The organism is Desulfosarcina sp. (assembly GCF_055467485.1).
This window is the reverse complement of sequence record NZ_JBUOIV010000005.1, coordinates 56,266-156,883: the sequence shown is the minus strand read 5'-3', so window position 1 is coordinate 156,883 and position 100,618 is coordinate 56,266. Positions and strand designations below refer to the sequence as shown.

The window sequence follows — 100,618 nt, the reverse complement described above, 5'->3', positions numbered from 1 at the left end:
TGAATTCGACTGAAGAATGCTTGCCAAAAAGCTCTGTAATCATGGCCAACCATGCTGAGAAGAATAAGGAGGATTTTCTTGATTCAAAAAAATACTATGAACACCACACATTGTGGTTCTTATAAGATTTGAATTTGTAAAGATAGATTGAGAGTACCTGAAAACAAACGTTGCCGTCAAAACCTGTGATTTCCAGACCATACCTGCCGATATGTAACTGACGATTGCTCGGACCACCCTCTGATTGAGATAGACGGCACAAAGATGGATATGGGCCAAAGTTGGGATAGGTTGGAGTTGTCTTTATCGACCGAATGTTCATCGGGCCTGATTTAGCCAGCACAAACATGCAATTTGAACGCGACAATTTTAGGGGTGGCGGCAATCCGCAAGATATCGTGGCATCACTTAAGATTGGGGAGTTAAAAACCTCCTGAGCTTTAACAAACGGCATCAGCGAGACACTGAGAGCTTTTCGCATGGTTTCTCTGACCAATTACGTTATTTTTGACGTCATGACGGAACTATGCTCGCTTCCAAATTAGGTATGCGACAACTTTTTCATTGCCTACATATAGTCCTTGAGCACTTAACAACAGTCTGTCATCTTGAAAATGCCAGTTGCGGCGTTGTTCTGAATTGACCCAATTCGGAAATGATGACACAGACACATGATGGATCACCACGTTCCTATCTATCTCATAGGTGCCGCAATACGAAATGTGCGAAGTAGCACTGTCCTTGATTTCAGAAGTTCTTCCACCAAATAAATCATTTACTGAATGATTGATGCGGTTGTTTGACATAATATGAACAAACATAAATCCATCGGGGGAGTAACTGATAACGCCTTTGGCATCATGGCCTAATGGATATGTGATCGCTCCTGATTCATGCCTGTTCTCCCAAGACAATAGATCATAAGTTCCAACAAGGCTATTTTTCATAATTACCCTTCACTGACATCTGACATCGCTAATCAAGCGCTCGGCTTCCTATTGGCGTAACAAATTTTACTGAATCGAATAGCTAAGTACCTGCCTACGAGAATGGTAAGGAGCGCCTTATCGGTCAGCGCTCCTCAACCATTTAATTAACAGTAATTAAGGAGTATCCTTGGGCTTGATACCCTGCGATGGATATGAACCCATTGGGCACATGGTCCACCTCTGGAAAAACTGTGGAAGGATCGACTCCCATGACTTTGATCGCGTAATCGCAGACCTCAAACTTGACCCCTTCCGCTTTCATCTCGCGGATTGTGTTTGCAAACTTGTCCAACGCCTCTTTGTCGGACTCTTTAAAACCATTGCGATCGGTTGAAATCATTTTGACCGCCGGTCCGTGAAAGACAACCGCGACCTGGGGAGGTTCCGAAAGAGACCGTACACTTTGATCGTCATTCACGTTTTTGACTGCCCAAAATACAATGTTAGCCGTCTGAGGTGATCCCTGGGTGACGTCAAAGACAGTTTTGACACCATTCACACCATTTAATGCGGGGTAATCTCCCGACATTGCGGGCAGTACAGCCAGGGTAACGATAAACATAGCTCCCAGTATAGTAGACAAACGACGGACTATCGATTGAAAATATTCGTTCATGGCAAAACTCCTTTTCCAAGGCCTTATAGCCAGTGTTTTTTTTTGAGTCAGGGTATCGGACGATAGAAGCAACCCTGCTATCGATCTATCAAAAAACGCCATCTCATGGCATTCTAAGGTCTAAAAGGTCACCGCTGCCGCAATCTGCAAAGACGGATAGATTGATGATCAGAAGTACAAATCAGCAAGTGTGAAAGTCGCTGGAGGAATGAAGAAAGAAATCTTTAATAAACTGCATTAGTTTAAAAATTCCTTTTCGAGTGAGGGTCAATCGTAAATTGGTTTTGGAGTCCGGCTAAAAGGGAGCATTCGCTGTCAACTACAGTATGTGCTTGACTAATATACCACAATGTAGCACTCTTAAAACAATAATATAAGCATTTTTGTTGGGAGGTAAAGAAATGAACCGTATTCAAAGGAAAAAAATTAATTATGGCTTCGCCTTGATATCCTTCGTGATTGTGGCCTTGATCGGATCTATGCCAGCCTTAGCGTTCAATCAGGTCAATACCACCGCGTTCGGGGTAGCCATAAAAGGCTACGACACCGTCGCCTATCACACTGAAAACCGGGCCGTAAAAGGAAACAGGCATTTTTCCTACGAGTGGAACGATGCCAAATGGTATTTTGCCAGCGCTGAGAACAGAGACTTGTTTGCTGCCGATCCAGGGCGTTATGCCCCTCAATACGGTGGCTACTGAGCCCGAAGCTTATCGATGACCGGCAAGGTTGCCGGTGTGGACCCACGCGCATTCAAAATCATTAATGGCAAACTCTATTTGAATTGGAACACAGAGTCTGCCGAAAAATTTGAAACCCAGGCGCAAGACAATATTAGAAAGGCAGACTCGAATTGGAAAGCGGTAACCCAAAGTCCCTGATCGACCCAAGTAATGCCTCAAAACTTTGGGTATTATTTCAGACCGGCGAGGCGAAGTCCATCAACGAGGGCTTTTCGGTGTGACGGATTGCGAAATGCGGTACCATAGTCTGTGACTTTGAAGAATGGATCGCGTCGAAGCAGGTTCTCAACTGCACCTTCGGCATCCTGTTGGCGGTTTAAACGAGCATATACCGCCGCCAAAACGATGTAGTAGCCTGAAAAATCTGGGTTTTTTACAACACCGTTTTCCAACACCTTGAGCGCTTCCACATATTGCCCCTTGAGATAGTAGGCCATTCCTAAGTGCAGCCAGGCATTTCCAGGATACGCACTGTCCAGACGTATCGATTTTTCAAGTGCAACGATAGCTTCATCTAAACGACCAGACCATACCAAAACCCATCCCATCTGGCTGTAGGATGTGGCATCGTTAGGATTGAGTTGGATCGCCTGTTCCGCTTCGCGAATGGCCAGATCATATTGGTTCCGGAATGTATAAACATTGCTAAGCAGAGAATGGGCGGACGAATTGGAGCTATCCAATTCAAGCGCACGTCTTGCATAAATATAGGCATTTTCCAGATTCTGTTGTGGGAATTCCGTCCAGCCGTAGCTCACTTTAGCCCAGTTCACCCATCCCACTCCCACGTATGCTGACGCATAATTTGGATCTATGCTCAGTGCCTCAGTGAAAAGGTCTCCAGCACGGATATTTGAAGCCTGATTACGGCGCTGATAATGAGCCCAGCCTTGCAGGAGATAGTCATAGGCCTGAAGGTCCTGTGGTTCCTTCCGGATCGATATGTTCTGTTCGTGTCTGAATGTTTGAATGGCGAGCTTAGCTACAATGGCCTGGACGATATCTTCCTGGAGGCTGAAAATGTCCTTATATTCGCGATCATAGCGTTCAGCCCATAAATGATGTCCTGAGAGCGCATCGATCAACTGAGCTGTAATTCGTACCGTATTGCCCATTTTCTGGATACTTCCTTCAAGTACATAGCGGACCCTAAGATTCTGTCCGATCTTGCTAATGTTTACATTCTGCCCCTTATAGGTAAACACCGTGTTGCTTGCAATGACCAGTAGATTGCGAAAACGAGATAGGTCAGTGATGATGTCGTTGGTGATGCCATCAGTAAAATATTCCTGTTCGGGATCACCACTGAGATTTTTAAATGGCAAAACGGCGATTGAAGCTCCCTGGGTGATCTCAACGACCGAACTGATTGAGGCGGATCTGCTGATGAGAGATTGCGCATGCCTGTTAGCCCAATAGTAAAATGCAGCCGCTAATAGCATGATACCGCCTATAGCTATAGAAAGCCGAAAAACTGGAGTGTTTGGTTTCTTCGGTATTGTAGGCTTGCCATCTGCTGACGCTTGAAAATCCATCACAACTTTGAAAATCTTTACTGGATCAGATATGTTCTTGACCGTATGCTCCCCCATAAATTCGTAATGATACGGCAGCTTGCCTTTAACTTGACTATAGGCGGTTCCAGACATATTGATGCCGCCTGGGTCAGCCAAGCTTTCCAACCGCGCTGCGATATTGACACCATCTCCGTAGATCCGCTCCTTTTCCTCAATCACGTCTCCGATATTTATGCCGATCCTAAAACGCATTCTTCGGTTATCCGGCAGTGCTTTGTTGCGTTCATCTAATTCCTTCTGGATTTCAACCGCACATTTAACCGCATCAACAACGCTAGCGAATTCCGAAAGGATATTGTCCCCTGGCGAGTCCACCACGCGCCCCCGGTGCTGCTGAATCTTTTGAGTGAATACCGCGCGAAAACGAGTAATTGTTGAAACGGTAGCCGATTCATCATCGCGCATTAGAAGGCTGTAGCCGACAACGTCGGCGCTGAGGATGGCGGTTAATTTGCGTTGGTACTCTTCAATCGCCATGAGATTCTCCGAAACGATAACAAGGCGACGATTAGTTAAGTAAGAATAAGATCAGTATTAATTATATTACCACTATGTGGCACTTCAGACAATTACATAGTACACGGCCACAAAACATTTATGGAAATCAGAATCAGATAAACCATAATGGAGTAGCCATTTATTATACGTATCAATTTGATAAATTAGAAAAAATTATAGCAAGGTGATTCATTGGGGGCGTTGCTCTCCAGATAGCTGTTTTCAGGTTAGCCGCATGGTAAGTTTCGTTTAAGGATTTACTTCAAATGAGATGGCCTACGGATCTGGAATAACCCAAAGAAGGCGGCAGGCTATCCCACGAAAATGAACCCCACCGTTTCGTGTGTTAGCTAACAAGGCATTGAATACATATGAATACGCCTTAATCTACATATTGTGGCCGAATAAAATCTCGATCGCTTGCGATTACATTTTGTAACTTTCCGGTGTAGTGTCAATCAGCCGAGTTGGGATACATTGAGATAATCCCCGAATCGGCATCCCGTCAATTCCCGTGATGGCCACTACAAATCTGCCAATTTCGTCCCGATTGCGAATCAGGAAGTTTAGAGCTTAAGATAAACGGCACAGAGCTGGCAAAGTTCCAGAATTGATAGAATAAATTAGAAGTCCAACAACAAGGTCAATTTACATCAATGAAAATATATCAAATATTTTTTATTTACCAGAAATGGCCTGACCTTACTTCTTTTTTGAAAGCATTCCTTTGAACTCCGTTAAATATATCAATACCTTTTTAGAATTTAAAAAGTTCGCCAGACCTGATTATTGAAGAGGTGGCTTTATAAATTCTGCTGTTTTTAGTTTTTTCGGCCAGACTGTTTCATACTTATTGTTGATTATCTGCAACACCGGAGTGTCGGAAATATTTTGACGTTGAAATGGACCATAGTCCTTAAAGTTTACCACGCCGAAAGGTGTTTCCATTCGAATGGATTCAATCGATGAACGAATTGCGGATGGTTCCAGCGAGCTTGATTTTTTTAGTGCGGTTGCAGCCACCATCATGACTGAATAGGCTTCGACAGCATGGTAGTCAGGTTTTTTCCCGTGTCGCTTGAAGAACCGTTGGTAAAAATTATTTGCTTGGTCATTGGCTGAAGAGGGGGCCCATAAGGTGGCTGTCAGCAAATATTCCGATGCTTTTTCGGTCTGGCGTGGCAAGTCATCGTGGGTAAATCCGCCTGCGCCACCACAAAGTATTGTTTTAATTTTTAATTCGCTTATCTTTCTGACCAGCAAAACCGCGTCTTTCAAATAGGATGACATGAAGAGAACTTCTGGGGGATCATTCTGAATAGGCGTCAAAATCCGTTGAATATATTCCGATTTTGCTCCGTCTTTGAAATATGGCTGTATGGCTTTTATGGCGATATCGTTTTCCCGGCAAAACCACATCATCCGCATGGCACTACCTGTACCGAAAGGGCTGTTCTCATAAACAATTGACATACTTTTCGGCTTCACATATTCAAGCAAAAATTCCTCTAAACCCTTTGTGTATTCGCTTACCGGCGGATTTAGTCGATAGATATTCTTCAGATTGTGCTGAGTGATGCGATCGTCTGCTGCTGTGCATACCAAAAAAGGGATGTTGAGGCGATTGGCTGTATATGCCATCGTCATCGTGTTGCTACTGGAATAACCACCCACTAAGAGGACGGCATTTTTTTCCAAAACCAGTTCACGAACAGCCCGTTCACCGGCCTTTGCATCGCCACGGTCATCAGCGAAAACAAGCTCCACAACTTGATCGTTAATGCCCTTAGCATTATTTATCTCTTCCAAAGCCATATCGAAAGCGGTTCGCATCATTGCTGCGTAAGCGAAATCCTCCCGATGAAGAACGCCTACAACAATTGAATCTGCCGCCATCGTTGACAGACTGAATCCCAATACGACAGTAGAAGCAAACAAACACAACAACTTTTTTTTCCATAGACAACTCATTTCGGTTCCCCCATTTCTTTTGTCTCGAAGGTCAAAAGCAAAGGATCGTGGCTCATCTAAAATGAATCATCGTCCGGTCTGAAGGAGATGGAAAAATCAACGAATTGTTTGGAAAGCGCTCTCAGAAGATTATGATATCAGTACCACTGCAATTGTAGCAATCATATTGCATGTAATTGGAAGGACGATGCAATTAATTATAATTCTAGTATGCTACACAAAAAAGTAAACTCTAAAAACCAAATTGGATTATTTTATCATCATATCCTCTTTTTTGTCGCCATGAAGACAATATCATTTATTATTAGAAAACTACCATATCCAATGCCGGATCAATTAATCCGAATCGGTTGAACGTTCGGCTGCAGTTGTCAAATTCAGGATCTCTCAGCTATCTCATTGGGCTTGAAAAAATAAGGGAAAGTAAACAATCGCAACTAGTTAAGAATAGATGCATAGGTTTCTGAGGTCAAGAGACGATTCGAGTTCGGCCAATTGTATTTAACCATTTTATTATGCGGTAGGAAGCGTGGTCACTGGAGTTGCGATTAGATTTTGTAATTGACGTATAACCAAAATTTCATTCGAATTGGGATACATTGAGATAATCTTGCCCCTGCCGAACTCGTCAAAACCGTTGATCAGTTGGAGATATCAGTGCCGATGGTTTGAATAATTTCTACAAAGTCCGGAGAATTCAGCCTGCTAAATTAAATATACCTGAGAGCAGCTAAATACGGATTTATATCCATGCATAGCACGTCCATTTTCCATCCTGATATATTCATTCCCCGCAACCTAACTCTCAGATTCTCCGCTTATTTCAATTCATCTGACAATCTGAGTGCAAAAAATGAATTTTAGTTGAGCTGTTTGACTTTTTTTTGCACGCTTCACTCTGCCCGCTGCTTCTATTTCTTGATACTTTTTTGATCGTATTAAAAATCAATCAAAAAGATTCATAGAATTCAGTCAATTGAAAAAAGGCCTTTTTAAAAAAACTCTTTTGGCATCATATTCGCTGCTCATTAGTCAAAGTTCAAATCGAACTGCCCAACCATACCAAAGAAAGCAAAGCTACTAACCCAACCCCTCCAGGTATAGGTTATGCAGTTGCAGGGGTGGGTGGTAACGATTTCGGTTATTCCCACAAAGGAGAAACCAATGTCCAAACATCATGAAAAGCGCAATTTCAGTCGTCATAAGGTCGGCGGGCCGATCACCCTGCATGCCACAATCAGGACATCAAGGGACATTAATGCACGTTTGCTCAATTTCAGCGAGCAGGGAATCTGCTTTTCCACAGACAAGCAATTTATTCCTGGTGCGACCATTCTTTTCAAAGCTTCAAAAGACAACTACTTAAGTGCGGACGATGATGACGGTTGCCAGTTGCGATCTATCGGTTTGGTGACAGTAAAGTGGTGTCAAGAAAGCTCACAGAAGGATTATCCAATTCATATAATTGGGGCGAACTATATGATCCCCCCCTATTAATGGGCTAATTTCTTAATTATATTTGCAGACCGCGGTACTGGTAGGTCTTAAATTGTATGCACCATTTTATCTCAAAGCCTCGCTATCATTTTTTACTTATACTGACCCAGTTAGTCAATGAAAAGGAAAAAAATGAAACAAGAATATCCTGTTAATAATTAATATTATAGAGGTCTTCACGAAAGAAAAAAGTACACAGCAGAAATCGTTTTTAATCATGCAAAACGGTTATACACAGGAAGTCTAAAAGACATCAGCATCGGTGGTGCCTATATTGAATCCTACTGCGTTAATCAATTTTCTATAGAAGATATTGTTACTCTTAGTATCCCTTTTGCCTCCCGATAGAATGATGTAAAACGAAGAGGACGCATTAAATGGCTAAACAATTTAGGTTTTTCTGTTGAATTTGTTCAAGCTATAACAATACCGTTTGAGATTAGCTTACATTTCAATTCTTTTTTAAGTTGTATGCTTCGATCAGATTAAGATTAATTGAGAATATCATCCGGACTATCATATATATGGTTAAGAGCTATCTGTGATTATTATTTTTTTTCTTTGCCAATCTTACAACATTTTCTTACTAAAAAAGTATTGTTAACTTGATTATCAATATAATGGCCCAATAATAAATCCAATTTATTGTTTTGTTCTTTTTTTAACCAAAAATATTTTATACCACATTTCCTTCTTTCATAACCCGTGATACTTTTACCTTCACCAGTAGAAGGCATATCATATATTATTTGACAAGTTATATGGTAAAGATTGTATTTATCCTTACCCTTAGGCAAAATGTTTATGGAGTCAGTGGCCATTTTTGCGCCAGGAATAGGGGTATATAGAAATGACAAACCCCCTTTGCTTATATCATCGAGTTTGCCAAATAATATGGGGTCATCACTTAATATTTGAATCTCATTTTTCGTGAATACAAACCGTTTAAATTCTCTCCGTTCACCTATCATATTTCAATCTTTCTGCTATCGGTTGAATTAGAACAAAATGGGAATGTGATTCGAAGAGATATAAAAAACAGCTGGTAGATCGGATTTTATTCCGCAGATGGAGAACCACTTCAGGTCATTTGTAGTTGATAAATCTTATACACATACCGTATGGATTTAGTCAAGGGCAGTTAAGGGTTTCGACGCTGGTGATACATTGAGATAAGCCCCAACTTGGCGTGATTGCAGATACCAAAGTCTTTGGCTGTCAGGTCAGGTAAAACTTGAGATGCAACTGAGCCCTCCATCAGCGAAAGCTTACGTCTAAGCCATTTGGGATCAAACTAACATCGAGGCGATCGAGCATTATTATTTCAAAACAGCAGCTTTTCACCATCCATATTTCACTTTTCAGTGTCAATAGAAGCTTTATCAGGATGACTGGGGCTCACGAAGTTCAAGGATATCTTTCTTGATTACGAACACGGTGACCAGTCGCCAAACCGCCCATTTGCATCTTAAGAGCCCCGACAAACGACGAGGGTCCGGTTGCGATGCTCTGTACTCAGGAATCCTCAAATTTCGTTTCAGAAACGAGGCGGTAAAAAATCGTATCCGTTTACAGATATTTGGCTTTGTCCTGCCTGGATAAACCTTTGAGGCACGTGTGTCGGCAATCTGCCAAGCATGCCGACACACGTGCCCTGCTCGTCCCTGCTTCCGGTAAAAACCGGCAAAACCGATCTGATCGTCTGCGGAGCTGGCCTGCTTGATTTCCAGCCAATGCCGCCGGCCACCCAACGCCTTCAGGCGTTTTCCCGCTCCTCATCCCGCAGCACCCGGCGCAGCACCTTGCCCACGTTGGAAACCGGGATCGTTTCGCGGAATTCGATCGTCTTGGGGCGCTTGTAGCCGGCCATGTTCGCCTTGCAGAATTCGCGGATCTCTTCTTCGGTGCACGTCTCACCGGGCTTGAGTTGGATGAAGGCCTTGACCATCTCGCCGCTCTTGGCATCCGGCACCCCCACGACGGCCGCCAGGGCCACCTTGGGATGAGTGAAGAGGATATCCTCCACCTCACGGGGATAGACGTTGAACCCCCCCACCAGGATCATGTCTTTCTTGCGATCGGTGATGACCACATAGCCGTCTTCGTCCACGTGACCGATGTCGCCGGTGAGAAAAAAACGGCGGCCGTCGATCTCCCGGAAGACCTCGGCGGTTGCTTCGGGTTTGTTCCAGTAACCCTGCATGACCTGGGGGCCGCAGATGGCCACCTCGCCGTCTTCGCCCTGGGGCAGTTCCGTCTGGCTGGTTTCGGCGTCCAGGATCTTGATGTCGGTGCCCGGCATGGGGAATCCGATTGATCCGATTTTACGCTTGTCCCTGAAGGTTGGATTGGCCGATGCCACAGGGGCGGTTTCGCTCAACCCGTACCCCTCGAAGATCACCGCACCGGTCTTTTCCTCGAACTGCCGGCACACTTCCGGGGGCAGCGGCGCCCCGCCGGAAAAGCAGCCCATCATGGAACTCAGGTCAAATTGGTCCAGCAGGGAGTGATTGGCAAAAGCCACGAAAATGGTCGGCACTGCAGGCATCAGGGTCGGCCGGTGCTTCTGTACCAGCTTGAGCACTTCGGTGAACGGCGGGTCTCCGGCACGCGGGTCCGGCACGCAAATCAACCGGCTTCCCGACAGGCAGGCGGACAGCATGGCACAGGTCAGGCCGAAGCTGTGATACCAGGGCAGCACACCCAGGTAGCAATGATAACCGCCCCTGCGGATCCCCTCTATCGGCCCGCCTTCGCCGTAGTCCAGGCGCGCCCATACATCCAGCACCTTGAGATCGTAAACGAAATTGGCGTGCGTCAGGGCCGCCCCTTTGGGCACCCCTGTGGTTCCGCCGGTGTAGATGATCAACGCCAGGTCCTTGGATGGGTTGATGGTTATCGCCGGCGGGGCGGGTTGGGCGCTGCTCACCACGTCGTCGAACATCAGATGCCCGGTGGCGTGACGCTCGGCATGGGGGATCTTACCCAGCAGGCCACCCAAAAAACCCTTCAGCCAGGGCAGGTAGGATTTGACGTTGCAGACCACCACCGTTTTCACATCGGTACCCTGGATGGCCTTTTCGGCGGTGGGGTAGAACTGGGGATGGTCCATGCAGAACAGCACCTTGGCCCCGGCATCCTTGAGCTGGTAATTGAGTTCCGCAGGGGTGTACAGGGGGTTGCAGGTCACACACACCGCACCGGCCTTGAGGATGCCGAAGAAGATGGCCGGATAGTGCGGTAGGTTGGGCAGGAAGATAGCCACGCGGTCGCCCTTTACCATATCCTTTGCATGCAGAAAGGCGGCGATCCGGTCGGCCGTATCCTTGACCTGGGTGAAGGTGCGGGATGCATCGTTGAAAATCGTGTAGGTCTGGTTCGGATATTCCCGTGCCGCGTCGTCCAGCAAATTAAACAGGGGGCGGTCGTATCCGTCGATGTCGTGGGGAACTCCGGCGGGCCAGTTCTTGGTGGGCCAGTGGGCAGTAGTCATTGCGTCATCTCCTGTAGGTGGTGGTGAAAGCCGGGTTATTGTCCTTTGTCCATCGGCCGCTGGCTGCCGAGCCGCCATGCGGGGGGCTTTCCCGTCGCTCGTCGGGACGAAGCAGAGATACCGCGCACCCGAGCGGCGGGTTCGTCGAACCAACTGCAAACCGATTGGATCCTTGCGGTGATGCGCCTCGCCGCCGCTGCCGAGGGAACGTTCCCCGCGGCCTTACAGAGCGAAGCGAAGATCCCGCTCATCGGGGCTGCAGAGAGAATTCATGTGACGGTGAATGCCAACATGCATGAATTCTGCACCGAAGCCCGTGTTGCCGTGTATGGTAAAATTGCGTCTTGCCAATCCGGTGTGAAGGAAAGTCGTACGAAATAAAAAAAAGATTACCGCCTTTAGGCTAAAAAGGTCAATACGTTTCAACAGCCCGCGGGTCGAGAAACGGCATTGGCCTGCCCGCGACAATGGGGACGGACAACGTTTCCACATCTGCCATGATCCTTCAACCCCGAACGTCAACCATTTTTATAATGGCAAATTTTTTTTATTTTTATGCGGGATAAAGAAAATAATTTTTCACCTTACCAAATGACCGACAAGGCTGGAAAATGTCCATTATGGGAGCAATATCAGAAACGTCGGCCGTTTGATGAGCCATGCGAACGCGCTGGCACACAAGTTGCGGAATCAGCGTCATCCGTGACCGATCCATGTTGACCGCAAGCAAGCAACCGGTTCCAAGAGAGGAGACCAATCATGGGAATGACCACCGATGAACTCTACTTCAAACCCCGTCTTCAGGTCGTCAATGACGCTCAGATTGCCCAGATCCATGCGGCCACTCTGGATGTGCTTGAGCGCACGGGCATCAAGATCACCCACCCCAAGGCGCTGGAGGTCCTGGCCGGGGCCGGTGCCCGAGTGAACGGCGACCGGGTCAAGATTCCCGGATGGCTGGTGGAAGATGCCATCCGCAACGCCCCCTCCCGCATTGTCCTGGCCAAGCGCACCGGTGAGCGCAGTGTCGTTCTCGAGCGGGACAAGAGCTTTTTCGGCCCCAGCCTGGACTGCGTCGACTACATGGATCCTTCAACCCACGAACGCTCGCGGTTTGTCAGCGACAATGTCGCGGCCACCGCCGCCCTGTGCGACACCCTGCCCAACTTCCAGTGGTGCATGACCATCGGCATGGCCGATGACGTTCCCGCCGACATCGCCGATCGGGTCATCGCCCGCAAGGTGTTCGAAAACTGTGCAAAGCCCCTGGTTTTCTGCTGCAAGGACACCAACAGCGTCAAGGACACCTATGAGATGGCCCTGCTGCTTTGCGGCGGCAGGGAGAAGTTCGACCAGGCCCCCACCATTGTCCACTACTCGGAGCCCATTTCACCGCTGGTCTATTTCGACCCGGCCATCGACAAGGTCATGTACTGCGCCGAAAACCGCATCCCGCTGATCAATTTCCCGGCGCCCCAGTGCTGCGGCAGTTCACCGTCCACCTTTGCCGGGGCGCTGGTCCAGGCCAGTGCGGAATCCCTCAGCGGCCTGGTGGTCCATCAACTGGTCAACCCCGGGGCACCGTTCATCTACGGCGCATTTACCACCATCATGGACATGCGCTCGACGATCTTTTCCTACGGCGCCGTGGAGATGAGCCTGATGACGGCAGCCATGGCCCAGATGGCCCAGAACTACCAACTGCCCTTCTTCGGCACCGCCGGCGCCACAGACGCCAAGTTCTGCGACGCCCAGGCCGGTGCCGAGGCCGCGCTGCAGATTCTTTCCGCCGCTGCGGCCGGATCGGGTCTGGTGCACGACTGCAGCAGTTGGATGGACCACGGCTCCGTGGCCTCGCCTGAATTCATGGTACTCGTCCACGACATTGTCGATTCTGTCAACCACTACATGCAGGGCATTCCCGTGACCGAAGAGACCCTGGCCCTGGATGTAATCCACCGCGTGGGCCCGGGCGGACATTACCTCCAGGACCCCCACACCCTCAAGCACTTCAAGAAAATCAAGTACTCCGAAATCTTCGAGCGCATGGTCTACGACCAATGGAAGAACGCCGGCGCCAAAACCTTTGAGCAGCGGCTTCAGGAGGTGACATTGAAAAAGATGGCGCATCGGCCGGACCCCCTGCCTGCAGATATCGTCAGGGCCCTGGACGAGATGCAGGCGAGTTGGAAATAGGAAGATCGATAAAAGATAGAATAGCTGAATCAGCGGCTTTTTTAACCGATCGGACCGAAGGTCAAGGACGAAATCCGAGATTCTATCCCTTACCGCGCGCGGTATTCGATTGCTGAAGTCAATGGAGAAGACGGATGAAGATTACCACGGTAACGGTCACACCGGTAAACATTCCCTTGGAGACACCCTTTTTATGGACCGGCGGCTACTACCCCGGCACATCCAAAACCATCGTGGAGGTGACAACCGACGAAGGGTTGACCGGACTGGGCGAAGCACCGTCGGCCCACCTAGCACCGGTCATCCAAAGTCTGGCGCTCCGGATAATTGGCAAAGACCCCTTGGATATTGCCGGGATCGAAAGCATTTGCATCCCGCCCTGGCAGATCGTGCAGAATACCGATGACAGTTCCATTGTCGCGGCCTTCGGCGGCCTGGAAATCGCATTGTGGGACCTGCGGGGAAAAACCTGGAACCAGCCACTCTACCGGCTGCTCGGCGGAGCGGTGAGAAAAGAGATCCCCTTTACCGAGTATTTCGCCTTCCGGGTCAGAAAGGACGGTATCGGCGGAGAGATGGATCCCAGGGCCGTAGCCGACTACTGTGTGCGCATGAAGGAGGAAAACGGCTCCACGTTTTTCGAGGGCAAGCTGATCCAGGGCGACCCGCGCCTGGAAATCGAGACGGTCAAAGCGATCCGGGAGGCCATAGGACCGGATGCCATGATCCGCCTGGATTCGAACATGCAGTGGTCCCTCTCCACGGCACGGCGGGTGCTTAGGGAAATCGAACCCTTTGATGTGAGAAATTACGAAGACCCGGTAGCCACATTCGAAGAGATGGCCTTGCTGCGCCGGCACTCATCCATACCCTTCTCCACCCATGTCCCGGACATCCGCCGGGCGGTGGCCCTTGGTGTTCCCGATTCCATCGTGGTCAACTTTGCCGTATTGGGCGGCATCAACCGTGCCGTCCGCTTCATCGGCGCCTGTGAGGCCATGGGTGTGGGCTTCTGGTGCTACAGCGGCGACGCCGGCATCTGTACGGCCGCCTACCTGCACATGAGTGCAGCCATGCCCTGGATTCACGAGCCCAGCCAAAGCCTGTTCCGCTGGCAGATTGCCGACGTCATCACAGGCGGTCCCTTTCGCCAGGCCAATAATGTCATCGCCGTTCCCGAAGGCCCCGGGTTAGGTGTGGAACTGGATCGGGATGCACTGAACCGCTGGCACAGGCACTACGTCGAACACGGCCCCATGGATCATTTTTACACCCCGGAAAACCCCGGGCACTTCCGGCGGTTGCCCTTGAATTGAGTCCACTTGGTAAGGTATGGTTCCGCCTGCTATGCAGATCCAGTGCTCAACGTGGGGAGAAAATAATGCCAACCGTCGAACCCGGCACGATCCAGGCAACCCTGACCGGCGGTGCCGCCGTCCTGCTGGCCGCCGCCTGCTGGGCCCTTTCGGGCATCTTCGTCAAGCTGATCATGGTTGACGGCCAGGTGTCACCACTGATGCTGGCATTCTGGCGGGATGCGGCTGCCTTCGCTGTTTTTCTCATAGCGGGCGCAGGCATCCATCGCAGGGGCATGGCCATCCGTCGCCCGGATTGGCCGGTGATTGCAGGCATGGGGGTCAGTCTGGGCGTCTTTCACGTGGCCCTCAATCTGGGGTACCGGCTCAACGGTGCGGCCATCACGACCATTCAGCAGGCGGCCATGCCGGCGATGGTGCTGGTTGCGGCCCGAATCGTCTGGAAAGAGCCGCTGACCTGGATGAAAATCTTCTCGCTGGTCATGATTGCCACGGGGACGGTCCTGGTTTCCGGGTTGCTCCAGGCCGGCGCACCCGCGGTCAGCCCGGTCGGCATTGCCGTGGGTTTTCTCGTACCGGCACTCTATGCCGGGTGGAGCCTCTTCGGTAAGGCGTTGCGCAGCGGCTACAGTGCCGTGGTGACACTGGCCTGGGCATTCGGCATCGCCTCCCTGGTTCTGCTGCCCTGCCAGCTTCTCACCGGCAGCCTTCTGCCTCCGCCGGTGCCTCCCATCGCCTACCTGTGGTTCGGCGGCTTGATCGGCATTTCCACCGTCTTCGCATTTTTCGTTTTTACCTTTGCATTGGGCCGGCTGCCGGCAGGCATCGCATCCATCCTGGTGATGTCCGAGATCGCTTTCGCCGTCTTCTACGCCCGTTTGTTCCTGGGCGAAACCCTGACCCCGGTCGAAATTACCGGCGCACTGGTGGTGGTGGCCGGCGTGATCCTTCTGCTGGCCCCCGGTGTGGCACCCAAAGCAATCAGACCCTCCCCGCGGCAATAATGCGCATGTTGTGCTTGTTCTCGTTATCTTTCAGGCCATCCGGGAGACCTTTCTGAATCGACCGCTTGAGGACCTCCAGCAGCCGGGTTTTGACGCCTTCCCCATGGGTGATGAGGCTCACCTCGCGTGCCGGCACGGGGGCTTCAAGCGGATGCAGCAACCCCCGCGAACCGTTGGCCAGGGTCATGGCGGCCAGTTCGGGAAGCAGGGTGACCCCGTACCCCGATTCCACGATACGCATCAATCCCTCCAGGCTGCCGCCCACGAATCGCAATCGTGCCGACCCCTCGTCGCCCATATCCCACGTGCCGGTGCACAACCGGGACACCTGCCCGTACAGGCAGTGGCCGCTGTCCAGCAGAATCATCTCGTCCGGCGCAAAGTCTCCGGTTGACAGCCGCTTTTTGTCAGCCAGCCGGTGTCCGGCCGACACATAGCCATAGAAAGGCTCGTAAAACAGGGGCGTTTCGCGAATCCCATTTTCTTCCAGGGGCGTGGCGGCAATACCGACATCCAGCAAATCCCGGCGCAATCCATCGACAATGTCCCGGCTGAGTCGTTCCTGAATGGTCATCCGAACCTGTGGATAGGATGTGAGCAGATCCGGAATAAACCGCGGCAGAAGATACGGCCCCAGGGTAGGAATGATGCCCACGCGCAGCTCTCCCGAGACGGCTTCCCGCTGCTCACGGACCACCTCGGCGATGCCCCTGAATTCCCGAAGCGTCCGGTAGGCCCGGTCAATGACGGCCTTGCCGATAGGCGTGGCCGCCACCGGTTTGCGGCCTCGATCGAACAAAGTCACCCCCAGTTCCGCCTCCAGTTTTTGGATCTGCATGCTCAGGGTCGGCTGGGTGACGAAACACCGGGCGGCTGCCTCCGAGAAGCTCCCGTGGCGGTCCACGGCCACCAAGTACTCCAGTTGGGTATGGGTGATCATCTAATATAGTTATTTTTGATGTTAATATAATTATTATCGATTTGATTTATGTTAGGCGCATCGCCATTGTTTGTCAACAGCGGTCTATTCCCGCTTTGCGTGTGATAGGCACACCCGGAGGATTCGACCCATAAACCGCTGACAAACGTTAATCAGGAGAACCAACGATGAACCATACATTGCCCAAACTTCCCTACGCATACGACGCCCTTGAACCCTATTTCGACGCCAAAACCATGGAAATTCACCACACGAAGCACCACCAGACCTATGTGGACAAACTGAACGGCGCGCTTAAGGGACAGGAGGCGTTTCAGGACAAAAGCGCCGAAGCGCTCCTGAAGGATCTCAATGCCGTTCCCGAGACCATCCGCACAGCTGTTCGCAATCACGGCGGCGGGCATGCCAACCACTCTTTCTGGTGGCCGATGCTGAAAAAAGACATCCCATTCGGCGGGCCTGTTGCCGACGCTGTCAAACAGCGATTCGGCAGCTTCGAGAAATTCAAGGAGACCTTTTCCAATACCGCCGCCCTGCTTTTCGGCAGCGGCTGGACCTGGCTGGTGCTGGACCGGGGCAACCTGGAGATCGTGACCACGCCCAACCAGGACAATCCCGTCAGCCAGGGCATGACACCGGTTATGGGCATCGACGTCTGGGAGCACGCCTATTACCTGAAATACCAGAACCGCCGGCCGGATTACATCGGTGCGTTTTTCAACGTGGTCAACTGGGATCGGGTCAACGACATCTATACCGCGGCCAGGTAGCCTGGGTAAACGCCATCAAAAGCCCCGAGGTTCCCGGCGGCAGCACGCTGCCCCGGGTATCCCCATACGGCGGCCCGGGTGAAGGCGACAGGCGGCCCAGGACAAGGAGGAAGGGCGATCTCGATGATGAGGCAGGCGGTCATGCAGGGAGCGTCAGGGGACGGGCAGCAGGCGTCCCTTGACCTGATCGCGCCCCGCCTGCTTGGCCTCGTATAGAAGGATGTCGGCCTGCTGGAGCAATGCTTCCGGCTTGACGTTCTCCTTCCACTCTCGTGGAGAAAAACCGGTAACGCCGAAACTGGCGGTAATTGGGATGGTGCACCCTTGAACGTTTGTCTCACATTGCCGGACAGTTTCCCTTAGACGTTCAGCCACGACCATGGCCCCGGCCTGGTCCGTTTCCGGCAGAACGACAAGAAACTCTTCCCCGCCGTAGCGCCCTGCCCAGTCAACCTGCTGTCGGATAACCGACGTCAAGCAGCTGACAAATTCCTTCAACACCGCGTCCCCGGCAAGATGGCCGTGGGTATCATTGACCTTTTTAAAGTGATCGATGTCACACATCAACAGTGAAAAATCGCGGCCGTAGCGCTTGGCGCGGCGGATCTCCTGGGGCAAGCGCTCGTTGATGTAGCCCCGGTTGTAGATGCCGGTCAACGGATCGGTGATGGACAGGAGGTGGATTTCATCGGCGGCAGCCTTGAGCGACTTTTCCAGTTCCAGGATGCGGATGCCGGTTTTGATGCGGGCCACCAGTTCAGCATAGTGGGCCGGTTTGGTCAGGTAATCGTCCGCCCCGGCGCCTAACCCTGAAATGATGTCGTCCTTGGAGCCTTTGGACGTCAGCATGATGATGAAAACATAGCGGTCCGGGTTCTCCTTTCGGATCGCCCGGCACAATTCAGGCCCTTCCATTTCCGGCATCTGCCAGTCCGTGAGTACGATGGGAAAAAACTGCTGGCGCAACAGGTCTATTGCTTTGCGTCCGTTTTCGACCGTTGTGACTGCAAATCCCTCCTTGACCAGGATTTTCTCGAACAAGCGCCGCGATATGGGGTCGTCTTCAGCCAGGAGAATCGGATAAAATTCGCGATTGCTTTCCATCTGTTATCTTATCTGAAAGTTGGGCGTTGAGGTTTCTTGGGTTGCTTGCGGGAAAGGGTCCGCCCCAGGCACGATGAGCGAATCATACTAAACCCGTCGTCGAATAACAACCATTGAAACGAGGATCATCTCACCCCGCTGGGAAGTCATTGTCATCCCCATCTTTCTTGAGACAACGCCGAAGCTGTGCAAAAAAAATTCAGACTTGAAAGTGTTTATTTCCCGCCGCGGGTCGATCCTCTGCCAAGCACCCCCTGCAAATCGCCTGCCCATCCACCGGCGCCAGCTTGGAGACCATCGTGGGTTCCCCGCAGCGGGCGCAGGGTGCTGAGGGTTCGACGCGGGCCGTGTCCGGCATGCCGACGGCCACGGGAGTCATGCTGAACAAGTCGGCGGCACGGGTGTCCAGCACCTCGACGGTTCGCTGCATGCCCAGTGTTTCCAGTTCGGCCTGTTCCACTTCCGTAATGCTGCCGTCACGCGCTTTCCCGAACAGCTCGATCTGCCGTTCGTTGACACGCATGGCACCGGGTTTCATGGCCAGCCGCACGCCCTGGCCGGTGCGGCGGTTGAAAAAGGTAAAGCCCATCTTCCCGTAGTCCCGGTAAATGAGGTTGCCTTTGCCGAAGGTGCAGCCGGTGACCACCTGGATGGCGTCCACGCAGCAGGCATCGGTTTCCACGATGGCGACGAGCTCTTCGTCCAGGGCCCTTTTTTCCCGCAGCCAGTCCAGCCCGGCCCTGGCCGCCACGTAGCCGATGGCCAGCCCGCCGCACACGTGGCCGTGAAAGGCCTCGCAGCGTTTGAATTCATCGCTTTGCATGATCTGTTGGGCGCTCATATTTACTCACCGCGGCCTAAGGTTGATAAAGCGGCAGACGGTCCTGATTCAAATGGTTTCGTGAAATCGCTGAAATCACTTCTTTCCCCTTCACCCATAAAACCGGCTCGCCAGCCGTTGCTTCGTCATGCCAGCCACTGTTTCAATGTGGGAACCGTGTTTTTAGGGCTGATGCTGTAGCCGGTGGCGCTGATATTACCGGCTTCATCGATTAAAAACGCCGAACGTACGATGCCCATGTATGTCTTGCCGTACAGTTTCTTTTCGCCCCACACGCCATAGGCCTCGGCAATGTGGTGGTCGCTGTCGCTGAGCAGGACAAATCCCAGGTCGTGCTTGTCGTCGAATTTTTTCTGCTGAGCGACCGGGTCCGGGCTGATACCGACAACGTCCACGCCGGCAGCCGCCAGTTCGGGCAGTGCGTCCCGCACCGCCTGGGCCTGGGTCGTTCAGCCGGAGGTGTTGGCTTTGGGGTAGAAAAAGACAAACAGCTTGCGGCCCTTGAAATCGGCCAGATGGACGGTTCTGCCGTGTTGATCCAAGGCGCTGAAGGCCGGGGCCGCATCTCCTGGTTGCAATTGGTTCATTTCGAAAGTCTCCATTTTTTATGGTTTGCATACATTTCCGCATTTCTAACGGTCGTCTGCGCAGCCTGGTTCAGCCTGGCATTCAATCGCTCGCGTTGTTGGAACAGATCGTGCTCTACCTTTACGCCCTCGGGTGTGACCGGGCTTTTGTAATAAAAAGAGAGCCAGTCCTGCGGACCGTGCCAACCGGAGCGTGCCGCCAGGTCCATAAACAAGGCCACATCCAATACCAATGGGGCAGCCAGAATGCTGTCGCGACATAGAAAGTTGATCTTTACCTGCATGGGATAACCGAGCCAGCCGAAAATATCTATATTGTCCCAGCCTTCTTTGTTGTCGCCCCGCGGCGGGTAATAGTTGATTTTGACGCTGTGGTGCAGATCCCCGTATAGATCGGGATATAATTCCGGCTGCAGGATATGCTCCAAAGCGCTCAGTTTGCTGATCTCTTTGGCCTTCAGCGCCTGTGGGTCATCAAGCACCTCGCCGTCCCGATTGCCTAAAATATTGGTGGAAAACCAACCGGCAACCCCCAGCAGGCGCGTTTTGAAAGCAGGTGCCAGAACGGTTTTGATCATCGTCTGGCCGGTCTTGAAATCCTTGCCGCTCAGGGGCACCTCGTGTTGCTGCGCCATGGCCTGCAGGGCGGGAATCTCATCGGTCAAATTGGGGGCGCCGTTGACGAAGGGAAGACCTTCCTGAATTGCCGCATAGGCATAGATCATGCTGGGAGCGATGCCCGGATCGTCGGCTTTCAAACCCGCTTCAAAGCTGCTGACGGATTGGTGCACCGGTCCCGGTTGGGAATAGGATTCGGTGCTGCCGCACCAGATCATGACCATACGCGCAAGGCCGTTGGCGTCTTTGAATGCCTGGATGTCCCTGCGCACTTGATCGGCGAGATCCATTTTGGTGCGTCCCGATTTGGTGTGGCGTCCGTCGAGCCGGTTGACATAACGCCGGTCAAACACCGCCGGCATGGGCCGTATGGCCTGAAGGTCCGATCGGATGCCATCCAGGGTCGGTTGTGCCAGCACCCCGGCATCGACGGCAGCGGTGTACATGTCGTCATCGAAGATGTCCCACCCGCCGAAAAAGAGGTCGTCCAATCGGGCCAGCGGTACTACATCCCGGATTAGGCGGTCGCCCTCGGAAAGGGCGTGGTCCATCGGAAGGATACCCATTTGGGACAGGGCGCCGATCGGTTTGCCCAGGCCACGGCGAATGGCCAGCACACCGCCGATAAAGGTGGTGGCCACGGCCCCCATGCCCGGAATCAGCACCCCCAAGCGGCCTTCAGGCGGCGCGACGGGATTGGGCGTATTCGCGGCGTCTTGTAGTCCTTCGGATCGTTTGCACACGCGTGTATCACCTTTTCTGGGTGTTAATGGAGCGGCGGCCGCAACCGCGGCAACCTCATTGATGGGAATCACCAGGCGGGGCTACATCGGCAGGGCCACCCGATGAAACCCTTCGGCCAGTTCAAACTCAGAACCTAGTGCCATCTCCCGACAGCGCTCTTTTAACCAGTCCACCGGGTCTGAAAACCGGAACTCTTTCATCTGGCTGGCGTGGCAGCGCAGGGCCTTGATTTTACGGTCGAATGTGTCGGTGACATCTGAACGGTAGTCGATGTCTTCGGTCCCCCAGAAGAATACCTCCGCCACCTTGTGGGGTTCCAGGCCGTTTTCGAGAAGATCGGGATAGGCCATGTGGTCCCGGGCATAAGGAAACACGGCATCCATGGCCACCTGGCCGATGATGCGATGGTCCCGGTGCCAAAGATATCGTCGATATGGATCCGAAGTGACCAGTATGCGTGGGCGAAACACCCGCAGCAGGCGAACGACGTCCTTGCGCAGGGCGGGCGTATCCTCCAGGCCCTGATCCGGGTATCCCAGGTATACGATTTCGTGGACGCCGATGGATGTGGCTGCGCACGCCTGCTCGTCACGGCGAATAGCAGCCAGTTTTTCTGGGGTCAGGGTGCGGTCGCTGGTGCCTTTGTCACCATTGGTGGCAATGGCATAAACGATGCGCCGACCCTCGTCGACCCATCGGAGGACCGTTCCGGCAGCCCCGAATTCAGCGTCATCTGGGTGTGCAGAGAGCACCAGGACGTCGCAGGACAGGGGTGTGGGCGCCTCAGGGATCGTGTCGTGAACGATCAGTTTCATGGTTGTCCTTTCATCATCCACCCGGATTGGCCAAAGGTGGACACTGCTTAATGGGTGTATGGTCGATCAACGACGGGTGGAAGGGATCGGCGGCATCGTTGGCATTGCCGGGTTTTGAACATTCCCCGCACCTTGCCGCAGGGAATGTTCTGCCTGACACAGCAGTGCTGCGCTGCATCGTGAGGATAATAAAATCGATTTTCAGTTCGCGGTTCAGTGCAAGCCATGGCCCCCTGCGTCAGTCTTGATGACGGCCTGGTAGGCCACCAGTGCCGCTTCAGCCGCTTGGGTCCAGCTGAAATCTTGCACACTCTGGCGGATCGTGTGAGCAGGCCAGTCCGGCACCCGATCCCTGGCTGCGGCGATACCCGCAGCCAACTCAGCCGGGGACCCCTCGGTGGTGATGATACCGGGGCGTCGCATGCGGGCCAATTCGGCCAGCACACCCACCGGGGTGGAGACCACCGGCCGCCCGCATGCCAGCGCCTCCAAGCCCACCAGCCCGAAGCTTTCATAGTGGGATGCCAGCACAACCATATCCGCCGCCGCGTAGTAAGCCGGCAGGTTGCGGTGGGCCACACTTCCGCAAAAGGTCACCCAATCCTGAACGCCGGCCGACTCGGCAAGCTTTTGCAAACGCCGCTGTTCAGGGTCCCCGTCTCCGTTGCCACCCACCACCATCAGGTGCGGCCGGCGGTCGCTTTCGATGTGTGGCAGCGCATCGATGATCCGCTTCTGTCCCTTCTGGGGCGTCAGTCGCCCAATGGAGAGCATCAGGACGGCATGTGGGTCAATTCCCAGCCGCCGCCGGGCCCTGGCTTTGTCCATGGGCCGAAAGCAGTCTAAATCCACACCTCCGGGAACCATGTATATCCGGGTTGCGTCTGCCCCATAATAATGCATCAGATTGGCCTTTTCACCCTCACAGGGTACCAGCAGACCCTGGCAGTCCAGCACCAGTTTCCGTTCAACCGTCAGGCGTCGGTCAGGTTCGGCACCGCCGATGCCGGTAGCGGCTTTCACGGCCCCCAGGGTGTGAAAGGTGATTGCATGGGGCCGCTGCCATCGTTCCCGGGCCATTCGGCCCACATGGCCGGAAATCCAGTATTGGCTGTGAATCAGATCATAGACGCATGCCTGCCGGTGTCGAAACGCCTCGATGGCGGCCATGGTGTCATCGGCGCATGCATGCAATTCGACTTTAGTCAATGGATGGCCTGGGGCGATGTCGAGAGACACCAGCCGCACATTGGGCGCCAGGCAATCTACCTCAGGGTCGTCCTCATGCCGGCGATGGGTGAAGATATCGACCCGGTGCCCCTTGCGGCCCATCTGACAAGCTAATTCACAAACATAAACACTCATGCCACCGGTGTCCCGGGTACCCAGCACCCCGATGGGGCTTGAATGGATGCTGAGCATGGCGACGGTCAATGGCTTCATCGACATCTGAATTCCCCGTTCAGCCGAATTCCAGCGAGCAGCCGAAAACATCTAACGGTTTTCCACCCAGTCGTTTTTTATATGCTTCCGAGCCCTTGAGGAAATCATACGTCTGCCGGCCGTCGCCGATGCTGGCCTTTATGGTTAGCACCTTGCTCAGCAGGCCGACGCTCAGGGACCGGAACGCCGCATCGTAGCCGTTGTTGTACAGATAGACCGTGGATCGGTCGTCGATGCACAGGGTGGCCGCGATGGGCCGGCCGTCCAGATCCAGGAAGTACAGTTTCAAGAGATCGGCGGCGGCCAGATTTTCTGCCAGGCGCAGGAAAAAGGCGGACATCGTGTCGGACATAAAGGTCGCTTTATCGGCGCGGTTGGCCCGGAAGAGGGTAAAAAAGGTCTGCATGGCCGCCGGCAGTTCCGCCCCATGACCGATCCGGCGCAGGTCCACCCGGCCGGCTTGGTCAAGCCGTCGGAGCTTGCGCCGGATCTCATGGCGCTCCTTGCCGCTCAGGCGCTGGAGGTAGGTCTCCCAGCTGTCTGGCAGAGCCATGGCAAACAAGTGGGCCTGGTGATCGCAGCGAACCCGGGCACCCCAGGCTTCAGCCATGGGCATCAGGTGCGTCATCACCGCCGAATCCTGGCGAACCGGCGAAAGGACCAGACGCCGGACGCCGTCCCGTGCCAGGCCGTCGAGCAGGTGCCGACAAAATGCCTTGGCATGCAGCTGGGCTACCACCACATCCAGATGATCGCACACATCCGCGTCTCCGATCAGGCGGACCTCGCGTCCCTTGCGCATGAGCGGGGCGATGCCTGCCAGCTGTCCCTGACAGTGGCCGGATAAGACATATGGCGACCAGCCACCGTCAGCCAAAGGCCACCAGGCGCTCAGCCACGGCGGCAGAACGAAGGGACAGCGCCATGTCAAAGCATGCTCACCGCCCTGCCAATAGGCTGCCACGCTCTCCAGGGTCTCGTTCTGCAGCTCGCTGCACGGCGTTGCTGCATTTCGCATGGGATCGTTTCCACTTTCCAACCCTCGCAGCTGCCGTGGGTTGCCGGTTACACGATTTCGCATCGGCCGCTCCGTGCGGCCCGGGACAGGGCGTCCAGTACCCGCATGTTGGCAACGCTCTCTTCAGGTGGATAGGCCAGTGCCGAGCGACCCAGCGCGGCATCGGCAAAATGCTCCACCATCAGCTGGTACTGGTCAGCGCCAGCGACCGAATGCCGGGTGCCGGTCTCTTCATCACGGCCGCGCAGCACGAACCCAGCGTCCTTTTCCCAGGGGATGAACGCATCGTGGGGCAGGTCGATGGCACCGCGATCTCCCACCACGCTGTAGGTCTGCTGCAGGGCGGTGATAAAACTGGCTTCGACCACGGCCAAACGCTGTGGACCGAAATAGAGGCTGCCGACCAGGTGCCAGTCAACGCCGGAAGGGTGACATGAGGCCTGGGACTGGACGCGCATTGGCTCGGCGTTCATCAGCCAGCGGGCCACGCTGACACCGTAGCAGCCCACGTCCAGCAGCGCGCCGCCGCCCATCTCCGGTTGCAGGCGGGCGTTGACGCCGCTTTGCAGGACATCCGCGCCCATGTGGTAGCAAAAAGCCGCCCGTACGATGCGGGCTGCACCGATCTCGCCCTGCTCGACCATCTGTTTGATGCGCCGGCTGCGGGGATGAAAGCGGTACATGAAGGCCTCCATGAGCAGCCGGTCGGCCTTGCGGGCGGCAGCGGCCATCGATTCAGCTTCCAAGGCGTTGCAGGCAATCGGTTTTTCACACAGCACGTGTTTGCCGACCGCCAGCGCGTTGATTGTCCAGGGGCGATGCAGGTGATTGGGCAGCGGAATATACACGGCGGTTACCGCAGGATCGTCGAGCAGCGCCTGATAGCTCCCGTAAAGGTTGGGGATACCGTGCTGCCCGGCCACGTCACGCGCTTTTTCCGGCGAGCGGCTGGCCAGTGCCCGCACGCAGCCGTTGCGCGATTTCTGGATGGCGCCGATGACGCATTTGCGGGCGATGGTGGCGTTGCCCATAATTCCCCATTGGATCTCAGATGCCATCGAGCGCCTCCAGGGTGCCTCCCTGCTGCATGGAGCGGGAGGCCGCTTCTAAAATGGCCACCACTTGGACGGAATCGGCCAGCGGGGCGGTAATCGGTTCGCCCAGCAGGAGATGGTCGGCCAGGTTGCGGTGGAAGCAATAGGGCTCACGCTCGGCCACGGTCGGGGTGATGCGAATGATCTCACCCTCGGCCCGACGGTGAAAAACAGCCAGCTCCGGTGCCATCTCGGTGGCCGGAATCTCGTGGCGACGATAATGGTGGTCCGCATCGATGGTGTAGGTCTGCACATCCTGCCAGTGGCCGGTGATCGCCCCCCGGGTGCCCAGCAGATACCATTTCGGTTTGCGGGCTGCTGCGATGTCGGAATGCATGAATTCCGCCTCGATGCCGCCTTCAAAGCGAATTTGAATGCGCTCCTGGTCGGCATTGGTCACATCCCGCCAGACCCGTTTGTGGCGCGTGCCGATCACCGCCGTAATCGGTCGCCGGATCAGGCTGACGATCCAGTCCAGATAGTGGGCGCCCCAGTCATAGCTGGTGCCGCCGGAGACGGAAACGTGCGAATGCCAGTACCCGCAGGGGTGGTGATAGCCGCCAACGAAGGTTTCCAGGTAGAACAGTTCGCCGATGAGCCCTCGTTTCAGGCTCTCTTTGATCGTGAGGTAATCCGGGTCCCAGCGGCGGTTCTGGTGACAGCTCAAATGGACCTGGTGCTGCTGGGCCAGGTTCTGCAGGGCATCGGTCTCCCGGCGGTCGAGGGCCAGCGGTTTTTCACAGACCACGTGTTTGCCGGCCGCCATCATCTGCAGGCAGTTGTCGGCGTGGATATTGGGGGGCGTGGCCACAATGACCAGATCGATTCCGTCAGCCGCGGCCAGCGCGCCGGCCGTGGGCAGAATCCGGATACCCGGGAAATCCTTGCGCGCCTGATGGCACCGCACCGGATTCAGGTCGCACACGGCGCGCAGTTCCAGCCCCGCGGTATCGCCAATACCCAGGCCGTGCAGCCGTCCCACGGAGGGCGCATAGCCCAAAATACCAACACCTATTAAATCCGGCGTGATCGGTCGGCCGGCGAGATTGACGAGCAGGCGGTAGCAGATTTGCTGCACCACAGGATGGTCAAGGGCCTGCAGGGTGGTACATGCCACCTGGCCCCGGCCCACCGGCCGCTGGGTGAGCACCGGGGTGTGCGCATAGTGCCAGTCGGCATAGAGCAGGGTTTCGGTATCATCAGCGGTGGGCGTCAGCACCTGGTAACGCCCGGTCAGGTAGAGCGCATCCGGCAGCCGGGCGCCCAAGGGGTGATCGGTCCTTTCAAACAGCACGCGCAATTCAGCCTCTGGTCCGGGCGGCTCGACGGCGACGCCCAGCAGAGTCGGCAGGGGACCGGTCGATGCATCGGCGACGACCAGCCAACCACCGCCCGCATGGACAAAATCTTCCAATTCCCGCCCGGCGGCACCTGCCGCATCCCCCAGCGTGATCACGACGTCGTGATCGTTCAGATTCTCGGGTAAAACCGATTCAACATCCACACGGACGTGGGGGATCGCGTCAAGATAGGCAACCAGCGGCGCCGGCCCGGATGGCGATGCCTGCATGACGAACAGCAGGGATAGCTGGGGGTGTTGCTTCATGGTTATCGATTCCTCGGTGAATGGGTGGCCGCTGTCAGGCGTTGCATCGACTATGGCGATATCAGATGCCAGCGATGGCCGCCCGCGGTGTCTTCCACCTGGATGCCGATGGCGCTCAGGGCGGTACGCAGCATGTCGGCCGCCTCCCATTGCGCTTCCCGGCGCAGCTTCTGGCGCAGACCCAGCAGCGCTTCCACCAGGGGGGCCAGGCGCTCCTCCCGAAGCTTGGGTGAGGCGGCCATCTGGTTTCCCAAAAGAACGATCATATCCCGTAATGTGTCGCGGGCCTGGGCGACGACCGCCTCATCCTCCAGCCCCTGCTGGGCTCGCCAGACGATGCGGTCGAACGCCAAGAGTGCGTTGGTCGCGGCGCGCGCGTCCCCTTGATCGAGGCCGGCCTGAAAACGGGCTTCCAGGTCGTGTGCGCGCTGCCAGAAGGATTGATCGGCATCCGTCAGCAATGGCACGGATTCCGATTCGGGTGGTTCAACGTTCCGATTGGGTGTGATCAACCCTTCCCGTATCACCGACAGGGCAAACCGGTCGCCGCTCTTGACCGTCATCGCGCCGTCGGGGGTTCGCAAGGTGATGCCGCCGATGCCCTTGACCTCGGCCTGATCGGTGGCCAGGTCCAGGATGCAGGCGGTATGTTCGTCCAGACCCAGTATGGTAAGTCCTTGCGGCAGCATGACCGCCATGGCATCGAACCGCGTAGCGCCCATAAAGCAAAACCGCGTGTCGTGGTTGCCGCCTTCGGCGTTGTTCCAATGGGGCACCACCACCAGGTTCAGGCCGAAGCGGCCCAACAGGTCCAGGCCGTCGATCCAGTGCGGATCCTGGCCGACCTTGTAGATTTCGTATACCGGCAGGGTGAAGCGCCCCATGGTCAGGGCGGCGGCGCTGGCGGCCACCAGGCATCCACCCGTGATTACGCAGTCAGCGAGCAGATCGGGTACGGGCGATTGCCGCCATTGCCGCAAGGCATAGGTCGGGCTGCCCGGCCCGATGAGAACAAAGTCGGCCTGGCGCAACACGCGGTTGGCCTGAAGGTGGTCATAGTCCCTGGTGGGCGTGTTAGCCTTGAACGAAGCCACGGTCAAGGGGTGGCGGACACGGGTCTGAAAATAGTCGGCCGCCCGGGCCGATATCTGGTCCACGTTGAGTTGAAAACCGGCTGGGGTATCCAGAAATACGGCCCGGGGTGTTCCCGGCAACTGCTGCAGGAGGCCCTTGTGCACTTCCACCATGGTGGCCGTCAGTTCACCGGAACCCATGAGAACAATTTTTCCATGAGGCTTTGCCATGGGGCCTTTCATGATTGAGCAGGGCAGTGGGAGTGCGTTAGGGTGATCGCCATGGCCGGGTCCGATAGGTCATCGGTTGGCAGGACCATGCCGTTGATTCCGGATAGGCTTTGAAAAGTATAGAGGATTTCGGAATGCAAGTCAAAGGCCGACCCGATCTCGACTGTCCTGGGCAGTTCCGCTCAGGGGGGGTGGCCGGTTTTCTCACAGTGGCGTGGCGCGGCAGTTGCGTCAACCCCATCGTTGCAAAAGCCGGAGGGGTTCAGAGCCAAGGCGCCAAGGGTGAAGCCGTAGTAATTTACTGCGACCCCTTGGCAACGAAGGACTTGGGCGCCTCCGGCTTTCCCGATAGGGTAAAAAATGAAAAAATTATCGTTTCCTCTTGGATTGCCCATTTGGTAATACCCAGAGCTTGAGGAGAAATAATAGATTTATATATCATTTCAAATAGTAACGATATTTTTTACATTTATTTATGCAACAATGGGGTCAACCATCCAAACGGAATGTCTGGCCGGGGCCAAAGACCGCCACCTGGTCTTTCCGGTAAACGGTCACCTGCCCTTTGCCGTAAACCTGCCAGTGGTTTCGGGCGCAGCGGGTAAGGGCACCGGTTTCCTCATCGATTCCCATCAGCAGGCTATTCGGCCGCGCATGTTGAAGAACGGGCACCCAGCGCCGGCCAATAGTCTCGTGATGGGGAATGACACAGGTGCGTGCGAGCAGTCCCAGGCCGGGGAAGACACCATCGCCCGCCGGATCGTAATAATCGCTGCAGAGCACCATGGCACCGGCACTGCTGCCGGCAATCACCGCGCCGGATCCATGCGCCTGCAGCACGGCATGCCAGCTGCGGCTGCCCTGCAGGCTAAGTGCCAGGTGAGCGGGAAACCCGCCCAGCAGGTAGATCAGCCGGGCCTCGAGCAGGCGGTCGGCAATGGCGGGGTCATCGGCCGAAATCCGGTCGACCAGGGGCAAGCTTTCGACCTGCAAGGCGCCTAATTGTCGAAACCAGCGCACCGCGTTCTTCCCGGCCCGTTCGGCATTGTGGTCCGGTGCCGCTGCGGCCGGTATGATGGCGACCAGTGCGCTTGGACCACCTGCTTCAGCCAGGGCTTGGCGGTCGGGGTCCGCCATCCCGCCACCGAACTCCGCACCGCCTTCCAGGAGGAGGGCTCCGGGCATGTTTTTCGCGATCGTCTGATTCGCCATGGGCTTAACCTTCATACGAGGTCTCGATGGTGCCCGGTGGCAGATGAACTGACTGGCTCTCACCCAAAAGGGTATCCAGATCCCTTTCGAGACGGTGGGCATCGCTGAAGACAATCCCGTGAATGCCCAACATTCGCGCGGCCTTCACGTGCCCCGCGGTATCGTCGATAAAAACGGCTTCGGCCGGCCGTGCCCCCAGGCGGTCGAGGGTGACGTGGTATACCGCTGGATCGGGTTTGACCCGGCCTTCGTCACCGGAACAATAGATCACGTCGAAAAGATCTCGAATACCCCAGTCGCTCAGCCATTGATCCAGGCCCGGCGGATGATTGGAAAGCACCGCCAAGTGGTAAGTGCCGTGAAGCCGCTGGATCAGGCGCAGGACCTCCGGGTTGACGGATTCGTCACCGTAATAGCGGCGCTGAAAGGCGTCGATCTGCCGTTGCCTGGTCAGGCCCAGGGACGGGCCGATGGCACGCCAGTAGGCCTGCATGGTCAGTTGACCGATCAGGGCGTCCTGCCAGGCCGGGCCGTCGAACATGATCCGGTTGATGCTGCCCCTGGCGATCCCCAGATCCCGTTCGTATGCGCGAAAGCAGGCCGCCGGACGCGGGGTCGAGATAACCAGCCCGAAATCGAATATCATCGCTTGGATCATCGCGGCATGTCCCCTGTGTTCATGGATGGCCTATCTGAACGCCCGAAAGGCCCAGGTAGTGCCGCACCATCTCACGGGCCGTTGTCGTGGACGCCCGTCGGATCGGCGGGTACAGGCGGCCACAGTCCGCCAGGGTGAGTCGGGCCGTAATGGCACTCACTTCCAGTTCATCACGGGTGTGCGGATAGGGTTCGTCGGCGTCGATCATCTCTTCCTTGGCGATCAGTTTACTGTAGATCAGTGCACGCGCCGCGAGAAGATCTTCCTCCTGAAATCGACGCTGCGGGTGAAAGCGGTAATGCAGGGTCAGCAGGTCTCCGGGGCCATAGAGGTGACTGCGATAACCCATGGATCGCACGGCATCGGTCATGAGAAAATGCACACGAATGGGATAGCCTGTCGGCAGCTGTCGCTTGAGCTCCTGCCACAGGGGAAAGTGGATCAGTCCGGCCTCGATATAGGTGTGGCCGTGGGCGGCGATGACGTCGGCGATGGCCGCTGCCCGCATCCGGTCCCGCAAAGCAAATCGCTGTGCATCGGTGCGGGCGAACCGCTTGACCGCCTCAATGGTGGCTGCCAGCGGTCCGCCGGTCGATACGCTGTAAAAGTCGATCAATGCGGCGGTGGCCTCCCGTTCGGCCAGGTAGACCCGGTGCAGGGTCGTGCCGGTCGGCAGGTCCGATGGGCCGTCCCCGCCGGCGAACCGCTCGTGAATGGCCAGCAGATGGTCGATAAAGGGCTCGATCTGATAGAGCCGGGTGCCGGCCCGGTGGCATTCGCGCAGGACCTCGGACATGCGGCGGCTGAATTCAGGATACTCCAGGTCCTGGGTCTCGAGGTAGGTGTCGATGGGCACCTGCCCGTTTAGCATGGACATGAATTGAGAGTCGGGCGGTTCTTCGAGAATCACCGCATCGTGGCGAGCCATCAGCCGTTGTGCCGCTGGGATCGTTTCCGGGCGGTGGTTGGCAAGCACGAGGGTGGCTCGAGAGGTCATCGCTGCTATCCGATTCGACTGGATCGGCGGCCGACATGCCGATGTCCCAGAGGATATTCGAGGTTACCGGGTATAGCTATGGCCGACAGCTAAGTGCGGGTCGGGTGTGTTTTATCGGCCATGCGTCTGGTGCAACCTCAGGGGCTGTTTTTCCGTTAGATACTGCCAATACCGGCGCGGCAGCTTGCTCAGGTGCAGCCTGGGATTGTTGCGCGCCTGCACGTTGGCGGCCACATAATAGTTCTGCCACAAGGTTTGGCATAACTGTTCATGGTCGTTTCGACAGGAGGCCGTCAGGGCGGCGACATCCATCTGCAGCGCCTGCGTGTGGCGGCCGTCATAGGCGAGCCCGTAGTTTCTTCGCGTGTCGTAAATAATCCAGCGCTGGTCGGCAAAACGCGATTCGAAATGTCGACGAACCAGCGGCAACACATCGTAGCGGGGGGCCACCAGGGCCAGGTAGCCATCTTCGCCGGTCTGTTCGAACCGAATCAAGCCCTTCATGCGATGCGCCTCGAGGCGTACCTGACGACTGAGTTTATCGATGTGGATGAAGGTGGACAGATGGGTCGTTCCGGTTCGGCCGCCGCGGGTGGCGATGGCATCTGCAACCAGCCGGTAAATCATGGTTTCAACCCCGGCGTGGCCCGACAGGAACGCGTCGAGCAACTTGCGGCGGCGCTTGGCGCCCAGATGTTTCTTCAGCCCCTTCCACACCCGATCAGCGATGACCGGGTCTGTGTTGATGGTCACGGGTTGTTCAAACAGCCCCCTCTGGCCGCGGCCGGTAGGTTCAATGGCATCCGGAAGGACCGGTTCTGTGTATGCTTTATAGATCGCGCTGAGCAACCCCTCGAAGCTGCCGTCGGTTTCAAATACCCGGCGACCGGCGCTGGTTGAGGACGCCTCGGTATCACCTGGAGGTGATGCCATGGTTTTGGTTTGGGGGGGAAGGCTTGCCGCGGCGACCGGCCATTGTCGTGCCGGTAAACCATCGCAGCGGATGTACGGCCGGGCCCTGGTAACGATTGCCCCCAGCTGCCGCAGATGCTCGAATCGAAGGCGTCCCTTTTGTCGCAGGTGGACGATTCGATTGGCCGACTTCAATCCGATGCCCGGCACCTTGAGAATCATTTCACGGTCGGCGGTGTTGATGTCGACCGGAAACCGTTCCGGATGCCTCAGGGCGAAGGCCTGTTTGGGATCGATCGTCAGATCGAGCCAGGGGGAGCCGCTGTCAATCACCTCGTCGATGGAAAAGCCATACAGCCGCATCAGCCAATCGGCCTGGTAGAGTCGGTTCTCGCGCCGCAGCGGCGGTTCAACCAGATCCGGCAGTGGACTGCGTGACCCACCCACCGGCACGTAAGCCGAATAATAGACCCGCTTGAGGGTCTGTTGCCGGTAGAGTCCATCGGCCAGGTTCAGTATCTCATAGTCGGACTCCGGACTGGCGCCGACGATCAACTGGGTGCTCTGTCCGGCGGGCGCAAAGGCCGGCACATGCCGCAGGCGCTTGCGGTCCGCCCGTGTCTCGGCGATCGTTTCACGAATCACTCCCATGGGGGTCAGCACGGAAGCGTAAGTTTTATCCTGTGCCAGGCGCATCAAGCTGGCTTCGGAGGGCAATTCGATATTGACGCTCAGCCGGTCGGCATGCTGCCCGGCCTGTTGAATCAATCGCCGGCTGGCGAATGGGACGCACTTTAAGTGAATGTATCCGTTGAACCCCTGACTACGAAGCATCTGAACGGTTCGAACCAGCCGCTCCATGGTGTCGTCGGGGCTGCGTATGACCCCCGAACTCAAAAAGAGGCCCTCGATGTAATTGCGCCGATAGAAGTCGATGGTCAAAGAGACGATCTCGCGAGTCGTGAAAGCCGCCCGGGGGATATCGTTGCTGCAGCGGTTGACGCAATAGGCGCAGTCATAGATGCACACATTGGTCAGGAGTATTTTCAGCAGCGACACGCATCGACCGTCTTCGGTGTAGGTGTGGCAGATGCCCGAGGGGGCGCTGTTGCCCAGCCGCCGGCCACTGTTCTTCCTACGGCTGCCGCTGGATGCGCAGGAAACATCGTATTTGGCCGCATCGGCCAGTATGGTCAGCTTGTCTTCAATGTCCATGCAAAACACCCCTTGGCGTCATCTGAAGCCGATCACGATAATAGCTACCCATGTGAGCCAATTGATGCATGGCGACAGGGTTTGCATCCCTCTGGCGTTTCGGTTCGAAACGATGGTGGATGGTGACCGCCTCTTGAAAATAAGTCAATACTTCGTATACTAATGGTTTCCAGTTATCGATGGCTGCTGTCAACTTAACCGGAAGGGAGGTCGATATGGTCGAATTGAAAACACTCAAACCGGAAGCGGTTCCATCCGCGCTGGAAATGGCCAAACGCTATCGTCTGCTCAATGAACCGGACGGGGCGGAAAGTATCTGCCTGGACATTCTGGCCGTCACCCCCGACCATCAGGAAGCCCTGATCCTGCTTCTGCTGGCATTGACCGACAAGTTTTCCAGAAGTGGGCTCAATCCCTCCTTTGAACAAGCCCGGGACCTGGTAGCGCGGCTGGACTCGGCCTACTGCAAAGCCTATTACACCGGTATCATTTACGAAAGGCGGGCCAAATGTCATTTCAATCAGGGGGGGCCCGGTTCAGGCACCGTGGCTTATGACTGGTTCGTCAAAGCCATGAAGTGTTATGGCGAAGCGCTGGCCGGCTGCGATCCGCACAACCAGGATGCCGTCCTGCGCTGGAACGCCTGTGCCCGGTTCATCAACAGCCACCCCGAGGCCAAGGGGGATGACGCCGATCACCCCGAAATGCTGCTGGACTCTTTCGATACGCCTCACTGAGCACCTTGTCACTTGTCGGCCTTTTTCTCCTTGTGTTTCTCGATCATTCGCTTGGTCTGGTTGATCCGTTTGGTGATCAGGATGGAACGCGGGCATGATTGCGTGCATTTGAAATGGTTCTGGCAGGGCCACACGCCATCGGCTTGATCCAGCACGGCCAGACGATCTTCGAATCCACGGTCACGCGTGTCGGCGTTAAAGCGGTAAGCCTGGGAGACGGCCGCCGGCCCGATAAAATTGGGATTTTCTTCCAGAACCGGACAAGCCGAGTAACACGACGCGCACAGGATGCAGTTGGTGGTGTCGTCGAATTGCATGCGTTCATCCTGGGACTGGATCCGTTCTTTCTCCGGCACGGCTTCGTCATTGATCAAAAAAGGCTTGACCGCCCGGTATTTTTTGAAAAACTCGGCCTGGTCGACGATCAGATCGCGCTGAACCGGCAGGTAGCGGAGCGGTTCCAGCGTGACGGTGTCACCATCCTTTTTGGCCACCTCCTTGACCAGGGTCTTGCAGGCCAGGCCATCCCTGCCGTTGATGCGCATGGCATCCGACCCGCAGACGCCGTGGGCGCAGCTCTTGCGAAATCCCAGGCTGCCGTCCTGAAATCGTTTGACCTGCATCAAGGCGTCCAGCAGCCGCTGATTGGGATCCATCGCCACCTTGAATTCCTGAAAATAAGGGGCGTCGTCGATGTCGGGGTTGTAACGCTGGATGTTGAGGATAATGTTCATGCTCGGCTCCTTGGGTTCAATACGTGCGCGGTTTGGGTTCCCATATGGATGTGTCTACCGCTTTGTAGTCAAGCCTGACCGTATCGTCTTCCAGATAGGCCAGGGAGTGTTTGAGCCAGTTGTTGTCGTCTCTTTCCGAAAAATCCTCCCGGCTGTGGGCTCCGCGGCTCTCCCGGCGAGCCAGGGCCGCCGCTGCGGTCAGCAGCGACAGGTCCAGCAGGTTCCCCAGTTCGATGATTTCGAGCAGGTCGGTGTTGAACGGCTTGGCGGTGTCCTGCACGCGCACGGAGCGGTAGCGCTGCCGCAGGGTCTGAATCTCATCCACGGCCGCCTGCATGTCCTTCTCCTTGCGATAAATCCCCACCTTTTCCATCATGGTGGTCTGCATTTCGTCCGTGATGTGCCCACCGTGAGGCCCGGATGAGCCGTCGGTCAGGCGATCGATGAAGGCACGCGCCTCGTCGGCGGCACTTGCGTCAGGCCGGGGCATGTCGGCCTGTTTGACATAGCCGCCGATGTGTTGCCCGGCCCGCCGGCCGAACACCACCAGGTCGAGCAGGCTGTTGGTCCCCAGCCGGTTGGCCCCGTGAACGGAAACGCATGCACATTCCCCGGCCGCATAGAGTCCGTCGACGATGGTTCCGGCAGCGTCCATGATCACCCGCCCGTGCACATCCGTGGGGATGCCGCCCATGGCATAATGCGCCGTGGGCAGCACCGGGATGGGCGTTTCGGCCGGATCGATGCCCAGGTAAGTGTTGCAGAAGCCGGTGATGTCGGGCAGTTTGCTGGACAAGACCGACTTGCCCAGGTGCGTGGCGTCCAGATGGACGTAGTCATCGATCCGGCGATCCCCGCGGATCCCCTGGCCGTCACGGATCTCGGTCAGTATGGAACGGGCGACGATGTCCCGGGGGGCAAGATCCAGCAGTGTCGGGGAGTAGCGCTGCATGAAGCGCTCCCCGTCCCGATTGCGCAGGATGCCGCCTTCGCCGCGCACCGCTTCGGAAATCAGGATGCCCAACCCCATGATGCCGGTGGGGTGAAACTGGAAGAACTCCATGTCCTCCAAAGGAATCCCACGCCGCGCGCATACCGCCGGGCCGTCACCGGTGTTGGCGAAGGCATTGGAGGTGATCTTGAAAATGCGCCCAAACCCGCCGGTGGCGAACAGGACAGCCTTGGCGGCGAAGACATGCAGCTCTCCGGTGGCCAGTTCCACGGCCACGACACCCTGGGCGGTGGTCCCGTCCAGGAGCAGATCCACGACCTGGAACTCGTCGAAAAAAGCCACCTCGTTTTTGATGCACTGCTGATAGAGGGTCTGCAGGATCATGTGACCCGTGCGATCGGCGGCATAGCAGGCCCGGCGAACAGGGCCTTCGCCAAAATTGCGCGTGTGCCCGCCGAAGCGGCGCTGATCGATGCGTCCCTCGGGTGTGCGGTTAAAAGGCAGGCCACGATTTTCCAGATCATAGACTGCCTGGACAGCCTCTTCGGTAAGTATCTTGGCGGCCTGCTGATCGACGAGGTAGTCACCCCCCTTTACCGTGTCGAAAGCGTGCCATTCGGGGTTGTCCTCCTCCACATTGCCCAAGGCGGCGCTGATGCCGCCCTGGGCCGCACCGGTATGGCTGCGGATCGGGTAAAGCTTGGAGAGAACCGCTGTTTTCGAATGCTGACTGGCCTCCAGTGCGGCGTAGAGTCCGGCGCCGCCGGAACCGACAATCACCGTGTCGAATTGATGGATCACGGACACCTCCTTTTGGTTTGTCTCGGTTTCAATCCGTTTGCCGGGCACCTGAATATCTCAGGGGGTACCCGATCCATTGTATTGATGGCAGCAGCCCAGGAGCATTACGCACCAATGGTGTCACAGGGATAGTTGGTAACTCAGGTATTTAACGGATCATTTGTGAGACATCCACCAACTATCCGATGGATCTCGGACGCTCAAACACCTAAAGGCGCTGCCGACCGCTCGCGTTGGAGAAACAGGGAGAAGATAGTGAAGGAAGCGGTCACATGTGAATCGTCTCATGACCCGGGTAGCCGCCAGCATGCACCGGCAGGTCTCAAACCGACATCGTACATTAAAACAATTTCAGTGCCCTCAGACAAGTCCTTTTTAGCCGAATAGGGACGGACAGCTGCTGTATATTACACGTCCAACAGCCTCGACAGCGTCGTTCGGATGGCGGTGCTTGATCTTGACGATCGAATGATTACGATGGCTTAACAAACTGTCAACATTCTGGATGCCGCTGGATGTCGGGCAGGATGGATCAGCGAAATCACGATCACAATAAAACCAACTTTCAGATCGCAGGGCTTTTTTCTTAGGTTCGGCTGATTCAGCAGTTTCTAATGCTGTTCGTGACCATCATGGGACCAACCTTGGCCTTCAGTAAACTTGTCGAAGTGCCGGCCTACCGCGTATGGCGTTTGATTACGGATACGCGAACCTGGCCCGTGTGGGGGCCTTCCGTTCGGGCGGTCGACTGCAAGGACCGATATATCCAAGCTGCCTCAAGCGGTCGCATACGCACACCGATTGGCGTCTGGGTTCCGTTCGTCGTCGGCACCTTCGAACCAGAATCCTACTGGGACTGGCGCGTGGCAGGTGTACAGGCCACCGGCCACCGAGTTGAATCCGTTGGGCCGAATCGATGCCGGCTGACCTTCACCGTGCCGGCTTGGGCTTTCGGATACGGCCTGATTTGCCGGCTGGCGCTGATGCGCATTGACCGGTTGCTGATGCAGGCCGGAAAGCAGCAGGGTTCATAAACAGGGTTCTGGTCGCCTGCGCCATTGACCCACCAACGCGATTGATACCCTTCGATCACGTTCTCCACACCGCCAACGCCAAACACACCCACCCCACCAGAAATGCGGCGCCTCCAATCGGCGTAATCAAACCCAGCCATCTCAACCCACTCAAGCTTAAAAGGTAAAGGCTGCCAGAAAAAAGCACAATGCCGGCAACGAAAAACCATCCACCGCTGGTGGCAAGCGCAGAAGGCCATTTTGCCTGCACCCAGGCTGCTGCGATCAGCGCAAAGGCATGATACATCTGGTAGCGTACCCCCACTTCGAACACCAACAGCATATCGGTGTTTATGCGGCTCTTCAGGCTGTGCGCACCGAACGCACCCGCGGCAACACCCGCAAATGCAAACAACGCGCCGATCGTAAGGAACAGACGTTCCATTTGCCACTCCCCTATTTTCAATTCATTTTTGAAAGCCTTGGCAACATGTCCTGCCAGCGCTGTTTGAAACTGAGCATTGACAGGTAGACACAGGTCTCGGGGTAAAATTTATGCAGCGTCTTGAGATTGTCGACAGGATCGAATGGCTCCTCGTGTTCATTATTTTCTTTGAATGAATGGTCACGGCAGCAATTTCACACTTTAGATGGACTATGTTGCCGGCCCAATGTAACGAACAGCGATGCCATAAATCTCCTCCGTCGTCCCCTTAAGCATCTCACAACGCTTGACTTCACCAAATGCTTGCGTCTTTCGTTCCTGGCACGCTTTTGAGGTCTCACGATCCCCGAAACAGAATGCAGGTGAGAGATCAGGGTCGACAGGATCTTTGCATCCGTAATTGCGTATAACGATAATCGTTCCCGGTGATAGTGAACGGTGTGTTTCGAAATACATGCCGAAACGACTGTAATTCCTTGCGATCGCCTCATTCTGCGATGAATGGTTCAAGAAATGATAGTTGACTGCCGTGTCTTTCACACAGCGGGGGTGTTGTCTTCATTTCTGTTCAATCATCCTATTCTTACCTTCCAGCGTGTGACGATAAGCCACAATCAGGATCATGCACGAAAAGGTGAGGCAAGATGTGAATGCTGCAGGTGATTCGAAGCGTCACATTGAAGATGAGACGCGCCAACCAACGGCAGACGCGATTATGAAAGAGACGGTGTAGATTACGAAAAATTCAATCATCTTAATTCTCCTCGAGATTTCGAAAAGCGGCTCAAAATTATCGATTAATTCCCATCGTCGTCAAAATAGAATTAAAGTCATGATGATTACTTATGGAGAAAAGCATTCACATAGCCCTGCAGAAAATAACGGTCTAAGATGAATTCGCAATGATGACTGATTTCGGTTAAAATGATGGCGAGATACTACCAGCTCGAAAAGAACACATATGGCGGGCCATCGAGATTTAGCCCCAAATCCAGCGCGCAGGCTTTTCTTAACGACCAGAAGGGAGGTACTGGTCGTTTACCGGCGGTTGTACTATGGTGGTTCTCGTCACCACGCATACCTGTCAAGAACACACCCAGCATCCACCTGGTCCCGCGGCCAGCGATTGAACCGCACATGGCCGCCAGACATTTGGGGAGGGACACCGATGAAGAGAGACGTAACCCTTCGATTGATCCTCGGCGACCAGCTCAACGCGCAGCACAGCTGGTTCGAGAAGGTTCGCAAAGACACCATCTACACACTCATGGAAGTGCGTCAGGAGACGGACTACGTCAAGCACCACATTCAAAAAATAGCCGGATTTTTCAGTGCCATGCGCCATTTCGGCGCAGCGCTCTCCCGCAGGGGACACCGTGTGATGTACCTTCGGCTGGATGACCCACACAACGAACAATCCTTTGAGCTCAATTTGATCCGGATAATCAAAGAACAACACGTGGATCGCTTTGAATACATGCAACCGGACGAATACCGCCTCGACATCCAGCTGGCGGACATCGCATCACGCCTGACCGTCCCGACTGCCGTCGTTGACACGGAGCATTTTTTAACGTCCCGCAGCGATGTCGCCAGGCACTTCAAAGGCAAAAAACGGTATTTGATGGAGTCTTTTTACCGCTTTATGCGCAAACGTTACGACATCCTCATGGATGATGGCAAACCCATGGGGGGCAAATGGAATTACGACCACAGCAATCGCAACCGCTACGATGGCGTCGTGCCGATTCCCGCGGCAACCGTTTTCGACAACGATGTCTCCGATATCGTCACGATGATACACCGTTGCGGGGTGCCGAATTTCGGTGAAATTGACCCCAAGAAATTCATCTGGCCCGTGACCCGCGACCAGGCCTTGAGTCAGCTGGCAACCTTCATCGACAAGCGGCTGCCTCACTTCGGCACTTACCAGGATGCCATGACAGCCGGCAGCTGGTCCCTGTTTCATTCACTGCTCTCTTTCGGGCTGAACACCAAAATGCTCCACCCCACGGAAGTGATTCGGGCGGCCATTACCCGGGCACAGGCAACTTCCGGCGCAACCGTGAGCGTCGAACAGTTGGAGGGTTTTGTGCGCCAAATTTTAGGCTGGCGCGAATACATGCGCGGCATCTACTGGTCTCACATGCCCGCCTATGCAACGATGAACCATTTCAATCACAAGGCCGACCTGCCGGATTTTTACTGGACCGCCGACACACGCATGAACTGTATGCGCACAGCTATATCCCAATCGCTTGCGCATGCCTATGCCCATCACATTCAGCGATTGATGATCACCGGCAATTTCGCCCTTTTGGCAGGTGTCCACCCAAATGAAGTCGATAGCTGGTATCTGGGCGTCTATATTGATGCCGTTCAGTGGGTGGAGATCGTCAACACCCTTGGAATGAGCCAGTTCGCCGATGGCGGCATGGTGGCAACCAAACCCTACGTCTCATCAGCCAACTATATCCACAAGATGAGCGACTACTGCGATGACTGCCATTACCAGTGGCGCAAGAACACGGGTGACCGATCCTGCCCCTTCAACAGCTTCTATTGGGCGTTTCTCCACCGCCATCGACAAAAACTCGCCAACAATCCGCGCGTGGCGATGATGTTTCGGACCTGGGATCGGATGAAAGATGACAAGCAGCGGGAATTGTTGACCCAGGCCAATAACTATCAGGCCGCGCTAAAAGCCTTGTGAGGCCCAGTTCGATCAAAACTGACCATACGAATTGAACCCTCCCCATGGACCGATGGCGGGATATCAGCCTTGTTTCGACAAGCGGTGAGGAATGCGCTCGCCATCGCGGTTCAATCGTTCACCATTGACAAATGATATCTAAGGTTTAATATTTGTTTAACTTTTCACCAATAATGCTCCACATGTGAGCTGGGAGGTCCATATGAAATATAAAGGATATACAGTTCTTCTGGCAATAGCAGCCTTGACGCTGCCGTTTATCGCATTTGCCGGACACCATTACGGTGGTCACGGAAATATGAATATGGTTTGGGATATGACAGCGTTGGACAAGGACAGCGATGGTGTGCTTACATTCGACGAGTTCATCTCGCCCAACGTGGAAAAATGGCGCTCCGGTTTTGACATGATCGACACCAACGGTGATGGGCAAGTCGGCGTCGATGAGTGGGATGAATTTACAGCGGTACACGGCATGAAACCGGTCCAGTAGAACAAATAGCCGTCGGCCAGATCATAGGCTGACGGCCTTTTCCGTTTGCACTCCCCACCCCCGACAAAAAATGAACACGACCAGTCTTCTGGGTCAATCCTTGACCAGCGCTTCCAGCTTTTCCCTAAACCCAGCCAGATCGATACCCGACACCGCCTTGATCTGCGCGATAGTCTCGCGGGCGGATTCAGTCCCGGGCCCGCCGATAAAGATCGCCAGATCGCTGCCGACCAAACGGCGGAGTTTTTTCAATTCACCCTTCAGGCGGTGATCGTTGAGCAGGTGGCAGAGACTCAGGGCCACGGCCTTGACGCTGAATTTTTTGGCCGCATAGGCGATCTCCTCAGCCGGGAGGTTGGGGCCGAAATAGTATACACGCCAACCCGATTCCGACGCCGCCAGCGCTGAAGCCAGGGCACCCAGTTCATGCCAGTGGCCCACAGGTGTGGCAGCGACGATCCTGGGGGCTGCCTCAGATAGGTGAACGCTGCGCAGCATGTCCCACAAAATCGCACGGACAACGACCGATGCCATGTGTTCGTTAATTGTCTTCAATTTGCCGAGGCGCCACAGCTCGCCAATGCTTTCGAAAAGGGGCGACACCACCAATTGCAGAAAAGATTGCCTGGGCATGTCGACAGCCGCATCATTCAGGACGTGCTCCAATGCCGACGGGTTCAGTCTTGTTGTTTGAAAAAGCGCTCGCTCGACGAATTGTGCGGCCATTGCGCCGTCGTCCAAACCGCTGGATGCAATGCCGGTATCGGTGGAGTCGTCAGCGTCGACCGGAGCGAGACCTCGTTCCAACAGGCGGATGAGTTCATCGCTGCTCATTTTGGCAACGGCGGAGATGGGATGCCCCTCGTCCACCGCGAGCTTGAGCAACCTCAACCGCCTGACATCCTTGTCGGTGAAGCATCGGCGATTGTTGTCGGCTCGCTGTGGGCAGATTGCCTGATAACGCATTTCCCAACTCCGGATCAGATAGGGCTTCAACCCTGTTTTCGACGCAACGTACTTAATGGTGTAGGTGGATTTCATGTTCATGGACAGATACTAAAAAAACCAATTGCCAATGTCAATATAATGTTTAACATTTGTTTAAAATTTTTCCATGTAGAACCATTCACAACCAAATACTGAGGTGTCAATATGAGAACTGACATGAATGGCGTTGATGACCGATATGAAGACGATGTGATTGAGGTAAAGACCGACACGCGGGATTTCATTCCCATTTTGCCGCTTCGAAGCATGGTGGCGTTTCCCCAGATGAGCATGCCGTTCATGATCTCCTTCAGCGCAGCGTCGATGATTGACGATGCCATCAAGGCAGATCGGACGGTTGGGCTATTGACGGTCAAGGACCCGGAAGTCGAGCATCCCGTACCGGGTCAACTCTATGAGGTGGGAACCATTGCAAATATCCTGCATGCCAAAAAAAATGAAGAGGGTGTCATGGTTGCCTTGTTGAATGGAATTCGCCGGTTCAAGGTGTCCACATGGCAAACGGACGGCCCGCACCTCAAGGCAAGCGTGCTTAACGCCCCGGAGATTGTGGAAACGGGGATCGAGTTGGAGGTGCTGCAACGCCAGTTGCGTGACACGGTGTTCGAAGTGCTGGCAATGACCCCCAATACACCGACCGAGACCGCTGAGGCGATTTCGCGCATCAAAGATCCGCTGCAACTGGCATACGTAACGACGTTCAACATGAATCTGACCACGGAGGTGCGTCAAGAGCTGCTCGAGATAGACAGTGTTTCCCAGAAAATTAGAGTGCTCCTCTCGCACTTGTCACGCGAAAAAGAGATGCTCAGCATCGGAAAAAAGATCAAGTCCGAGGTTCAGGAAAAAATGAGTAAAACACAAAAGGACTATTTTCTCCGGCAGCAGCTCAAGGCCATCAAAAAGGAACTGGGCGAATCCGACGACCCCGCGTCGGAGTCGGATGATTACGCTGAGCGCATCGAGGGTTCAGACATGCCCGATGAAGCAAGAAAAGAAGCGGACCGCGAACTGGCGCGCATGCAGCAAATGTCTCCCCAATCCGCCGAGTATCCGATTATCAGGACCTATCTTGACTGGCTGATCGATCTGCCATGGGCACAATTGAGCGATGACAGCGGGACCGTTTCCGACGCGCGTCGCATTCTGGACGAGGACCACTATGGCCTGGAGGAGATAAAGGAGCGCCTTGTCGAATACATCGCCGTGAGGCGACTCGTAAAGAATCGGGAAGTGTCGCATGACGAGGTTGAAGACAATGCCGCCATGGGGGTCATTTTGTGTCTGGTCGGCCCTCCGGGCGTCGGAAAAACCAGTTTGGGGCGCAGCGTGGCACGCGCATTAGGCCGCAAGTTCACCCGCATGAGTCTGGGAGGCGTGAGGGACGAGGCCGAGATACGCGGCCACCGTCGCACCTACATCGGAGCGATGCCTGGACGAATAATCCAGTCCATTAAGCGGGCGGGCACCCGCAATCCGGTTTTCATGCTCGACGAGATCGACAAGATCGGTCAGGACTGGCGCGGGGACCCCAGCAGCGCCCTGCTGGAGGTCCTGGACCCGGCGCAAAACGGCACCTTTCGAGATCATTACCTGGATGTGGACTTCGATCTCAGAGATGTCATATTCATCGCTACGGCAAATCAACTGGACACCATACCAGGTCCGCTGAGAGACCGCATGGAAATCATCCAGATCGATGGGTATACGGCGCTGGAAAAGCTGCAAATTGCCCGGCGGCACCTTATTCCCCGTCAGCTTAAGTCGCATCGTCTCGAGGGTGAAGAGGTTACCTTCGTTGAGGATGCCGTCTTAAAAATAATTCACGGCTATACCCGCGAGGCCGGCGTGCGCAACCTTGAAAGACATATTGCTGCCATTTGCCGAAAAGGCATTGTGACGCTGAGCGAAAAGGGGTGGTCTCACGTGGTGGTTACGGAGCAAATGGTTCGTGACTACTTGAAAAAAGAGCGTTTCGAGGCCGAGCGGTCGGAAAGCTTCGACGTACCGGGTATCGCCATCGGGTTGGCGGTCACCTCGGTCGGAGGTGATATTCTTTACATCGAGGCATCCCGCATGCCGGGAAAAGGACGATTGTCCCTGACGGGCCAATTGGGAAGTGTGATGAAAGAGAGTGCCGAAATTGCGCTCAGTTATGTGCGCACGAAAACGGATCAGTTGGCCATCGATCCGGTTGTCTTTGAACGGTCGGATGTGCATGTGCACGTCCCGGCCGGTGCGCTGCCCAAGGACGGTCCATCGGCAGGCGTGGCCATGGTCATGACGCTGGCCAGTATTTTCAGTGGAAAACCCGTGCGCAGCGATGTCGGCATAACTGGTGAAATAACGCTTCGCGGCCGAGTGCTTCCGGTTGGCGGCATCAAGATGAAGGCGCTGGCTGCCCATCGCGCCGGATTGAAAACGGTGATTCTTCCCAAGCGGAACGTATCCGACGTGGATGACCTGCCTGAAGAGATCCGCAGCGAAATGAATTTTGTGGCCGTAGGGACCATTGAAGAGGCCATAGAGGAGGCCTTCGCCGACCCACCCCATGGCAACGTCTCAGACCTCGGAAGCTCCCAGACGGAAATCGGTGACGGCGATGAATGTGATACGGATCTGATACCGCTGGCCTGTTAAACGAATGACGGGCCCGACCGTTTCAGTGAGTAAATTTTTAGATTTAAAGATCGCAGTTTACTGCTTCCGGGTAATCCGGGACAGGGGGTAGATATGAAAAAACAACATCGATTTTCTATTTGGTATGCAATCATCGGCATGTGGGCGGTTCTCTTCCTGCACAATATGATTGCGGGGTCCCTGACCGTGAAAAATATTCCCTACAGCGAGTTCGTCAAAGCGGTTAAGGCGGGCAAGGTGTCTGAAATTGCCATTTCTGAAAATGAAATTCAAGGTCGGATGCTCGGCTCGGAAGACGGCACAGCGTCGAACACACTTTTCAGGACAGTCAGGGTGGACCCGGAGATTTCACAGCTAATGGAAGACAACAATGTAAAGTATTCAGGGCGGATCGAGAGCGATTTTTTGGGAACCCTCCTGTCCTGGCTGATTCCGATTGCGATCTTCTTCGGATTTTGGGTCTTCATGATGCGTCGTTTCCAGCAGCAGTCAGGGTTTATGACCATCGGAAAAAACAAAGCCAAGATCTACGTTGACGACGACGTGTCGGTTCGTTTCGACGACGCTGCCGGCGTAGACGAAGCCAAGCAGGAGCTGGAGGAGATCATCCATTTTCTTAAAGAACCTCAGCGATACACGCGTTTGGGCGGGCAGATCCCGCGCGGCACGCTGCTGGTCGGTCCGCCGGGCACCGGAAAAACGCTGCTGGCAAAGGCGGTTGCCGGAGAAAGCGGAGTGCCGTTCTTCAGCCTCAGCGGCTCTGAATTTGTCGAGATGTTTGTGGGACTGGGGGCCGCCAGGGTCCGCGACCTCTTCAAGCAGGCCAAAGAGAAGGCGCCCTGTATCATCTTCATCGACGAGTTGGATGCCCTGGGCAAAGCCCGCGGCGTTGGTATGGCCGGGGGCCACGATGAGCGCGAGCAGACCTTGAACCAGTTGCTCGTGGAATTGGACGGCTTCGATGCCAACGTGGGGGTCATTTTGATGGCGGCAACCAATCGCCCCGAGATTTTGGATCCGGCGCTGATGAGACCCGGTCGATTCGATCGCCAGGTCCTCGTCGATCGCCCGGACAAAACCGGACGGGTGGACATTCTCAAGATCTACCTGGACAGAGTCGAAACCGACACGGATATCGATCCTGAAAAAATCGCCGCAATGACCGCGGGCATGGTCGGTGCAGATCTGGCCAACCTGGTCAACGAAGCCGCGCTGTTGGCGGTCAGGCGCGACAAGGCCTGTATTGGTATGGCCGACGTGGAAGAGGCCGTTGAGCGCGTGGTGGCCGGGCTGGAAAAGAAAAACCGGCTGATCAATGCGGAGGAGAAAAAGATCGTCGCTTACCACGAATTGGGGCACGCACTGGTGGCCATGGCATTGCCGGGAACCGATCCGGTCCAAAAGATATCGATCATTCCCCGGGGTATTGCCGCGCTGGGTTACACCATGCAGGTACCGACCGAAGACCGTTTTTTGATGCGCAAGACCGAACTGAACAACCGCGTTGCTACGCTCTTGGGTGGCAGGGCGGCCGAGGCACTGATCTTCAATGACATCTCTACCGGTGCCCAGAACGATCTTTCCCGGGCCACCGATATCGCACGCAGCATGGTCAAGGAGTATGGCATGAGCGAGCGAATGGGACAGGTATATTTTGCCAGCAAGCAGCAGCCGACCTTCCTTGGTCTGGCGGGTGAAGCCGGTGGTCAATACAGCGATGAAACCGCCAAAACCATCGATGAGGAAGTCAGGCGTATCATCGATGAACAATACGACGTGGCCTTGCAGATTCTGGCAGCCAACCGAAAGCTGCTGGTTGAAACGGCCGGCCGGCTGCTCAAAGACGAAGTCATCGACGGAGACGCGCTGGTCGAATTGGCCGAGGCCGTGACCCATGCCGAGAACACAGACGCCAGCCGCGCACCTGAAGCGTCGGAACAGGAAATGGCGGCATGACGTTGACAGGAAACGCGCGATAACGGTATCAATCGTTCAGGGTTGTACAGAATGCGCCGTTTGTTGTCTTTAAACGACTCGGGAAATAGGGGCAACCAGCCATGCAACGAATCAACCGCGCCACCTTCTTCATCATCATTGCTTTGACCGTTGTTACGGGTTTTTTGTTATGGAATCGCCTTGCCGATGAAAAACGGCGGATTAACAGCCATACCCGTGAAATCACACCGCGGGGGAGTCTGGCGGAGATAGAAAAAACAACCATTTCCATTTTCAACGCGGCGGCACCGTCCGTGGTGTACATCTTCACCGAAAACGCGGTGGCCGGATTCTTCGGAACGCGCGAGGTCCGCCAGGGGGCCGGCTCCGGCTTCCTCTGGGACGACACTGGACATGTGGTGACCAATTTCCATGTCATCGAAGGCGCGCGGCGGGTCCAGGTACGCCTCGACAGCGGTGAAGCCATCGACGCCACCTACGTTGGCGGCGCTCCCGATTACGATCTGGCAGTCATCCGGCTGCGACGCCCCCTGTCCATTATCCAGCCGATCCCCGTGGGACGGTCCGACAATCTGCAGGTGGGGCAGAGTGTATTGGCTATCGGCAATCCGTTTGGCCTTTCGCGCACGTTGACCACCGGCGTGATCAGCGCCCTCGATCGGCGACTGCCCACCGCCACCGGCCGGGATGTGGTCGGCGTGATTCAAACCGACGCGGCCATCAACCCGGGCAACTCCGGTGGTCCGCTGATCGACTCGAGCGGACGGTTGATTGGTGTCAACACAGCAATCATATCCGGCTCGGGCAGTTCGGCCGGCATCGGGTTCGCCGTTCCCGTAGACGTGGTCAACAAGGTGGTCCCGCAGCTGATTGCCAGGGGCAAGTTCCCCCGACCGGGTATTGGAATCGTTGTCTTGGATGAAGAAACCACCGCCAGTCTCGGCGTGGTCGGGGTGGTGATCGACCGCGTGGTGCCCGATTCGGAAGCCCAGCGCGCCGGGTTGGAGGGGATCGATTACCGGAGGCAAGTCCTGGGCGATGTCATCGTCGCCGTGGAGGGAAAACCGGTCGCAAAGATGGCCGATTTCGTTCAAGTGCTGCAGACCTTCGAGATTGGCAAGCCCATCAACCTCCAGGTTCGGCGGGGCAATGACCTGCGGGATGTGGCGGTTACGATCATGGACATATCTTAATCAACCTGATGGTAGAAATGTGGATCGCCCGATGAGAGAAATTGATGGTCGATGGTTGTATTACATGTTCCTGGCCGGCACCCGCAAGGTCGTTGCCAACCGGGAGCGGCTGAACCGGATCAATGTTTTCCCCGTCAGAGACGGCGACACCGGGGCCAACATGGCTTTTACACTCAGTGCGGTCGTCGAAAGGATTAGGCCGAATCGGCCATACAAACAGATGCTTGACCGGATAGCCGAGACGGCCCGAACAGTTATACCGGCGCATCGATGAAGGCGGCGACTACCCCAAAACCGCCCAGGTGAACGAATTGGCCTTCAGGAATCTGTAAACGTTTCTCGCGGCGCATTACGATGCAGTAGTCGCGGTCCATCTGACCGGCAAGTTCAGCGGGACCTATTTCAGCAGTTGCAGGGGCGCAGAAACAGTCAGCCGTGCAAGCGGAAAGCCCATCCGGATCATCGACTCGAAAAACGTCTCGGGTGCGCTGGGGTTGATTGTGCTATGCATCGCCCAGGCGATTAAAAAGGGGTCAACCCTTGACGCGATTGTGGACCAGGCCGCCCGGTGGGTTCACGACACGCGCATCCTGGTAAGCGTGAGGTCGTTGAAATACATGGTTCGGGGGGGCGGGTCTTGCCGTTGAAAGGCCTGCTGGCCAATCTGCTCAACCTCAATCCGATCGTGTCAAAGGATGCCGATGGACATTCGATGGTATTTGGCAAAACCTTCAGCCAGAAGGCCAACATGAAAAAGGTCATGGCGCATATCGACCGCACCAGCCGGAACAGGCCCCTCTGGAACTACATCGTCATGCATGCCAACAATCGGCCGGCGGCCGATTATTGGTATGCGCGGCAAATGAAAGCGCTCACCGCCACCCCACCGGTGGCCGAGGTCAACATCTAACCGGTGATCGGCGCCAGTGCCGGTTTGGGGGCCGCCTCGGTGGCCTTCATGTTCGATTGATCCGTTGCTGCCGCTCCCCTTCCATCACCTATCCGCCTGCCGACCGAACCTGCGGCCCATGGTCCGAATTGGCCTTTGATATTCGCTTTGGTGCCTTGGCCCAATCCTGTGGGCCATTTTTGGTATTTTCCGGAAAGCGTCTTATATTGGGTTCAACCCGGTCCAATACTTAACCTTCAGCAACCCCATCTAGCCAGTCAACCACTTCGGTTTAGGAGGTAAGCCCATGAACCCAGAAAATGATATTTTTGAGATTTTCGAAAAAGATGAAAACTATCGCTATATCATGAAGCGCCTGCTGGAGGCGTCCATGGAAGAGTCCTACAACTCGATCATCATTTCCGAAGCAGGGCCGGGTTATCCGATCATATACGTCAACCCGGCCTTCTGCGAGCTGACCGGTTACGGACCGCATGAGGTGATGGGAAAATCTCCATCTATTTTGCAAGGGCCTAAAACAGACATGGCGGTCATCGATCAATTGAACATGGATATTTCCCACGGCAGGGTATTCCATGGACGTGCCATCAATTATCGCAAGGATGGCTCAGAGTTTATCATGCAATGGAAAATTGCCCCCATCCACAATGAAAAAAATGAGATAACGCATTATCTCGCAATCCAGCGCCTCGCCTTTGAATAGGCTGGATGCAACGCAACGTTCCACGCAGCCTGTTTTGCCGAATTGGAGAGATCACTTTTAAATCGCATCCTGTTAAGATGCTGCTGAGTCGACGATTCAGATCCACATCCGATTCAACTGCTGACAGCTTACCGCCGGTTCATGGTGAGGTAAAGACCCATAGGTTCCAATTGTCAGGAAATAAAAGGAGGGGAAAATGAAAACCTATGTACGCATCAATGCAACCATGATCATCCTGGCTGTTCTGTTTCTCTTGCCCGCCGCATCATTAGGAGTAGATGTAGGCGACACAGCACCGGCCTTCAGCGCAGAATCCACCCATGGATCCATTCGTTTGGCTGATTTCGCTGGCAAACAAAACGTCATTCTCGCGCTGTATTTTGCCATCTTTACGCCCGTCTGAGCGGATGAGGTCAACGCTTTCCAGCGGGATCTGGAAAAATTCAAGCAATTGGATGCCGAAGTTATCGGAGTGAGTGCGGACAGTTTGGAGGAAAATCTAAAATTCGCTGCTGAAAAGGGTATCGACTTCCCCTTGGTTTCCGACACAGGGAAATCGATCAGGAAAAGTTACGGCCGGGGTCGGGTGACCTACCTCATCGATAAAAATGGTATCATCCGTCATGTCCAAAAGGGGGTTCCAAACCATAGCGACTTCCTTGACAAATTAAAACAGATGCAATGAACGACGGATAAACCGTTTTCTCATCTCAACCGGTTGGTCAAGATGTCTGTCTCTCGTCTTGCGGCAACCGCCGCGGGGATGCCTTCGCGGATGGTTCCATACCGGGGTGCCAACCCAAGATCCTGCCATAGCAAGTCGGGATCGACGGCGAGATTGAAATTGTAGCTGCGCACGGCACCCGGTGTCTCCAGGCCCGGGTTTGGGCGAACGTGTCGAAAGGGCGTCAGCAGGGCCGTAGCCAGCAGGGCCAGCCATTGGGGAAGCATGAGCACGCGGGCATTCGGGTAGTGCTGCCTGGCGATGTCAAGGAATGTCGCCCATGTGGATGGCAGGCGATCGCCAACGGGCAGGATGCCGGAAAAGGATTGTTCCGCACAGGCGATAATGGCCGCGGCCGCATCGGCGACGTGAAGGTGCGTGTAGATGTTGTTGCCGAGCCCCGGTAGAATCAGACGACCGGCCTGCAGTTGGCGAAAATAAAGATCTCGAACGCCGTATACATGCGGCAGCCGCAGGGCTGTGAACGCCACGCCCGCCGATGCGGCCATCGCCGACAAGCGCTTTTCCGTATCCACCTTGATGCGGCCATAATCGAGCACCGGGTTGACCGGGGTGTCGGCAGTGACGAAGGATGCCTGATCGCTGTAGACCAGCAGGCTAGAACTGTATACAAACCGGCGAACCCCGGCCTCGATACCGGCCTCCATCAGGGCGATCGATCCATCCAGGATGGATGGCTTCAAGATGCTGTATGATTCGAAAGTGGCCCGTGCCCCGAGATGGATGATGCCGTCGACACCCTTGACGGCTCGCCGCAGGCAGTCGGGATGTCTCAGGTCAGCCAGGGTTATATCCGCGTCGAACCGACAGATCTCGCAATCATCGCCCGGCTGACGGATCATCAGCCGGGGTCGATAACCGTCGCGCGACAGCTGGCGGGAGACCTCGTAGCCGATAAAACCGGAAGCCCCGGTGACCAACCATTTCAATTTCTTGGCATTGTTCGGCATGTCATTCCATCGACGCTCTTCTCGTGAGGATGCAGATAGCAACACAACTGTTTTTGGGTTCGATCATATCATGACACAGACACGTGACCCTCACGATCCCATTTTTCGGGACACACCAAAAAACTGTTCTGGTTCTTTTTCGCGGCCGTTCTCGACCACATATTTCAGTTCAGCGGCCAGGGTCGCGTTCATGCCGACGAGTGTACGGTGATCATCCAAGGCGAGTGATCGGCTGCCCATCTGGATGTGCAGTACACCACGGTACATGTAGGGCTCAGCCAGGTTGGGCTTCAGTTCAATCGCCCGGTTGTAATGCGCAAGGGCTTCCGCATAGTGATCGGGACCCTGCTTGCGCAGGGTGTAGGCCAGGTTGTTGTGGGCCTCGGCGAAGCGCTCGTTGCTGTCTATCGCCTTGCGGAACTGCTTTTCCGCTTCAGAAAACTTTTTGTCAAGCATCAATCCGACGCCCGTGTTGTAGTACTGGACATCTTCTGAAACCGATGGTTTGACGGACGGACTGCCGGCCGCAGCGACCATCGATACCGTAATGAATATCAGTGCCATGGCAGAGGTTATTGCTTTCATGTCGCCTCCTGTCAGCTTGGTTAGATAATAAGCGAATCTATCCACACGACCGGCATTGTCAAACCGGGGAGCAACGGCGGGTGGGGGTATGTATGGCGGCAGGAATCGCTTGTTGCGGGGCTATCCAACCGGTCGATACCGTTATGTGACGACTGGAAATTGGACCTCAAAATAGCGTAACTCACCTGATTTGTTTATGATTTAATTGTATTGGGTGAGACACCGATCCTGACTGGATGGAAGGGATCAGCTTGCCGAACCGCTCATTGCCGTAAACTGACAGGATGCGGACCTACCAGGATGCTCTCAAAAGACTAATTAAGACCGGCCACCCTGATTACATGGGCGCATCGAACGGTCGGGCATAACCGGTCAGCTCCACATAACCGACGCCATCGATCGCCTTTTCGTTGCGGGTTCCCTTAACCTGCACGCTGCCTTCCCAGTAAACCACATTGGTGCTTTTCGGGGTGTGCATCTCCTGGTCGTCCAGGTTGGCCCTGACGACCAGTTCCATGTCCAGCGGAATCACGGCCACCTGCCACGCGACCGGGTAGCGGGCGTCGCTGTGGGGACTGGTCCAAAACGACAGCGGTTCGATGCGCAGATCAGCTTGCGCCAGGTGCCGCGTCTGCCCCGAGGGTAGCACGTATGTACCGCTGGAGGCCGGATTCAAGGTCCCGTCCGCTTGACGAAGCAAAAAAATCATGATTTCGGTCCGGTCCGCCAACTGCAGGCTGAACCAATCCCAGCCGGTGATGCCCGGCTGAAGGGGGGCCGTGCTGAACTCGTGGTCCATCCAGGCCGATCCCTGCACCTCATAGCGGATGCCGTCCACGGTCAGGCTGCCCGCGGCCTGCAGGCGGGTAAACGAATAGTAGCAGCTGGCGCGCTCGGGCGACTGACCTTTGCGGCTGTATCCGCTGTCGCCGTGCAAAACCACAGGCTTGTCCGGTGTCAGGTCGAGGGTTAAGGCAAACGCATCAGCAAAAGCCTGCAGGCGATGCGCTTCGGGCGCAATGACGGTCTGCCAGTCATGGACGTGGATGGTTACCGTGCCGCCCACCTGGTCCGCCCCGGCCAGGGAGAGCACCGGGCGGGCCATCCGTTCGGCCTGCAAATGGCGGCCGCCGCTGATATCGCTGACCGCGGCGTGGGCCAGATAGATCTGGTCGGTGCGCCAGGCCGAGGCCGGCACCGGCCACTCTCTGCGATTGCCGGGCGCTTGCAGCCTGCTGCGGAAAAAGGTCAGCTGAAAGCCGAAGCGACGGTTGCCGTCGTCGATCAGATTACCCGTGTAATACCACCACTCGGTGCGGTAATCCGTGTGGGGGCCGTGATCGGCGGGAAAAGAGAGCCGGCAGGGGCCGGTGACCTGCAGAAATCCGTCGTCCGCCGCGATCGCCGCAAGGGCGGTAAACGCGATCAAAAAAACGGTCCGGACAAGACAGCTGAAATACCTGCATCGTCCCATTTTGTCACCTTCCTTGATTCCGAATCTGTTAACGTGTTCCACCGCGCAGCAGCAAGGCCGGTGACGTGCTCAAGGCCAAATTGACCGCCGGTAGCGCAGCCAGCAGCGCCGTAGCGAAAATCAGCGGTACGGCGGTCAATAGACTCTGCCAGTCGACCTGGTAGAGGAAGGTCCAACCGAATGTCTGGCGATTGACGACGAAGATCAACAAGGTCGACAGGATGAACCCGCAGGCCAGCCCGGCCGCCTGGCCGACCATCACGATCAGGCCCGCTTCCCAGAAAATCATACGCCGCAGCTGGGCGGCACTGCCGCCCACGGCGCGGATGGTGTTGAGCTGCCGGCGGCGCTGGAGCACCAGCACGGCCAGGGTGGTGGCGATCCCCAGGGCGGCCACCACCAAGGCAATCAGCAGCAGGACCGTGGTGATGGCAAACGTTTCGTCGAATACGCGCAGGACGGCCTGGCGCAGACTGGGGCCCTCCATCATTTCGATCGACTCCCCGCAGCAGTTCAGCAGTGAGGTGCGCACCCGGTCGACGGCGCCCGCCAGACCGGGGCCGCGCTCGGTAAAATTAACCTGCACACCGCTCCAGGTGGGATCGTCGAAGCGTTGCTGGTAGTGGATCAGCGAATAATACACCGCACCGCCCCGGGTGCGGTAGTCGCGAAAAACGCCCAGGATCGGTTCGTCGAACAGATGCCTGCCGATCTGGACCCGGTAACGGTCGCCGGCTTTCAAACCGGTGTTGTTGGCGAAGACTTCCGATATCGCGACACCCCTGCCAGCGATCAGATCGGCTTCGATTTGTTGGATGTCGCCGCCCATCCAGATAAATCGGCTGCGACGGGCATAGGCGTCGTAATCCATGGCCTCGAATAGGTGCTGGTGTCCCTTGACCTGCAATTCCAAACGACGCATGGGCACCAGTTCCACGGGGGCCGGCAGTGTCTGCACCGCTGCCACGACCCGCGGCGGCAACGGATCGCGAAAGCGATTCAGTTCGGCCAGCTTGGGGCGGATGTAAATGTCACCGGCGATACTCTGCTGCACCCACAGTGCCACGGTGCTGCGGAAGCTGTGAATCATGACCACCAGGGCGGTGAACAGGGCCACGGCCGTGATCAGTGCGCCCACGGAAATCGCCGTTTGAACACCGCTTTGTTTGAGATAGCCGGCAGCCAAAAAGGCAGGCTGGCCGCCCAGGCGAATCAGCCGAGGGGCCAGCAGCCGGCCGACTTGCTGCAGCATCAGAGGGGCCAGCAGCGCAAAACCGACAAACAGCAACAACGCCGCCAGGTACCCGGGCAGGGAAACCGACGGCGGACTGGGAAGCCGGGCAATCGGATAGACCAGAGCCAGCAGGCCGAATCCCCCCAGGGCCATGCGACGGGTCAGCCGTGGCTGGATAGTGGCGGTGGGGACGATGTCCAGCGCTTCGCGCGGAAGCACGCGCATGGCCTCGCGAGCCGGCTGCAGGGCCGCCAGCACGGCTACGGCCAGGGTGACGCCAAAGGAGAGCAGAATCTCCCAGGGGTCTAGGGTCAGCCCATCCACCTGCACGCGCACGAAAAGCACGGACACGGTGCGGCTGACACCGGCCAGCAGGGTTTTGACCAGCAGGCTGCTGATCGGCAGGGCCAACAGCCACCCGCACAGGCCGATGAAGGCCCCTTCGCCCACGAACAGGAAAAAGAGCAGCCGCCCCGACGCACCGGTGGCCCGCATGACCGCCAATTCGCGCCGACGGGCGGCGGCATTCAGCGCCACCAGGCTGTAAACCAGAAACATGCCCACGAACAGGGATATGAAACTCAAAAAGGTGAGACTGAGCTGATAGGCCCGGATCATTGCCTGGCCGCTTTCACTGAGCGCAGAGGGCGACCGCATGACGACGCCGGCGGGCAGCAGCGCTTGCAGGCTGGTCGATACATCCCCTGCAGGGTCAGGCGCCAAGCGTATATCGATGCGGTCCGCCAGGCCGAACTGGCCGGTGAACTCCTGGAAGGTGGCAATATCGCACAGGGCGATGCGACCGCCCTCCACCATGGCCAGCCCGTCTGGATCCAGCAGGGCCAGGACCTTGAAATCCTGGGTCTGCCGGGAGTGAATCAGCCTGATCGACTGGCCCTCCCGCCAGCCGAACTGCTCTCCCAGTTTCTCCCCGATCAGCAGGGAAAAGGGCTGGGTCATCATCGCGGCCCAGTCGGCCGCCTGGCCGTCAGCCGGGGACCGAACGGTCCACCTGCGCAGATTGCGGTCCAGGATGGGATCGAAGCCGACCAACAGGAAGGGAGTTTCCTGGTCTGCCGGTCTGACATAGGCGGACAGGACCGGCGACGCCGTGAGGACAAACGGATTCTGCATCAGCGCCGCCACCAGCGTATCGGGGACCCGGCCGCCGGGGCGGAACAGGGTCAGGTCACTGCTGCCGGTGATCAGGTCCATGCTGCGCGAATAGGAATCCATGGTGGCCTGCACGGCCAGCCGGACACTGGTGAAGACCGCCGCACCCAGGGCAATGCCCAGCAGCACCGCCAGGGTCCGACCCATGTGGCCGCGCAGGTGGCGCAGGGTAAACCAGCCAAACAGGCGCAGGCAGCCCGAAACCGTCTCCATGGCGCCGCTCATGGGGCCACGCGGCCGTCTTGCAGCCTCAGCACCATGGTGGCGTATCCATCGGCCAGGTCGCTGTGGGTGGCAATCACAACGGTCCGGTCGAACTGGCGATTCAGATCGGAAAGCAGGGCCATGACCTTGCGGGCGTTGCCTGAGTCCAGGTTGCCCGTGGGCTCGTCGGCCAGGACAATCGCCGGATCATTGATCAGCGCCCGGGCGATGGCGCAGCGCTGCATTTCTCCGCCGGAGAGTTGGCGCGGTTGGTGGTCGAGGCGGTCGCCCATGCCGAGCCAGTCGAGCAGTTCCTCTGCCCTGGATCGAACTTCACGGAAGGCGCGGCCGGCCAGGAGTGCCGGCAGACAGACGTTTTCCAGCACGGTCAAGGTCGGCAGCAGGTTAAACGCCTGAAAGATCATGCCGACGGACTTTCGTCGAAAGTCGGTCAGCTCGGCTTCCCCGCAATGATTCAGGTCGCGGCCGGCGACGGTCAGCCGTCCGCTGGAGAGCCGATCCAGCCCGGCTAACAAGGATAGTAGCGTGCTTTTGCCCGAACCGCTGTCACCCTTGAGCACCACCAACTGGCCGGGGCCCACGGCAAGATCGATGCCGTCGATACCGGTTACCTGCACCGAACCGACCGTGTAGATGCGGGTCAAACCCTGGGCATGAATGGACAGAGGGCCTGCATCAGGTGATGCTATTGCTGCCGGCGGCGCGTTCATGGCGACTGAACTCCTCATTTGTATGGCAACCCGTTGGCAAATGAATTTGCACATGGAATGGGTGGGTCGCGATTCTTTGCGCGGATCGGGTTGACCGGGCATACCCATCTACGATGATCATTGTCACGGAGAAGTCAATTGTCAGCCGGCAGCTTCAGGGGTCAAATGAGAAGATCGCCCAGATGGTCCAGCACGGCGTCAGCCGCCAGCCGCCCGGAGACCAGCGCCCACTGAATGCCCGGCAGGCTGCCGTGTTCACCGCAAAAGAATAGCCCGGGACGGACCCGGGGGACCAGGCAGGTCGGATTTGGTGTGGGCGGTGATTGGTCGGGCAGGGCATGGGTGATCCGATAGGTTTCCAAGTGAACCCAGTTGCCGGCTTGCGGGCCGAACCAGTCGACCAACTGGGCCCTCACCCGATCGACCAAAGCGGCGTCACCGCCATGCGGGTTGCCGAGGACGACCACACAGGCCAGGGATTTTCCTGCGGGTGCATATTCGGAAGAGACCCGGCTGGGAAAGGCGATGTTGTTGATCGGCCCCCTGCCCTCTCCGTTGAGCATGAGAAAGGATGGATGCCAGGCCGCCTGGTCGCACGAGAAATAGAGGCAGGCCTCGGCAACCGACCTGCCGCTGTGTGGCAAACCAAGCAGATTTTCGGTCTCCGGGGCCTCGGTGGCCACGACCACCGCCCGGGCCGGCATGACCGTCCCGTCATCCAGGGAGACGCCATCGCTGCGCACCTGGCCCACGCGCGTGCCGGTGCGCAGGCAGGCCATGGGCAGGTCGGCGGCCAGCTGAAGCGGGATCTGCTGCATGCCCCCTGCCGGCAGCGCCGCCTCTCCAAGGGCGAACATGCGCATGACATACTGCAACACCCGGCTGGAGGCCCGTATTTTCGGATCCAGGCAGACACCGCCGAAAAAAGGCACGAAAAAGCGTTTGATCATGGTGTCGGAGAAGCCTTCGGCGAGCAGGAACTGCATGGCCGTCGATTCCGGCTGCCGGAAAAGGGCGTCGAGCGGACCGCGGGTGACCCGACAGGCCAGGCGCAGCAGCCGCAAACGGTCGGTTATGCTGCCGATGGGCGCTACGAGCGTGTCGAGCAGTGCCCCGGGCCTTCGCAGGGGATCGGCCACCGAATAAAAGCGTCCCCGGATATGGACCATGGCACCGGGGGCGAAATGTCGCAGGTCCAGGCGTTGGTAATTCAGCACCCGGCGCGCCTCCGGGTAGGCAGTCTGCAACACCTGAAAGCCCCGATCCAGCAGGTAGCCGTCCTTGCGGTCCGTCTTGATGCGGCCGCCCACCCTGCCGGCGGCCTCCAGCACCTGCACCGTCACACCCCGGCCGTTCAGGCGGCGGGCACAGGCCAGCCCGGCGATGCCGCCGCCGACGATGATGACCGGGTCTTGCGTGTGTGCCATGGCAGGTTCCGATTGCGTCTTGGTTTTTGGTGAATAGGGCAATATAATATTAAACACGCATGGACGCAAATGAGATGCATCACCGATGCCCGGCGAAGGACCAACCCAACAAACAGCCATCTGCTACGGGGATTAGCTGCAGCCGACGGCATCAATGCCTGAAAAACCCCGACAACGGCAGAACATCCCTGCACAGCGGCGATAAGCCATGAAGAAGATACGACTGCATCACTGGCCTTATGCCATATTTCGCTCCAGCCGGACACCGCCAGGTCTCTACGCGCGGCAAAAGTGGCTGCAGGAAGCATCCAGCCCGCTTTGGAAGGCTGACTTCAATGCCACGGTGTCTGGTTTGTTCCAGGGACAATCCGACGGCGGCCTGTGGTCCGGCTCGCCGATCGAAACCATTCACCGCCTGTTTGGCCTGCACCTGACGGTACGCACGTCCAATGCGGCCATCGACAGGAGCCTGGATGCGCTGCTGGCCATCGCGTCAAATACTGAGCGGGTAAAAGGAACCAGTGAAACCGCAGTGCCCGAAGGGCGGCTTCGAGGGCTGCCCTTCGCCCCGGCCGGCCGGCAGTTTATCATCCTGCCGGCCGCCTTGTTTCTGGCGACAATTTTTGGCCGGGCATCTGATCCGAACGTCCTCGGACACTGTGAACGGATCGCCGCTGACTTAACCGCTGCACCCCTCGTCCAACGGGATCCGGCCGTGTTGCACAACATCTTGCGGGCTTTCGTTGTTCATCCCGACTACGCCACGCACGCGGCAACCGGCTTGCTGGTGGCCTGGTTGGCCGACCGACAAACCCTTCAGGGTGATTGGGGTCCGGATATTCCGTTCTATCAGGCCCTGAATGCGCTGGCCCATCTTGACCACCCCACCGCAGACCGGCAATTGGAGCGGGCATTCATCCACTTGACGCAGCACCAGCATCCGGACGGTGCCTGGGGCGAGGCGGACAGGCTATGGTGTACGTTCTTGGCAGTTCACGCCCTGCGAAACAAAGGACTGATCTGATCGATAGCAGCGCAGCTATCGCGCTGCATGGATTAACTCGTTGGGACTGCAGGGTGTTTGCCCGTCTGATGGTTTATGGTCTGGTCGAATGAATCGTTGCAGGCAGGCCATGGACCTTGAACGCTTGCATCACCGCTTCGCATAAGATCTGCGATCTAAAGTGAAAGAAACGCCTATGAACAGAAACGCCAAAACAAATACCGCAGCCAATCGACGAATCCTGGTAACCGGTGCCACCGGCTATGTGGGCGGTCGCCTGGTGCCGCTGCTTCTCGCCAAAGGCTATCGGGTCAGGGCCTGTGCACGCAACCCACGGCGCTTGGAAAACCGGCCCTGGCACGGTCACGCCAACGTGGAAATCGTGGCCATGGATGTCCTTGACCTGGCATCTGTCGAGCAGGCGGTTACTGGCTGCGAGGTCATATACTACCTGATTCACTCCATGATCGCCGGCAAGCAAGGGTTCGCCGACGCCGACCGCACAGCGGCACTGAACATGGCGGCGGTCACATCGGCACGCAAGGTCCGAAGAATTATTTATCTGGGCGGACTGGGCGACGTGGATCACCCGGGCCTGAGCAGGCACCTGCGTTCACGCCACGAGGTGGAGACGATCTTCCGGGAGGGCGCCGTGCCGGCCACCTGTCTGCGGGCAGCCATGATTCTGGGGTCGGGCAGCGCGTCATTTGAGATGCTCAGGTACCTGGTGGACCGCCTGCCGGTCATGGTCACCCCCCGGTGGGTCGGCACCCCCTGCCAGCCCATCGCCATCAAAGATGTCCTGGGTTACCTATGCGGCTGCCTGGAATCGCCCGAAACCATCGGCGAAACCTTCGATATCGGCGGACCGGAGGTACTCAGTTATCGTGACCTCATCCATGCTTACGCCGACATAGCCGGACTGATGCCACGAATCATTTTCCCGGTGCCGGTGCTGACCCCCAAACTGAGCTCCCTCTGGATCCATCTGGTCACGCCTGTGCCGTCGATCATCGCCAGACCGCTGGCCGAAGGGTTGAGTATTCCGGTCGTCTGCCGGGACAACCGCATCCGTGACATCGTCCCGCTGGTGCTGCAGCGTGCTGAGGAGACCATGCGCATTGCCCTGGACAGGCAGCCACAGGCCGAGCAGGATGCCTGCGACCTGCCGCCCGACACCCTTTTGCCGCCGGAATGGACCGCCTGCGGCGATGCCGATTATGCCGGCGGAACAACGCTCACCATGGGTTTTCGCATCCTTCTGGAAACGGATATCGAGACGGTATGGCAGACCGTCGAGGCCATCGGCGGCGAGCATGGCTATTACGGCAATCGCCTGCTGTGGCTGGCCCGGGGGGTTTTGGATGCGTTCATCGGCGGCCCTGGTTTGAAAAAAACACGCCGTCACGCCAAACACCTGGGTGTCGATGAGCACTTTCACTTCTGGCGCGTATCCCAGGTCCATCGCCCTCGCCGGCTGGTGCTCGAATCACGCATGAAGGCGCCCGGTGGCGCGCTAATGGTGTTCCAACTGTCTCCCCGATCGGACCATACCGAGCTGACGCTCCAATCGGTATTCCTGTCCCGAGGGCTGTTTGGGTTGGGTTACTGGTACGGCCTCTACCCGGCGCATCAATGGGTGTTTCGGAATATGCTCAAGGGTATCGCCCGGCAAAGCGGCGCGCGTATTTTAAGCGGTCCCGAGATGATCCACATGGGATCTTGATCGGTCAGGCGCACCGGTCTCGGATTCGGGCCAATGGGGTCCTCTAAAAGGGTTATGCCTGAAATAAGTAATATGAAAGGAATGCTATCATTGCATAAACAGGATCTGGTCTTCCTCGTGACGGTCATGCTGTGCCTGACCGCCTGCACGTCATTGCCGCCATCCGGAAATATCAAGGGGCCTGGGACTTTCGATCAGCGTATGGATCTCAAGACGGGAGGCTTTCAGCGATCCTACCGGATTCATGTTCCTTCGGGCTACAACGGCACCACCAAAATGCCGATGGTGGTCGTTATTCACGGCGCCTTTGATACGGCCAAAGGCATCGAAAAAATCTCCGGCTTCAGTGCCCTTGCAGACAAGGAGAATTTTGTTGTCCTTTATCCGGAGGGCATCGGTATTTTTGGCTATCTTCAACACTGGAACGCCGGTCACTGCTGTGGAAAGGCCGCCGATGACCAGATTGACGACGTCGGTTACCTGGCAACGGCCATTGACGATGCCTGTTCGCGCCTATCCGTAGACCGGCAGCGAATATACATGGTTGGGTTTTCCAACGGTGGTATGCTGACCTATCGATTTGCCGCCGAGCATACAGAGATGCTCGCTGCGGCCGCCCCAATTGCCGCCAGTATCGGCGGCCGGCCAACTGCCGATGCACCACCATGGCGCATTCCCAAACCCAAAAAACCCTTGCCCATACTTGTCATGCATGGATTGGATGATGATGACATACGCGTTGATGGGGGTCGTTCGATGCACCGAAAAGGCGAACGATCCTATTTTTCCTTGGCCGATTCTGTCCACTTCTGGGTCGATGCCAACGCGTTCATCGGCGAACCCGTCGACGCCCGCACCCATGGCGGTGCCGTATCGGTCCGGAGTTGGGATAAATGTGGGAATGACAGCGTTGTCGTCCTGTGCCAAATCGAAGATTGGGGACACGTCTGGCCCGGTCCGTATTTTACCGCCAGTCTTCCTGACGATGATCCCCTGTTCAATTTCGATGCGGCGCAAATGGTCTGGCATTTTTTCAAGCGATTCCCCTAAAACCGGTTCTAACAACTTGGGTTTATCCCATTTTCGAAAGAAAAAAGTATTAGACGGTAGATGACATGCGGCTTAATTTTGTTGAGCGACTTTTCATCCTCAGCCCCATTCGCGCATTCCTGCAAAGCCATCTTGAAGCAGAGCGTTTGTTTAAAATGGGTGGCCCCACAAAGGGCAAGCGGGTATTGGAAGTCGGCTGCGGCCCGGGTTTTGGCATCGATCTTCTGTTCAGCCGCTTTGGTGCCGCCAGCGTCGATGCATTTGACCTGGATCCGAAAATGGTTTCTCGGGTTCGACTGCGGCAAGCCAAGCATCGCCGCAAGCTGGGCCTCTGGGTTGGAAACATCAGGCATATACCGATGGCGGATTCGCACTATGACGCCGTTTTCAACTTCGGTGCAATCCACCATGTCGTCGACTGGCGAGCCTCGCTTGGCGAGATTCATCGGGTATTGAAACCTAATGGACAGTTCTATTGCGAAGAAATCCTCAGTCGATACATTACCCATCCGGTCATCGGCAAGCTCATGGATCATCCACAAAAAGACCGCTTCAACGAGACGCAATTCATCCATGCACTGCAGAAAGCCGGCTTTCGAATCAAGTCACACCGTCAAATGGCGGATCTCTATCTGTGGGTGGTGGCCACCAAAACCTGACAGAACGTTTAAGAACGATTGTGCGTGGCCATTCGGTTCCTGCTAGTTCATGCAGGGATCGATTGGCTGCAGGCGTCCGTAATCTTTGGCCATCAATTCATACTTGGCCGAGATCAATCCAAAATTTTTCTTCCTGACCAGCTCCTGCAGATACAGGTCGGGAAGATACCAGCGTTGAGCGAATTTACCCACGGACCTGAAAATTTCACAATTTTTTGCGACCATCAGGTCGAAGGCCCTGCGTTGCATGCCTAGCACACGCGATGCCATGTCGAAGGGGGTAAATCCATGATACGGGTTGTTGTACTCAACCCGGCTGTGAGACGGTTGCAGAATGCGCTTTTCGAAAGCGATGCCGTCCTTATCGGAAAGCAATTGGGCGGTTCGGGCCACCATGACATCGATCAGCCTTTGAACTTGGGCCCGTTGCCGCGACTGCGGCAGACGTGCCAAAGGGATGGCAGGAGACTGCCGGATAAGCCGATCGCAGTCCTGCAAAATCTTGCGGGCTCTCCAATTGGCGATTCGTTTGGCCCCCCCGTTTTCATATGTCCAGGGGCTTCGACCCAAATAGTATTTGGCCCCTCTTCGGGTGGTTCTGCGCAGAAAAAGCAGTTCATCCCTGATGCCGGAGTAAAGCGTGTACCCATGTTTACCGCCGACAAGAGACTCCTTGATCTTCTCGGTGTCCTGTTTTCCCTCTTCCCTGAGTTCCTTTTCCGTTTTGTTCTTCAAGGCCACAATTCGGTCAGCGATGCTCCGGGAAACGCGTTTAAGGAGACCGGTTTCATATCTGGCGACGGACTGTTTCAACACGGATGTCGGGTGAACGCCCAATTTTTCCCACAGATACACTAGAGCCGGCCGTATGCGGGCGTACGGGACCCAATCGCTGTGCGGCAGCGCGTCGAATTCTTCCAGCCATTGATTCAACAGTTGCGTGTCGACACCCGCATCTGAAAATTTTTGTCTCATGATGTGCTCGAGCCTTGCATCGATGGTATTGATCTTTCCATTGAAAATCCGATGATCGGTTTTTTGATGAGATTCAAGTCCAAACAGCTCACGGTAAAGGTCTGCCCTGGTCAGTCCGGCATTTAGAAACAGCCACAATTCAGCCATTGACCTGAATGCCGTACCATCCACCTTAAGCGCCACCTGATGGGGTGCAGGCCGGCCGTATAGCGTCACGTAGTGCCGATGGCTCACCGACCTCACCCGCCTGTGAACGATGTTGTAGATCAGCAAATAGGGCAACCCCGTCCGCCTGGCCAGCACTGCGGCCGAATATGTGCCATGAATCTCGAAAAGGCGTTCGAGATCCCGATCCGTTAACCCGATGCGAGATTTCTTGGCGCTTATGCGTTGGCGACGATCATTCATTTTCACCACAGGTGTTTAATCGGCAAAGTGATTAAGCAAATTTATCGTCCAAATTAAAATTAGACAAATATTAAACACAATATTGACATTTGCAATTCAGTTTTTGTTTGTCGGTATGAAAAATCGTTGCGCCTGCAGTCCTTGGTTGGTTTGGCCGCATACGGAATTGAAACCGCACCTGGTCGGAAACCGAGGACTCCTTAAGCAAACGCTGAACAGCAAATGCGCCGCACCTGAGGCAGAAGACGAACCGGTTGCCGGTTATTTTGAATGGATTTTAATGGAAACGAGATGCCCGCATCGATCAATGGCCGATTGTCCAATAAATGGGATCCTTAAATTAGACAAATCATTGACACATGGACCTGATGACCTATTTTAAAATGGTGCCATGATGGGCATGGCATGAATCATGGCGCTATCTGCGAATGTTTCGGCACCGCAAATGGGCGTCACATTTAACCCGAACAGGCAAGGAGGTTATATGCCTAGTTTCGTAATCGCTGAAAAATGCGATGGTTGCAAAGGCGGGGATAAAACTGCATGCATGTACATTTGCCCCAACGATCTGATGGTTCTGGATCCAAACCAAATGAAGGCGTACAACCAGGAGCCGGACCAATGTTGGGAATGTTTTTCGTGCGTTAAGATCTGCCCGACGCAAGCGATCGAGGTGAGGGGCTATGCGGACTTTGTTCCCTTAGGTAGCAGCATCATGCCCATGATGGGGACCGAAGACGTCATGTGGACCTGCAAGTTTCGCAACGGAACGATAAAACGTTTCAAGTTCCCCATACGAACCACGCCTGAAGGCATGGCGAATGCCTACACCGACCTGAAGGGAAAAGATCTTGAAAGTGGCCTGCTGTCTACTGAAGAAGCCGATGGATACGAAATTCCGCGGCCGCAGACAGACGGATAGCTGCAGACAACGAAAATCACCTGACGGCCTTGCCTCGATCGCGCACGGGGAACTCCGGTTCCCCGTGCCTCATTTTAATGACACCCCTTGCTAACGGCGCATGCTTCTTGACAGACATGACCATGGCAAGTAGATTGTTTGACATTGTTTGACAACACATAGACGATAATCCGTTTCAGGCAACCCAGGTTGCCGACACCGATGACGGATGGAAGGAACTGCTCTTATGGATGAGGCAACATTTTTAAATGTACTCAAGATGACGGTCGAAAACCATGGTTGTAATATCGAAGATTTTGATCTTGAAAACCATATCATCAACCTGGATGGCCCAGATGAAGCCGTGCACGCATGCGCGCTCGCTATTGCCAAACTGGTCGATGGGTAAAAGCGGCATTTCCAACTGCTTGCTTAAGGGGATCAGATCTTCGATCCGTAAACGAGGTCATCGGTTATACTCTGAATGCTGGATGGTTGGCGATAAATGGCCCGCTTGCCATGAGTATGATCGTAAGCGAGGCACCCTCCCCTTTCTTTTACTTTAATGGAGTGGCAGCAATGCCCGGACCATTTGGCTTTCCGATTGGTTATGTCAGTTTGCAGACCGGTCTATCCACCCATGTGATCAGGGCGTGGGAACGCCGCTACAATGCCGTGGCACCGCAACGCTCGAACAACGGACGCCGTCTGTTCAGCCAATCGGACATGGAACGCCTCACCCTGCTCAAGCGGGCGATCGAAAATGGCCACAGCATATCTACTATTGCCGGTGTCGATCAGGCGAAATTGGTCCAACTGGCGGAACCCACCACCCGACCTAACGGTCCTATTAATAGCGGTTCAAAAACGTACGCCGGCACCACCCCCATAACGATAATCGGCCACTGTTTGAAAGCGGTTGCCATGCTTGACGGCAACGCGCTGCATCGCATACTGCGAGATGCCGCCGCGACCTTCAGCCGTCAAAACCTGATCGATGCAATCATTTTTCCACTCATGGAACAGGTCGGCCGCCGGTGGTCTGATGGGTCACTTCGGATTGTGCATGGACAATTGGCCGCTATCGTCGTTCACACCCAACTCATCAGTTTGCTGGGGCACCCATGCAGAGACACCACTGAAAAGCCGTGCCTGCTGATCGCCGCGCCGGCCGGCCAGTGTTGTTACCTCGGCGCTCTGGCTGTGGCCGTCACGGCACAGGATCACGGCTGGGAACCGGTCTTTTTAGGTTTTAATCTGCCGGCTGTTGAGATCGCCGCTGCCTTCTCCATGCTTGGCCCGCAGATGATTGCCCTGAGCATCACCTGCCGCGTCGATGATGCCTTCATGCATGACGAACTCATGCGCCTGTCTGATTTGCTGAACAATGGGTGCCTGCTGGTGGTCGGTGGACGAGCCAGCCTTAATTATGGGCGGAGTATCGAAGCGGCCGGCGGTGAGGCCTGCTCCACGGCTACGGAGTTGATTTCGCGACTCGGGTAGGTTGATCGGATTTTCATACACCAATAGACCATCTTTCCGGTCAGTCTTAACTAGACAGGGATGCCTGCAAATAATCCTGTGCCCATACGTCGAGAAGATCGGCGTGGGCTTCTATATCCAGCCCGAAGTCATGCATGCCAAACATCTACAGCTCTTCTTTGCTTACGCCCTTTTCCGTATGCTCCTTCAATTCAGCGGGAAAAAAAATGCACCAGGCGCAACAGCGTGCCGCCAATGGCCGACTGTCTCCGGTCGACAAACCTATTATCCGCCTGTGCCGTCAATTCCGGCCGCTCATCTAAAATCAGCCGGGCCGCCATTTCGGCAGCCTGGGCAGTGAGGTCGGCGCACTGCTGCAAATGGGACTTTTTGTCATACCTGACCTTTTTGGAAAGCACCCGGCAGCAGGTGGCGCCGTTGGCCGCTTTGAAGGCGTCGTGCAGCTGGCGGGCGGTGTCGCGCATCGCTTTGCGATGGCGATAGGGCTGCTCTTTTCCCAACAGCAGGCCGGATGCCAGGACAGCGCCGCTGAGCGCACCGCACAAACAGCCGCTTTCCCCCAATGCCACGGAGAACGGGGCGGCCAGGGCTGTCGCCTGCGCGTCGGTGAGTCCGCCATTCAAGCCATGGTTCAAGGCAGAAACCACCGCTTCGGCGCAAAGCAGCTGCCGCGTCTCAAACAGGTTGCGGGCGCGCGCTCCGACGCTGGCAATCAATGCCTCGGATTCGGATTCGGGTTTTGCATCCCGCTTTTCCATAGGGACGGAATCCGATCGGCTACTCTGACTTTTCGATCGGATACTTCGCCCCCTTCCATGCAAAAATACCCCCGGCGTAGCGGTATACGTTCCGGTAGCCGAGTTTTACCGCCCAGCTGGCACCGTTATGGCTGCGGGTGCATTTGACGAAACCGCAGTAGATCACGATGGGCTGGTCTTTGTCGCTGCCCAGCAGTTGCATGAAATCATCCTGGGATTTGCCGTCGGTCTCCTTGGCATTCCAGGCGATCATGTCCGGGATGGGGAACAAAAACTGGACCGCTCCCGGGACATGCATTTTTTTATAGCTGTCCGCATAGGGCATGGTGTCCACCACCACCATCTCCTTGCCGCTGTCGATCCACTGTTTGAGTTCTTCGGTGGTGACCAGATCGTAGCCGCCCCGCTGGACTTCCCGCACAAGCTTTACCGCACCGGCCTCTTTCTCGACTTCCTTTTCGAACTTGTTTTCAAGCAAGGCCATGGCAGGGTATGACAGGCCAAATACCACAACAGCAATTATCGTCAGTTTCAGCATCCACTTTTCCTTGCTCATCATCCGTTCTCCTTTTGTTTGTCCATTAACATTTCAATTTTCAGCGGTTTGAGGCCACGCAAACGCCGCCAGCCATATAAAAAAGCGACTGCCGTCAGCATGAAGAGATCCCGGAAAAGGGCCGACCGGAGCCCATGGAAGGCCACGGCCTCCGGATCTTCGGGCCCGAAGCAGCCGCAATCCACATCCAGTCCCATCCAGATGCCGTATCCCAGAATGGCAACAAAAATCAGCAGCAGACCGGTAATCACGGAAAGGCTGCCCTGAATGTCGAAAAACAGCCCGAAACCGGCAAGCACCTCCAGTGCGGGCAACATTACGGCCACAGGCAAGAGCAGCCCTTCAGGAACAATGCCATAGGCTTCGATCAGCACGGCAAAGGTTTGGGGTGCCACCAGTTTGGTCGCACCGGAATAGATGAAAATCCCGCCGAGAAACCAGCGCAGGAATCGATACAGCCAGGAAAGCAAAGGCATGACAAGATCCCCGACAAACATGATCAAGCGGTGATTGGTAATCGGTTGAAAGGCTTTCAGGTCATGACGACGAGCTCGACGAACCGTAAAAGAATCGAACCCCACCCCACGTACGGTTCGCTCAAATCCGATGCCGTTATCAAGGCTGATTGATTAGATTGAGATATTATATTAGTCAAACTGTTAATATCTATGAGGCCGGGTGAGAGGATCGATAAAATTTATCGTCAATGGTAGGCATGGGAAAAGACGGACATTTCCCCTCAAATAGGCAAGAATGCCTTAAAGCACTCATGATAACCACCACATGAGTGTGTTGGAAAAACTTCTCACTCAGGAGAGCATTTCACTTGAAATGGCGGACAATATGACCGCGCGACGTATACTCCAGTAACATCCCCCTCGTACGGGAAGTAATGAAGTTGTCTTGATCAATCGGCAGGCTGGCTTTCTAAACTTCAAACAAAATGCGGTGATCCACCAGGTTCATCCGCTTGATCTTGGCCTTGACGGTGATCTGGTCACCGAAAATCCCCACCAGGCGGAAGGTGCCGTTCGCTTCGGGCTCCACCAGGTCGACCGATTCCATGAGCAGGGTTTCCTCACCGTCTTTGACCATATAGGCATTGGCTTCACACATGATCGAGTACCTCCTTTAAGCGTTTTTCCACCAGGGTTTGCACCAGATGGGGCAGGGGTTCGGATGTCACTCCGATGATCTCCGCATTTTCCTGAAACAGGGGCAAAAGCAGCTTGATTGCCGGGCTGGTCGTCACCGCTTCGGCCATTTTGGGCGTCACTTCGCCGAGCATGGCGTTGGCCCAGGTGATGGTCACCGGCCCGACGATGCAATGGGCGCGGGCCGCCGTATGGCAGATGGCGTTCTCACCGGATGCGCAACGATTGGCGCCGGCACGCAGCATCTGGGAGGCCGCGATGGCGTTGGTGCCCAAGGCAATCAGTTCGATGGTTTCGCCATGGGCGGCCTTGAGATATTTGATCAGTGTCGAGCCGATACCGCCCCCCTGCCCGTCAATGACGCAGACACGTTTCTTCACGGATGCCTTTCCTTTATAAAAAAAGGCCACGATGTCGGCGGCGGGTACGCTCGAGCCGATGCCTTCGTGGCCTGAAAAAAGATCTGTTTTCCGGTTTGAGCAACGCCTTCGTGGCGTTTGATTCAAGTGTCTGACTGAATACCCCATCCTCTCCGATCCCGTCAAGCCAATTTGAGAAACACCGGTCACGGATGGTTATCGTGGGTCGATGCTGAACGGTGCTGCGGTCAGCGTTCCAGCTCGGTTCCTATAGCGTCCTCGACACGCATGTGCTGCGTCTGCCAGACATTGTTGTCGTTCATGAAGGATTCCATGTTGCGATTTCCCAGGTGGGCCACCATTTCGATGTCCTCCTGGGCTTTGTCCGTGTTGGCCATCTTGGCGTGCAGGGTGGCGCGGCTGTAATAGGCTGCGCCGTACTCCGGATTCAGATCGATGGCCCGGTCGAAATCGGCCAGGGCGGTGTGGTCATCACCCCGTTTCTCGCTGACCAGCCCCCGCATGTGATAGGCCCGGGAATAGTCCGGATCGATCTTTATTGCGCGGTCAAAATCGTCCCGCGCCAGGTCAAGCATGTCCAGCTTGAGGTAGGCCGCCCCGCGACTGACAGCCGCCAGCGCATGGCCGGCATCTTTTTCGATTGCCCGGGTAAACAGGGCGATGCTTTTATCGTATCTGGCGCTGGCAAACTCGGCCATTCCGGTTTCGAACAGTTCCTTGGCACTCGCTCTCTCGTTCATGGTAAGAATCTCCTCTATTTATACATCACGATTGGTGATGGGTATGTTGATTGAAGCGTTTTCAGGCGGTGGCCGACAACACGTCACTGGCGCGTGGCCTCGTCTCGCGGCTTACCTTCAACCGTCGGCGCCACCGCCACGAAACCTGACGTCAATAAATCACTTTACTATAATAAAACCGAAGCTGATCTTTTCAACGGTTGGTAGCGGGACAAAGTGGTAGCTGGTGGGTAGGAAAAAGGCAGTCGATCACCTGCCTCCCCGCGATGCGGCGTCATCCGGGGGAGGCAGGTGAAAATTGATTCAGCCGGGTGTTGAAAACGTCATGAGCGCAGGCACAACAAGGCAGCGTTTGGGGAAAAAGCGAAGTTGATGGACGATAAATGAGCTGGTTGAGCTAAAATTTATCGCTGTGTCGTCAAGCGCAACCGTTTTTCAACAAGCGGTCAGAACGGCCAGAAACCGCTGTCATTCCAGATTCGCTCCTTCAACTCCGTGTCGATGGCGGCCAGGAATGCCAGGTGTTCTTTTTCCCAGTCAGCCAGCCACTGGTATAACTTTTTCTCTTCCGGGTCCTGGGCCTCGTTGCCCCGTTTGGCATACAGCGTGATGGCCCGCTCCTCCATGAGCATGGCCGCCGAAATGGCTGCAGCCTCGAAATCCGCAGCGGCAATGCGACCCTTGACCTCCGGCGTCAATACATTTTGCGAGATGGTGCCCGTCTCCAAAGTGTCCGCCGGTTTGAATCGACCGGTTTCCTTGAAGGATTTAAACTGATCGGAAAGGATCTTGACGTGCTGGACTTCTTCGGCAGCCATGGTTTCAAAAAAAGCCTTCACATCGCTGTTCGTGGATTGATTTGCCGCCGTCCGATAAAATGATTTCCCGCGTTTTTCCAGCAGGATTGCATGTTTAAGGATATCCAGCGCACTGTTTTCCGTCATCGGTTCCTCCTTGAGGGCTTAGCGGGTCGGGCGAGCCCTAGCTTAAGGGTGTATTTTATTGACTGTCCTTGCTTTTTTAGGCATCCCAAAATCACCTTGACACATTTTCAGCCGCCCGTGTACACTCCGTGGGAAATGGTGTACCCGCGTTGACCCATTCGCCAACCGCGGCATTCATGGTACGAACTGCTTATTTATTCAATCGGACACCAAACAAAGATAAGTGATGCCATGCCGAAAAGCAAGCGACTGAGCGCCAATATGGAGGATTATCTAGAGACCATATACCACATCGTCTCCGAGAAAAAGGCCGCACGGGCAAAGGACATAGCGGTCCGCATGGCGGTCAACAGTGCATCGGTCACCGGTGCCCTGCGGCTGCTGGCGGAAAAAGGGCACATCAACTACGCCCCTTACGATGTGATCACCCTGACTCCCCGCGGAGAAATCCTGGCGCGGGACATTGTACGTCGCCACGAAATTCTCAAGGATTTTTTCACCAAGGTGCTCGATGTGGATGAGCAGGAGGCGGAAGACACCGCCTGCAAGATGGAACACGCCGTTTCGCCGACCATCATCGACCGGCTGGTTCGCTTCGTGGAGTTCATCCAGATATGCCCCCGGGGGGGTGAGGAGTGGATCGGGGGGTTTCGCCAGTTCTGCGAGAAAGACAATGCCCTGTCCGGGTGTGAGAACGCCATTACCCGATGCCTGGACGATCTGAAAAAACGTCAGCGGCATTTTCAGCAGGCCAAGCGGGAGACGATCACCCTGGAAAGCCTTGAATCGGGGCAGATTGCCCGTCTGGTGCGCGTCAAAGGCAAAGGCACCCTCGTGGACAAGTTAAAGGAACTGGACATCACGCCTGGCAGTATCATTGAACTGGAGGAGGTGGAGGCCGCCGATGACAGGATCAACATCAAGGTGCGCGGCTACCACCTCTCCCTTCGCCGAGACGACTTTTCCAAGATCGAACTGGAAATCATCCAGCCGGCATAAACCGGTGCACCCGGACGGCATCGCGAGGTGTCGATCGATCCCTTCCCCTATTTGCCGTTCACCCGCTCGCGCAGGCATCCGGAGCATTTGAATGTCACCACCCGCCGGGCCGGCAACAGGGCGCTTTCCCCGGTTGCCGGGTTGCGGCCTTTGCGCGCACGCTTTTGCTTCAGGCAAAACTTGCCGAACCCGCTGACCAGGAGGTCATCCCCGGATTCGAGGGCGTGCTTGATGATCTCCAGCAACGATTCGATGATCCGGAACGATTGGGCTTTGTTGAACCCCATGTTCAGGCAGAGTTGGTTGACGAGATCCGCTTTGGTCAGTGCCATGTATCCCTTCCAGAACAGCCGTTGCGCATCGGCATGACAGATGACCGGTCATCGCCATGTTGAAGCCCCCACCGGTTGATTCGGTGATTGGCTCAGAATCGGTGGCGCCGGTGCAGGAAACGGTCATCGCGTTGCATCGAAAAGCTTAAAACGGGGGCCGGGTGCCGGGGTTGAGGGTGATTCTGAACCTTTTGGCAGGAGATCCACACCGGCCCCCGGCGGAACAGTTGGAGGTGCCATTGGCCTGTCCCGCATGCCATTTATACAACGCCCGCAAGATCTCCGCAATACCCCAAATCCCACTTATAAAACCCTTAGCGGGATTCAGGGGAGTGCCGTGATGAGAAGATCGAACGACGGATCGATAAGGGACGGACGTGAATGCCGACCGGGCGCCGGGGTCGAACCGGGGTCATTTGCTGCACTCGCCTGGCAACACAGCATGCGGCGTTCCGTGGTTCGCGGGTCCGCTCACCACTCGCTGTGCAGCTGCCGTTCCACATCCGGCCATCGGGCCTTGAGGTTGGAAATGGCATCCATCGCGATGTCCAGGTGGATGCTCATGTGCTTCTTGTATATCTCCTCGTGCAGTTTCTTATCCTTGATGCCGCGACGCTGCAGGGGCATGTCTGAAACCAGCATGATCGAACCGATGGGCACTTCATACCGGTAAGCCACCGAGAAAAGCGTGGCCAGTTCCATTTCGATCGCCAGGATTCGCTGACAACGCAGGTGCTCCACGAAAGCGTCATCGAACTCCCACAATCGGCGGTCCGTGGTGTAGACGATGCCGCAGCGGGGGACAATCTTGCGCGCCTTGACGGCGCCGATGCACAGCAGGTTCACGGACATCGCCGGCAGTGCCGGAAACTCCATGGGCAGGTAATGGCGGCTGGTTCCCTCCCCCCGGATCGCGGCCGTCGGCACCACGAAATCACCGACCTCCAGGATGTCGTCGATGCCGCCGCACATGCCGAGCATGACCACCGATTTCAGATTATCCAGGTAGGCCAGGCCGTTGATGACCAGGGCCGCCTGAGGCGATCCGATGCCGAAATCGATCATGGTGCAGTCCAGTTCCGGTGCATTGACGATCCGGAAATTGCCTTCATGAATCTCACACCCGGTTTGCTCGGAAAAGGCTTTGATGTACTGGCGAAAATTGGTGATCAGCACGTGGCTGCAGAAATCCTCCAACTTGCAGTTGGTGTAGCGCTCCAGTGTCTGCCTGATGTATTCGTGCTCTTTAAGTCCCATCGCTCGTTCACGTCCTTCCCTATAGAGGCATCCTGCCGCCCAACCGGTTCTTTCATTTCAGTTGGAAAAGGAATCGCCGCGTTGATCAAGCCGCTGCCAGGGCCCTGCTTCAGACGGACCGGCCAAACGCCTGATGCGCCAGGGAGCGGTTGCGCGGACGGAAGGTGCCGTCCGCTTTTTCCTTGCGCATCACCTGCTGGAACAGATTGGACATCTTCATGCCCTGGGACTCGGTTTGGTAAAAGGTGTCCCAGGCATGGGTCAACAGCTCCTGAAGCCGTTCGGCGCTCATGTGCTTGGGCTGATAGACCACCTTGTCCGCCGTGTACTCGTTCCAGTCAAAGGAAAGGATCCGGTTCTTTTGCTTCAGATCCTCGTAGGCTTTGGTATGGGGAAAGGGAGTGAGAACCGTGAACTCGGCCAGGTCCAGCTCAATGTCCAGCAGAAAGTCGATCAACCTGAGGATGCCGTCTTCGGTGTGGTTGTCCAGCCCCAGCAGGATGGTTCCCTCCACGCCGATGCCGTGGTCATGGTAACGCTTGATCCGATCCCGGATCTTGTCCGAGGTGTCGAACACCGCCTGGTAGACGTACCATGCACCGGCCTGAGCCGCCAGGTCCAATACTTTGGGATCGTCCTCGATGGGATGACAGCACCACTTTTTTTTCAACGGGATCATCTCCCGGAACAGGTCCATCTCCCAGCGGGTGTCCTGGGCCAGCGAGTTGTCCACGATAAACAAGCGGTTGTTGTCTATGCCCGCCATCTCGGCGACTGCCTTGTCGATGGGGCGCGGCCGGAACTGCCGTCCCCCCAGATAGGCCACACAGCACGGGTAGCAGTTGTATCGACATCCCCGGGAAGCATGCACCAGGTCGACCATCTGGATGCCGCGGTAGTTGTACAGCTCCTTTTTCAGGATGTCCCGCCGGGCCGGCCCCACCATTTCAACCGGGGGTGGGTCGGCCAGGTAGTCGTATCTCTTTTTCAGTTGGCCGGCCTTCAGGTCGCCCAGCACCTGTTCCATGCGCCCTTCAGCCTCGCCCAGAAACACGGCATCGGCGTGCTTCTGGGTCTCTTCGGCATGAAGCATGGTGGCGATGCCGCCAAAAATAACCGGTACGCCTCTGGCCCGGTAGGCATCGGCGATCGCCCATCCCCGCTTCACCTGGGCGGTCAGCATCATGGAAATGCCGACCACGTCGGCCGGTGCGTCGAAGTCAAGGACTTCAAGATTCTCGTCGACGAATTCCACATCCACTTCAGGCGGCAGGGTGGCGGCAAAAACCACCGGACCGTGGGGAGGCAGGTGGAACTCGGTCTGGCGCATCAGTTTGGGCCAGCGGGGATAGATCAGTTTGAATTTCATATCCGTCCTTAAGCGGGAAGCGACCACTATTGCAGTGGAATCGCTTCAATCAGGGTCATCATCAGTGTGTAGGAAGTCTTTCCACCGGCCTCGAGGGTCAGTTTGGGTGAAAGACCGCGTTGGTCAACCGCATCGACAAACACGGTCTTTTCGGGCTCGTATTGCCGGATTCGCCAGCGGCCGTCAGCCATGGCGATCACATCGACGAACCGGTTGTCGCGTGTCCGGTAGCGGCACCCCTCGGCGCCATCGGCAAATGCTCCGGCAGCCGACATCTCACCTTCGGGCGCCAGAAAGATAAGCCGGATATCTCTCATCACCCCTTTGGCGAATTCCGGATTATCGAAGGGCCCGAAGGCCCGTTTCACGATCACCTCGCCGTTGTCCAGCGCTTCGAAAAGCACGAATCCTTCCAGGGTCATCAATACGCAGTGAACCCGTGAATCGGCTGTGGACAGGATGATCACCCCGGTCAGGGTAGCCTGATAGCCGCGATGAAGACGGACATTGAGGGTATGCACCAGCTGCCATCGGCCTTCCGGATAAATCGATCGGCAACGGGCTTCGGTCCGGTATTGACGGTCGCTTTCCACCGGCACGACCGACGGCATGCGGGCACAGGCACCCAGCAGCAATACGACAGCCAGCGTTATTGGCTTCATTGCGCGTCCTGAAAAAGACGGTCATCCAGGGCAGGATTGACCTGGGTGTTGCTGAACACCATGCGGGTGAAAGCGTCATCGCTTTCGAAAATCAGCACCTCTTCGATCACCCCCGGGCGGTCCGACATCAGCAATTCGATTCGCTGAATGAACCGTGCCATGCCCGGATCGGTCGGCACCAGAATGATTTTATTGACGCCGTCCAAGCTGGCGTCGAACAGGGGGTTGTCCTGGAACCGCCCCCCCAGCCAGCCGCTGATTTCCGGCATCACGAACTGCATGGCCTGCAACCGGACGCTGGCATCCTCAACCAGCCCCTGGTCGGACTGGACGAAGCGTCTGGCATCACCGCCGTGCATGAGCAGGACACTCTTCACCGGAGACGTGTATTCCCAGCGCAACGCATCCGGCCGCCGGTATAGAAGGCGCCCTTCGGATATCAGCGGCCTGGCCAGAATCGGCAGATGCTTCTCCTGGACGAAGTCGGCACGGATACTGTCTACACGTTCGGCGGCCGCACGGATGCCGTCCCAGGTGTCCGCCCAGCCCAGGCACAGGCATGCGGATATCAATAAAAGAGACCACAGCAAGCGTCCGGAAGATCGCCTCAACTGCCATGGATAAGGATAGTTGCAAACTCGATTGTTGATGAAGCCCATCCGTCCAAATATTGAACCAGTTAACAATCACATGTCGGCAGGTTTGCGAAAACGACAGCGGTCAGCACATGCCGCCATTCACGCCGATGACCTGCCCGCTGATATAGGACGCATCGTCCGAACAGAGAAACCGCACCACCCGGGCCACCTCTTCGGGTTTTCCCACCCGGGCCATGGGGATCATGGCCTTGATATTGCCCAATGGCAGATCCTTGATCATGTCGGTCTCGATGAGTCCCGGGGCGACGACATTGACCCGGATGCCCAGTCGGGCAACCTCGGCGGCCAAACTGCGGCTGGCACCGATGAGGCCCGCCTTGGCCGCGCTGTAATTGGCCTGTCCCCGGTTGGCCACCAGGCCGGAGACCGAGGCTATCGAGACCACGCTGCCCTTGCGCTGGCGTATCATTTTCTCGATGATCGGCCGGGTGACATTGTAGAAGCCGTCCAGTGTCGTGTCCACCACTTTTTTCCAGTTTTCGCGGGGCATCATCAGAAAGAGTCCATCGGCGGTGACACCGGCATTGTTCACCAGCACGTCCAGGGATTTCATGTCGGCCAGCAGGGTTTCAATGGCCTGCTGCGAACCCTGGGCGTCCCTCACATCGAAGCCCACTGTTCGACCGCCTCCCCCCTGGTCCCGCACCTGCGCGAGCGTGTCGGCGGCACCCTTTTGGTCGGAATGGTAATTGACCACCACATCGTATCCGCAGCGGCCCAACTCCACACAAATGGCCCGGCCGATGCCTTTGGAGCCACCGGTCACCAGGGCCACAGGTCGATTCTCATTGTCTGGCATTTTATTCTGACCTCCCGGATCACCGAAATCCCGGTTGTTAATGTCCATGACCGCCATATTTTTATCAGCGTCGGCTATGAGCCATCAGCAGGGTCACCCGCCTCCACCACCTGAAGGGTCACCTCGGCTGCCAGGCGGCCGTTGATGGAAGCCGTGCCCGTGATTTCGCGCAGGTTTTCAAACACGAAGGCATTTCTGGCCGTGGTTCTCACCGGCTCCCCGAGGGCGATGGCGTCCACATGGAACACCGCTTTTTTGACGCCCACGAGCCACCCCCGGGTCTCCGAGTCATCGCCTCTGGTCTTCAGCCGTCTCAGACCGTTGTGGACGCCGGCGGTCTGCGCCACCAGTTCCACCAGGATCAGCGGATTGATGGTCCCGTCCTTGAAAAGCGGCCAGTCCCGATGGGCAACGGACAAGGTGGTGGCCTGTTCGTCATCCAGGGACAGGATCTCGCCCACCAGCAGCATTCGTCCCCGATGAGGCAGCAGGGCTTCGGCGGTCAGGCGGGCAGGTTTAGAATTGTCAACGGCCATTTCGTGTAAAAAGGCTTGAAAAGGATAATAATCAATATATAGTATGTCGTCTTTTTAGGCGGCAGGATATAACACGAATGAATCTGGTCTGTAAAGGTAATGCCCCATGGATAAATTGATAAGTGAATTACGTGAAAAAATTGTCGATGCCCTTAATCTTCAGGACGTTGCACCGCAATCGATCGATCCGGACGAGCAACTGGTGGGAGGGCGTCTGGGAATCGACTCCATCGATGTACTCGAGATGGTAATGCTGGTCGAAAAGGATTACGGGCTAGCCATAGACAATCGCGAACTGGGCGCCCGGGTCTTCGCTTCGGTGCGGTCGCTGGCCGGCTTCATCAATGACCCGTCCTCCACAACAATGGGTTAGCATCTGTTTCGTCCTTGTCTATTGATGGCTTTACGATAGTGTAATGAAAATCCTGCTTATTTCCGCAAATACGCTGAGGGCACCCTATCCGGTCTATCCCATCGGTCTGGATCACGTCGCCGCGTCCATCCATGGCAGGCATCAGGTGCGCATCGAAGACCTCAACGTGCTGGACAGCCTGGATGGGCTTGCGCAAAGCATCCGGAGATTCGATCCGGATCTGATCGGAATCTCCCTGCGCAATATCGACAACACCGACACCACCGACCCGGTGGGATTCATTGGTGGCTATCGGGCGGTGGTGTCGACCGCCCGTCAGGCGTCCACGGCGCCGGTAGTGCTGGGAGGCAGCGGCTTCACCCTGTTTCCCCGGCGGGTGCTGGCGGAACTTAACGCGGATTTCGGCATCGTGGGCGAAGGCGAGCGCGTGAATCGGTTGATCGATGCCCTGGAGGCCGGTCAAGATCCAGCGGGTCTGCCCGGCGTGATCATGCCCGACGCACACGAGGTCCCTTTTCCGGAACCGTGGACCGGAACGCGCAAACCGCGCCCAGTGCAGCTTTCGGCGCACCATCGCTGGTACCTCAAGCACGGCGCCATGCTGAACCTGCAGACCAAGCGGGGATGTCCGTTCCGGTGCATCTACTGCACCTACCCGCTCATCGAGGGACGCAAACTGAGGCTGGTGGCGCCGGCCGAAGCGGCGGAAACGGCCCTGGCCCTGGAAGCTGAAGGGGCCCGCTACCTGTATATCACGGATTCATCGTTCAATGCCGACGTCGATCACTCGCTCGAGGTGGCCCGGGCTTTCAGGCGGGCCGGCCTGACCATTCCCTGGGGGGCCTTCTTCACCCCCTTGCCCATGCCGGACGGTTACTTCGACACATTGGCCGGTGCAGGCCTGAAGCATGTGGAGTTCGGCACCGATTCACTATCCGACACGGTGCTGCGCGCCTACGGCAAACCCTTCACGGTCAAACAGGTATTGGCCGTCCATGAAGCGGCATTGGCGGCTGGTCGTCACGTGGCCCATTACTTTCTGCTGGGCGGGCCCGGCGAAACCCGGCAGACCCTGGACGAAACCCTGAACCATATTGACACCCTTCGGAAAACGGTTTTATTTCTATTCTGCGGCATGCGGGTTTACCCCCATACCGCGTTGTTTCACCAGTGCGCGGATGACGGGCATATCGAAGCGGGAACGGACCTGCTTGAACCGGTTTTCTACCATGGCGGAAAAATTGATGACGATGCGATCCAAAGACGGGTGGCTGAAAAGGCCGCCGGCCGCGCCAACTGGGTGGTTGGTGCAGGCGGCCAGGAAACCGCCGCCACCATCGACCGCATGTATGAAAAAGGCTTTTCAGGCCCGCTGTGGGAGTATCTGATCCGCTGAAACCAATCTGGCGGGCGATTGGATCATTGATTAGATGTTAAAAGCAGGTTAAAAAATCGATGACAGTGTGGTATGAATGGACGTTTGACAAGCAGGTGACGGATGGTGAGATTACGGCCCATATACGGGTTCCGGCAAGCTCGCCCTGGTTCGACGGACATTTTCCCGAAGCACCGGTGCTCCCGGGGGTTGCCCAGTTGGGCATGGTCCACGACCTGCTGTGCCGGACCTTGGATCGGCCGTTACCGGCCACCCAGGTGAGCCGGGTGCGTTTCAAGCAGATGATTCATCCCGATCAGGACCTGATCCTGACGGTAAAGACCGGCGATATGAACAGCAGCCACAGCTTCCGTATCAGCGGTGACGGCGGTCTGATCTGCAGCGGACTGATCCGGCTGAGTGCCGGCAAACCATAGGATGTGTCCCTGAACGGGGACGTTTTGGAATAGGCACAAAGGAGACTGATCAAGATGGCATTGGAAACTGATAAAATCATCCTTCGCATCGCGGAGATCATGATCGACGAACTCAAGCTGGAGGAGGTCACCGCCGCCACGTTCGATCCGGATATCGACCTGGTGGATGAGGTGGGCATCGACAGCATGGATCTGGCCACCGTGGCCCTGGTGCTTCGCGATGAATATGCCGTGCGGATCGATGAGGACGATTATCCCAAATTGACGACCGTGCGCTTGATCGGTGAATATATCCATAACAAACTGGCCGCCTAACAGCCATGCACGGCCGATCCGCAGATTGGCACCGCTTGTTGATGTCAGGTGATGTCTTCAAGCACAGAGAGTAGCCCAGCCCATGGAGACGAAACGAACCTGGAAATTTTCGGACCTGATCGCCGATCCCGAAGTCAATGCGCGCTGGGAGAAGGTGCGCAAGTATTTCTTCTTGCGCGAATCCACCTACGACATGACCCGGCGATGCAACATTCGCTGCAACGGTTGTTACTACTACGAAGGCGAAAAACAGAACACCCGGGACAATACGAATCCTGAAGACTGGCGGCAACTGATGCGTGCGGAGAAGGCCCGGGGCATCACCTTTGTGGTGTTGGCCGGCGCCGAACCGTCCCTGGTGCCGGGACTGTGCCAGGCCTGCTATGATGAAATCCCTTTGGGATGCATCGCCACCAACGGCCTTACGCGGATTCCGGACTCGGTCGGGTATCGCATTCATATTTCCGCCTGGGGCAACGACGCGTCCAGCCGAAAAACCCGCAATGCGAAAAACATGCTGGCCCGCCAGTTGGAAAATTACGCTGGTGATCCGCGGGCGGCCTTCGTCTATACCTTTACCCGCCACAACATCGACCAGGCCGAGGAGGTGGTACGAACGCTGGCCAACCACGGGGCCACGGTGACGTTCAACATGTTCAGCGCGCCGGTGGGCTACACCGGTGACCTTCGCCACACGCCGCTGAGCCTGGCCGACACCCGGCGGACCATGCTCGACCTGCTGGACAAATACCCGCAAACGGTCCTGTTTTCCTGGTACAGCGCCATGGCCCACACCCACGAAAAGGGCCTTCACGATCTGTTCGGATGCCCCTATCCCCGACAGAATCCAAGCACGGATGTGGGCCTGGGCCGTTCCTTTCGCCAATACCGCACGGACCTGACCTGGAATCGTGATGCGGCCTGTTGCGTGCCGGATACGGACTGCGCGGACTGCCGGCACTACGCGGCGGCCAGTGCCGTGGTCACTTCCCGGCTGTTCCGCCACGCCGTCGATCCCCACACCTTTCGATCCTGGCTGGATTTTGTCGATACCTATCTGGCCGTGTGGCTAAAAGGCTATGTGAAGGGAAAAAACCTGTGCAACCAAACCGTTCCTCCACCCGGCGTGGAACTGACAGCCAATTAGCAGGCGATGAGCCTGCTGAAAATAAATTTCAGGAAGGTCCCGTAAAAGGATAGACATTGATGAAAACCGTCAGTTCCCTGCTGGACGGCCACTGGTACGCCCGGTATAAACGCATATCGAAGCTCAACATCCGCAGCTCCATCTACGATGTGACCAATCGCTGCAACCTGCGCTGCAAAGGCTGCTTCTTCTTTTCTTCCGGTGAACACGAGGCGGCCAGGGAGGAAATGGATCTCACCCGCTGGGAAGCGTTTGTGGACAAAGAGACGGCCCGCGGCGTGAACCTGGCCATTCTCATCGGCGGCGAACCCACCCTTTGCATGGACCGGATCGAAGCCTTCTACAAGCGCCTGCCCACCTTTTGTGCCACCAACGGCATTATCAAGGTGCCCCGGGATCGCTTCCCCGACATGATGCTGGGGATCAGCCTGTGGGGAGACGAAGCGGATGAGAAAGTGCTGCGCGGGAAGGACGCCTTTTCCATCTCCAGTAAAAACTATGCCGGCGACCCCCATACCTATTACCTGTACACCATCACCCCCAAACAGCTGGGCAAGACCGAACGGATCATCAAGAAGATCCGCGACGCGGGCCTCAAAGTGCACATGCAGCTGCTCTCCAACGACGAGGGGGTGGACGGGTTTCACTGGCAGGCCGAGGAATTGGCCCAGATCCGCTATGAAATGGACGAGGTACTGGACCGCTATCCGGATACGGTCATCTCCTCCAAATACTACCACGAGATCATCACCACGGGGAAGATGCTGGGCCGCCCCTTCGGCTGGATGGAGTGCCCCTCGGTGACGGACCCATTGGACACGCGCGACCCCAAGCCCCGACGATTGACCAACTTCATCCGCTGGGCGTCGGACCTGAACACCATGCATCGCTGCTGCACCTCGGAAACGAGAGACTGCAGCACCTGCAAGGACGGTGCGGCCCACATGAGCTGGGTGATGGTCAACAAGCGCGCCCACATGCAAACCACCCGGGACCTTCAGAACTGGATCGAAATCTACGAAATGTTCGCCAAGCTCTACCAGTTCATTCCCTGGTGATAGACCCCTGCGAAGCCGTATTGACAGGTGCGGCCCTGGATATATTCAACGATGCCTGACGATCCCATGGTCATTCTGGGTTATGATGCGGTCTCCCCCCTGGGTGTCGATCTCGACGACCAGTGGCAAAGGGCCCTGTCCGGCGCCAGTGGCGTGGGCCCGTTGACCCGTTTTGACCTGACGGACGACTTTCCCGTGCGCATCGCCGGCCAGGCACCGGATATCGACCACCTGCCCTACGATTTTTTAAAACCCCGTGAACTCGCGCGCTGGCCGTCGCCCATTTTCAAATACGCCCTGCTGACCGTCACCCGGGCCCTGGAAAGAAGCGGCCTCGATATCACACCGGATATCGCCCCGCGAACGGCCGTCACCTTCAGCAGCGCCGTCGGCGGCCTGGATGCACTGCTCGCTGCGGACCGCAACCTCATGGGCCTCGGAAAGCTGCCGCCGCCCTTCGTCAACCCCAACGCCTGCATCAACATGGTGGGCGGCAAGGTTTCCATGCACACCGGCGCCACGGGTCCCATCAGTGCCACGATCACGGCCTGCGCAACGGGGGTGACCTCAATGATCGTGGGCGCCATGCTGATCAACGACGGCCGGGCGGATGCAGCCATTTGCGGGGCCGTGGATTTCCCCCTGACCGAACCCATCGTGGCCGGCTTCGGCACCATGGGCGGCGCGTTCATGCCCAAAGAGGGCGAGCCCGGAGAGCCGCCGGAAGCGGCCAGCCGCCCCTTCTCGCTCAACCGCCGGGGATTTGTGGTCTCCGAAGGATCCGGCTGCATCATCATCGCCAGACGCTCCTTCGCCGACGCCCATGGCCTGGGTGCTGTCGCGGAAATCGCCGGCTGGGCCATGACCTCGGATGCCTTCCATCACGTGGCCCCGAACCTGGCCACCGTCCGCCGCTGCATTGCCCAGAGCATTGAACGCGCAGGCATCACCCCGGACCGGATCAGCGCCGTCAACGCCCATGCCGCCTCCACACGCATGGGCGACCAGGTGGAGGCCGACGCCCTGCGACAGGTATTCGGCAGCCGTGTGCCTCCGGTAACGGCCAACAAATCCATGATCGGCCATGCCATGGGCGCCGCCAGCGCCATCGAGTCGATTCTGGCTGTCGAGGGGATGCGGGCGGACATGCTGCCGCCGACCATCAATTACACGCCGGATTCGGAAATCGATCTGGATAGCGTGATCCATACCGGCCGGCGGGTCGATCAGGAATACGTGCTCAAAAATGCATTCGGGTTTGGCGGGTGCAATGCGTGTATGGTATTTAAACGACTATGAAACCACCTTTGAACCGACGGGTATACGTGGTGGGCTACGACGCCGCCACCTGCCTGGGAAATACCTTTGAGACCACCTGGCGGCGGGCCGTGAGCGGTGAAGCCGGATTCCGCCGGATCACCCGCTGTGAAACCCCTTCGCGCAGCAACGTGGTGGGTGAGATCCCGGATTGGAACCCTCGGGATCTGCCCTATATCGACAAGATGGACAGCCGCAACTGGAACGCGGACTTCGTCCTGCTGACCATGGTCCTGTGCAAACGGGCGCTGGAGCACGCCGGCCTGGAAATCGACAGCCGGACAGGCCCCAAGACCGCCTGCCTGATGGGATCGGCCTTGAACGGCACCGACGCCTACCGCATCGCCATGGGCAACTACGTCACCCACGGCCCCACCAAGGTCAGCCCCTACCTGCTGCCCAACCTGTGCGCCAACCTGCCCGCGGGCAAAGCCGGCATGATGCTGGGTTTCACCGGCCCCATTTTTTCTCCCCAGGGCGCCTGCGCCTCGGGCAACCACGCCATCGGCATCGGCGCCCGCATGATCCGCGACGGGGAATGCGACTTCGTTCTGGCCGGCGGTGTGGAAACCTGCCTGACCCCGGAGATCGTCCAGGGGTTTGCCAACATGTGGGCCACCATCAAGGTCGGCCCCAACGACCGCGCCTTCGACGACCCCACCCAGGCGTCGCGGCCCTTTTCCGTGGACCGCCGCGGCATCGTGCTGGGCGAAGGGGGCGGTGTGCTGGTGCTGGCCGCCGAGGATGCATTGAAAAATTACCACCTCACGCCCAAAGCCGAGGTTCTGGGTGTCGGCTGGACATCGGACGCCCACCATTTCACTCTGCCCAACCAGGCGACCATCGTGCGGGCCATCGCTCAGGCCATCGACGATGCCCAGATTCAGCCCGCGGACATCGGGTACATCAACGCCCACGGCACCTCCACCCAGAAAGGCGATGCCGTGGAAATCCAGAGTCTGCGCGAGGTGTTCGGCGATTCGCTGGCAACCATTCCAGTGTCGTCAAACAAATCCCAGATCGGCCACACGCTGGGTGCCGCCGCGGCCATCGAGGCGGCCCTGGCCATCGAGGGCATGCACCAGGGCATCGTCCTGCCCACGGTGAACCATCTGCCCGACCCCGCGTTCGCCGACGTGGATGTGGTGCCCAATGCGGCCCGGCGGCACGCCCATGAAGCTTTTTTGTCAAACGCCTTCGGCTTCGGCGGGACCAACTGCTGCATCGTCTTCCGGGGGGTGTGAGATGAAACCCAAGCCCTTTGTCCCGGTCCCGCTGAACGGACACCCGCAATATGTCAGGGACCGCACCAGCGATATCGTCTGGCACCGCTGCGAAACCCGCACCCTCTATGCAGACACGGACCGCTCCCAGGTGGTCTATCACGCCAACTACCTGCGCTATTTCGAATTCGGCCGGGCCTCGCTGATGCGCGATGCCGCTTACCCTTACAAAGCCGTGGAAGAGAGCGGCTATGTCTACCCCATCATCAAGGTGGACATCGACTATTTCCGTCCCCTGTATTACGACGACGCCATGTGGGTCCACACCCGGCCGTCGGTGCTGGAGCGGGTTCGGCTTCAGTTCGACTATGTGATCACCCACCAGGAATCCGGTGACATCGTCTGCAAAGGATTCACCCGTCACTGCGCAGTCAACGCATCGGGCACGCCGGTGGAGGTCGATCCCAAAACCGTCAGCCTGTGGGACATCTTCCCGAAACCGTGAAATCAAGCTCCTTTCCCATAATCGTGAATCCGCCGCCATTCTTCCGTGACCACCATGTGCACGACCGGCCGGTACTTGCGGCAGTGGAAGCCATGGAACGGCTCGCCGCGGACGCATGCAGCCGTTTACCGGAAGTTGACGGCCGCCGGCTCAAGGATATCCGCTTCGATAAATTCCTCTGTCTCGACTCGCCGGACCCGCTGCCGGCGTTCAACCGGCTGGCGGATCATGACGACGGATCCGTGCGCACCACCCTGACGACCCGCTTTCGATCTCCCGGCGGGGCGATCACCCGTACTATAGAACACGCCTCGATGGCACTGGGGGACCAATCGCCGGCTGCGGTCGAACCGCCCATGGAAACCATCGCGTGCCTGGTGGGTGTCTGCACCACCGTGGATCCGGAGCGCATCTACCGGGAAATGGTTCCCTTCGGTCCGGCCTACCGCAACATCTGCGAGCCGCTGCTGATTTCAGCAGACGGCGCCCTGGCCCGGGTGCGTTCGCCCCGGCCGGCCGATCCGCGCCGTGATCTTTACCTGGGATCCCCGTACGTGCTGGATGCAGCCTTTCATGCCGCCTGCGTCTGGTGTCAGCGGTTCCATGGCATCGTGGCCTTTCCCGTGTCCATGGACCGGCGCACGATCGTCAAGGCCACCCGGCTGGACGAGGTCTATACGGCCCGCGTGGTGCCGGTGCAGACCGGCCAGGCCCTCTTCGTCTTCGACATCTTCATCTATGACGACGCCGGCAGGCTGCATGAAGCCGTGAAGGGCCTCCACATGCGGGACGTCAGCGGCGGCCGCAGCCAGCCACCGCAGGGATTCAGGCTGCCGACCGGTGCCGACCCCCTCGCCCCGCTTCGTCGACGCCTCTCGGGAATGGTCCTGCTGGAGCGGGACGCCGTGGCACGGTTTGCCGCCACCGCGCTTTCCGAAAACGAGAAGCGGCGACTGGCGCCCATGGCCCCGGACCGGGCCCGGGGGTACCTGTCCGCCCGGCTGGCCCTCAAGCGGCTCAGCCGATTGCTTTCGGGCGACGGCGACAGCCGACCATCCGGTGAGATCGAAACCGTTGCCGAAAACGGCCAATCCCCGCAATGCCCGCTGGCTGACGGGACCCACACCGATTGTTCCGTCTCCCATGACCGGCGCTTTACCATTGCCGTGTCCGCCGGCCAGCCGGTGGGCGTCGATGTGGAGCCGCTGTCGCAAAAGCCGCTCCAGGCGATGCACCTGTACATGGACACCGATGAGCAGGCCATGGTGGGCCGCGCACCCTTTGGCCGGGCGGAAGGCGCCATGCGGGTCTGGAGTGCCAAGGAAGCGGCAGCCAAGGCCCTTGACATCGAACTCGCTGATTCATGGGAGCGCACCCGTGTGATCGGCGTGAACCCGGAATCCAGCCTGCTGGAGATTGACGGCGGAAAACTGCAGACCGCCATGCATGCGACCATCGAGGGTCACCTGTTCACCGTGCTGGCCGTGGATGGACGGTCATGACCGATTGGGCGACATTCATTTTTATGCTTGTCGCTGCCTATGTGGCCGGTTCGATCAATTTTTCCATCCTGGCCTTTCGCTTCTCTGGCCGCGAAGATCCGCGCCATCACGGCAGCGGCAACCCCGGCGCCACCAATGTCTATCGACAGGCCGGCATTGGCTGGGCAGCGGCGGTCCTGCTGCTGGATGTGGGACGGGCGGTCCTCACGGCCCTTGCAGCCGAGGCGCTCGTGCCCTCCTGGCAGGTGCCATGGGTGGGTGTGGGCCTGATCCTGGGCAACCGGTTTCCCTGTTTTCACCGGTTCAAGGGGGGCAAGGGGGTGGCCAACTACCTGGGGTTCACCGCCGTCGTCGCCCCGCTTTGGGCCGCCCTGGGTGTCCTGGCCTGGGGCGCGGCACACCTGGTCTGGCACACGCCGTTTCTCTCATCCTTTGCCATGGTTGGCGTTCTGGCCGCCGGAACGGCGATTGCCGGGGCAGGAAATTGGAGGGGTGGGATCGGCGCCGTGGTGACCGCCTTGTTCATCGTGGCATGCCACCACCGCAACATCAGGGAGCGATGGGGGGGGAAGGGGTAGCCGATAACGCGCCATGAGCCGGGTCATGCCCTGGAAAACGGCCCAGCGAAGGAAAATCCGGCTGTATTTGGCACCGGCAAGGTACATGCCCAGCAAAAACACCAGGTGGGAAAGCCCATAGGCCACCGGGCCGCCGACCACCACGATGGCGGCGTTGCCATAGTGAACGGCCGCGACACCCAAAAGGCCAATCAGGGGCCAACTGATGACATAGCTGAAGGCGATGGCCGTCACACCGCAAATCACCCTCAGGTCGGGCCGCCGGCGAAAGGCGCTCAGGTCTGCACCCTCGGCAATGGCCGATTGCACAAACCGGACGCGGGTAAGCCGGGTGACCAACTTTTTCATCTGTGTTTCAAAGGGGCCCACGATGCGGCGGCTGCTCCTTTAAGTATTTGTATATGAGCGCTTGAACGTATACATTGGTGACCGCCGGATCAAGCAAATAGTGCATCATACGATAGAACGGACCCGCTGATGGGTGGGATGACCGCCGGGTTGGCGGTCGCTAACCGACTGACTTCAGGGCGTATAAAACAAGTGTTCAACCAGGCGCAAGCAGACCCGTCGCTGGAACCGATCTGGAACCGCATCGACCGGATATACTGCATCTCGCTGGCGGACCGGACGGATCGGAAGGCCAGCGCCCAGGATCAGTTTGCCCGTGTCGGGCTGGCCGGCAAGGTAATTTTCCATATCGCCCGGCCTCACCCCACCGACTGTGAGCAGGGGATTTTCGAATCCCACCAGGCCTGCCTCAACATGGGTCTGGATGCCGGCGCCCGGCACATCCTCGTTTTTGAAGACGATGTTGTCTTTGGAAAGATCGACAGGGTTCGCTTGGAAAAAAGCATTGATTTTTTTTTACATACAGAGGCCTGTAAAATTCTTTTTCTAGGCTGCCTGGTCAGCGGAAGCCGGGGCACGGGAACACCAGGCATAAGAAGTATACAATACCGGTGCCTGGCCCACGCCTACCTGATCAAACCGTCACTGGCCGGACGCATTGCCGAAGCCCCGTGGCAGCTGATTCCCTATGACATCATGCTGCAGAACAGGATCGACAGCCCATTTGTCCTCTACCCGGCGATCGCCTTTCAAAGCAATTCGCCGTCGGACAACACGCGCCACCGCACCCTGGATGTCATCCGGCGCCTATTCGGCGGGCTTCGTTTCATCCAGACGGTCAATGAACGCTACCACCGCTTTCGATATGCGGTCATTGCCGCCCACCTGCTGGTAATCGGTGCGGCACTGGTGTGGATGCTGGCCTGATGCAAACTCGACGCTTTATCGCAATCCGGTCCGAAAGGGGTGGACGATCTCGATGCGACTGAAAGCACCCATCAACATACTGGCACTGCTGGCGGTAATCATTGCCGGCACGGCCGTGTTCCTGATCGCCTTCAAGCGGATCGCCATCGATACGGACATTGCGCGGTCCCTGCCCACGAGTGACCCGGTCATCGCCGACGGCATCCACATCTTCGAAAAAAACCCCATCAAGGACCAGATCGCCATCGATATCGGTTCGGCCGGCGCAGACATGACAACCTTGCTGGCTGCCGCAGACACGGTCGAAGCCCGCCTGTCGCAAAGCGATCTGTTTGCGCAGGCGGGCAGCAGCCCCGTGCAGCAGGGTCTGACCGATCTGGCAGACCAGGTCATCCGGCGCCTGCCGGTGCTGTTCACCGCCGGGGAACTGCAGCATCAGGTGGCCCCGCTGTTATCCGACGAAGCGATCCGGCTGGCCTTGACCCGGGTCCGGGATGAACTCTACCAGATGGACGGCATCGGTCAGGCATCTTCCATGGCCGCCGACCCGTTGGGCCTGCGCCACATCGTCCTGGCCCGGCTGGCATCCCTGAATCCCGCCCCCGGCGCGACCATCCACCATGGCCGCATACGCTCCGCCGACCAGCACCACCTGCTTATCCTGGCCACCCCGGCCGGATCCGGCACGGACACGACCGTGGCCCGGTCCCTGACCCGCTTCTTCCAGGAACTGCAAACGGATTTGGAGCGGGAATTCGGCAGGGGCGTCGCCCTGACAGCCAGTGGTGCGTTCAGCGTCGCCCTGGACAACGAGTCCATCATCAAGCGTGACGTGCACCGCGCCGTCCTGTGGGCCACGGTGGGCATCGGCGTGCTGCTGCTGGCCGCCTTTTCCAATCCCCTGGCGGGATTCATGGCGCTGCTTCCGGCCCTTGCCGGAACGGTCATGGCCTTTTTCGTCTTCTCTCTGGTCCATGACAGCATCTCCATCATGGTGCTGGGCTTCGGCGGTGCGATCATCTCCATCACGGTCGACCATGGCATCGCCTATATGCTTTTCGTGGACAGCGGCGGCCAAAACGGCAAGGAGCAGGCCTCCCGGGAGATCCGGGCCGTCGGGCTGCTGGCGGTGCTCACCTCCATCGGCGCCTTCAGCGTCCTGGCCTTCAGCGGGTTTACCGTCTTCGAACAGCTGGGACAGTTCACGGCCATGGGCATCGGGTTTTCCTTCCTCTTCGTGCACAGCGTGCTCCCCCGGATCCTGCACGGCCACCCGCGGGCGGCCACGACCGCCAGGCGGCCGCTGTCCAGGCTGGTGAACCGTCTGGCGTCGACCGGCAAATCCGGACTGGCGCTATGCCTGCTGACGGCGGCGGTGCTGGCCGTTTTCATCCGGCCCCATTTCAACACCGAGCTGAAGGCCATGAACAGCGTCAGCCGGGAGACGCGGGCGGCCGATGAATTGATGACCCGCGTCTGGGGTGACATCTTTTCCAGTGTCTACCTGATGACCGAGGCCGACGACCTGGCTGCGCTGCAGGAAAAAAATGACCGGCTGCTGGCCCACCTGGACACCGAAGTCCATGCCGGCAGCATCGAAAAGGCGGTGACGCCGTCCCTGTTCTTCCCGGGCAGCACCGTAAGGTCCGAAAATTTCGCGGCATGGCGGCAGTTCTGGACGGATGCACGCATCCGGGAGGTATCCAGGCAGCTTATCCGCGAGGGCGAACCGCTTGGATTCACTTACAGCGCCTTTGCCCCGTTTCTGGACATGCTTGCCGGCGCCCCCCCCGACGCCACCGGCATCCCGGAACAGGTACTGCCCATATTGGGCATCTCGAAAGACAAAACCGATGGCGTCTGGCGCCAGGTCACCCGGATCAACCCCGGCAGGCTGTTCGACAGCCAGCGCTTCTACAACCGCATGTCCGACATTGGTGCCGTGTTCGATCCCGACCTTTTTGCTCAACGCATGGGTCAGCTGCTGTTCGGCACGTTCATGAAAATGCTGCTGATCATCGGGGTCAGCCTGATCCTGCTGCTGGCGATCTTTTTCGTCGACGCGGGACTGCTGGCCACTGCCCTGTTGCCGCTGGCCTTCGCCTTTGTCTGCACACTGGGCACACTGGGCATCATGGGCCGCCCGTTGGACATCCCGGCATTGATGCTGTCAGTGATCATCCTGGGGATGGGCGTGGATTACACGCTGTTCATGGTGCGGGGCTACCAGCGCTACCAGCGCTTCGACCATCCCCATTTTTCGGTGGTCAGGACGGCGATCGTCATGGCGGCCGCTTCGACACTGGTCGGTTTTGCCGTATTGCTGGGCGCCGACCACAACCTGTTGAAAAGCGCCGGCTTGATCTCCTTTTTCGGTATCGCCTACTGCCTGGCCGGGTCCCTGCTCATCCTGCCGCCGCTGTTGAAAAGACGATTCGAAGCCGCCCCAGCGGACACCGACAGCATCTGCTGGCGCTATCGCAACATGGAGCCCTACCCCCGGTTGTTTGCACGCTTCAAACTGCGCTTCGACTCGCTGTTCAGCGAACTGGACCCGCTTTTGCCGGAGGGAAATCAGGCGGCCAATATTCTCGATGTGGGCTGCGGCTACGGCGTACCTGCCTGCTGGCTGGCCAATCGATTCCCCGGGGCAACCATCCACGGCATCGAACCGGATGCGGACCGGGTGCGGGTGGCGTCCCTGGCCCTCGGTGAGCGGGGCCGCATTCACCAGGGAATGGCCCCGGATCTTCCGCGCACGGACGTGTTGATCGACCTGGCGGTCATGCTGGACATGAGCCACTACCTGCAGGACTGGGAGCTGGAAAAAAACCTGGAGCGCATCCACGAGCGCCTGCTTCCCGGCGGCCGCCTGATCATGCGGTCGGTCATGCCGCCTTCTGCCCGGCCCCATTGGACCTGGCACCTGGAGCGGTTTAAACTCAGGATCAGCGGCGTGAAAACCTGGTATCGGAACAAGGATAGGATAAGCGCCATCCTCGACAAATGCGAGTTCGAAGTCCATTCCAGCCTGACCTCGGGCACGCGCGGGGACATGCACTGGCACGTGGCCAGGCCCAGGTGACAGCCGTTCACAAGGCAGCGATGACAACTTCACCAACGCCCGTCAACCCGACCCGCCCAAGCCGGCTGCATTTTTCCATGGCTGAACGCACCGGCCTGCTGGCCTTTGCCGCGGCTGGCCTTCTGGGAACCGTCGATCTGCGCCTGGCCACGGTGCCCCTGACCCTTTTCCTGATGCTTTGCGCCGTGGCGCCGTTTCTTCCCGGGGCCGGCTTCTTTTTTCCCGTGATCAGCCGCGGAAAAACGGGCAAGGCGGTGATCGCCCTGACCTTCGACGATGGACCGGACCCGTCCACCACCCCGCTGCTGCTGGATATTCTGGCCGAATGGCAGGTCCCGGCCACCTTTTTCGTCACCGGTCGTCGGGTGACACAATACCCCCGGCTGATCCGGCAAATCGTCTCCCGGGGCCACGCGGTGGGCAATCACTCCTTTCATCACGACCGCTATCGCATGTTCTGGCAAACGGCCCTGCTTGAGCGTGAAATCGCCGACACCCAGGCGGCGCTGTCGCGACTGGGCATCGTCCCTCTTGCCTTCCGGCCGCCGGTGGGCATCACCTCGCCGTCCATGGGCAAGGTGGTGAGCGCAAACGGACTTTACGTGGTGAACTTCAGTTGCCGGGCGTTCGACCGGGGCAACCGGCGCATCGCCAACCTGGCGGAAAGAATCCTCGCCAGGGTCAGACCGGACGACATCGTACTGATGCACGATTCCGATGCCGGCAATCCGGAGCGGATCAGGCAGTGGATGGGTGAAATAGAAAAGCTGTTGGCGGGTCTCTCCAAAAAAGGGTTGACGGCCGTCCCCCTTGACCAGCTCACCGGCCGGCCGGTGATGCGCATGGACCGGTAGAAACCTCAGCGCCCTTTTCGGAGGGTCAGCACCACATTGGCCCCGAATATCATCAACGCGCCGATCCATCCGGTCGGCCCCAACGACGGCTCGGCCGCCAGCCATGGGCCCAGCAGGGCAGCCAGCAGGATTCGCGTGGACGAGATGACGCCTCCCTCCACGGCGGTGACATAGCGGAAACCCAGGGTGATCAGAAACTGGCCGGCAATCCCCGCCCCGCCGCACAGGGCCAGGTAGTAGAGCTCGCGGCCGTCGGGCCAGAAGATGTGCTGTCTGAAAAAAAGGAACATCAGCACCGATCCCAGTCCGAACATATAGAACAGCACAGTGTTGGCATCGTGGTGCTGCCGGCTGATGTTCAGGTAGAGGATGGCCGCGGCGGCGCTGATTCCCGAGCCAACCCCCCATAGGCTCTGGACGCCCATTCCCATGCGGCCCGGCTGAAGGATCAGCCACACCCCGGCAACGGCCACCACCACCATCGCCAGGGCAACCGGATCCCGCTGGTGACGCAGCAGCACCCAGGAGAGGATGGCCACGAAGATGGGATAGGTCATGTTCAAAATATTGGCCTCGGCCACCGAGGTGTAACGCACGGCCTGGTAGAAACAGTACACGGCGATGCAGTTGCCCAGGGTTCTGCCGATCAGCAGGTGGTAGCGCTTGGGCGCTGGCCCCTGCCGCCTGAAGGCCATGATCGTGCAAACGACGATAAAGCCCAACAGAAAACGGAAAAACGCGTAAAATGCGGAATCGATGGTCACCACATCCCGGGACCAGCGGATCACCACCGTTGAGAAGTAGAAGCAGAAGGCCGACGCAAAAACGGCCAGGCATCCGAAAAGGCCGAGGATTGCCGACGGTGGGTTTGGCAGGGTCGAAGGGGATGTCTCGGTCATGGTCAGCCCGTCAGGGGGCTTTCGGGCAGTTTCGCCAGCACATGGGATCCGATGCCAGGTAATCGCCGGTGATCTGGTAGGCGGCACCCCGGCAGCCGTAGCAGCCGTCTGCCTGATCGCAGCTGGCGCAGGACCCTTTGATCGTGTGGCGGTGATTTTTCAGGTCCCTGAGCACCGGGCTGTTTTCAATGATCGTCTTCAGCGGCTGCTCCCGAACGTTGCCCAGGGAGAGGGTCACGCCCACGCAGGGCATCACGTCCCCCTTTGAAGTCACCAGGCAGGAAAACTGGTGGCGCAGGCAGCGGTTGCCCACCAGCGGCGGCTGGATGTCCCAGGTCCGGCCGTATCGCGACGCATCGATGGCTGCCAACTCCTCGAACAGCCGCTGCAGGGTGTGGGGGTCCACGTCCAGCCAGGGGTTCTCCAGTGCATTGGCCTGGGGCGTGATGATCTCGAAATAAGGGGCGATGCCCTGGTCCCGCAGCCAACACCACAACCGGGGAAGTTCCTCCAGGTTCTGCCGGCAGATGATGGTACTGGCGGCCAGGAAGGCTTCCTCGGACGGATAGCCCGCCTGTTTGAGATGGTCCAGGGCCTTGGCGATGATCCGACCGGCCCCCGGCTTGCCCGACAACCGGTCCTGCAGTTCGGCGTCGAAGGTGTTCATCTTCATCACCACCCGCACCTGACGGTCGAACAGCCATCCGGCGAAGTCGGCGGTGATGCCGCTGCCGTTGGTGAACATCTCCACATCCATGCCCTGGTCCTGAATGAAGGCGATCATCTCACGGATGTGCGGGTAGATGCTGGGCTCACCGCCCAGGATGATGATCCGCCGGGAACCCAGCGATTTGGCCTGCAGGATGATATCACGGATTTCAGCGGCGGTCAGTTCGCCGTCAAAATAGCTCTCCTCGGGAACATAGCAGTACGGGCAGCGGAAATTGCAGCGCAGGCTGAATTCGATTTCCATGGTCAGCAGACGGTTTTCGGCCGCTGCACGGGCAATGGTCGCCCTGTCGAACTCAAAATCACATAACCGGCTGGTACAGCATTCCATGAATGGATCCTTTTTAAATTGACGCCTGGTCCGGTGACCGGCGAAACGCTATTAGCTATTCAAATTATCCGGCCCTGTCAAGCCAACACATGCGGGAATGGCTTGACCCAAGCTAAGCGCTGTACTAACTGGTGTCCAATTAGAAAGGAACGACATCGACGATGACACCACCCAGTCCAGAAAAGGACGCCATTGCCCTGATGATGGAACGCCTGCTGTCCGGCCCGGCCCGGCCGGGCCAGGCGTATTGCATGCCCGGCTGCAACTATGACGGCCTCTATCGGATGGCCCGGCGGATCAAGGCCAGTTTCGACAGCCAAAAGGACGAAAACGCACCGGTCTGCCTCTGCTCCGATGACCGCGCCGTGATGGCGGCCGCCCTTCTGGCCTCGCTGGCCGGCGGGCCGGAGCTGCTGCTGCCCCATACCCTGTCGGCAACCGCCCTTCTCGAGATGCACCAGCTGACCGGTTTCTCCCGGGCCATTGCAGCGTCCGGCGATCTTCTGCCGGCCGGGGCGACGGTCATCGATCCAGCCATGCTGACGGATGAAGTCGAGGCCCTGGCATCCGGAGACGAACCCGATGCCGACCGGACCTGGGTCCACCTGTTCACCGGCGGATCCACCGGCGTTCCGCGCCTCTGGTCCAAGACGCCGCGCAATCTGCTGGGCGAAGTGGACTATATCGTCAAGCGCTATGGGATCGGCACCAACGACCGCATCCTGGCCAGCGTCCCGGCCCTGCACATTTACGGACTGCTCTATTCCCTGCTGGCCCCCCTGGCGGCATCGGCCCGGGTCGTGGCGCAAACCCCGTCCTTTCCCGAAGAGATCAAGCAACAGATGGCCGCCGCGTCGCCCACCATTTTCGTCAGCGTACCGGTTCACTACCGGGCGCTCAGGGAAAAACCGCCGGAGAAAGGCGCCCTGCGGCTGGCTTTTTCCTCGGCCGGCCCGTTGGCGGAGGCCGACGGATCGGCATTTTCCAAGGCAACGGGCGTGGAACTGGTGGAGATCTACGGCTCCACGGAAACCGGCGGCATCGCCACCCGCAACCGATCAACAGGCGAAGAAGGCTTCACGCCGTACAACTGCATCCAGTGGCGCGTGGCCGGCGACCGTCTGGATGTCCGTTCGGACTTTCTCTCCCGGGAGCTGCCGGTGCGCAGCAGCGGCTGGTTTACGGTTTCGGACCGGGTCAAGGCCCATGAACGCGACGCTTTTGTGGTCACCGGACGCGCGGACCATATCGTCAAGGTGGGGGGCAACCGGGTGGATCTGGATAAGGTTCGCCGGGCTATCATGGATGTAGACGGCGTCGATGACGCCCTGGTCCTGGCCAACCCGGTCGAGACCGGCCGGGATCAGGAGGTCATTGCCCTGGTGGTGGGCAGCGCTTCCGACGGCCACATCAGGGCCTCGTTGGACCATGTGCTGGAGCCCCATGAGAAACCCCGCCGGATCCGCATGGTCGACCAGATCCCGATGGCGGCCACGGGAAAGATCGATCGCCGCGCCATTGAGAAGATGGCCGCCACCCCATCGATAACGTTCGAGCCGGCCGGGCTGAACATGCCCGTGGACCCGAACAAGACCCTCCAGGAGCTGGCTGCCGAGCACGGCATCGACATCCGGACCGACTGCGGCGGCATGGGTGTCTGCGGCAAGTGCCTCGTCCTGGTCCACCCCCAAGCCAATTTTTCTTCACCCACCCAGGCGGAGCTGGATGTGCTCACACCGGACCAGATGGCCGATGGATCGCGGCTGGCCTGCCAGGCCCGGGCCACCGGCAAGGGATCGGTCACCATTCCCGACACCCTGGCCGAAAGCTCCGAAACACGGGGCAAAACCGGCATCGCCGGCAGCTATCCGGTGGATGCCATGACCCGGCGCCTGACCGCAGACGGGCGTTCGCCGGGCATGAAAACAGACAACACCCCGGAAAGCCTGCTGGACTGGCTGGCTGCACAGGTCGGCGAACCGATCGCATCGGGTGCCGATATCGCTTCCTTGCGGCAGCTGAGCAAATACCGCGACAGCCTGAACGCCTTTACCCTGGTGGTGCACGAAGAGACCGGCCTGCGCCGCATCCTGGCAGGCAGGCAGATCGCCAGCCTCGGGTTCGCCGTGGACCTGGGCACCACCTCGGTGGCCGGCTACCTGTGCGATCTGAAGACCGGCACGCTGCTGGCTGCCGACGCCTGCATCAATCCTCAACGGCGCTTCGGCGAGGACGTGATCAGCCGCATCAGCCGCATCAACGAAAAGGATGCGCACCTGGATCAGCTTCAGCGGCTGGCCGCCGAAGCCGTCAATTTTCTCATGACCCGCTGCCTCGCGCAGGTCGGCGCCACCGTTGACGACATCGATGAGGTGGGCGTGTGCGGCAACACAACCATGCAACAGGTTTTTGCCGGGCTTCATCCCTATGGATTGGGGGTCTTCCCCTATTTTCCCCTGACACTGCACCCGCCGCTGTTCAGCGCCGGTGACCTGGGGCTGGCCGTCGATCCGGCCGTGCCGGTGTTTCTCATGCCTGTCGTATCGGGTTTTGTGGGTGGAGACACCATGGCCGCCATTCTGGCGGACCGGCCCCACGAACGCGACGAGGTCACCCTTCTCGTGGATATCGGCACCAACGGCGAAGTGGTGCTGGGCAACCGTGACCGGTTGTGGGCCACCAGCTGCGCCACCGGCCCGGCCCTGGAGGGTGCCCAGATCTCCTGCGGCATGCGCGCGGTATCCGGTGCCATCCATCGCGCATGGCCGGATGAGAAACACCGGCGCATCGACTATGAAGTGCTGGGCAACGAGGGTAAAAACAGGCCCATGGGTATTTGCGGCTCGGGCATCATCGATGCCGTCGCGGCGATGCGGCAGATCGGGGCCATCCTGCCCAACGGCCGGCTGGATGAAACCATCGCCGGCGTGGTGTCCGATGAAAAGGGTATCGGACGGCATTACCCCATCGCCGGCGGCAAACAAAGCGCCACCGGCAGCGATATTTCCGTCACCCTCAAAGACGTTCGCCAGATACAGCTGGCCAAGGGGGCGCTGTCGACCGGCATCGAGTTTCTCATGCGCCGGGCCGGGATCGAGAGAATCGACCGCACCGTCCTCACCGGCGCCTTCGGGGCCCGCTTCAACTGGAAAAACGCGCTGGCCATCGGCATGCTGCCGCCGGTGGTTGCCGAAGGAGAAGTGATCCCCAAAGACAACCTGGCCGGCGTGGGTGTGGTCATGGCCCTTCTGGACAAAAAAATGAGATCGGAAGCCCGCACCCTGTGCCGGCGCATCCGCTACCTGGAGCTGGCCTCGGAACCTGACTTCGCCATGGCTTTTGCCCGGGCCACGTCGTTTCCACCGACTGCAGAAAGGGCTGATGGTTGACAGGGGAAAGGCCAGGGGCGAGGCCGAAGGCGAATTCATCGTTTTGAATTATAGCGACGTGCCGGTGGTCATGGCAGCAAATGGAATCCGGACGGCTTCCCGGTTGGACAAAAAGGGGAAGACGCGTCGACACCGCTTGTGAACCCGCCCCGCGGCAAGCCGCAGGAAAAGCGCTGGCTGTCGCGGTTCAACAAAAAGTGAAATAAGCCTTTCTATTTCAGCCGATTCAAGTAAGCTGTCAGAAAATGGCTTCCATTGAACAAAATCTGGCTCACATCGGCAAGTCAAACCCGCTGTTGGCCATTGAGCTGGCCAAACTCCCCGAAATCCGGTGGTTTCAAGGCGACGCCTCACGCCTGGCCCTGGACAACCTGCGACATCTCTACCGCCGGGCCCCTGAACGCTTCGATCACATGTTTGCTCGGATGAATACCATCGGCCTGCCCGGGCACCGCCTATTTTGCTCACCGCTGCAGGCCCTATTCTGGATGCTCCAGGATGAGAAATGGGAGGTTTCCGGCATGCTTCTGGGCCTCGACCTTGCCTGCGAGGCCGATGACGAGGGTCCGCCGCACCTGCCGGCAGTATCCGGACCGACAACCGGCCAGGACAGGCCCGCCCGCACCGAACCGGCTTACACGCTGGAAAAGATTCTTGATGCTGCCTGGAACGGTGAGCCGCGATTGCTGCCCGGAGCCAATATCCGCAAGATCATCGGTGGGCTGCAGGCCGATGCGGAAACGCAAGAATATGCGCTGCTCGTCAAGCGGCATACTGACCGGCAGATGCAAAGCTATATCATGGACGATTTCATGACCAAAAAGGAAGTCTTCAGCGTCAACGACTGGAAGGAGATAGAAAAGGCCGTCGAGCAATCCCGCTGGAAACGGTTCCATACGGTTGCCGACCGCCTCAATGCACCGGAATTGATCAGCTACTATATCAATAAAAATTTCTTTTTTCGAAAAACGCCTGCCAGCGGTGTCTATTTTACATTTTTTAAGAAAAGCGCCCAATGTACGGATGCGGCCTACTTTGCGCAGTTCATGTTAGATCGCGCCGGCTACAAGACCTTTATGAGAAGTGTCAAGTGGGACGAGGACCCCTGGGACGGCCTTCACACCGGAGCAGGCATCATCCTCGATGACGGGCGCTACCTGATAGTCTCCAACTATACGGGGATCAATTCCGTGTCCGGCCCCTTTTCGGATATCGACAACCTGGACCAGGCCCTTGCATGCAACAGGGAAATCATCCACAGCCAATGGGGGGCGTATTACCCCCCGCGCCATTACTGAAGATCGTTCGGAGGACCATGATCATCGTCAGGGTGGTCACTATCCGCCAACGCCCGAACCAAGTCATTGCCCGCCCTGTAGGCCGCTTCCAGAGAGGCGGGAGATTCGGCAATCTGCCCCTCCGTTTCGATGCCCCTGAAAACCAGAGACTGCCATAACTCCATATCCAGGGCATCCATGAAATACTTGACGCTGAGCAACGCGCCGTCGAACAGGCGTTTCCCCCTGGTGGAGCCGACGGAAATAAACAGGCCCTTGCGGGGATAGCTTTTCTGGCCGAAGGGTCTCTTTTCTATCCAGTATTTCTTGACCCACAGGGAATTGCAGCGATCCATCAGGATCTTGGTGTGCGCACTGACCGTGTAAAAGAAAATCGGTGAGGCCAGCATCAGGCCGTCGATGCGCTGCAGCAGTTCCTCGACATCCCCGTAGTCGTCCTTGATCACACACCGCCCGGCCTCCTTGCAGCCGTATATTTCGAAGCAGGGCGACATTTTCAGATCCCGCAGCACGATTTCGGTGACGCTGGCACCCGCTTCACGGGCGCCGGAGACGGCGTGCCTGAGCAGCGTGGACGAATTGCCCTGGCGGCGGGGGCTACCATATACGGCGGCGATTTCAATCATCGTTCCGTCTCCATGAATGGCTTCGATCTCACGTGGGCAATCCCAGGCGACCACCCCCCGCGGCAAGCCGCGGGGGGTGCCATGGCGTTAACGGTTCAACACCCGGCAGGCGACCCGGCTGCCCGGTCAGGACTTAAGTTTGGCAGCAATCGCGGCGACATGTTTGCCTTGAAATCGCGCCCCGGCCAATTCATTTTCGCTGGGCATCCGCTCACCTGACCCGCCGGCAATCGTCGACGCGCCATACGGCGACCCGCCGGTGATCTCATCGATTCGCATCTGGCCCTGGAAGGCATAGGGCAAACCGACAATCACGAAACCGTGATGCAGGAG

Annotated in this window: 91 protein-coding genes and 3 pseudogenes (1 of these 94 cut by a window edge); 44 read left to right on the top strand and 50 right to left on the bottom strand. The window is 57.3% G+C overall.

The features are described from left to right. Window positions 1-524: 524 nt before the first annotated feature. On the bottom strand, window positions 525-947 hold the full coding sequence (locus ACZCED_RS04500) for a lipocalin-like domain-containing protein (protein ID WP_464860294.1): 423 nt from the start codon (window positions 945-947) through the stop codon (window positions 525-527). A gap of 142 nt (window positions 948-1,089) precedes the next feature. Next, window positions 1,090-1,605, bottom strand: a complete 516-nt coding sequence (locus ACZCED_RS04495) for a DsrE family protein (RefSeq protein ID WP_464860293.1) — start codon at window positions 1,603-1,605, stop codon at window positions 1,090-1,092. A 401-nt stretch (window positions 1,606-2,006) separates the two neighbouring features. On the opposite strand from ACZCED_RS04495, the gene ACZCED_RS04490 reads away from it, so the two are divergent. Beyond that, window positions 2,007-2,486, top strand: coding sequence for a YHS domain-containing (seleno)protein (locus tag ACZCED_RS04490; protein ID WP_464860292.1), 480 nt, complete (start codon window positions 2,007-2,009; stop codon window positions 2,484-2,486). Window positions 2,487-2,518: 32 nt separating this feature from the next. Here the strand turns inward: ACZCED_RS04490 and ACZCED_RS04485 are convergent, their stop codons facing one another. Further along, entirely contained in the window at window positions 2,519-4,402 is a 1,884-nt protein-coding gene (locus ACZCED_RS04485; protein ID WP_464860291.1) for an adenylate/guanylate cyclase domain-containing protein, read from the bottom strand. An 807-nt stretch (window positions 4,403-5,209) separates the two neighbouring features. Then, the gene (locus ACZCED_RS04480) at window positions 5,210-6,319 is read right to left on the bottom strand and encodes an ABC transporter substrate-binding protein (protein ID WP_464860290.1); all 1,110 of its coding nucleotides are present in this window, start codon (window positions 6,317-6,319) and stop codon (window positions 5,210-5,212) included. 1,239 nt (window positions 6,320-7,558) lie between these two features. On the opposite strand from ACZCED_RS04480, the gene ACZCED_RS04475 reads away from it, so the two are divergent. After that, window positions 7,559-7,891: a hypothetical protein gene (locus ACZCED_RS04475; RefSeq protein ID WP_464860289.1), complete on the top strand. Its 333-nt coding sequence runs from the start codon at window positions 7,559-7,561 to the stop codon at window positions 7,889-7,891. A gap of 189 nt (window positions 7,892-8,080) precedes the next feature. Further along, window positions 8,081-8,239 (top strand): annotated as a pseudogene (locus ACZCED_RS04470) (PilZ domain-containing protein); the annotation flags it as partial. A gap of 200 nt (window positions 8,240-8,439) precedes the next feature. Here ACZCED_RS04470 and ACZCED_RS04465 read toward each other — a convergent pair. Together ACZCED_RS04465 and ACZCED_RS04460 are read right to left on the bottom strand one after the other, a co-directional pair. Beyond that, a complete protein-coding gene (locus ACZCED_RS04465) occupies window positions 8,440-8,862 on the bottom strand; it encodes a hypothetical protein (protein WP_464860288.1) in 423 nt (140 codons plus the stop codon). Between the two features lie 785 nt (window positions 8,863-9,647). After that, window positions 9,648-11,384, bottom strand: coding sequence for a long-chain-fatty-acid--CoA ligase (locus ACZCED_RS04460; protein WP_464860287.1), 1,737 nt, complete (start codon window positions 11,382-11,384; stop codon window positions 9,648-9,650). 45 nt (window positions 11,385-11,429) lie between these two features. Here ACZCED_RS04460 and ACZCED_RS04455 point away from each other — a divergent pair, with 45 nt between their 5' ends. The 4 genes from ACZCED_RS04455 to ACZCED_RS04440 all read left to right on the top strand — a co-directional run bounded on the left by ACZCED_RS04455 (window position 11,430) and on the right by ACZCED_RS04440 (window position 15,900). Further along, a complete protein-coding gene (locus tag ACZCED_RS04455; protein WP_464860286.1) occupies window positions 11,430-11,765 on the top strand; it encodes a hypothetical protein in 336 nt (111 codons plus the stop codon). A gap of 378 nt (window positions 11,766-12,143) precedes the next feature. Beyond that, a complete protein-coding gene (locus tag ACZCED_RS04450; RefSeq protein ID WP_464860285.1) occupies window positions 12,144-13,580 on the top strand; it encodes a trimethylamine methyltransferase family protein in 1,437 nt (478 codons plus the stop codon). Between the two features lie 134 nt (window positions 13,581-13,714). Further along, window positions 13,715-14,896, top strand: a complete 1,182-nt coding sequence (locus ACZCED_RS04445) for a mandelate racemase/muconate lactonizing enzyme family protein (protein ID WP_462968246.1) — start codon at window positions 13,715-13,717, stop codon at window positions 14,894-14,896. A gap of 65 nt (window positions 14,897-14,961) precedes the next feature. Beyond that, entirely contained in the window at window positions 14,962-15,900 is a 939-nt protein-coding gene (locus tag ACZCED_RS04440; protein WP_464860284.1) for a DMT family transporter, read from the top strand. Here ACZCED_RS04440 and ACZCED_RS04435 read toward each other — a convergent pair. Further along, window positions 15,878-16,840, bottom strand: a complete 963-nt coding sequence (locus ACZCED_RS04435; RefSeq protein ID WP_462968248.1) for a hydrogen peroxide-inducible genes activator — start codon at window positions 16,838-16,840, stop codon at window positions 15,878-15,880. The two genes, ACZCED_RS04440 and ACZCED_RS04435, sit on opposite strands and share 23 nt — an antisense overlap. Window positions 16,841-17,007: 167 nt before the next feature. Here ACZCED_RS04435 and ACZCED_RS04430 point away from each other — a divergent pair, with 167 nt between their 5' ends. Continuing rightward, window positions 17,008-17,610, top strand: a complete 603-nt coding sequence (locus tag ACZCED_RS04430) for a superoxide dismutase (RefSeq protein WP_462968249.1) — start codon at window positions 17,008-17,010, stop codon at window positions 17,608-17,610. A 153-nt stretch (window positions 17,611-17,763) separates the two neighbouring features. Here the strand turns inward: ACZCED_RS04430 and ACZCED_RS04425 are convergent, their stop codons facing one another. The 14 genes from ACZCED_RS04425 to ACZCED_RS04360 form a co-directional block, all read right to left on the bottom strand. Beyond that, entirely contained in the window at window positions 17,764-18,714 is a 951-nt protein-coding gene (locus ACZCED_RS04425) for a GGDEF domain-containing response regulator (RefSeq protein WP_464860283.1), read from the bottom strand. Window positions 18,715-18,913: 199 nt separating this feature from the next. After that, window positions 18,914-19,555: an FmdE family protein gene (locus ACZCED_RS04420; RefSeq protein ID WP_464860282.1), complete on the bottom strand. Its 642-nt coding sequence runs from the start codon at window positions 19,553-19,555 to the stop codon at window positions 18,914-18,916. A gap of 125 nt (window positions 19,556-19,680) precedes the next feature. Beyond that, a complete protein-coding gene (gene bcp, locus ACZCED_RS04415) occupies window positions 19,681-20,142 on the bottom strand; it encodes a thioredoxin-dependent thiol peroxidase (RefSeq protein ID WP_464860281.1) in 462 nt (153 codons plus the stop codon). Beyond that, window positions 20,139-21,503: an inositol-3-phosphate synthase gene (locus ACZCED_RS04410; protein WP_462968253.1), complete on the bottom strand. Its 1,365-nt coding sequence runs from the start codon at window positions 21,501-21,503 to the stop codon at window positions 20,139-20,141. Before ACZCED_RS04410 ends, bcp begins: the two co-directional genes overlap by 4 nt. A gap of 81 nt (window positions 21,504-21,584) precedes the next feature. Further along, on the bottom strand, window positions 21,585-22,319 hold the full coding sequence (locus ACZCED_RS04405) for a PIG-L deacetylase family protein (RefSeq protein ID WP_462968254.1): 735 nt from the start codon (window positions 22,317-22,319) through the stop codon (window positions 21,585-21,587). Window positions 22,320-22,532: 213 nt separating this feature from the next. Beyond that, window positions 22,533-23,762 (bottom strand): glycosyltransferase, encoded by a 1,230-nt coding sequence (locus ACZCED_RS04400; protein ID WP_464860280.1) that lies wholly within the window; start codon window positions 23,760-23,762, stop codon window positions 22,533-22,535. Between the two features lie 19 nt (window positions 23,763-23,781). Next, window positions 23,782-24,780, bottom strand: a complete 999-nt coding sequence (locus ACZCED_RS04395; RefSeq protein WP_462968256.1) for a GNAT family N-acetyltransferase — start codon at window positions 24,778-24,780, stop codon at window positions 23,782-23,784. A gap of 47 nt (window positions 24,781-24,827) precedes the next feature. Continuing rightward, complete coding sequence (locus ACZCED_RS04390; protein WP_464860279.1) at window positions 24,828-25,838, bottom strand: Gfo/Idh/MocA family protein; 1,011 nt, start codon at window positions 25,836-25,838, stop codon at window positions 24,828-24,830. Then, window positions 25,828-27,480 (bottom strand): Gfo/Idh/MocA family oxidoreductase, encoded by a 1,653-nt coding sequence (locus tag ACZCED_RS04385; RefSeq protein ID WP_464860278.1) that lies wholly within the window; start codon window positions 27,478-27,480, stop codon window positions 25,828-25,830. Before ACZCED_RS04385 ends, ACZCED_RS04390 begins: the two co-directional genes overlap by 11 nt. A 50-nt stretch (window positions 27,481-27,530) precedes the next feature. Beyond that, entirely contained in the window at window positions 27,531-28,784 is a 1,254-nt protein-coding gene (locus ACZCED_RS04380) for a CysS/YqeB C-terminal domain-containing protein (protein ID WP_462968259.1), read from the bottom strand. A gap of 489 nt (window positions 28,785-29,273) precedes the next feature. Further along, the gene (locus ACZCED_RS04375) at window positions 29,274-29,996 is read right to left on the bottom strand and encodes a Type 1 glutamine amidotransferase-like domain-containing protein (protein WP_464860277.1); all 723 of its coding nucleotides are present in this window, start codon (window positions 29,994-29,996) and stop codon (window positions 29,274-29,276) included. Between the two features lie 4 nt (window positions 29,997-30,000). Further along, window positions 30,001-30,654 (bottom strand): HAD family hydrolase, encoded by a 654-nt coding sequence (locus ACZCED_RS04370; protein ID WP_462968261.1) that lies wholly within the window; start codon window positions 30,652-30,654, stop codon window positions 30,001-30,003. 19 nt (window positions 30,655-30,673) lie between these two features. Further along, window positions 30,674-31,651, bottom strand: coding sequence for a hypothetical protein (locus ACZCED_RS04365; RefSeq protein WP_464860276.1), 978 nt, complete (start codon window positions 31,649-31,651; stop codon window positions 30,674-30,676). Between the two features lie 111 nt (window positions 31,652-31,762). Beyond that, a complete protein-coding gene (locus ACZCED_RS04360; protein WP_464860275.1) occupies window positions 31,763-33,778 on the bottom strand; it encodes a putative DNA modification/repair radical SAM protein in 2,016 nt (671 codons plus the stop codon). Window positions 33,779-33,993: 215 nt separating this feature from the next. Here ACZCED_RS04360 and ACZCED_RS04355 point away from each other — a divergent pair, with 215 nt between their 5' ends. Further along, the gene (locus ACZCED_RS04355) at window positions 33,994-34,515 is read left to right on the top strand and encodes a hypothetical protein (protein ID WP_462968264.1); all 522 of its coding nucleotides are present in this window, start codon (window positions 33,994-33,996) and stop codon (window positions 34,513-34,515) included. 8 nt (window positions 34,516-34,523) lie between these two features. On the opposite strand, the gene ACZCED_RS04350 is transcribed toward ACZCED_RS04355, so the two are convergent. Together ACZCED_RS04350 and sdhA are read right to left on the bottom strand one after the other, a co-directional pair. Further along, window positions 34,524-35,249 carry a succinate dehydrogenase/fumarate reductase iron-sulfur subunit gene (locus ACZCED_RS04350; RefSeq protein WP_462968265.1) on the bottom strand — a complete coding sequence of 242 codons (726 nt, stop codon included), beginning with the start codon at window positions 35,247-35,249 and terminating at the stop codon, window positions 34,524-34,526. A 16-nt stretch (window positions 35,250-35,265) separates the two neighbouring features. Further along, entirely contained in the window at window positions 35,266-37,002 is a 1,737-nt protein-coding gene (gene sdhA / locus ACZCED_RS04345; RefSeq protein WP_462968266.1) for a succinate dehydrogenase flavoprotein subunit, read from the bottom strand. A 614-nt stretch (window positions 37,003-37,616) separates the two neighbouring features. Here sdhA and ACZCED_RS04340 point away from each other — a divergent pair. Beyond that, window positions 37,617-38,036, top strand: coding sequence for an SRPBCC family protein (locus tag ACZCED_RS04340; RefSeq protein ID WP_462968267.1), 420 nt, complete (start codon window positions 37,617-37,619; stop codon window positions 38,034-38,036). 55 nt (window positions 38,037-38,091) lie between these two features. Here the strand turns inward: ACZCED_RS04340 and ACZCED_RS04335 are convergent, their stop codons facing one another. Beyond that, the gene (locus tag ACZCED_RS04335) at window positions 38,092-38,460 is read right to left on the bottom strand and encodes a DUF423 domain-containing protein (protein ID WP_462968268.1); all 369 of its coding nucleotides are present in this window, start codon (window positions 38,458-38,460) and stop codon (window positions 38,092-38,094) included. 1,168 nt (window positions 38,461-39,628) lie between these two features. Here ACZCED_RS04335 and ACZCED_RS04330 point away from each other — a divergent pair. Beyond that, a complete protein-coding gene (locus tag ACZCED_RS04330; protein ID WP_464860274.1) occupies window positions 39,629-41,173 on the top strand; it encodes a cryptochrome/photolyase family protein in 1,545 nt (514 codons plus the stop codon). 202 nt (window positions 41,174-41,375) lie between these two features. Continuing rightward, window positions 41,376-41,666, top strand: coding sequence for an EF-hand domain-containing protein (locus ACZCED_RS04325; RefSeq protein ID WP_464860273.1), 291 nt, complete (start codon window positions 41,376-41,378; stop codon window positions 41,664-41,666). A 93-nt stretch (window positions 41,667-41,759) separates the two neighbouring features. Here the strand turns inward: ACZCED_RS04325 and ACZCED_RS04320 are convergent, their stop codons facing one another. Next, window positions 41,760-42,707 (bottom strand): MerR family transcriptional regulator, encoded by a 948-nt coding sequence (locus tag ACZCED_RS04320; RefSeq protein WP_464860295.1) that lies wholly within the window; start codon window positions 42,705-42,707, stop codon window positions 41,760-41,762. Window positions 42,708-42,830: 123 nt separating this feature from the next. Between ACZCED_RS04320 and lon the strand changes: the two genes are divergently transcribed. The 8 genes and pseudogenes from lon to ACZCED_RS04280 form a co-directional block, all read left to right on the top strand. Next, window positions 42,831-45,314, top strand: a complete 2,484-nt coding sequence (lon, locus tag ACZCED_RS04315) for an endopeptidase La (protein WP_464860272.1) — start codon at window positions 42,831-42,833, stop codon at window positions 45,312-45,314. 93 nt (window positions 45,315-45,407) lie between these two features. Further along, on the top strand, window positions 45,408-47,270 hold the full coding sequence (gene ftsH / locus ACZCED_RS04310; protein WP_464860271.1) for an ATP-dependent zinc metalloprotease FtsH: 1,863 nt from the start codon (window positions 45,408-45,410) through the stop codon (window positions 47,268-47,270). Between the two features lie 101 nt (window positions 47,271-47,371). Further along, a complete protein-coding gene (locus tag ACZCED_RS04305; RefSeq protein WP_462968274.1) occupies window positions 47,372-48,463 on the top strand; it encodes a S1C family serine protease in 1,092 nt (363 codons plus the stop codon). A 31-nt stretch (window positions 48,464-48,494) separates the two neighbouring features. Beyond that, window positions 48,495-48,737, top strand: a complete 243-nt coding sequence (locus ACZCED_RS04300) for a hypothetical protein (protein WP_464860270.1) — start codon at window positions 48,495-48,497, stop codon at window positions 48,735-48,737. Window positions 48,738-48,837: 100 nt separating this feature from the next. After that, window positions 48,838-49,373 (top strand): annotated as a pseudogene (locus tag ACZCED_RS04295) (DegV family protein). Between the two features lie 286 nt (window positions 49,374-49,659). Beyond that, a complete protein-coding gene (locus ACZCED_RS04290; RefSeq protein ID WP_462968277.1) occupies window positions 49,660-50,076 on the top strand; it encodes a PAS domain-containing protein in 417 nt (138 codons plus the stop codon). Window positions 50,077-50,272: 196 nt separating this feature from the next. After that, a complete protein-coding gene (locus ACZCED_RS04285) occupies window positions 50,273-50,479 on the top strand; it encodes a hypothetical protein (RefSeq protein ID WP_462968278.1) in 207 nt (68 codons plus the stop codon). Between the two features lie 15 nt (window positions 50,480-50,494). Further along, a pseudogene (locus ACZCED_RS04280) lies at window positions 50,495-50,761 on the top strand (redoxin domain-containing protein); the annotation flags it as partial. Window positions 50,762-50,781: 20 nt separating this feature from the next. Here the strand turns inward: ACZCED_RS04280 and ACZCED_RS04275 are convergent. The 6 genes from ACZCED_RS04275 to ACZCED_RS04250 form a co-directional block, all read right to left on the bottom strand. Continuing rightward, a complete protein-coding gene (locus ACZCED_RS04275; RefSeq protein ID WP_462968279.1) occupies window positions 50,782-51,771 on the bottom strand; it encodes an NAD-dependent epimerase/dehydratase family protein in 990 nt (329 codons plus the stop codon). Between the two features lie 90 nt (window positions 51,772-51,861). Further along, window positions 51,862-52,356, bottom strand: coding sequence for a tetratricopeptide repeat protein (locus ACZCED_RS04270; protein WP_462968280.1), 495 nt, complete (start codon window positions 52,354-52,356; stop codon window positions 51,862-51,864). Window positions 52,357-52,693: 337 nt separating this feature from the next. Further along, complete coding sequence (locus ACZCED_RS04265; protein WP_462968281.1) at window positions 52,694-53,830, bottom strand: lipocalin-like domain-containing protein; 1,137 nt, start codon at window positions 53,828-53,830, stop codon at window positions 52,694-52,696. Window positions 53,831-53,858: 28 nt separating this feature from the next. Then, window positions 53,859-56,450 carry an ABC transporter permease gene (locus tag ACZCED_RS04260; protein ID WP_464860269.1) on the bottom strand — a complete coding sequence of 864 codons (2,592 nt, stop codon included), beginning with the start codon at window positions 56,448-56,450 and terminating at the stop codon, window positions 53,859-53,861. 8 nt (window positions 56,451-56,458) lie between these two features. Then, on the bottom strand, window positions 56,459-57,172 hold the full coding sequence (locus ACZCED_RS04255; RefSeq protein WP_464860268.1) for an ABC transporter ATP-binding protein: 714 nt from the start codon (window positions 57,170-57,172) through the stop codon (window positions 56,459-56,461). 161 nt (window positions 57,173-57,333) lie between these two features. Then, the gene (locus ACZCED_RS04250; protein WP_464860267.1) at window positions 57,334-58,599 is read right to left on the bottom strand and encodes an NAD(P)/FAD-dependent oxidoreductase; all 1,266 of its coding nucleotides are present in this window, start codon (window positions 58,597-58,599) and stop codon (window positions 57,334-57,336) included. Window positions 58,600-58,807: 208 nt separating this feature from the next. Between ACZCED_RS04250 and ACZCED_RS04245 the strand changes: the two genes are divergently transcribed. The 4 genes from ACZCED_RS04245 to ACZCED_RS04230 all read left to right on the top strand — a co-directional run bounded on the left by ACZCED_RS04245 (window position 58,808) and on the right by ACZCED_RS04230 (window position 63,037). Continuing rightward, window positions 58,808-59,623 (top strand): hypothetical protein, encoded by an 816-nt coding sequence (locus ACZCED_RS04245; RefSeq protein WP_462968285.1) that lies wholly within the window; start codon window positions 58,808-58,810, stop codon window positions 59,621-59,623. Between the two features lie 175 nt (window positions 59,624-59,798). After that, on the top strand, window positions 59,799-61,328 hold the full coding sequence (locus ACZCED_RS04240; protein WP_464860266.1) for an SDR family oxidoreductase: 1,530 nt from the start codon (window positions 59,799-59,801) through the stop codon (window positions 61,326-61,328). Window positions 61,329-61,418: 90 nt separating this feature from the next. After that, window positions 61,419-62,378 carry an extracellular catalytic domain type 1 short-chain-length polyhydroxyalkanoate depolymerase gene (locus ACZCED_RS04235; protein ID WP_462968287.1) on the top strand — a complete coding sequence of 320 codons (960 nt, stop codon included), beginning with the start codon at window positions 61,419-61,421 and terminating at the stop codon, window positions 62,376-62,378. Window positions 62,379-62,443: 65 nt separating this feature from the next. After that, on the top strand, window positions 62,444-63,037 hold the full coding sequence (locus ACZCED_RS04230) for a class I SAM-dependent methyltransferase (protein ID WP_462968288.1): 594 nt from the start codon (window positions 62,444-62,446) through the stop codon (window positions 63,035-63,037). A gap of 42 nt (window positions 63,038-63,079) precedes the next feature. Here the strand turns inward: ACZCED_RS04230 and ACZCED_RS04225 are convergent, their stop codons facing one another. Further along, a complete protein-coding gene (locus ACZCED_RS04225; protein ID WP_464860265.1) occupies window positions 63,080-64,294 on the bottom strand; it encodes a hypothetical protein in 1,215 nt (404 codons plus the stop codon). A 610-nt stretch (window positions 64,295-64,904) separates the two neighbouring features. Between ACZCED_RS04225 and aprB the strand changes: the two genes are divergently transcribed. From aprB to ACZCED_RS04210, 3 genes are all read left to right on the top strand, one after another. Beyond that, the gene (aprB, locus tag ACZCED_RS04220) at window positions 64,905-65,342 is read left to right on the top strand and encodes an adenylyl-sulfate reductase subunit beta (protein WP_462967652.1); all 438 of its coding nucleotides are present in this window, start codon (window positions 64,905-64,907) and stop codon (window positions 65,340-65,342) included. Window positions 65,343-65,568: 226 nt separating this feature from the next. Beyond that, a complete protein-coding gene (locus tag ACZCED_RS04215) occupies window positions 65,569-65,730 on the top strand; it encodes a hypothetical protein (RefSeq protein ID WP_462967650.1) in 162 nt (53 codons plus the stop codon). Beyond that, on the top strand, window positions 65,694-66,824 hold the full coding sequence (locus tag ACZCED_RS04210) for a MerR family transcriptional regulator (RefSeq protein ID WP_464860264.1): 1,131 nt from the start codon (window positions 65,694-65,696) through the stop codon (window positions 66,822-66,824). Before ACZCED_RS04215 ends, ACZCED_RS04210 begins: the two co-directional genes overlap by 37 nt. A 191-nt stretch (window positions 66,825-67,015) precedes the next feature. Here ACZCED_RS04210 and ACZCED_RS04205 read toward each other — a convergent pair whose 3' ends face one another. The 7 genes from ACZCED_RS04205 to ACZCED_RS04175 form a co-directional block, all read right to left on the bottom strand. After that, complete coding sequence (locus tag ACZCED_RS04205; protein ID WP_462967648.1) at window positions 67,016-67,582, bottom strand: C-GCAxxG-C-C family protein; 567 nt, start codon at window positions 67,580-67,582, stop codon at window positions 67,016-67,018. A gap of 19 nt (window positions 67,583-67,601) precedes the next feature. Beyond that, window positions 67,602-68,141, bottom strand: coding sequence for a rhodanese-like domain-containing protein (locus tag ACZCED_RS04200; RefSeq protein WP_464860263.1), 540 nt, complete (start codon window positions 68,139-68,141; stop codon window positions 67,602-67,604). After that, on the bottom strand, window positions 68,138-68,614 hold the full coding sequence (locus ACZCED_RS04195; protein WP_462967646.1) for a MauE/DoxX family redox-associated membrane protein: 477 nt from the start codon (window positions 68,612-68,614) through the stop codon (window positions 68,138-68,140). The genes ACZCED_RS04200 and ACZCED_RS04195 overlap by 4 nt, the downstream gene beginning before the upstream one ends. Window positions 68,615-69,065: 451 nt before the next feature. Continuing rightward, window positions 69,066-69,254: a CooT family nickel-binding protein gene (locus tag ACZCED_RS04190; protein ID WP_462967645.1), complete on the bottom strand. Its 189-nt coding sequence runs from the start codon at window positions 69,252-69,254 to the stop codon at window positions 69,066-69,068. Then, complete coding sequence (locus ACZCED_RS04185; RefSeq protein ID WP_462967644.1) at window positions 69,247-69,672, bottom strand: DUF3842 family protein; 426 nt, start codon at window positions 69,670-69,672, stop codon at window positions 69,247-69,249. The genes ACZCED_RS04190 and ACZCED_RS04185 overlap by 8 nt, the downstream gene beginning before the upstream one ends. 227 nt (window positions 69,673-69,899) lie before the next feature. Beyond that, window positions 69,900-70,412, bottom strand: coding sequence for a tetratricopeptide repeat protein (locus ACZCED_RS04180; protein WP_464860262.1), 513 nt, complete (start codon window positions 70,410-70,412; stop codon window positions 69,900-69,902). 446 nt (window positions 70,413-70,858) lie between these two features. Beyond that, complete coding sequence (locus tag ACZCED_RS04175; protein WP_462967642.1) at window positions 70,859-71,356, bottom strand: ferritin-like domain-containing protein; 498 nt, start codon at window positions 71,354-71,356, stop codon at window positions 70,859-70,861. A gap of 231 nt (window positions 71,357-71,587) precedes the next feature. On the opposite strand from ACZCED_RS04175, the gene ACZCED_RS04170 reads away from it, so the two are divergent. Next, window positions 71,588-72,355 carry a metal-dependent transcriptional regulator gene (locus ACZCED_RS04170; RefSeq protein ID WP_462967641.1) on the top strand — a complete coding sequence of 256 codons (768 nt, stop codon included), beginning with the start codon at window positions 71,588-71,590 and terminating at the stop codon, window positions 72,353-72,355. Window positions 72,356-72,402: 47 nt separating this feature from the next. Here the strand turns inward: ACZCED_RS04170 and ACZCED_RS04165 are convergent, their stop codons facing one another. The 7 genes from ACZCED_RS04165 to ACZCED_RS04135 form a co-directional block, all read right to left on the bottom strand. After that, complete coding sequence (locus ACZCED_RS04165) at window positions 72,403-72,687, bottom strand: integration host factor subunit alpha (RefSeq protein WP_462967640.1); 285 nt, start codon at window positions 72,685-72,687, stop codon at window positions 72,403-72,405. Window positions 72,688-73,158: 471 nt separating this feature from the next. After that, entirely contained in the window at window positions 73,159-73,944 is a 786-nt protein-coding gene (locus tag ACZCED_RS04160) for an AMP nucleosidase (protein ID WP_462967639.1), read from the bottom strand. 109 nt (window positions 73,945-74,053) lie between these two features. Further along, on the bottom strand, window positions 74,054-75,313 hold the full coding sequence (locus tag ACZCED_RS04155) for a B12-binding domain-containing radical SAM protein (protein WP_462967638.1): 1,260 nt from the start codon (window positions 75,311-75,313) through the stop codon (window positions 74,054-74,056). 26 nt (window positions 75,314-75,339) lie between these two features. Further along, window positions 75,340-75,975, bottom strand: coding sequence for a hypothetical protein (locus ACZCED_RS04150; RefSeq protein ID WP_462967637.1), 636 nt, complete (start codon window positions 75,973-75,975; stop codon window positions 75,340-75,342). Beyond that, a complete protein-coding gene (locus ACZCED_RS04145; protein WP_462967636.1) occupies window positions 75,972-76,547 on the bottom strand; it encodes an outer membrane lipoprotein carrier protein LolA in 576 nt (191 codons plus the stop codon). The genes ACZCED_RS04150 and ACZCED_RS04145 overlap by 4 nt, the downstream gene beginning before the upstream one ends. 148 nt (window positions 76,548-76,695) lie before the next feature. Beyond that, the gene (gene fabG, locus ACZCED_RS04140) at window positions 76,696-77,433 is read right to left on the bottom strand and encodes a 3-oxoacyl-ACP reductase FabG (protein WP_464860261.1); all 738 of its coding nucleotides are present in this window, start codon (window positions 77,431-77,433) and stop codon (window positions 76,696-76,698) included. Window positions 77,434-77,507: 74 nt separating this feature from the next. Beyond that, a complete protein-coding gene (locus tag ACZCED_RS04135) occupies window positions 77,508-77,969 on the bottom strand; it encodes an ApeP family dehydratase (protein ID WP_462967634.1) in 462 nt (153 codons plus the stop codon). Between the two features lie 106 nt (window positions 77,970-78,075). Here ACZCED_RS04135 and ACZCED_RS04130 point away from each other — a divergent pair, with 106 nt between their 5' ends. The 14 genes from ACZCED_RS04130 (at window position 78,076) to ACZCED_RS04065 (ending at window position 93,013) form a co-directional block, all read left to right on the top strand. Then, window positions 78,076-78,342 carry a phosphopantetheine-binding protein gene (locus ACZCED_RS04130; RefSeq protein WP_462967633.1) on the top strand — a complete coding sequence of 89 codons (267 nt, stop codon included), beginning with the start codon at window positions 78,076-78,078 and terminating at the stop codon, window positions 78,340-78,342. A 43-nt stretch (window positions 78,343-78,385) separates the two neighbouring features. Beyond that, complete coding sequence (locus ACZCED_RS04125) at window positions 78,386-79,738, top strand: lipid biosynthesis B12-binding/radical SAM protein (protein WP_462967632.1); 1,353 nt, start codon at window positions 78,386-78,388, stop codon at window positions 79,736-79,738. A 59-nt stretch (window positions 79,739-79,797) separates the two neighbouring features. Beyond that, on the top strand, window positions 79,798-80,154 hold the full coding sequence (locus ACZCED_RS04120) for an ApeI family dehydratase (protein ID WP_462967631.1): 357 nt from the start codon (window positions 79,798-79,800) through the stop codon (window positions 80,152-80,154). Between the two features lie 54 nt (window positions 80,155-80,208). Next, complete coding sequence (locus ACZCED_RS04115; RefSeq protein ID WP_462967630.1) at window positions 80,209-80,469, top strand: acyl carrier protein; 261 nt, start codon at window positions 80,209-80,211, stop codon at window positions 80,467-80,469. 82 nt (window positions 80,470-80,551) lie between these two features. Further along, a complete protein-coding gene (locus tag ACZCED_RS04110) occupies window positions 80,552-81,616 on the top strand; it encodes a radical SAM protein (protein WP_462967629.1) in 1,065 nt (354 codons plus the stop codon). Window positions 81,617-81,675: 59 nt separating this feature from the next. After that, window positions 81,676-82,674 (top strand): radical SAM protein, encoded by a 999-nt coding sequence (locus tag ACZCED_RS04105; RefSeq protein WP_462967628.1) that lies wholly within the window; start codon window positions 81,676-81,678, stop codon window positions 82,672-82,674. Window positions 82,675-82,725: 51 nt separating this feature from the next. Continuing rightward, window positions 82,726-83,973, top strand: coding sequence for a beta-ketoacyl-[acyl-carrier-protein] synthase family protein (locus ACZCED_RS04100; protein WP_462967627.1), 1,248 nt, complete (start codon window positions 82,726-82,728; stop codon window positions 83,971-83,973). Further along, complete coding sequence (locus ACZCED_RS04095) at window positions 83,970-85,235, top strand: beta-ketoacyl-[acyl-carrier-protein] synthase family protein (protein ID WP_464860260.1); 1,266 nt, start codon at window positions 83,970-83,972, stop codon at window positions 85,233-85,235. Before ACZCED_RS04100 ends, ACZCED_RS04095 begins: the two co-directional genes overlap by 4 nt. 1 nt (window position 85,236) lies before the next feature. Next, a complete protein-coding gene (locus ACZCED_RS04090; RefSeq protein WP_462967625.1) occupies window positions 85,237-85,719 on the top strand; it encodes an acyl-CoA thioesterase in 483 nt (160 codons plus the stop codon). Then, window positions 85,716-87,221 (top strand): polyketide synthase dehydratase domain-containing protein, encoded by a 1,506-nt coding sequence (locus tag ACZCED_RS04085; RefSeq protein ID WP_462967624.1) that lies wholly within the window; start codon window positions 85,716-85,718, stop codon window positions 87,219-87,221. The genes ACZCED_RS04090 and ACZCED_RS04085 overlap by 4 nt, the downstream gene beginning before the upstream one ends. After that, window positions 87,218-87,799, top strand: a complete 582-nt coding sequence (locus ACZCED_RS04080; protein ID WP_462967623.1) for a glycerol-3-phosphate acyltransferase — start codon at window positions 87,218-87,220, stop codon at window positions 87,797-87,799. The genes ACZCED_RS04085 and ACZCED_RS04080 overlap by 4 nt, the downstream gene beginning before the upstream one ends. A gap of 477 nt (window positions 87,800-88,276) precedes the next feature. After that, window positions 88,277-89,074, top strand: a complete 798-nt coding sequence (locus tag ACZCED_RS04075) for a glycosyltransferase (RefSeq protein ID WP_462967622.1) — start codon at window positions 88,277-88,279, stop codon at window positions 89,072-89,074. Window positions 89,075-89,126: 52 nt separating this feature from the next. Continuing rightward, complete coding sequence (locus tag ACZCED_RS04070; RefSeq protein ID WP_464860259.1) at window positions 89,127-92,159, top strand: methyltransferase domain-containing protein; 3,033 nt, start codon at window positions 89,127-89,129, stop codon at window positions 92,157-92,159. A gap of 20 nt (window positions 92,160-92,179) precedes the next feature. Continuing rightward, entirely contained in the window at window positions 92,180-93,013 is an 834-nt protein-coding gene (locus ACZCED_RS04065) for a polysaccharide deacetylase family protein (RefSeq protein ID WP_462967620.1), read from the top strand. 5 nt (window positions 93,014-93,018) lie between these two features. On the opposite strand, the gene ACZCED_RS04060 is transcribed toward ACZCED_RS04065, so the two are convergent. After that, window positions 93,019-93,912 (bottom strand): DMT family transporter, encoded by an 894-nt coding sequence (locus ACZCED_RS04060; RefSeq protein WP_462967619.1) that lies wholly within the window; start codon window positions 93,910-93,912, stop codon window positions 93,019-93,021. A gap of 10 nt (window positions 93,913-93,922) precedes the next feature. After that, complete coding sequence (locus ACZCED_RS04055; RefSeq protein ID WP_462967618.1) at window positions 93,923-94,972, bottom strand: radical SAM protein; 1,050 nt, start codon at window positions 94,970-94,972, stop codon at window positions 93,923-93,925. 161 nt (window positions 94,973-95,133) lie between these two features. Between ACZCED_RS04055 and ACZCED_RS04050 the strand changes: the two genes are divergently transcribed. Then, window positions 95,134-98,361, top strand: a complete 3,228-nt coding sequence (locus ACZCED_RS04050; protein ID WP_464860258.1) for an ASKHA domain-containing protein — start codon at window positions 95,134-95,136, stop codon at window positions 98,359-98,361. 245 nt (window positions 98,362-98,606) lie between these two features. Beyond that, complete coding sequence (locus ACZCED_RS04045; RefSeq protein WP_462967616.1) at window positions 98,607-99,659, top strand: hypothetical protein; 1,053 nt, start codon at window positions 98,607-98,609, stop codon at window positions 99,657-99,659. On the opposite strand, the gene ACZCED_RS04040 is transcribed toward ACZCED_RS04045, so the two are convergent. Continuing rightward, window positions 99,653-100,285: a flavodoxin family protein gene (locus ACZCED_RS04040; protein ID WP_462967615.1), complete on the bottom strand. Its 633-nt coding sequence runs from the start codon at window positions 100,283-100,285 to the stop codon at window positions 99,653-99,655. The two genes, ACZCED_RS04045 and ACZCED_RS04040, sit on opposite strands and share 7 nt — an antisense overlap. 126 nt (window positions 100,286-100,411) lie before the next feature. After that, window positions 100,412-100,618, bottom strand: the final stretch of a protein-coding gene (gene wrbA, locus ACZCED_RS04035) for an NAD(P)H:quinone oxidoreductase (protein WP_462967614.1). It continues 405 nt past the right edge of the window; 207 of the gene's 612 nt are visible here — the last part of the coding sequence; its start codon lies off the right edge, out of view; the stop codon is at window positions 100,412-100,414.

Coding starts and splice junctions, on each gene's coding strand:
- ACZCED_RS04050 (WP_464860258.1), top strand. CDS start 95,134: ATGACACCACCCAGTCCAGAAAAGGACGCCATTGCCCTGATGATGGAA.
- ACZCED_RS04095 (WP_464860260.1), top strand. CDS start 83,970: ATGAAACCACCTTTGAACCGACGGGTATACGTGGTGGGCTACGACGCC.
- ACZCED_RS04380 (WP_462968259.1), bottom strand. CDS start 28,784: ATGGCAAAGCCTCATGGAAAAATTGTTCTCATGGGTTCCGGTGAACTG.
- aprB (WP_462967652.1), top strand. CDS start 64,905: ATGCCTAGTTTCGTAATCGCTGAAAAATGCGATGGTTGCAAAGGCGGG.
- ACZCED_RS04040 (WP_462967615.1), bottom strand. CDS start 100,285: ATGATTGAAATCGCCGCCGTATATGGTAGCCCCCGCCGCCAGGGCAAT.
- ACZCED_RS04070 (WP_464860259.1), top strand. CDS start 89,127: ATGCGACTGAAAGCACCCATCAACATACTGGCACTGCTGGCGGTAATC.
- ACZCED_RS04285 (WP_462968278.1), top strand. CDS start 50,273: ATGAAAACCTATGTACGCATCAATGCAACCATGATCATCCTGGCTGTT.
- ACZCED_RS04055 (WP_462967618.1), bottom strand. CDS start 94,972: ATGGAATGCTGTACCAGCCGGTTATGTGATTTTGAGTTCGACAGGGCG.
- ACZCED_RS04090 (WP_462967625.1), top strand. CDS start 85,237: ATGAAACCCAAGCCCTTTGTCCCGGTCCCGCTGAACGGACACCCGCAA.
- ACZCED_RS04120 (WP_462967631.1), top strand. CDS start 79,798: ATGACAGTGTGGTATGAATGGACGTTTGACAAGCAGGTGACGGATGGT.
- ACZCED_RS04400 (WP_464860280.1), bottom strand. CDS start 23,762: ATGAAGCCATTGACCGTCGCCATGCTCAGCATCCATTCAAGCCCCATC.
- ACZCED_RS04500 (WP_464860294.1), bottom strand. CDS start 947: ATGAAAAATAGCCTTGTTGGAACTTATGATCTATTGTCTTGGGAGAAC.
- ftsH (WP_464860271.1), top strand. CDS start 45,408: ATGAAAAAACAACATCGATTTTCTATTTGGTATGCAATCATCGGCATG.
- ACZCED_RS04320 (WP_464860295.1), bottom strand. CDS start 42,707: ATGAAATCCACCTACACCATTAAGTACGTTGCGTCGAAAACAGGGTTG.
- ACZCED_RS04445 (WP_462968246.1), top strand. CDS start 13,715: ATGAAGATTACCACGGTAACGGTCACACCGGTAAACATTCCCTTGGAG.
- ACZCED_RS04105 (WP_462967628.1), top strand. CDS start 81,676: ATGAAAACCGTCAGTTCCCTGCTGGACGGCCACTGGTACGCCCGGTAT.
- ACZCED_RS04160 (WP_462967639.1), bottom strand. CDS start 73,944: ATGGGACTTAAAGAGCACGAATACATCAGGCAGACACTGGAGCGCTAC.
- ACZCED_RS04420 (WP_464860282.1), bottom strand. CDS start 19,555: ATGAGCGCCCAACAGATCATGCAAAGCGATGAATTCAAACGCTGCGAG.
- ACZCED_RS04150 (WP_462967637.1), bottom strand. CDS start 75,975: ATGAAGCCAATAACGCTGGCTGTCGTATTGCTGCTGGGTGCCTGTGCC.
- ACZCED_RS04065 (WP_462967620.1), top strand. CDS start 92,180: ATGACAACTTCACCAACGCCCGTCAACCCGACCCGCCCAAGCCGGCTG.
- ACZCED_RS04480 (WP_464860290.1), bottom strand. CDS start 6,319: ATGGCGGCAGATTCAATTGTTGTAGGCGTTCTTCATCGGGAGGATTTC.
- ACZCED_RS04165 (WP_462967640.1), bottom strand. CDS start 72,687: ATGGCACTGACCAAAGCGGATCTCGTCAACCAACTCTGCCTGAACATG.
- ACZCED_RS04265 (WP_462968281.1), bottom strand. CDS start 53,830: ATGGGACGATGCAGGTATTTCAGCTGTCTTGTCCGGACCGTTTTTTTG.
- ACZCED_RS04115 (WP_462967630.1), top strand. CDS start 80,209: ATGGCATTGGAAACTGATAAAATCATCCTTCGCATCGCGGAGATCATG.
- ACZCED_RS04460 (WP_464860287.1), bottom strand. CDS start 11,384: ATGACTACTGCCCACTGGCCCACCAAGAACTGGCCCGCCGGAGTTCCC.
- ACZCED_RS04195 (WP_462967646.1), bottom strand. CDS start 68,614: ATGCCTTTGCTTTCCTGGCTGTATCGATTCCTGCGCTGGTTTCTCGGC.
- ACZCED_RS04485 (WP_464860291.1), bottom strand. CDS start 4,402: ATGGCGATTGAAGAGTACCAACGCAAATTAACCGCCATCCTCAGCGCC.
- ACZCED_RS04370 (WP_462968261.1), bottom strand. CDS start 30,654: ATGATCCAAGCGATGATATTCGATTTCGGGCTGGTTATCTCGACCCCG.
- ACZCED_RS04425 (WP_464860283.1), bottom strand. CDS start 18,714: ATGGAAAGCAATCGCGAATTTTATCCGATTCTCCTGGCTGAAGACGAC.
- ACZCED_RS04230 (WP_462968288.1), top strand. CDS start 62,444: ATGCGGCTTAATTTTGTTGAGCGACTTTTCATCCTCAGCCCCATTCGC.
- ACZCED_RS04450 (WP_464860285.1), top strand. CDS start 12,144: ATGGGAATGACCACCGATGAACTCTACTTCAAACCCCGTCTTCAGGTC.
- ACZCED_RS04435 (WP_462968248.1), bottom strand. CDS start 16,840: ATGATCACCCATACCCAACTGGAGTACTTGGTGGCCGTGGACCGCCAC.
- ACZCED_RS04075 (WP_462967622.1), top strand. CDS start 88,277: ATGGGTGGGATGACCGCCGGGTTGGCGGTCGCTAACCGACTGACTTCA.
- ACZCED_RS04210 (WP_464860264.1), top strand. CDS start 65,694: ATGCGCGCTCGCTATTGCCAAACTGGTCGATGGGTAAAAGCGGCATTT.
- ACZCED_RS04245 (WP_462968285.1), top strand. CDS start 58,808: ATGAAGAAGATACGACTGCATCACTGGCCTTATGCCATATTTCGCTCC.
- ACZCED_RS04355 (WP_462968264.1), top strand. CDS start 33,994: ATGGTCGAATTGAAAACACTCAAACCGGAAGCGGTTCCATCCGCGCTG.
- ACZCED_RS04180 (WP_464860262.1), bottom strand. CDS start 70,412: ATGAACGAGAGAGCGAGTGCCAAGGAACTGTTCGAAACCGGAATGGCC.
- ACZCED_RS04155 (WP_462967638.1), bottom strand. CDS start 75,313: ATGAAATTCAAACTGATCTATCCCCGCTGGCCCAAACTGATGCGCCAG.
- ACZCED_RS04360 (WP_464860275.1), bottom strand. CDS start 33,778: ATGGACATTGAAGACAAGCTGACCATACTGGCCGATGCGGCCAAATAC.
- ACZCED_RS04375 (WP_464860277.1), bottom strand. CDS start 29,996: ATGGCGAATCAGACGATCGCGAAAAACATGCCCGGAGCCCTCCTCCTG.
- ACZCED_RS04385 (WP_464860278.1), bottom strand. CDS start 27,480: ATGAAGCAACACCCCCAGCTATCCCTGCTGTTCGTCATGCAGGCATCG.
- ACZCED_RS04200 (WP_464860263.1), bottom strand. CDS start 68,141: ATGATGAGCAAGGAAAAGTGGATGCTGAAACTGACGATAATTGCTGTT.
- ACZCED_RS04335 (WP_462968268.1), bottom strand. CDS start 38,460: ATGGAACGTCTGTTCCTTACGATCGGCGCGTTGTTTGCATTTGCGGGT.
- ACZCED_RS04135 (WP_462967634.1), bottom strand. CDS start 77,969: ATGGCCGTTGACAATTCTAAACCTGCCCGCCTGACCGCCGAAGCCCTG.
- ACZCED_RS04330 (WP_464860274.1), top strand. CDS start 39,629: ATGAAGAGAGACGTAACCCTTCGATTGATCCTCGGCGACCAGCTCAAC.
- fabG (WP_464860261.1), bottom strand. CDS start 77,433: ATGCCAGACAATGAGAATCGACCTGTGGCCCTGGTGACCGGTGGCTCC.
- ACZCED_RS04100 (WP_462967627.1), top strand. CDS start 82,726: ATGCCTGACGATCCCATGGTCATTCTGGGTTATGATGCGGTCTCCCCC.
- ACZCED_RS04260 (WP_464860269.1), bottom strand. CDS start 56,450: ATGGAGACGGTTTCGGGCTGCCTGCGCCTGTTTGGCTGGTTTACCCTG.
- ACZCED_RS04465 (WP_464860288.1), bottom strand. CDS start 8,862: ATGATAGGTGAACGGAGAGAATTTAAACGGTTTGTATTCACGAAAAAT.
- ACZCED_RS04305 (WP_462968274.1), top strand. CDS start 47,372: ATGCAACGAATCAACCGCGCCACCTTCTTCATCATCATTGCTTTGACC.
- ACZCED_RS04300 (WP_464860270.1), top strand. CDS start 48,495: ATGAGAGAAATTGATGGTCGATGGTTGTATTACATGTTCCTGGCCGGC.
- ACZCED_RS04405 (WP_462968254.1), bottom strand. CDS start 22,319: ATGAAACTGATCGTTCACGACACGATCCCTGAGGCGCCCACACCCCTG.
- ACZCED_RS04350 (WP_462968265.1), bottom strand. CDS start 35,249: ATGAACATTATCCTCAACATCCAGCGTTACAACCCCGACATCGACGAC.
- ACZCED_RS04270 (WP_462968280.1), bottom strand. CDS start 52,356: ATGAAAGCAATAACCTCTGCCATGGCACTGATATTCATTACGGTATCG.
- ACZCED_RS04395 (WP_462968256.1), bottom strand. CDS start 24,780: ATGCGAAATGCAGCAACGCCGTGCAGCGAGCTGCAGAACGAGACCCTG.
- ACZCED_RS04190 (WP_462967645.1), bottom strand. CDS start 69,254: ATGTGTGAAGCCAATGCCTATATGGTCAAAGACGGTGAGGAAACCCTG.
- ACZCED_RS04205 (WP_462967648.1), bottom strand. CDS start 67,582: ATGGAAAAGCGGGATGCAAAACCCGAATCCGAATCCGAGGCATTGATT.
- ACZCED_RS04125 (WP_462967632.1), top strand. CDS start 78,386: ATGAAAATCCTGCTTATTTCCGCAAATACGCTGAGGGCACCCTATCCG.
- ACZCED_RS04390 (WP_464860279.1), bottom strand. CDS start 25,838: ATGGCATCTGAGATCCAATGGGGAATTATGGGCAACGCCACCATCGCC.
- ACZCED_RS04045 (WP_462967616.1), top strand. CDS start 98,607: ATGGCTTCCATTGAACAAAATCTGGCTCACATCGGCAAGTCAAACCCG.
- ACZCED_RS04080 (WP_462967623.1), top strand. CDS start 87,218: ATGACCGATTGGGCGACATTCATTTTTATGCTTGTCGCTGCCTATGTG.
- ACZCED_RS04130 (WP_462967633.1), top strand. CDS start 78,076: ATGGATAAATTGATAAGTGAATTACGTGAAAAAATTGTCGATGCCCTT.
- ACZCED_RS04340 (WP_462968267.1), top strand. CDS start 37,617: ATGCTGTTCGTGACCATCATGGGACCAACCTTGGCCTTCAGTAAACTT.
- ACZCED_RS04440 (WP_464860284.1), top strand. CDS start 14,962: ATGCCAACCGTCGAACCCGGCACGATCCAGGCAACCCTGACCGGCGGT.
- ACZCED_RS04275 (WP_462968279.1), bottom strand. CDS start 51,771: ATGCCGAACAATGCCAAGAAATTGAAATGGTTGGTCACCGGGGCTTCC.
- ACZCED_RS04170 (WP_462967641.1), top strand. CDS start 71,588: ATGCCGAAAAGCAAGCGACTGAGCGCCAATATGGAGGATTATCTAGAG.
- ACZCED_RS04325 (WP_464860273.1), top strand. CDS start 41,376: ATGAAATATAAAGGATATACAGTTCTTCTGGCAATAGCAGCCTTGACG.
- ACZCED_RS04255 (WP_464860268.1), bottom strand. CDS start 57,172: ATGAACGCGCCGCCGGCAGCAATAGCATCACCTGATGCAGGCCCTCTG.
- ACZCED_RS04495 (WP_464860293.1), bottom strand. CDS start 1,605: ATGAACGAATATTTTCAATCGATAGTCCGTCGTTTGTCTACTATACTG.
- ACZCED_RS04060 (WP_462967619.1), bottom strand. CDS start 93,912: ATGACCGAGACATCCCCTTCGACCCTGCCAAACCCACCGTCGGCAATC.
- ACZCED_RS04290 (WP_462968277.1), top strand. CDS start 49,660: ATGAACCCAGAAAATGATATTTTTGAGATTTTCGAAAAAGATGAAAAC.
- ACZCED_RS04430 (WP_462968249.1), top strand. CDS start 17,008: ATGAACCATACATTGCCCAAACTTCCCTACGCATACGACGCCCTTGAA.
- ACZCED_RS04365 (WP_464860276.1), bottom strand. CDS start 31,651: ATGACCTCTCGAGCCACCCTCGTGCTTGCCAACCACCGCCCGGAAACG.
- ACZCED_RS04215 (WP_462967650.1), top strand. CDS start 65,569: ATGGATGAGGCAACATTTTTAAATGTACTCAAGATGACGGTCGAAAAC.
- ACZCED_RS04250 (WP_464860267.1), bottom strand. CDS start 58,599: ATGGCACACACGCAAGACCCGGTCATCATCGTCGGCGGCGGCATCGCC.
- lon (WP_464860272.1), top strand. CDS start 42,831: ATGAATGGCGTTGATGACCGATATGAAGACGATGTGATTGAGGTAAAG.
- ACZCED_RS04240 (WP_464860266.1), top strand. CDS start 59,799: ATGAACAGAAACGCCAAAACAAATACCGCAGCCAATCGACGAATCCTG.
- ACZCED_RS04175 (WP_462967642.1), bottom strand. CDS start 71,356: ATGACGGAAAACAGTGCGCTGGATATCCTTAAACATGCAATCCTGCTG.
- ACZCED_RS04475 (WP_464860289.1), top strand. CDS start 7,559: ATGTCCAAACATCATGAAAAGCGCAATTTCAGTCGTCATAAGGTCGGC.
- ACZCED_RS04110 (WP_462967629.1), top strand. CDS start 80,552: ATGGAGACGAAACGAACCTGGAAATTTTCGGACCTGATCGCCGATCCC.